Below are 112688 nucleotides of genomic sequence, written 5' to 3' on the forward strand. Positions count from 1 at the left end.
GAACACTGGTGCGCGTTGATTTGCCCATGGGACCGCCTAGCTCGCTGGGGTGGTGCTGTTCTCTTCCAGCCTTTCAAAGAACACTCCGGTGATCAATGATCTATCCCTCATCCTTTAGCAGGAGGCCTGGGCCGTCCATTCCTCAGCCAACAGCGCGTAGCCCATGGAATCCATCCATTCACCGCTGCGGTGCAGGCTGTCCTTGCGGCCATGGAATTCCTTGCGCATCCCCAAGCGCTCCATCAGTCTCCATGATGGCTCATTGGCGGCAAAGCACTCGGCAGTAACCCTGCGCAGGCCAAGCGGGCCGAAGCACAGGCCCATGGCAGCGGCGACGGCTTCGGTGGCGTAGCCCTTGCCACCGAAGGAGGGATCGAAGCTCCAGCCGAGGTTGCCTTCGACGCCCTTGGCGCGCTGCTCAATTTCGCTTTGCCCCCAGCCATCCACGATATCCAGCATGACCGTGCCAATCAGCTGGGTCCCCTGCCCGGTGTCCAGTTCCACAGCCAGGTTCCTCAGCGGATAGTCCTTCGCGAAGAACAGCGAACGGAATTCTTCCAGGGTTGCCGGGCCAGCGGTAATCCACTGGGTGACATCGGCAAGCTGCCGGTAGCGCCAGAGGTCTTCCACATCAGCCGAATTCACGCGACGCAGGGACAGGCGTTCAGTGCGTACCGGCCAGCTGATCTTTTTCAGCGCATCTTCCATTCCCCAAGCCTAGCCCTACGGTTTCCAGGCGCTCCTGGCCGCCACGTTCTCTCGACTGGGATCTGCCTGATCCTGTCGATGATGGCCTTCGCAGTGGAGAGGGGGCCTTGCATGCCAAGCTGGATGATTCGCTCAGCACCTGGCCCCGCGCTGTCCTGGGCACTGCTGGTTCCCACCGGCATCATGCAGGCGTTGCGGCAGAAGGAACGGGTGGGATCCATAAGGATCCCACCCGTTCCCATTAGCCAGCGCCATCAGGCTGCAGGCAGTTCACCGCATGCCCCTAGTCGCGCTTGCTGCTGACAAAACCCCAAATGACCAGGACCAGCAGCGAGCCTCCGATGGCCAGCAGCCAGGTGGACAATGACCAGAACTCGCTCACTCCGACACCGAACACTGCCGAGCCAATCCAGCCTCCCAGCACCGCCCCGACCACGCCGAGCAGCAGCGTGGCCAGCCAGCCGCCTCCCTGCTTTCCGGGCTTGATTGCCTTCGCGATCGCACCGGCAACGAGGCCGAGGATGATCCAACCGATTATTCCCATGTATTCCTACTTCCCCAAGAGATGCGGCACGATGCCCGTGCCGTTAATGGCTATTTCTTGTTTCCCTGGGCCGGCTCAGATGAGCACGGCCTTATTCGAATCCTGCTTTTCCGGCTTCTGGAAGCTGAACGAGATGTGCTTGCGGGAGAAAGGCACCCCCAGCACCATTTCAAGGTCAGGTACCACGCGGCCATTGACCAGCTCGATCCCTCGATTCGCCGGAGCGTCGGCGCGCAGGGTGAATCGCGCATAAAGCACGGGTTCAGCTGCACTGCCGCCAATTCGAACGTTCGCATCCACGATTTCCGGTTGCGTTCGAGCGGCCGTTTCCGCGGCTTTGGCTATTACCGAAGTCTCGATCTCGCTGACTCCTTCGCTGCTCGATTCGTATCTGAATTCATGCGCCGACGGGCGGCGCGGAATGGCAGTGATCAGCACCGCCAGCGAGAGCACGATGCCGGCAATTCCGAGCGCCAGCCCCAGTGGCAGCAGGTACTGCTGATCGATCGGCAGGCTGCTGGCAATCCGGGCTTGGCCGAGGCCAGCGCCTTGGCCAAGCCCCCACCACACTGCAGCCAGGCCCGAGGCACCGGCCGCCAGCAAGACCACACCGAGGATCGCCAGAATAAGTCGTTGGCGCACCACATGCGTTCTGAACATTTCTAGTTTCCCCCTCGCCGTTGCACTGAGACCTTGACTTTGGGAGCGCGTTGCAATGGCAACCCGTCGATCACGCGCTGCGCCCGCGCCTGCGCGTTTTCCCGCACGCGCTGAACCGAGTGGGCTGGAGTCTGCACGGTAACCTGGACCAGGACCGGGCTGGTTTTCACGCTCGCGCGGGTCACCGAATCGGTTCGCTCGACCTCATGCCCCACCAAGGTTGATATTCCACGGCATGAGATTGCCTGTTCCGAGCCCGCTGAAGGATCATCGGTAGTCAGCAGGATGCTCTGCCGGCGCCCTGGAATGAGCGCGCTGAGCAACAGCAGCAGACCGAGCACCGCAAGAACCACCATGGCGATCACTGCCAGGTTGTCATTGAAGCGCAAGTTGCCGACCGCGTTAATGCCCTGCTGGGCAACACCGGGCCATTGTCCGCTGGTCAAACGCAGCAGGCAGGATAGCGCCAGGAGAATGCTCGTGGCCAACACGACGATGAAGCTGATCATCAAGGCCAGGGTGCGGGCACTGCGAACGTGCCAGAACCTGCTCATCGCAGCCTCCTGTTGCTAGTTCCTTCATCCGGCGTTGACATCCAGCTCACCCGTATATCGGTTTGCACCTGCTCAACGCCCAGATACTTGCGCAGATCAGCCGCAACCATGTTCCGCACGTCTTCGCAGGCTTGCTGGACATTGCTCGGATAGCTCAATCCAAGGTCCATATCGACCACCACTGCACTTCCAAGCACCTCGGCCTTGGCCTTGGGCCGGCTGTCAAAATCCTTGTACTTCCCCAGCCCCAGGATCCCACCCGCGGCAGAGCCGACAACTGGCACCTTATAGGCTGCTTGGGCAGCGATTTTTGAATAGACGGCCGTGTTCACCGTGGTGCTTCCACGGCTAGAGGACAGCTCTGCCATCTGCTTCACCGCCGACGTTTGCTGAACACTTGGCCGAGGTCAACCCTGTCCTGCAAAAGCCATCCGACTCCAGCGCCGATGATGGCGAAGAATGCCACCACCACGAACTGCGTGAATGATCCGAAGGCAATCAGCAATCCGGCTAGGCAGCCGATGGCCAAACCCCACTTGACGTGTAACATGTTCTGCTCCTTAGATGAGGACAGTTATTTCAGGCCATCGCGGGGCTCGGCGTCATCGTCATCGTCTTCTGGCAGGTGCACGTCGGTGATTTCAATGTTTACCTCGATGACTTCCAGACCGGTGGCGCGTTCAACCTGGGCGATGATATTCGAACGGATCTCGTTGGAGACCTCAACGACCGAGAACCCGTAGGAAACTACGATCGACACGTCGATGGCGGTCTGCTGCTCGCCCTTTTCGACGCTCACGCCTCCGGCCGCGTTGGCTTGGGCACCGGGGATGCGTTCGGCCAGCGAGTTGAAGGTCCGGCGAGCGGCGTTGCCCATGGCGTATACGCCGGAGACTTCGCGGGTGGCGATGCTGGCAATCTTCTGGACAACACGGTCTTCGATGGTCGTTTTGCCCAGTTCGGTGTGCAGCGGACCGCGCAGCTCTTCGTGGACCGGCGTGTCAGTTGCGGCCTTTGCCTTGGCCTGGCGTTCCAGCTCTTCGCCGGTTGGCTTGATGATTGGCCCTTGTGAATCGCGTTGCACCATGATGGTCTCCTCATTCATTGAACGGATATTTTTGTGCCTTACACTCATACAGACGAGAGCTACAGATAAATCCTCACACATTAAGAGTGTGATATAGATCACTTAAGGAGGGGTGTTTGGAACCGACCCGGCTGACCGTGCTTGTAGGTCGTTCGATGGAGGGGGACCCCGAGGCCTTCGGCGAACTCGTCACCGCGCTGACACCCGGCCTGCGCCAATACTGCAAGACTTTTTTCAGCAGCTGGCACGATGCGGAGGATGCCACCCAGGATGCCTGGATCCGCGCGTGGCAGTCCTTGGGCTCGCTGCGCGAACGTGCCGCGTTCAAGACTTGGCTCTACCGCATGGCACGAAATATTTGCCTTGATCGCATCCGCCAGCGTGCCAATGACCAGCAAACCGTGGATGATGAAGTGCTAGAGCAAACCCCAGTCCCTGACCGTGAATTGCCAGAAAACGTCGCCGTGCAACGAGGCGAAATTGCCGATGCCTGGCAGATCATCAACGGATTGCCTTCGGCGCTTCGCCAGGCGTTCGTACTGGTCGCGCTCCAAGGCATGAGCTATAAGGAAGCGGCCCTGGTGACCAACGTTTCAGAATCAACTGTGCGAGGGCGACTCGCACGGGCACGCAATGCAATCAGCGAGGCGGTGTCATGAAAACCCTTCCCTGCGGACGTACTACCGAAGACGTTTTGCTGAACCTGGATGAACCTGCAGATCTGCACGAATTGCAGTGCCGGTGGTGCCACGCCGAACGGCAGCGGCTCAAGGACCAGAACGGATTCATCACCCAACTGCTGCACAGCTCGACCCCGGAGCACCAGCCTGAAGCATTCTCGCAGCGAATACTGGGCAAAATAGCTGAGCACTCGCCATTCCAGCGGATGTGGGATGTGCAAGAAGCGGGCACGGGACTGGCCACGCGCGTATCGTCCCTGGAATTGATCAAGGCGATTCGAGCGGTATTTTCCGAGTCGACGACAGCGCAATTGAACTACACGGAGATCAAGGCGACCGACACGCAGATTCCCCACCTTAACTGGAGAGTGCAATGCCATGTCAGCATGGCTGGGGATAGCTCGGTTCAGGTTATCGAGCAGCAAGTCCTCGACTATGTCCGCAGCGCCATCAGCCCGTTGATCAGCTGGAAGGAACTGGTAGTCAATCTGGTCATTGAAGACCTGCACGGCGAAGCCATCGAGTCCATCACGCTTCGGGGCGAAAACTAGCTACGGCTTCCTTGCTCCCCTGTTCCATCGCTCCGCGGGCTTTTTCCACGCAGCACTGGCGAGCAAGCAAGCACCACAAGTCCCGCAATCGGGAACACCATCAGGGCCATGCGCAACCCGAAGTTCTCGGCAAGGAAACCCACTAGCGGCGGCGAGAACAAGAAGCCCAATCGCATGAGCCAGGAGACGATGCTCAGCCCAGTTCCCGGAGGCAGGCCGGGCAGCTTGTCGGCCTGGTCCATCACCGCCGGGACCAAGGTTGCCGAGCCGAATCCAGCCGCGGCAAATCCCAGCAGCGTGCCCGGAACCGTGGGGAAGAACAACGCCAGACCCATACCAATTGCTATCAGCGCTCCCCCGAACTGGGCCATGCCGCGCTGGCCAAAGCGGTTGACCATGCCATCGCCGAGAATTCGGCCAATGAACTGGGCCCCGACCAGAGCGATGAACCCGCTGGCCGCCAGCGCCGCTGGCGCCCCCAGCTGGCCAAGATACAGCGTGGACCACGAATTCCCGGCGTCTTCAACCATCACGCCGGCTACGGAGATCAAGACCAGGGCGCTCATCATCAGCAGCAGCCGTCCGCGGGATCCTGCTGGGGCCGCGGCCTGGGCGGTTCCGGGTGCAGGTGGCGCAACAGGTTCTATGACCGCCAGTTCGGCGGATCGAGGCAGGCAGAATTTCAGGGCAGTCAGTGCCACCGCGGCGAAGAGCACCATCGATATGCCCAAATGCACTGGCAATGCCAGGTTCATCTGGATCGCTCCGGCGGCCATCAAACCGCCGATCACCGCTCCGACAGACCACAACGCGTGGAAGGAATTCAGTATCGAACGCCCATAGCGCCGTTGCACCACCAGCCCGTGCGCGTTCTGCCCGACATCCGTAATCGAATCCATGGCGCCGCCCAGGGCAAAAGCCAGCACGACCAAGACCACGCCCGGCGCGCTGCCGGCGGCCAGCAAGGCCGCACCGGTAACTATCGTGCCCACGACCGCAACCTGCGCGGAACCAAAACGGCGCACCAGCGCACCTGCAGCCAACCCTGCAAGGATTGCCCCAACAGGCCATGCGGTGACCAGCAAGCCGTAGCCGGCGGTGTCCAATTCCAGCTCCCGCTTCAGCTCGGGAAGGCGCGGCGCCATATTGGCAAAGAGTGCTCCGTTAGTGAGGAACAGGGCCGCGACTGCACCGCGGGCGCGGGAGTTGACGCTGGATTCGCTGGCTGCCATGGGGCCTTTCACTGCACGTGCATGCGGATTCTTCACGGGGAATGCTTCACTAGCATCCAGCGTCGAGAGTACCAGTGCATCTGCTGGCAAATCCCGAAACCGTGCCGAAAGGCCCGGGAATGGGTGTTTTGCGTCTGACCAGCTGCGTCAGGATAGCGGCGAGCTGGCCATCCGCCGGTATTCGCGTTTCGGCTGCAACCTGGGAAGCCCTGCTGGTCCGGCAGCTGGATCGCCCGTTCGCCAGATGCCCTGCTGCCACGGAGCCTGCGCTCAGCGTGAGCATAGGCGTTGTCAATATCGTAGAAACAACCTCAGTGAGGGTGCGAGTGATGATCGCAGAAGTTCCCGCCGGTTCCACCGGCGGGAACTTCTGGTTAATTCGCACCAGGAAAATCGGAGCTAGCCATCGAGCCAGCGCACTTCTCCGCTGTCCAGGTCGTAGACAGCTGCCACCACCCGGGTCCGCTTTTCTTGCACTGCCTCGCGAATGATGGCAGATCGCTCCAGTAGCTGCTCGGTGACGGCACGGGCATTGGCTTCCACCACCAGGTCCACCTCTTCGCTACCCGAACCTTCAACTTTTGCCTTGCGGGCAACAGGAGCAATCTGTTCAGCGAAGTCGAGCATCTCGCCGGGCAATTGCGGATTCTTGGCATCTTCTTCCATCGCCTTCAAGGTGCCCGCCACCGCACCACAGGCCGTATGGCCGAGGATCACCAGCAACGGGACCGAATAGGGACTGGAAACAGCGAATTCCATGCTGCCAACCAAGGTGTCATCGAGCACTCCGCCGGCGGTCCGGGTGACGAACAGGTCTCCGATCCCCTGGTCGAACAAGAGCTCGGGGGTCACGCGGGAATCCACGCAGCCGTGGATCAGGGCGAAGGGACTCTGGTGCTCGGCCTGCTCGCTGCGCCGTTCGGTTGCTTGATTGGGGCGTTCTGGCATGCCTTCGGCGTAGCGCTGGTTCCCGGCGCGCAGTACCTGCAGCACTTCATCGGGGGTCTGCGGGGGTCCGGCGAGGTTTGCCCTGTCCGCATCCGGGGCCTGCGGTGATGCGCAGGCCGCCAGTCCGGCCAGGGCAATGAGCCCGGAGACGCCGGCGAGCAGGCCGCGGCGCGACGGTCCGGCTGGGGTTGGGTTTTGGCGGTTGAGGAAACGTGGTTCAGGTTGCGGCATCATGCCTTCCAGTGGCGTCTGATCAGCTGCCCAGCAGAATTAACTAGAGCTTGACAGTAAATAACATCAAGCAGTCTAGTGTTTTGCATTTGATTCATAAATGGCAAACGTCATATTTCGATCCCTTTTAACATGAGCGTCGCATGAGGTGCGGATGGCAGCGCCACTCGGTGTCCCCGCCCGCAGAAGATAGTGATTGACACCACACTTTTTCTTCGGTTGGATGGAAACTGTCAATCGATTGATTGGCTCTTGAGTCACAGGGTGGTGTCCATGGAACTGGGAAAGGTCCAGCAAGCAGCCGTAGCCTGCTTTGCCCAGCGCGGTTTCGCCGCCACCGGCATCCGCGAACTAGGCAGCGCCGTAGGACTGAACTCGGCGACCCTCTACCATTACGTCGGCGGCAAGGAAGACCTGCTGGTGGGCATCATGAACGACTGCCTGGCCGCCATGATCTCCGGCGCCGAGCAGGCGCTGGCCGGCAGCAAGGACCCGGTACGCCAGCTCGCGTTGCTCGTGGCCTTCCACGTGGGGTTCACCGCCACCAATCCCAGCACCGCACGTGTCACCGAATACGAGATGCGCGCGCTATCGGCCAAGGCCCGCGAGCAGATGCAGGAACTGCGCGACGCCTACGAGCAGCTCTTCGCCGACGCGCTTCAGGCCGGCGAGCGCCAGGGCTGCTTCAGCACCGTGGACCTGGGCATCGCCCGCTTGGCACTGATGGAAATGGGGACCGGTGTCTCGCACTGGTACCGCAAGGATGGCCGGCTCACACTGGCCCAAGTGCAGTTGAACTTCATTTCCCTGGCCATGCGCATCTTGGCCGTGCCCGACGAATTCCCGTTGCCTGCGCAGCAGCTGCCCGTACCCCGGGTGATCGCCAGCGAACCGACCAGCAAGGACTGACTTCGTGAAGACCCTCTCCTCCCACTTGAACCCCGAGCAGTTCGAGCGCAACACCGCCGACCAGGCACCGCTGCTGGCCGAACTGCACGAACGGCTCGAACGCGCTGCGCGCGGCGGCTCCGAGAAGTCCCGGCAGCGCCATGTGGATCGCGGCAAGCTGCTGCCCCGCGAACGCGTAGACGCGCTGCTGGACGACGGCTCGCCCTTCCTGGAGATCGCGCCGCTGGCCGCCGAGGACATGTATGACGGCGCCAGCCCCGGCGCCGGAATGATCGCCGGCATCGGCCTGGTGCACGGCCGCCACGTGCTGGTCATCGCCAACGACGCCACCGTCAAGGGCGGCACCTACTTCCCGATGACGGTCAAGAAGCACCTGCGCGCCCAGGAAATCGCGCTGGAGAACAACCTGCCCTGCATCTACCTGGTGGATTCGGGCGGGGCGTTCCTGCCCATGCAGGACGAGGTCTTCCCGGACCGCGAGCACTTCGGGCGCATTTTCTACAACCAGGCGCAGCTCTCCGCGAAGAAGATCCCGCAGCTGGCCGCGGTGCTCGGTTCCTGCACCGCCGGCGGCGCCTACGTTCCGGCGATGAGCGACGAGACGGTCATCGTGCGCAACCAGGGCACCATTTTCCTGGGCGGACCGCCGCTGGTGAAGGCCGCCATCGGGGAGATCGTCACCGCCGAGGAGCTGGGCGGTGGCGACCTGCACGCCAAGACCTCGGGCGTGGTGGACCACCTGGCCGAGAACGACGAGCATGCGCTGATGATCATCCGCGACATCGTCTCCACCCTGCCGGCCAACCCGGCCCCCGCCTGGACTATCGAAACCCAAGTGGCCGAGCCGCTCTACCCGGGCAGCGAACTGGCCGGGGTGGTGCCGGTGGATGTCAACGCGCCCTACGACGTGCACGAGGTCATCGCCCGCATCGTCGATGCCAGCGAGTTCCACGAGTTCAAAGCCGACTACGGCACCACCCTGGTCACCGGCTTCGCGCAGATCCACGGGCACCGGGTAGGCATCATCGCCAACAACGGCGTGCTGTTCTCCGAGTCCGCGATGAAGGGCGCGCACTTCATCGAGCTGTGCGACCAGCGCGGCATCCCGCTGCTCTTCTTGCAGAACCTCGCCGGATTCATGGTGGGCCGCGACTACGAGGCGGACGGCATCGCCAAGCACGGGGCCAAGATGGTCACCGCCGTGGCCACCGCCCGGGTGCCCAAGCTGACGGTGGTCATCGGCGGCTCCTTCGGCGCCGGGAACTACTCGATGTGCGGGCGGGCCTACTCCCCGCGCTTCTTGTGGATGTGGCCGGCCGCGCGCATCTCGGTGATGGGCGGCAACCAGGCCGCCTCGGTGCTCTCCACGGTCAAGCGCGACGGGATCGAGGCGGGCGGCGGCAGCTGGAGCGCCGAGGAGGAGGAATCGTTCAAGGCCCCGATCCGCGAGCAGTACGAAACCCAGGGAAACCCCTACTATTCCACCGCCAGATTATGGGACGACGGGGTCATCGACCCGGCAGATACCCGCCGGGTGCTCGGCCTGGCCCTGGATGTCTGCGCCCGCCAGCCGCTGCCGGAGACCAGCTTCGGCCTCTTCCGGATGTAGCACGAGGAAAACACCATGACTACCAAGCTCTTTGACACCGTCCTGATCGCCAACCGCGGAGAAATCGCGGTGCGCATCATCCGCACCCTGCGGGCGCTGGGCATCGAATCGGTCGCCGTCTACTCCGATGCCGATGCCGGGGCGCTGCATGTGTCCGAAGCCGATCGCGCGGTGCGCATCGGAGCGGCTGCGGCCAATGAAAGCTACCTGGATATCGACGCGGTGATCGCCGCTTGCCGGCACACCGGTGCCCAGGCGGTGCACCCGGGCTACGGGTTCCTCTCCGAGAACGTGGACTTCGCCCGTGCGCTGGAGGCAGCCGGCATCACCTTCATCGGCCCGCCGGTGAACTCCATCAATCTCATGGGCGACAAGATCCGCTCCAAGAACCATGTCCTCTCCCACCAGGTGCCGGTGGTTCCCGGCATCGCCGAACCCGGCCTGGGCGATCAGCAGCTGCTCGCCGCTGCCGCGGACGTCGGCTTCCCGCTGCTGATCAAGCCTTCGGCCGGCGGCGGCGGCAAGGGCATGTTCGCCGTGGAATCCGCCGCAGAACTGCCCGAAGCGCTGGCCAGCGCCCGGCGCACCGCGCGCAATGCCTTCGGCGATGACACCCTGTTCCTCGAGCGGCTGGTGCGCAATCCACGCCATATCGAGGTGCAGATCCTGGCCGATGCGCACGGGAACACCGTGCACCTGGGCGAACGCGAATGCTCCTTGCAGCGCCGCCACCAGAAGGTCATCGAGGAAGCCCCCGCGCCGCTGTTCGAGAACCTGGAGCACGGCGCGGCGATCCGCGAGCGCATTGGCGCCGCCGCGGTGGCCGCTGCGCAATCGGTGGGCTACGTCGGCGCCGGAACCGTCGAGTTCCTGGTGAGCGACCAGAACCCCGACGAATTCTTCTTCATGGAAATGAACACCCGCTTGCAGGTGGAGCACCCGGTCACCGAGGAAGTCGTGCGGGTGAACGGCGCAAAGCTGGATCTGGTGCAGTGGCAGGTGCGCATCGCGGCCGGACACGCACTGGATTTCACCCAGGACCAGGTGGCATTGGAAGGCCATGCCATCGAGGCCCGGCTCTACGCCGAAGACCCGTCCTCCGGCTTCCTGCCCTCGGTGGGCACCGTGCTGCACGTGCGCGAGCCGGAGAATGTCCGGGTGGATTCCTCGCTGCGCGACGGCCTGGAGATCAGCGCCCACTACGATCCGATGCTTTCCAAGCTCATCGCCTGGGGCCCGGATCGCACCGAGGCGCTGGACCGCTTGGATAAGGCACTGGCCGGCACCGTGGTGCTGGGCGTGCTGACCAACAGCGAATACCTGCGGCTGCTGCTGGCCGACGAGGATGTGGCCGCCGGGGCCCTGGACACCAACCTGATCGAGCGGAAGATGGACCAGTTCGACTTCCGCCAGGTCGGGGCCCGCGAACTGGCACTGGCAGCGCATCTGGAGGATCGGCGCATTCCAGCCGCGAATACCCCGTGGGGCCTGCGCGATGGTTGGCGGGCCCAGCATCGCCGGGCCAGCATCGGGCACTTCGACGTCGAGGCCGCCGAGGGCAGGACCGCATTGCTCAGGGATCCCGATTCGAGCCGGGTGCGCGTGGGCGCCGAAGAATTCACCGTGCGGCAGGAACCGGATGGAACCCTGTCCGTCAACGGCCAGCGCACAGCACTACAGCACGCCTTCGCCGCAGATGGCACACTGTGGCTGTGCGAGGAAGGCTGGACCGCGGCGGTGCGCAAGCTGCCCCGCGAAGAAGTCCTCGAACGCCAGCTGGCCACCATCGCCAAGCAATCCGGGACCTTCTCCCCGCATGTCCTCTCGCCCATGCCCGGCACCGTGATCAACGTGCAGGCGGCCGATGGCGATGCGGTCGCCGAAGGCCAACTGCTGCTGAGCATCGAAGCGATGAAGATGGAGCACCAGCTCTTCTCCCCCGCGGACGGCATCGTGCGCATGACCGGGTTGAAGACCGGGGATCTGGTCAAGGCCAAGCAGGTCGTGGCCACCGTGGAAGCAGCGCAGCCAACCGAAGCACAGCATCAGGAGCAGGACGCATGAGCGAGCAAACCCCCAAACGTGTCGAGCAGCGCGGCCTCTACTTCGATGAGCTGCAGCTGGGGGCCACCTACGCGCACAAGCCCGGGCGCACCCTGACCGAAGCGGATAACGTCGCGTTCACGACGATGACCATGAACAACCAGGGCCTGCACCTTGACGCGGCGTGGGCTTCCACCCAGCCCTTCGGCAAGCCGCTGGTCAACTCCCTGCTCACCCTGAGCACCATGATTGGGCAGTCGGTGGGACAGTTGACCGAGGGCACCATCGTGGGGCAGCTGGGCATCAATGACGTGCGCTTCCCGCACCCGATGTTCCACGGCGATACCCTCTACACCGAAACCGAGATCACCGCACTGCGCGAATCGAAGTCCCGCCCCGGGCAGGGCCTGGCATCCATGACTCACACCGGCCGCAACCAGCACGGCGACATCGTGGCCACCGCCACCCGCACCTGCCTGATGTGGACCCAGCAGGCGCACCAGGATTCGTTGCAGGCCAAGGGAGGAAAAGCTGATGACTGAGTTCCTGATGGGTCCTTCCCTGCTGTTCTGCCCGGCCGACCAGCCCGAGCGCTACGCCAAGGCGGCGCAGCGTGCCGATGCGGTCATCATCGATCTGGAAGACGCTGTGGCTGCCGGGAACAAGGAAGCGGCCCGCCGCGCCTTGCTGGATACGCCGCTGGATCCCGAGCGGGTCATTGTGCGCGTGAACCCGGTCGATAGCGAGCACTTCGCCAAGGACCTGGCAGCGCTGGGGCAAACGGCCTACCGCACCGTGATGCTGCCCAAGTGCGAATCGGCGGCGCAGCCAGCGGCGCTGGCAGGCTACGACGTGCTGGCGCTATGCGAAACCGCCAAGGGCATCACCAATGCCTCGGACATTGCCGGGGCGCAGAATGTCGTCGCGCTGATGTGGGGCGCCGAAGACCTGATCGCCTCGCTCGGCGGCACATCCTCGCGCGGCCACGATGGCAGCTACCGCGAGGTGGCACGGTTCGCGCGGTCGCAGGTGCTGCTGCATGCGGTGGCCAACGGCAAGGCCGCAATTGATTCCGTGTACCTCGATATTCCAGATCTCAAAGGCCTGGGCGAGGAGTCCCGCGATGCCAAGGCCTCGGGATTCGCCGCGAAAGCCTCGATCCACCCGAACCAGATGCCGGTCATTCGCGAGGCGTTCGCACCGACCGAAGCAGAACGGGATCGGGCCCGGCGGATCCTCGACGCCGCAGAGGCGAATCCCGGAGTTTTCGCTTTCGAAGGGCAGATGGTCGATGAGCCGCTGCTGCGCCAGGCCCGGGCCACCTTGGGCAGATAAGCTGTTTCCCGCCATGGGCTACAGTGTGTAGCAATGACCGCCGACAGCTGGCCAACGGAGGTTCAAATGCCTGTCGTGAAGAAACCCGGAGCCGATACCCTGGTGTATTTCTGGTTTGCGGTGGGGCTGGCCGTGCTCGGCATGGTCATCCAGCAAATCGGCGCCGTCATGATGCTCAACGGCTCGCTGGAGCTGAACGTCCTTGAAGTGACCACGCTTCACCTGGTCGCCTGGGGCTGCTATGCCGGATCGGCCATCTTCACCATCGTGGTCATGCACAAGGCCCTGGCCATGCTGATTTATCTCGTGCACCACCGTCGTCCGCTGCCGCCACGCAGGATGCCGGTGATCCGCGATGCCCCGGTGACGGCCCAAACCGCCGAGGCAGCCGCAACAGGCCAAGCCCCCGCTGCCCCATCGGCCATGGCCGATCCGCTGGACCAGGACGAACCGCCTTCCGGGGCCAAGCTAAAAACCTTTCCGCGGCAGGCGCTGGGTGCAGTGCAGCCGCAGGACCGGCACCCTCGCAGCCGGCGCCAGAACCCCAGCAACGGCAACGACCCCGCATAGCGAATAAGCAGAGCCGATCAGGCGCAAAAACTGAGTCTGCCGCGCTTCGCCATGCACAGCTAATCCCGGCGAGGCAAGGCGCTCCACCTGTTTCGGACATCAATATTTGTTCTTCGCACGTCACGAACTCCAACGCCTGTTAGCACCGGTGCAATGCTTAAAGCAACACCCAGAAGGAGCATGCGATTGAACTCCCCGAAGCCATTGCGGATCCATCGAGCCTGGCTGGTCGCCATCGTGACCACGCTGGCGCTAGTCGCCACGGCGGCGTTCCGCTCGACCACCGGCGCGTTCTTTGAACCACTTGAATCCGAATTCGGCTGGCTCCGCTCCCAGTTATCGACCGCGGTGACCATCAACCTGGTGGTCTACGGCCTGGCAGCTCCTTTCGCCGCGACTTTGCTGGAACGGTATTCCATGCGCAAGGTGGCTGCCATCGCTCTGGCATTGGTGGCCTCCGGAGCCGGATTGTCCGTGTTCATCAGCCAGATCTGGCAGTTGTGGGCGCTCTGGGGTGTGCTGGTTGGACTGGGCACCGGGGCGATGGCGTTGGTTTTCGGTTCTGTGGTTGCCAACCGCTGGTTCTGCGAACGGCGCGGCCTGGTGATGGGCATCTTCTCTGGCGCGAATGCCGCCGGCCAGCTGGTGTTCCTGCCAAGCATTGTACTGATCATCGAGCAGTACTCATGGAGGGCCGCGGCTCTGGTTGTTGCGGTCTTCGCGGTGCTGATCATCCCGTTGCTGCGCTGGCCCTTCGCCAATTCCCCTGCCGAAGCCGGTGTACTGCCTTACGGCGGGGCCGGAGCTGCAGCCGCGCCGGCATCCGGAACGCAGCAGGGTTCGATGGCTGCCGCGACTCTCAAGGCCCTGTTCGCGGCCTCACGCTACCCGGCATTCTGGGTCTTGGCGATGACCTTCTGGATCTGCGGATGGTCTACCAACGGACTGGTGCAGACGCACTTCATCCCTGCGGCGCACGACCATGGCATGCCGGCAACGACCGCTTCCGGGTTGCTGGCGCTGGTTGGCATTTTCGATATCCTCGGCACGGTGTTCTCCGGGTGGCTGACCGACCGTGTACGCCCGTGGCTGCTGCTTGCGGTGTACTACGCGTTGCGCGGACTGTCCCTGATGTTCCTGCACTCGCTGATGGGTCCAACCGTCGAGCCGCTGATGTGGATCTTCATTGTCTTCTACGGTTTGGACTGGGTGGCCACCGTGCCTCCTACCGTGGTGCTCTGCCGCCAGTACTTCGGTCCGGTTAGAGCCACCGTGGTCTTCGGCTGGGTCTTCGCCTTCCACATGATCGGCGCAGGCGCCGGCTCGCTGACCGCAGGGCTGTCGCGGGAAACCACCGGCAGCTACCTGGCCGCGTGGATTACCGCTGCGGTGCTGTGCCTTGCGGCAGCCGTCAGCCTGCTGTTCTTGCCGCGCATGCGCAAAGCCTACGAGCATCCTCAGCTCGAGAAAGTTGGGGTGTAGCCCGAATCAGCACCAGCAGCTCTCACGGCTTAACGGAAAACCTCGCAGAACAGATCATTGCTGATCGCTCTGCGAGGTTTTGCTTTTCGTGCTTAGACGAGCGCTACGTCCTTGGAAGGAACGTGGAGCTCCTTGTTGCCGTAGTGCACCGAGAAGAACCAGCCGATACCGGTCACGATATGGATCAGGGACAGGCCCACAGCGGTAGCGGCATCTGCTGCGTTCATGATCGGGAAAACGATCGAGACTACCGCGATGAGCAAGCCAGCCCACTGCGCGATCTTGCAAATGCCCTTGTTTGCCCGTCCGATCAGGAAGACCACCAGGCCGAAGAACAGAATCGGGATCAACGTGAACTGCAACAGGTGGTCAAAGGCGACAACATCAGTTGAATTAGGACCAATCCGGCGGGATGCCCCAGCGGCGCCAGACAGGAAGAAAATGATGACATTCAGGTAGCTGGTACCCAGCGCACCGATAATCACCTGAATGAAATTGAATGGGCTATTGGGTTGTCCCTGAGACGTCATGGCACTCCTAGAATTGTTGATAGTTCACAACTATTCTATTCCCGAGTGCCTGTGCCACGGCTCTCAGGAGCCCGTGAGAACCGCGACACTTAGCAGGGCTATAGGTTTTCCAGGGCCGCGATCTCGTTGAACTTCCTATTCGAGTAGTTCACCGCGATATACCAAGACGCTGCAACAACCAGGTGCATAATCGCCAGGGTCAGCGCGGTCCCCCAGTCCTCGGCGAAGAACCACTGCACCACCGCTGAGGTCAAGACGGCGGCAACGCCGACCCACTGGGCGATGCGGCAGAAGCCCGGCTTGGCCCGGCCGATCAAGAAGGTCAGGAAGCCGAGAATGAGAATGGGCAGGGCAGTGAATCGCACGATGTGGATGAAATCCAGGTTCCGGAATAAGCCGCCGGAGTACTCCATGGATGCGCCGATAACCCTGGCAACAAAATAGGCCAAGGTGCTAAGCCCCATGGCTCCGAAAGCCGCAATAACCACCTGGGCGAAATTGAACGGCATCTTGAATCTAGCGTCAGCCTGCATCGCGAATCATCCCCTTTTACAGCGAATTCGAGCTGGACCGGTATTTTCACTGTACGCGCATTCCCGCCCGTTGGACCCCGAACTCCGGAACATTCAAGATCGGGCCCCGCATTAGCCGCTGGCGGTTTCCGCTGGCCTCCCGCGCCATGGCCCGGACCGCGACAGGGTGACGCCCCTCGGCAACACAAGCCGTTGCAGCCGCGGGCACCCTTCGTCGCTTCACTTGGCCATTTTCCGGTCCACAACCGGGAAACCGGAGTAGACTGGAATTGGATCTAACTTCCGTAGAAATGCCGTCATCGGAAGCACTTCCTACCGGCGTAGAGCTTTTGTGCCCTCCTCATTGCCGAGGACGGCGTTCAGATTAACGCAGCAGTGTTGAACCGGGATCTTTATCGAGGCGGCTCGAATTAACTGCCCGCTTCCTTGCGCTTCTCCCATTTGCCCGATAAGGGTTGCCCGCCAGGAACGAATCACAGTTTTGCTCCAGCAGCCCACAGACCGGTTCGGTCCGCTAGTGGCGAATCATGCAACCAGCACAGCCGGACACCACCTTTGAAGCCGACAGTGCAAAACGGCAGTACGCGCACAACTGCCGCGGTCCCCGCGATGCCCAACTCAAGAAATGGTACGGCGTTTCCCGTGGAACCGGCCTTGAACTGCAGCACCGAGGGCAGAGCACGGCAATAAAAACGACTATGCAGCAACGGAGGGAATGTCATGGACAAGCCGAACAGCTGTCCGAGGTGCTACAGAAATACCTTGGTTGAAACAGAAACCCGTCGATTCGTCGATGATCAAAACCAGCTCAAGAGATGGGACAACGAAGGCGGCCACGAAGCTGGCCAGCGCCAGGACATGCTGGTAACGATGCGTGAAGTGCTCTGGACCTGCACCTCATGCGGATGGCGCAAGGTTGCCTACAGTTCGCAAGAACCACTACAGGGACCAGAGCGCCGCGTGGACATCTTGCCTGCTACGGGCCAAGCAACCCTACGGCAAGCCTAGCTGAGCTGGCGCCAGGCGCTGCTGCCCACGGCAGAGCACCCTGGTCGCCGGCATGGAACGGACATGGAAAGGAAAAGCCATGATGGACTTCTCCCGCACTCTTGGCAAGAAGCACCAGCCGCTGAAGATAGGCCCGGTGCTCATGAACTCTCTGCCGGGAACTTTGCTCAGCGACAAGGCGCCCGGCGCGTACCGGGTTGCCGCCGTTTTCAACCGCCAGCCCGAAGCCGAAGAAACAGAGTTCTTGACCAGCGATTTCATGCGCGGGCAACTCGATGCCGCCGGCTACCCTGATGCAGTACTGAGTGCAGCTAACCGAAGATTGGAAATTTCCAATACCTCTCTGGAACAACTGCGCGACGGATTGGCAGCATTAATTGCCCAAGAGCTGGCTCGCGCCGGAAAGAAGTTCGCGGCTGATAGGGACGAAAGAAATTCCCAGTTCAGGAAGGAGATCGATGCGGAGTCACAACGATATGCGGCGGTGCAAAAGCTCGCGGAATCGGTAGCATTTGGTTCCGCGGAGATTCGAGAGCCCCATGAGCCTTGATCCTTGGGATAGTCCGGGTCCCCAGCGCCGGCACAGCAATCGCGGCGCGCCTGCAACTCCTCTGGCCGCTACTTCCGCAGCCTCGTTGAACCTGCGCCTAGCGTGCGCCTGGCACTAGACGCCGAGCACAAGGATGACCGCGCAAGCACCCAATGCCAGCAGTACCGCTGTCGTCAGCAGTACAGCCAGAACATCCGCGCTGACCCGTTCGGCCTTCACGCCTTGCGCCATTTTCCGGTACCGGGCACGCTGCGAGAGCAGAATCCCGAATGCCATCGATGACGACACCGCGATCAGCAGGATCATGCCCATCCCGTAGTGCGGCAACCAGCGCAGGAAGACAGCGGAAACCACGAGAAATGAAACCATTGTCCGGTTCCACGCGAACACGGTGCGCTCGGGCTGCAGTCCCGGATCGCTGATCCCGACGGGTTCTTTCATCACGAGCCGAGGGACCAGAAAATCATGGCGATCGCAGCCAGTGAGGCCACCACCGCGCCGAAGGCCAGCAGCGGGACAATGGCGGGAATCGGCAACGGCCGGCCGGTGCGCATGCTGCGTTCCACGCGGACCCAGCGCACGGCTGCACCGGCGGCAATCAGGATGCCGACACCGATCACCAGCACCGCCAACCAGGTGCGCAAGGGCGAAGGGAAGGCCTCGGCTGCGAAGGCCTCCAGTGCGGTACCGCCTGCGAGGAATGCCAATGAAGTGCGGATCCAGGCCAAGAAGGTGCGCTCGTTGGCCAGCGTGAAGCGCGGGTCAGGCTCACTGCCCTGCGGCAATAGCCAGCGTGAAAGCCGGCTGCGATCTTGCTCGGACATGACCCTCCTTAGTTTGCGTCGATGCTATGAGCATACCCAACCCATTATCGGCTAAACCTATTTAGTTGGTTGATAAAAACAGTTTTACGAATGTGATCCAGCGCATAAGAATTGAATGCAGTACCTGAACGAACGAATGGGCGCATTCCATGGCCTCCACCAATCTCAATCCCCGCGTCGTCACGCTGGGCACCGCCGGCGGACCACGCTGGTGGACCGGCGAGAACGCCGGCAAGCGCGCGGGAATTTCCACCGCCGTAGTCGTAGGCGAAAGCGTCTACCTGGTGGATGCCGGAACCGGCGTCGGCAACCAGCTGATGAAGGCCGGGTTCACCCCTGCGAACCTTCGCGGCATCTTCCTCACGCACTTGCACTCCGATCACACCATCGACCTGGCTTCGCTGGCCATCTTCGGAATGTTCACCCTGCCGGCCGGCAAGGCTCCGATTTCCATCATCGGCCCCGGCGACCGCGGCGCCCTGCCACCTGCCTCCCCGCGCGCAGTGACCGCCCCGCAGCCGGTCTTCGCGCAGAATCCGACCCCGGGCACTGCCTCGATGTTCGAGCATCTGATGCAGGCCTACGCCACGGACCTGAATGACCGCGTGATCGACGCCCTGCGCCCCTCCCCGCTGGACCACTTCATCGCCTCGGACATCGAGATTCCGGCGGGCACTGGGTACCACCCCAACGAGAACCCGACGCCGAAGGGCTTCGCGCCGTTCGAGATCTACCGCGACGAACTGGTCACGGTGACTGCAACCCTGGTCAAGCACCCGCCGATCGCTCCGGCCTTCGCCTTCCGCTTCGATACCGCAGAAGGCTCGGTGACCATTTCCGGAGACACCGCGCCCTGCCAGAACCTGGTGGCCCTGGCGAAGGATACCGACCTGCTGCTTCATGAGGCCATCGACTTCGACTGGGTGCAACGCGCCTACGGTTCGGTTGGCACCTTGGAAGCCCAGGCTTCGATGGACCACCACCGCGCCTCGCACACCTCGCCGGAGCAGGCGATCGAGATCGCGCACCAGGCCGGGGCGAGCACCCTGGCCCTGCACCATCTGGTCCCCGGAACTACGCCTTTGCAGGTCTGGGAAGCCCACGCCGCGAAATTCTCCGGCAACTACCTAGTGCCCAACGATCTGGACACGATATCCTTTTCCCGCGTCAACAGTGAAATGGCGGCAGTAAGATGAGCAGCACCCTGAATAATGGCAACGGCGTGGAGGCACAGGCGTTGGTTCCCTCGCTGAAATCCCCGCAGATGCGCCGGATCCTGGCTTCCAGCTTCATCGGCAGCGCAATCGAATTCTACGATTTCATCCTCTACGCCACGGCGGCCTCGCTGGTCTTCAACAAGGTCTTCTTCGTGGGCCTGACCCCGGGCGTAGCCATCTTCGCTTCCTTTGCCACCTTGGCCGTGGGCTATCTGGCCCGCCCGCTGGGCGGCATCGTGTTCGGCCACTTCGGCGACAAGATCGGCCGCAAGGGCGTGCTGATCACCTCGATGGCGATGATGGGCGGCGCCTCGACACTGATCGGCCTGCTTCCTCCCACCGCGCAGATCGGCATGCTGGCCCCGATCGCGCTGATCATCTTGCGCATCGTCCAGGGCCTGGCCGTGGGCGGCGAATGGGGCGGGGCCATGCTGATGGCGCTGGAGCACGCGCCCAAGGAGCGCCGCGGCTTCGCGGCGAGCTTCGCGAACATGGGCGGCCCGGCCGGCGCCGTGATGGCCACGTTGGCAGTCTCGGCCGTCTCGCTCATGCCCAATGAGCAGTTCCTGGCCTGGGGCTGGCGCATTCCGTTCCTGATCAGCATCGCGCTGGTGGGCATCGGGCTGGTCATCCGGCTGAAGGTCACCGAGTCCCCGCTGTTCCTCGCGCTGGAAAACAAGGCAGAAGAGCGCAAGACCCCCTTCATGGAGGTCATCACCAAGTACCCGAAGTCCGTCATCCGCGGAACCCTGGTGGGCATGAGCTCCTACACGGTGCAGGGCCTGATGACCGTCTGGGCCATCTCCTACGTGGTCGAGGAAGTCGGCATGGACCGCACCGCGGTGCTGAACATCAAGGCCATCGGCGCCGCATTGACCGTGGTGGGCATCTGGGTTTCATCGCGCTACTCCGACAAGCTGGGCCGCCGCCCGGTCATGATGGTCGGCATCCTCGCCGGCGCCGTGGCCGCCCTGCCGATCATGTGGATGCTGGAACTGGGCCAGCTGTGGCTGTTCGCCATCGCGCTGTTCGTGGCCAACGGCATCATCCAGGCCTTCATCTTCGGGCCGTTCGGCGCGTTCACCGCGGAGCTGTTCCCAACCCGCATCCGCTACACCGGCGCTTCGCTGGTCTACCAGCTCTCCTCCACCGTGGGCGCAGGCTTCACCCCGATGATCGTTGCAGGCCTGGTGCTGCTGGGCGGCGGATCACTGTGGATCGCCGGAGCCGTTTGGGCCGCCGCGTTCATCGTCGCCGCCCTGGCCATGCGCGGCATCAAGGAAGGCCGCGACGCCGACCTCGAGGCCGAGGAAATGAGCCACTAGCCCTCGCTGCCCGGACGGCAAGGCCGGTTGGAACCTGCGGGTTCTAACCGGCCTTGCGCTCTTTCTCGGCTCCGGCTTCCTCGCAGAAATCCAAGAACGCGCGCAGCCGCAAGCTAGGGCGGTCCGAGGCGGTGTAGGCCACGCAAATATCGCTCACGCCAACCTCACCCTCGATCTCCAATACCGACAGCGGCAAGCCGTCGTAGCTCAGGTTGACCGGCGGGCGCTGCACCAGAACGGTATAGCCCAAACCCCGAGCCACCATCCCGCGCACCGCCTCGAAGCTCTGCGAACTCCACCGCACCTTGGGGTCCAAGCCCGACATGCGGAGATTCACCAGCTGGTTATCGCGCACCGTGGGAATGTCCAGGGAGACGAAGTCGTCATCGGCCAGTTCGCTCAAGGCGACGGAGGTGCGGTCGGCCAGCCGGTGATTGCCTCCCACCAGCACATAGGGCCGGCCAGACATCACCGTGCGAGAAGAGACCTGCGGCAGCAGGTGGCGGGTATGGGTGAGCACCGCATCCAGATGGCCCTTGAGCATGCGCTCCTGCAGGTCGGCCCCATCCCCCTCCACGAGGGTGACCTGCAAATCCGGGTGCACATTGGTGAAGCGTTCGCAGATCACCGGGATCCAGAAAGCGGCCAGCGAGGAATAGCAGCCGATCACCAAAGGGCCGGAGAGCTTGGTCTGGCGTTCGACAATCTGGTCCTGCACTTCTTCGGCATGGCGCACCAGGGCCCGCGAGTCCAGCAGGAAGTCCGTGCCGACAGCCGTCAGCACCACGCCGCGGGCACGTCTGCGCACCAGCAGCTGCGAGCCGACGGCGCGTTCCAGCTCGTCCATGGACTGGGACATGGCTGCCTGGGAAATATGGCACTGCTTCGCCGCGGCGGAGATGGAGCCGAGTTCAGCGACGGCGACGAAGTACTGCAGCTGGCGCAGGGTGTAGTTGATCACCCGCCCAGTCTAGCCAGCGGGCAGCGGACCATTACCGTTCGTAAAGTCGTCCGGTTTTACTGACCCTCGCCAGATCCCGCTGGCTGACCCTAGTTCTTTCGGCCAACTGACCCAGGCTGGCGCCGTGTTCCAAGGCCAGCACGATAAGCCGCTCAAGCTCAGCAACACAGCTTTGCAGTTCCGCGGTCACCTCGCCGGTTCCCCTGGCTTGCACCTGCAGCAGTGCCAGTCGCTGAACAACGGTGTCGATCGGCGTCCAGTCAAAATCGAGGACGGGAGGCTTGTGCCCGTCCTCGAAAGAAAATTGCCAACCACTCATGCGGGACATCTTCGCATTCAAGACGTTCTGCGGGCAACACTGCACGGATAAAACCTGCGGGCCCAGCATCGGCAAAGAATGCTGGACCCGCAAGATCAAGGAATCTACTTTGATGCACCAATCGCCCACACGCGCGGAAGCTCGGTGCCATTAACCGCCAGGTCGCCAATCAACCTCGCCTTGAACACCCAGGGGTTGTGGTTGCCGGCGGTACGGGCATTGCGCCAGTGCCGGTCCAGGTTCTTGGTAACGCTCGTGGCGCTGGCGGCCAGCGCATCGAAAGCGTGGGTGATTGCGTTGAGGACCAATGGCGTGAGCACCACCTGCGCCTGGGCGCTGGCCAGCTCTGCCGCATCGTTGGCTGCTTCGTCCTCTTCCCCGGTCACCTCGCCGGTGTGCAGCGCCTGCGCAGTTTCGTAGGCACCCTGCAATGCCGTCGACACTCGTTCCACCGTTGCCGCGGCAGCGAAGGCCGCCGCGGAGACCTCGCCGATCACCTGCAGCAGCTGCGGGTCTTCGGCCGCCACATTGGCCGCGGCATGGCTGAAGGTCCGCTTGCGCGCCTTCAGCTCAGCGGCGAAGTCACGCTCGGCTGCTTTGGCGGATCCGGCCAAGACAGCGAGCAGCACCTGCTGGTAGAAAGCGGTCTGGTACTTGAAACGCGTATCGAAGTCGATGAGGTCTTCTTCGGCGACAATCGCGTCGGTGAAGGTGGAGGTGCCGGTACCCGTGGTGCGCTGGCCGAAGCCATCCCAGTCATCGGCCAGCTCGACGCCGGGCTGGTGGCGGTTGACTGCGGCGATCACGCGCTTTCCGGTGTCGGTGCGCTCTGCGTAGGTATCGAGCCAGTCGGCGAAGATCGAGCCGGTGGAGTAGTACTTGGTGCCGTTGATCTTGAATCCGCCCTCGCCGTCCGGGGTGACCTTGGTGATCACGTCCCCGACCTTGACGGTGCCGACCTCGGTCCAGGAGTTGCCCACCAGTTCTCCCGCCACGAAGCGGGCCAGCCACTTGTCGCGCCCCGGGCCGGGGGCCGCAACCAGACGGTCCTCGACGAAGGCGAAGTGCGCGCGCAGCGCTTGGGCAATATTGGAATCCGCCGCCGCGAGATCCACGAAGAGCTCGAAGAGTTCGGGCAGCGTAGCACCGGCACCTCCGTGCGATTCCGGGACCCGAACCGCACCAAAGCCGGCAGCGGCCAGGTCCGCGACCTGCTGGTAGGGCAATTCGCCGGTGCGGTCGCGTTCGGCTGCGCCCTGCGCAATGCGCGCGAAGAGCGGTGCGAAGCGGTTTTTGAGTCCTGCGAGTCGATTGCCAGTTGCAATTACAGTCATCGTTCAGTCCAATCCGGGAGAAGTTTTCTTAGGTGTACAGCGAGAGCGGCTGGGATTCTCCGCGCAGGAAGTAGGCGCCGACCTCGATCTTCTTGTAGTCCACTGGGTCGTGCAGCGAATGGGTGCGCACATTGCGCCAGTACAGGTCCAGGCCCACCGAGTTCGCAGTTGAAGATGAACCGGTCACCTCGAAGATCCGGTTCGCCACATCCACTCCCACCTCAGTGGAGACCACCTTGGCTTCAGCAATTTCCACGGCCAGCGCCGCTCGCTCGGGCTGGGTGACATCCCCGGCCTTCGAGAGCAGGGCGTCGAATTTCCGGCCCAGCTTCTCGGTCAGCGCCGCCACCGCTGCGGTGCGGGCTTTGAGCTCTCCGACGGTGCGCTGGAAGATCGGGTCCTGCGAGTAGGTCTCTGCCTGCGAGAACAGCCAGGCGTTCTTGCGGCCCAGCAAGATCTGCTTGCCGCGCGCCAGCGCTCCCTGGGCGATGCCCAGGTAGAAGTTGGCGAAGGCCAGCTGGATCCCGGGGGTGAGCAGGGTGGAGACCGGTTCATCGGTGACGAATCCCAGCAAGTCCCTTGCTTCGAGCCGCACGTTGTGGAACTTCAAGGAATTCGACGCGCTCAGCCGCTGTCCCAGGTAGTCCCAGTCGTCAACGATTTCCAAGCCATCGATATCGCGTGGCAGAACCAAGGCGAGAATCTGCCCGTCGTATTCTCCGCCCTGGACCAGCGCGTTGATGACGATGACCTCGCCAACACCGGAACCCGTGGAGAATCGCTTGGCTCCATTCAGCCGGTAGCCGTCCCCTTCGGCGCTCAGCGTCAAATCCGGATCAACTGGATTCACCGAATCGCCCCAGAGCCAGCCACCTTCCACGGTGCGCTGCCACCATGCCCCTTGCGCTTCTGCCGGGGCGTAGAACGCAATGCCGGACTGGTTGATGTAGTGGTAAGCCAGCAACTGCGAGATGGATCCATCAGCTGCGGCCAGTATGCGGACCGCTTCGAAGGCCGTTTCCCAATGGGCTCCGGCTCCGCCGAATTCTGCAGGCACCAGGAGATTGAGCAACCCGGCTTCGCGCAGCAGCTGCACTTCGGCGAAAGGCTGGGCGTTCTTGCGGTCGCGGTCGAGCGCGTCAGCCGCCAGCTGGCCAGCTACTTGCTGGGCGACGTCGCGCCAATGAGCCAGTTCAGCTTCATCAGCAGTGCCGGTGTAGGGCACGCGCGGCAATTGGGTATCCAGTACAGTCATCTTCGTTCTCCTCTTGGGCTATGGATTCCGAAGGATGCAGAAAATCTGCGGATCCATCGAACCTGGCGTTAGCACTACCTGCGGAGTGCAGGCTTGCTGCGGCGTCTCGGAGCCAGGTCTCTCAGCCGCTCTGGATGGGTTGTGCTCCGAGTCAAGCATTGCTGGCAGGTCCTCGGGAAGGGCGCTGTCATGCGGAGGAACAGCAGGACAAAATACGTCATCTTCGCGCCTTCGCCCTGCCGGAAAACGGGCGGATAAGACGTCATATGACCTTCGCATGACGCAATTGGCATGCTGGAACTGGATTTCAAGAGCGTTCCCCTAGGCATCGATTGGGAACACAGCGTGGGTCAGGGAACTTCGCTGCGACCGCATAGGATGGCCATTCAAGATCAATCGGCAGAAGAGGCGGCAAGTGGATCCAGCAGGCGTGATTGCCTTCATGTTCGGGTTGCTGAGCATAACGCTGGTCGCAGCGTTCCTCGCCCCGATGGCACGGGACCGGAAGCTCGCTCGCAATACGGCGATCGGCATCAAGACCCGACACACCTTGGCCAGCGATGATGCCTGGTTCGCCGGGCATCAGCAGGCTGCGCCCCTGCTTGCCGTGGCTTCCTGGGCCGGTTGGGCGGCATTGGCCAGCGCAGCAGTTCTCTGCCTGCTGGGCCAATTCGGTTTCGCCTTCGCCGCGACCGGAGCCGGCTACCTGGCTGCCATCGCATTGCTGGTGATCTCGACTGCCACAGCGAATAAGGCCGCGCGGAGCATCCAGGCGGCAGGCCTGGGCTAATCCAGCACTGCTTAAAGAAACGGATCGCACCATCTGCCGATGGCGCGATCCGTTTCTTTCTGGAAAGCGTGCTGCTACAGCAGTACGGCTCCCAGCACCAATACTGTCAAGAACGCCGCGGTGCCCTGGATGGCGGTAGCCACGCTCAAGGTCTTGTACGCGGTAATCACCGGAATGCGGCTGAGCTGCGAGACAACCCAGAAGTAGGAGTCGTTGGCGTGCGAGACAACCATCGCACCGGCGCCAACAGCCAATACGGACAGCACCATGCCCAGCTCCGAATCCAAGCCCAGGGAGCCGAGCATCGGAGCGACCAGCGCGGAAGTGGTCACCATTGAGACGGTCGACGAGCCCTGGGCGGACTTCAGCGCAGCGGCGATCAGGAATGGCACAGCCAGGCCCAGTCCCAGCCCGCTGAGCGAATCCGAAAGAATCGTGGTCAAATCCGAAGCGGCCAGGACCGCGCCGAAGCCGGCGCCGGCACCGGTGATCAGCAAGATCGGAGCAGCGGTGCGTACAGCTTCATTCATCTGCTCATTGAAGACCGCCAGTTTGCTGCTACCGCGCAAAAGGAAGGTCGCGGAGATCAAGCCGAAGATCAGCGCAATAACCGGCGTCCCCAAGAAGGAAAGGATTTCCAGGGCAACGCCTTCGCCCATCGGGTGCGAGGGCAGCTTCGCAATGGATGCGGCGCAGATCAGTACCAGCGGGACCAGGATCGGCATGAAGGCCAGCGCCGGGCTGGGCAATTTTCCGAAGCTTGCACGCAGCTGCTCATAGTCGAGTTCGGAGATGTCGTTGTCGTCACCGCTTGGCACCGGGGTCCATTTGGACTTGTTGAAGCGGCTGGCGTAGGCCAAGCCGGCAAGGGCCGAGATGGCCGCAACGGGCAATCCGACAGCGATGATCAAGCCCAGGTTATCGGCAATGCCGATGCTTTCGGCTGCGGCCAGCGGGCCCGGAGTTGGAGGCACCATGGTGTGGGTCGCGTACAGGCCGGTCATCAGGGCGATGGAAGTTGCCAGCCCAGAGACCCCGGTACGCAGGGTGATGGCTTTGCGCAGCGAGTTGAGCACCACGTATCCCGAGTCGCAGAAGACCGGAATGGAAACGATGTAGCCGATAATCGATAGCGTCAGGTTGGGGAACCGGGTACCCAGGACCTTGATCAGCGCATCTGCCATGGAGATCGCGGCGCCGGATTTCTCCAGGATGACACCGATCATTGTTCCGAACAGGATCACCAGTCCGATATTTCCCATGGTGCTGCCGAAAGCCGTGGTGACCGTCGAAGCCACGTCGGCCAGCGGAATCCGGTAGGCGAAGGCCGCCAGGATAGCGGCGCCAACGAGGGCGAGGAATGGGCTGATCTTCAAGCGTGCTGTGACCATCACGATGGCCACAACAAGGATCAGCAGAACTAGCAGTTCGTACACGGCGGGTTGGCTCCTTTGCCAATATCGGTAGTTCAATGCGCCCAGCCCGCAATGGCTGACCGGGTGGACCAGCCCTATCGGCAAAGCCGCTCAAGGCTTTGCCCGTTGGGCTAGATGCCACCGTGCCACCCCGGGTTTCGGGCGCGAAGATCGATCATCCTGCCAATACTAGGAAAAGTGACCCCGAATACCTATGGGCACACGACCACATTTGCCTGGGTTCGAAAGAGCCAATGTGTGCAAACATCCCACCCTTCCCAGCCCCGGCGCCAGCTCCCCTCGTTTCCAGGGCCTAGAAAACATGCAGCTGGCCCAAGGCCACTCTCGCGTAGATGGCATGCTGGAGTTTCAGGGACTCGCTGGACCGCCGAATATCGACGCCGCTGACCTGGCTTATCCGCTCAAGTCTTTGCACCAAGGTATTGCGGTGAATATGCAGATCCGTGGCCGCTTGGCTCATCGAAGCAGCTGTCGCAACGACCAGCAGGGTTCTGGCTTGTTCCTCATTGAGCTGCATCGCTGGAGCAGCTGCATATTCCAGGCTGCGGGCTGGGGTGCGGGCGATAGCCACAGCAATTTCCCGGCTCCACATGCGGCGCCGCGCGTGGGATGGCACGAGTGCCGGATAGCCCACCAATACGCGCAGCACTTCGGTTTCGGCCATGAGATCCTCGGCCTTTTCGACAGGCGCGGAGACCAGGAAACGTTCCTGGTCCATGCGCTCGGGAGCGAAAGCTGGCTCGCTGGCAGCGCAAAGCCTCCAGTACGCGCCGGAAAGGCTAATCCATGACGTGCGGTGATGTTCCTTCGCCGGATCTTCGAGCGACGGATCCCCCACGCTTCGGGGCAGCCAAGCTTCAATGCATTTCGGCCCGCGCAAACCATGCGCTGCCAGCGAGCGGTCGATCACTTCAGGCGCAACGCGACCGGCGATCAGCGCAGAAATAATGTCGCGGGCTTCGGTCTCGCGCCGCGCGCTGCGAGAGTGCTCGCGTTCCTGGGCGAAGAGCAATTGAACGGTCAATGCAATCAGGCCGGCCAGCGGTTCCACCTCGTGGGGAGCTCCGGTCACGCCCACAACGCCGCAGAGCTGGTCGTTCAACACCAGCGGCACATTGACCCCTGGCTGGGTTCCGGCCGAGCCGTCGGCCTGGCTGACACGGATGATGTTGTTGCGGCGGATCGCCTCTGCGCTGCCGTCGTGGTGGGTACCGATACGCGCAGCATCCGTAGAAGCAATGATGACTCCGTGAGCATTCATGATGTTCACATTGCGGTTGATGGTCGGCGCAATCGTGTCGACGACTTTCTGCGCCAACGCGCTAGCCAGCCGGGGTTGCTCCTTTTCGCTCATGAGCTCATCCTATCGGCCCGGGACTGCGCAAAGCAGTCCCGGAATAGAACATTGCCGCTAGTCGAGCTTGACGGTGACCGACTTCAGCGAGGTGTAGGCCTCGATGCCTTCACGGCCATTTTCCGCGCCCCACCCCGACTGCTTGAATCCGCCGAACGGCATGTTCGCATCCATGCCGGCACCGGTATTCACCCTGACGTTGCCGGCCTGGATTTTCTTGGCGAAGGTCAACGCGCGGGAAATGTCCTGGGTGAAGATCACCGAATTGAGACCGTAGTCGGTGTCGTTGGCCCGGCGCAGCACCTCAGCCAGCGAATCCTCGTCGCCGAAGGTGCTCACCGAGAGCACCGGCCCGAAGATCTCATCCTTGGCGATGGACATGTCCGGACTGACATTTTTCAGCACGGTCGGCTGCACGAAGAATCCTTCTTCGCCTTCGGCCAAGCCGCCGGCAACGAGTTCCGCGCCATCAGCGATGCCCGCCTCGATATACCCCAGCACGCGCTCGCGCTGCACCTGGGAGATCAGGGGGCCCAGCTGGGTTCCTTCTGCCAGGCCAGCGCCCAGCTTGAGGTTCTTCGCGAAACCGGCGATGCCTTCGATGACCTGGTCTGCGATGTCTTCGTGGACATACAGTCGCGACCCTGCCGCGCAGACCTGGCCGGAGTTGCCGAAGATGCTCATGGCGGCGGCCGGAATGGCCTTGTCCAGATCAGCGTCTGGATAGATCACCACCGGCGATTTGCCGCCCAGCTCAAGGCTCAGCCGCTTGAGATTGCCCGCTGCCGACGCCAGCAGCTTCTTGCCGACCGCGGTGGATCCGGTGAAGGAGAGCTTGTCGACATCCGGATGGTCGGCGAGCGCTTGGCCGGCCACCGGCCCCAAGCCCTGGACAACGTTCAGCACACCGGCCGGGATGCCTGCTTCAAGCGCAATCTGCGCCATGCGCACGGCGGTCAGCGGGGTCAGCTCCGCGGGCTTGAGCACGACGGTGCAGCCGGACGCCAGCGCCGGAGCCATCTTGGACAGTGCAATGGTGAAGGGGACATTCCATGGCACGATCAGTGCGGCCACGCCCAAGGCTTGGCGCTGGGTATAGGCGTGCCAGGTTCCTGGCAGGGAAATCTCGCGGGTTTCGCCGTTGAGCTTGGTGGCCCAGCCGGCGAAGTAGCGCAAGGTCTCGATGCCCGCGGGCAGCTCGCCAAAGCGGGCGACGTTGAAGGGCTTCCCGCAGTTCAGGGACTCCAGGGTAGCCAATTCATCGAGGTTCGCTTCCAATGCGTCAGCGAAGCGGTGCAGCGCGCGCTGGCGTGCTGCCGGGGTCATTTCTGCCCAGGGCCCGGACTCGAAGGCTGCACGGGCGGCCGCTACTGCGCGGTCGATGTCCGCTGCGGTGGCAGCCGTCGTCTCGGTCAGCAGCTGTCCTGTGGAGGGATCGGTTACCGGCAGCTTTTCCCCCGAGCCGGCGACCTCCTGGCCGTTGATCACCAGCGGAAGGGGCGTGGCTGCCAAAGCGGCGCGAAGCTGCTGAGCCAGCGGAACGGCGGAAAGATCTGTTGCTGTCATGGGATGTATCTCCTGGTCTGCCCGGCGCGCTTCGTCGTTGGCGTCATTTTGAATGTGAGTCTTGCCACACAATCATACTAAAGATATATTGTGATTCAAGGAATACATTTTGATGCTCAATGTACTTCTTCTTCCGGGAGCCGACCCCGGTCGACAACTCGCAGCCTTCGCCTAGGCACCAAGCTTTCAAGGAGATCCCCATGGTCACGAAACGACGTTTTGCACGGAAGGCCTTCTCCGGCCTCGCAGTCTCTGCCCTCGCAATCGGCACCCTGGCCGCGTGCGGATCCAGCGAAGAGGCCAGCGCCGACGGCCCGGTGAAGCTGCGTGTCGCCATTGCTCCGATCCAGTTCGAAACCGCACGCATCGCTGAAGAGAAGGGCTACTTCGAGGACCAGGGCCTGGACGTTGAATTGGTCAATGGCGCCGACCCCGCCGCCCTGCTGGCCCAGGTGGTCTCCGGTGACGTGAACGTTGCCATCGGATCGTGGATCAACGTCGCCACTTCCTTCTCCCAAGGTGTTCCGATCCAGGTCATTGGCGGCAACGGCATGGTTGACCCGGAAGCCGACAACTCCGGCGTCATGGTGGCCAAGGATTCCGGGGTCAAGGAACTGGCAGACCTGAAGGGCAAGACCATTGGCGTAGTTGGCGTGAAGTCCGGTGGCGACATCCCCGTGCTCCAGGCATTGGAAGCGGCCGGCGTGAAGGAAAAGGAAGTCACGGAAGTTGCTGTTCCCTACGCGGGAATGGAAGCGGCCCTGGAACAAGGCACCGTGGATGCAGTAGTGCCTGCCGACTCCTTCTACCACCAGATGCTGGAGAAGGGCTACCAGACCATCTCCAACCCGGTACAGGAATTCCAGTCCAGCATGCCGGTAACCGTCTGGACCGTGCAGAAGCAGTGGCTGGAGCAGAATGGCGAGACCGCCAAGAAGTTCGACGCAGCTATGCAGGATGCCGTGAAGTTCTACTCGGACCCGGCCAACCTGGAGGAAGTCCGCAAGGTCCACGCCGAAGCCAACCAGATCGATCTAGCCGATGCGCCCAAGACCTTCGTCCCGGCGGACGTCACCTTCAATGTGTCTGAAGCCCAATCCGGCATCGATGCCATGGTCCACTTCGGCCTGGTCGAGAACAAGGTCATCGTCGAAGATGTGCTCTGGGACGAAGCCCCTACCCGGGCTTCGGCAGACGCCAAGTAGCCCACATCCGCTTCGCCTCACCGGTGGCGCCATCCCTGCGCTGGCGCCACCAGCACCCCTAGCTTGCAACTGCTTACTCAAGGATTCCCATGAAAGAGTCAACGATTTCACCGGGTCTGCTCTGGACCCTGCGCATCGTGGCCATCGCCGCCCTGCTGGGCGTCTGGCAACTGGTGATCGCCTCAGGAACCATGCCCTCCATGCTCCCCGGCGTGGAAAAGATCTTCTCTGCCATCGCCGAAGCCCTGGGCCAAGCGGCCTTCTGGGGCGGGCTAGGCAAGACCCTGCTCGCAGCCCTCACCGGCTGGCTCATTGCTTCGGTCGTGGGTGTCGTCCTGGGCCTGGTCATTGGATCAGTTCGCTTCCTCGACAACTCCACCTCGATTCTGATCGATTTCGGCCGTTCGTTCCCGGTGCTGGCCCTGATGCCAGTGGTGATCATGCTGCTCGGCTCGAACACCATGATGGAAATCGTCGTCGTCGCGCTGTCCTGCCTGTGGCCAGTGCTGATCCAGACCATCTACGGTGCACGCCGCCAGGAAGCCGCGGTTGCCGACACCGTCGCCGTCTTCCGCATCCCGCCGATGCTGCGCTTCACCAAGGTCCTGCTGCCTTCTGCCCTGCCGCTGATCGCGACCGGTGTGCGCATTTCCTCGGCCATCGCCATCCTGGTGGCGGTGGGCGTTGAAGTGATCTCCCAGGCGCCAGGCATTGGACGCCAGATCACGCTGATGCAGCAGGCGCAGCGTTGGGATCTGGCCTTCGCCTACCTGTTCTTCGCCGGCCTGACCGGATGGGCCATCGCCCTGCTCTTGCAACAGGCCGAAAACCGTTTGCTGAAGTGGAAGAGGCAGAACGATGACTAACGCAACTTTGAACGCCCCCGCAGTGCCATCACGCGCTTCGAAGGCCAAGGCTCCGAGCTCCTCGGCGGCCGCCGGACGCAAGATACTGGTTTCTTCATGGCTCATCGTTGCCGTGGTTGCGGCTTGGTGGTTCGGCTCGGCAAACTCCACGAACTTCTTCATCCCCTCGCTGGAGTCCATCCTCGAAGCCTTGGTCCGCGACCTGGGCAACGGCGTGATTATTTCCGGCGCCTGGTATTCGCTGTCCAACCTCTTTGTCGGCTTGGCCTTGGCTGCCTTCTTCGGCATCTGCGGCGGACTGCTGCTGGGCGAAGTCCCGTTGCTGCTGAAGATCGTTGACCCGATCATCCACTTCTTCCGCGCTGTCCCGCAGGCAGCACTGGTTCCGATGATCATCGGCGTCTTCGGCATGGGGCAGGGCCCGAAGATGGGCACCATCGCCTTCGCCTGCATGTGGCCGATCCTGCTGAACACCATCGACGGCATCCTGGGCATCGAGCCAACGGTGCGCAAGTTCTCCAAGGTCTACCGCATCCCGCGCGGCCTGCACTTCCGCCGCGTGATCCTGCCCGGTGCCACCCCGCAGATCGTGGCCGGCATCCGCGTCGCATTGCCGATCGGCATCACCGTGATGGTGGTTTCGGAAATGTTCGCCTCCATTGAAGGCCTGGGCTTCTACATCCTGAATTCCTCGGCCACCTTCAAGGTTCCGGAGACATGGGCCGGCGCACTGCTGGTCGGTGTCATCGGCTACATCATCTCGATCCTCTTCGTGCTCGTCGAAAAACGGATCCTGCGCTGGTACCACGCCTCCGGCGCCCAGTAGCCTCCGTTTCCGTCCGACCTTCCATCTTCTGACCAAGGAGAATCCCATGACCACCCAAGCACCCGTTGAAACGACCATGGAAACCAAACCATTGCTCATGAAGGTTCGCGGCATGTCCATGAGCTATGGCGCCGGCCCGGCCGAAAACAAGATCCTGGAGAATTTGGATCTGGACGTGGAGTATGGCCAATTCATCTCGATAGTCGGCCCTTCGGGCGTCGGCAAGACCACCTTGCTGCGATGCCTTTCCGGCTTGCTGAAGCCAAAAGCCGGAACCATCGAGGTTTCCGGCACGAAGATCAACGGCCCGCACCCGGATCTCGCCGTGGTCTTCCAGGACTACTCGCGTTCGCTGATGCCGTGGATGACCACCCGCGAAAACGTGGCCTTCCCGCTGCAGGGCAAGGGCATCGGCAAGGCCGAGCGGAATAAGCTGGCCGATGAGCATCTGGCTGCCGTGGGCCTTGAAGGCCAAGGCGGCAAGTTCCCCTGGGAAATGTCAGGGGGCATGCAGCAGCGTGTGGCCATTGCCCGCGCCTTGGCCTACAACGCGAAGGTGCTGCTCATGGATGAGCCCTTCGCCTCGGTTGATGCGCAGACCCGCTTCGACCTCGAAGACCTCGTGCTGGACTTGCAGCACAAGCTGGGTGTGACGATCCTGCTGGTCACCCACGACATCGACGAGGCGCTGTACCTGGCCGACAAGGTGGTCGTGATCGCGGAGAAGCCGGCCACCGTAGTCGACGAGATCGTCACCGGTTTCGGCGAGACCCGCGACCAGCTGGCCACCAAGGCTGACCCGCGCTTCACCGAGGCCCGCGCACGAATCCTCGTGCGCCTGCGCAAGGACTGATCCCCATGGCACTCAGCGCACGGGCAGCACTGGCAAGGCACGGCGATGGCAGCTTCAGCATTGAGGACATCCAGGTTGATGCTCCGCTGGGCGCGGAATTGCTGATCGAAGTCAAAGCAGTTGGGCTGTGCCAGTCCGATGCCCACTTGGCGGGCATGGATCTGGGCCTTCCCGCCCCGCTGCTGCTGGGCCATGAAGTTGCCGGGGTGGTGCTCAGCACCGGCAACCAAGCCTGCGGTTTCACTGCGGGCGACCACGTGCTGGCCACCTTGATCCAATACTGCGCGCAGTGCGCGCTGTGCCTTTCGGGCCAGGAATACCGTTGCGCCAACCGCCCCAGCACGCTGCGCACGGCCGGCCAAGCACCGCGCGCCAGTTGCAAGGATCAGCCGGTGATGCAGATGTTCGGCACCGGCGGATTTTCCCAGTACACCTTGGTGCATGCCAACCAGGCTGTAAGGATTCCCGAGGAGCTGCCCTTCGCCCAAGCCGCGGTGATGGCCTGCTCCACGCTGACCGGTGCCGGGGCAGTGTTCAACTCCGCGAAGGTGGCCCAGGGGCAATCCGTCGCAGTCATTGGCGCTGGAGGCATCGGGTTGAACGCGATCAATGCCGCCCAGATCGCCGGCGCTTCGAAGATCATCGCAGTGGATCTGAGCGATGAGAAGCTGGAACTGGCCCGCGAATTCGGGGCAACGCACACGATCAATGCCGGCAGCGGAGACGCTGTCGCGAAGGTGCAGGAAATCACCGGCGGCGGGGTGGATCATTCCTTCGAGATGATCGGCCTGCAGGCCACCAGCTTGCAGGCGGTGCGCATGACCCGTGTAGGCGGGGATGCCTATCTTGTCGGGTTGCATAAGCCCGGCGCGCAACTGCCGCTGGATGCCATGGCCGACATCGTTGGGCCGCAGCGCAGCCTGCACGGGATCTATATGGGCTCTTCCAGCCCGCAACGTGATGTCCCCAAATACACCGAGCACTATCTTGCCGGGCGCCTCAAGCTCGACGCGCTCGTTGCCCGGGAACTTCATATCTCGCAGATCAACGAGGGCTTCGCAGCGATGAAGGCCGGGCAGGGCGTTGCCCGTTCGGTCATCACCGATTTCAGCTGATTGCCTGCCACTTCATACCCCCTTCAAGCACGACGAGGTCATCTTGAGAACTCCATCTTCCGCGCGCCGGGCCCTGCCCCTGTCCGCGGTCCTGCTCGTTTCCACCATGGCCTTGGCCTCTTGCGGCAACGCTGGGCAAGGCGCCGAAACACCGGGCGGCTTGATCCCGCTGAAGGTCTCTGTGGCCGGCATCCAGTTCGAGCCGGCTTACCTCGCCGAATCCCAGGGCTTCTTCGAAGACCATGGCTTGGACGTTGAAATCATCAATGGCGCAGACCCCGCCGCCCAGATTGCTTCTGCTATCTCCGGCGAGGTGGACATCGCCACCGGTTCCTGGGTCAACGTCGCCACCTCCGTGGCAAAGGGCCTGCCGATCGAAGCGCTGGCTTCGAACGGCGTGGTCGACCCGGACGTCGATAACTCCGGAGTGCTCGTCGCCAAGGACTCTGGGATTGCGAGGCTTGCCGATCTCAAGGGCAAGACCATCGGTGTCATCGGCGTGAAGACCGGCAGCGATCTGCCGGTCTTCCAGGCCCTGGAAGACGCAGGGGTGGGCGCCGACGAGTTCAGCGAAGTGGGCATGCCCTACGCCGGGATGCAGGCCGCGGTGGAGACCGGGACCGTTGACGCAGTCGTCCCCAGCGACGTCTTCTACCACCAGATGGTTGCGGCCGGTTTCCCCTCCTTGGGCAACCCGGTCCGCGAGTACCAGGGGAATCAGCCGGGCACTTTGTGGCTGAGCACTTCCCAGTGGGCCGGTGCGAATCCAGATACTGCCAAGGCCTTCGTATCGGCCATGGAAGAGGCAGTGGAGTTCTACTCCGATGCAGCAAACCTCGAGGAAGTGCAGAAGATACACGCCGAGGTCAACCAGATTCCGGTGGAAAAAGCTCCAACGCGGTTCGCCCTGGCAGGCACCGCGTTCGATGCAGAGGCTTCCCAGTCAGGCCTGGATGCAATGGCACGCTTCGAGCTCATTGACAAGCCCGTAACAGTTGATGAAGTGCTCTGGGAGCACGCGTCTCGCAAATAACCAGCACCGGCAAATCCTTGGACAGCGACTGGCGCGATGCTAGGCTCACTGGAGCACGTTCTGCCCACGGAAGGTTCACCATGAGTTCGGCAATCAGTTACCTCACCGGAGGATTTCTGGTGTCTCTGCTTGTCACCCTGAACATGACCTGGAACCAGCACCTGCCCGGCATCACCGGGTCCATGGCGGTTGCGCTCAGCTTCATCGGGTTGCTGGGCTGCGTCTTGTACGCCACGCGCATACAGCGCCGCGCGCAGACCGGAGAGTAGCAGCACCCCCAGAACATGAAACAAGGCCAGCGGTTCAAATAGAACTGCTGGCCTTGTCTCCGTTTCGGCGACTCCCGCCAACGGGTCAGAAGGTAATCACGCTTCGGGCCACCGCACCGCCGCGCAGCTGCTCGTATCCCTTGTCGATTTCATCCAAGCCGATATGCGCTGACACCAGTTCGTCGAGCTTGAAACGGCCCTGCAGATACAACTCGGCGTACATGGGGATGTCCACCTGGATGTTGCTCGACCCCATGGCCACGCCACGGATGCCCTTCTGGCGTCCCATCAGGTCTCCAAATGGGGTGATGCTGATCTGCGCGCCGGGCTTGTGAACGCCAATCAGGTACGCGGTGCCGCCAATTTCCAGCATGGCCACCGCTTGCTCGCTGGTGGCTTGCAGGCCGATGACCTCGAAGGCATGCGTCACTCCCCCGCCAGCAATCCGCTTGACGGTTTCCACCGCATCGCCCTCCCCGCCGTTGATGACGTCGGTGGCACCGAAGACCTTGGCCAGCTCCAGCTTGGCCGGCTGCAGGTCGATAGCGATGATGCGGGTCGCACCAGCCAGTTTCGCGCCCTGGATGACGTTCAGCCCGACACCACCGGCGCCGATCACGGCAACGGTATCGCCTGGACGGATGCGTGCGGTATTAATAGCCGCGCCAGCACCCGTGACCACTCCACAGCCAAGCAGCGCCGCGCGGTCGAACGGGATAGCGTCCGGAACCCTTACGACGGTGTTCTCATGCACCAGCACCTGTTCCGCGAAGCCGCCAACACCGATGAACTGGGTGAGCCGCTGCCCACCCAGGGACAATCGCGGATTCTGCTGCGCGGTGCGGTCGGTGTGCGAGGGCACGCGGCACTGGTAGGGCTTGCCGGTGCGGCATCCCTTGCAGACCCCGCAGCTGTGCACTGGAGAAGTCACCACGCGGTCCCCCACCGAGAGCGAGGTGACGGCCGAACCGACGCCCACGACCAGACCCGAGACTTCGTGGCCGAGCACCGCTGGCATGGGGAAGCCGATGTCCGATGTCGCCACGTGCAAATCCGAGTGGCACAGGCCGCTGGCCTTCACGTCAATGAGGACTTCATGGGCTTCAGGGTTGTCAATGCTGATGTCCAGGACATCAAAAGAGCCGGCAACTTCAGAAACGACTGCTGCTTTCATGCTTCCTCCAGAAAATAGTCGCGCAAAGGGGGTGACGCAGAACACTAATGAAAATATACTATTAGAAATAATGCATTTTTAGAAGAAGAATCTAACGAAGGATCTGCAATGCGCGCAGCGGTCATCAACTCCATCGGCGAAGGTTTCAGCATCGAGGAACTCGAAGTCGACGAGCCGCGGGGGCAAGAAGTTCTGGTGAAGGTCGAAGCCGCAGGCCTGTGCCACTCGGACCACATAGTTGCCACCGTAGACCGCGGGCGCCCCTTGCCGATGGTGGTCGGCCACGAGATGGCCGGCACCGTTATCGCACTGGGCCCCGAAGCCACCGACTTCGAATTGGGAGACCATGTCATCGCCACGGAAATCAGCTTCTGCGGGAGCTGCGAAGAATGCGTCAACGGAGCGACCTACCGCTGCTTGAACCCCCAGCATGCGCTGCGCGGACCGGATACCCCGGCACGCTTGACGCGCAACGGCGAGCGCGTAGAAGGCTTCGGCGTGGCCGGTTTCGCCGAGTACACGGTCCTGCACCAGAACAAGCTGGTCAGGGTGCCCAAGGAAATCCCATTCGCGCAGGCTGCTGTGCTTGGCTGCGCGACAGCCACCGGCGTGGGCGCGGTGCTCAACGCCGCCAAGGTTTCTCCCGGGGAAACCGTCGCGGTCATCGGCTTGGGCGGCATCGGCCTGAATGTCATCCAGGGAGCCAAGCTGGCCGGCGCCAAGACCATCATCGGCATTGACCTGCAGCCAGAGAAGCTGGAGCTGGCCAAGAAATTCGGAGCCACCCATGTCATCAACGGCGGCACCGAAGACGTGGTCAGCGCCATCCGCGCCATCACCGGCCGCGGAGTCCACCATTCCTTCGAAGCCATCGGCATTGCCCCCACGCAGCGCCAGGCCCTGGAAGTCGCCAAAACCGGCGGACACGTGTATTTCATCGGCATTCCGCAGGGCAAGCCGCTGGAAATGAATATCATGCTGGACCTGCTGATCCCGCAGCGCAATCTCCACGGCATCTACATGGGCTCCTCCACGGTCCGCAATGACATTCCCTACTACGCCGAGCTCTATCTGCAGGGCCGGTTGAATCTCGATGACCTGGTGGCGCAGGAGATCCAGCTCGACGAGATCAACGAAGCCTACGCAAAGCAGGAAACCGGGTCCATCGCCCGCAGCGTGATCCGCTTCTGATCCCCATGAGCAACAAGCTGCAGGCCGCGAACCAGTTTCCTGGTTCGCGGCCTGCAGCCCAGCTAGTGGCGGCCAGCCTCTATTTGCCTTCCTTGGCGGCCCGTTCCTTCTCGATGGCTTGGACCTGGGCGACCATGTCCGGAGCAAAGGCATAGAGCTTGCCCTCTGACTGATGGACCCAGAAGCGCCCGCACAGATCAGTCGTCTCGCTTTGGCCATCGGCTGGCCACCAGTCGGCATCCAAGGTGCGGGTAACTGAGATCTCGTCAGGCTCGAGGTTCTTGGTACGCGGGTCAGAAGCGTAGGCCTTGGCCAGTTCGGCTTCGGTCGGATTCCCAACGGTTTCCAGCGCCTTGCACTGGTCGCTGTCCAGCTTGCCATCGTAGTTCAGCATGAAGATGCGTTCAGCGCCGGTATTGCGCTGGACCAGCTGAACATCGGTGCCGCCGGACGGAACCCAGTCGGGCAGCACGCCATCGGCGACGGCCTTCTCTGAAGTTTTGGCAGTTCGGGTGGTGGATTCATCGTACTTGTCGACGAAGAGATCAGAACCGCTGCAGCCGGTGAGCAGGAGAGCGAAGGGAAGGGCGAGCGCGCCAGCGGCGAGGTACTTTTTCTTGAGCATGATTCCATCGTAGAAATTTCCGCTGCCCGGGGAATCAGCGATGCGAGGTAACTATCCCGTGCCCGGCTCATACCCTCGGCTGATAGTTTCCACTTCTGGGATCAACCCTGAAACTCCATCTCACCCAGTAAAAGCACTCGCTAATATCCGCACATCGCCACTGCTTATTGGTAGATTGCCTACGAACCAAACGCTATTTAGGAGCCATCACCGTTGACGACTATTGACCCTGCGGCACTTGAATCGGAACTGCGCATCGCAGAAGAACGGCGCCTTTCGGCCATGCTCGCCAGTGACCTCGAAACCTTGGGGAACCTGCTTGAGCCGGATTTGCAGTACACCCACTCCACCGGTCGTGTCGATGACCGCGACTCATTGCTGGAACTGCTCGGTTCCGGGGCCGTCGAATACTTGGCGCTCAGCCACGACTTCGAGTCCGTTACCCAGGAGGGCAACGTGGTGGTCGTCGAAGGCAGCATGAAAATGCATCTGATTTCCGGAGGCGTCGAAAAGCATCTGGAAACTGCCAACCGCACGGTGTGGGCCAATACCGGCGGCCAGTGGAAGCTGCGCCTCTTTGTCGGGGCCACAGCGCCATAGGCCCGCACTTCGACGCTTTAAAAGCCACGGCGGCAGGCTGGATCTTCCAACCTGCCGCCTTTCCATAGTGGCTATCAGCTCAATGCCTAGACCTGGCCGCCATGGCGGGCCACTGCTTCACGAGCCAGCGCCTTGCCGAACTCGGTGTGCGCGGCAAGCGCTGCCTGGGCCGCTGGCGCGTCACCGGCAGCCAGCGCTTCGGTCAATTCGGCAACGTGGCGGTGGTCCAGCTGGCGCGACCACTGCTCTGCGGTCAGCGCTTGGCGCCAGACGGTGCCAATTCCCAAACGGCGGAAGGAATCCACCAGCTGGCTGGAGCCGGCCACGCCAACCAGAGCATCGTGGTAGGCGACATTCAGGGCCAAGAACTCTTCCAGGTCGGATTCCGAAGTCTCACGCAGGTCAGCCAGCTTCGCGGTGATCTCGCGCAGGCCGGAAATGGTCTCTTCGGAAATCTTGCCCAGGTGCGAGGCGATCACGCCGGACTCGATGGTGGCGCGCGAGTCGTAGGCCGAATCGGTCAGTTCTGCGGTAATCGGCTTTGGCTGGTATTTTCCGCTTTCGGTGCGGAAGACCAGGTGCTCGCTTTCCAGCTTCACCAGCGCGTTGGCTACATGATCAGCGTCGGCCCGGGAAGCCGCGGCGATGGCATCCACGTCGAGGTCTTCGCCCAGTGGGCTGGTGCGCAGCAGCACCCAGGTGCGGGTGGCCTGGTAGGCAGCCAACTCCTTGGTGGGCTCGAGGCGGCCCATGGTTCCGCGGTAGTAGGCCAGCGGTTCGCGGTCATGGGCTTCAGCGTGGCTGACCAGTCCCAGGAAGACGGTGTGGGTACCGCCGGTCGGGGTTTCGGCCACATGGCATACGATCGTGGCCAATGCGCCGTCAATCAGCGGGATGCCCTCCGCGGAGAGGGTATGCGGCACGGTGGCGAACTTGTCCTCGCCCTTGCGGCCGAAGTGGAAGGCCAGCGCGCCCTGGTCTTCGGCCAGGATGTTGATGCCGAAGACGCCTGCTTCAACTACCCGGTCATGGGTGGAGCTGGAGCGGTTCAGGCAAGCGAGCATCATTGGCGGTTCCATCGACAGGGAGGACACTGCCGAAGCGGTGGTGCCGTAGAGCTGGCCGTCCACGGCCGTGGTGATCACCGTGACACCGGAGGCGAAGTGGCCGACGACGTTGCGGAAGGTGTTCATGTCTACTGGGGTGACCGATTCAAGGTTGGTGATGCTCATGGGAGTTGCTCCTGGTAATTCGGGGTGAAGTTTCTAGCGGGGTCCAGCGCCGCCATCAGATCAGTCAGATCCGGTGCGCTGGCGAGGTGTTCGAGCTGGTGCTGCAACGCGTCCTTGCGTGCTGCCAGTTCTGGATGCGAGAACTCGAGATTCTTCGAGAACTTCTCAACTACCTGGTCATGCTCCAGGGGTGTGCGCAAGATGTTTCCGTCCGGGTGCTCCACGCGCACGTGGCGCACCTCGCCGCTGCGCAGCCGTGCAGTGATTTCCGCCGTCAGCCGCTGGCTGTTGGGCAGGGTTCCGGCTAGCTCGATGCGCCCGAGCATCTGCGCCAGCTCCGGGTCCGACAGCGCGCTGGCGGTCAGGTGCTCGGGGCGAACCGTTCCGTGGATCAAGGCGATCGCCGCGGTGGCGTGCACCGAGAACAGGGCTGCCACGGTGCGGGTGTCCCCCGCCTCGAAGCGCGCCCCGACGAAGCCGTTCAGGGTCCGCTCGCTCAGGTGGACGGTGAGGCATTCGATGTCCTTGTAGCCCACCGTGCCGTCGGCCACCAGTTCCGCGCAGGCCTGCAGCGAAGGCTGCGCGGCCCGGCAACTGGCAAAGGGCTTGATCGTGCAGTCCCCATGGAAGCTCACGCCAAGATCCGCCACCGCCAGTTCCGGCTGCGCGTCGATGCCGAACAGCTGGAAGTAGCCGTGCTTGCCGGTCAGCGGATCATCCGCCGCCTTCATGCCGGCTTTGGCCAGCTGCGCGGCGGAAATTCCGGAGCGGGCGGCGAAGGCCATGGGCAGCTTGAAGCCGTTGGCCCCATCGAAGATCGCCGCCACATTGCCCGAAGCCTGGTTGACCGCAATGCCGATGGCGTGGCGTGCCTGCGCCTTGTCCAGGTCCAGCATCCGGCTGGCGATTCCAGCGGCGGCCAAGGCATTCAAGGTGCCGGTATTATCCTGCCCCGAGTACACGTCGAAGCCGCCGGCGATGGCCAGTCGGGCTGCCAGGTCATCGCCCAGCGCCAGCGCGGCCAGCGCTTCTTCGCCGGTGGCGCCGGTGGCTTCGGCCAGGGCCAGCACGACGGCCACGGTGGTTCCGGAGATATGGGCGGCGACCTGCTTGCCGGCCGGGCCTTCGGCTTCCACCGGCTCGAAGTCGAAGGAGCGGATCAGGGCCGCGTTGACGAAGGCCGCGGAGGTGGCCGGAAGCTTGATTCCGGTTCCCAGCACGGTTGCTTCATCGCCGTGGCCCCAGGCCTGCGCCGCTTCGATGAGTCCGGCAATGTCGTCGGCGCGGTGCCCTGCTAGCCCAACGCCCACCGAATCCAGCAGGCGCTGGTTCACGCGCTGGATCGTGGCCGTCGGCAGCTGGCCGTACTGGGTTTCCAGCAGGTGCTCGAGCAACGCGTCGAGCACATCGGGCGTCGGGTTAGCCATGATTTTCCTGCTTCCCTAGGCGCGCGTTGCCGCGGCGTCCAGGTCCAGTGCGGCCTGCTCGGCGATGACCGGGCTGATGCCCACCTCGGCGAACATCGCCTCGAAGGCACCGGTCTCGCCCTTCATCTGCGCCTTGCGGTGATCCAGCCCGCGGGCACGGCTGACCGACCCCAGGTAGAAGCGCTCGTACAGTTCGATGCGGCTGCCCAGGGCGGATCCGGCGAAGTCCCAAGCGGTGCGGAAGATCTTGGCGCGTTCCTCCGGCGCGATGCCGTTGGCTCCCGGCAGGTACTTCTTGAGCAGTGGGCCCAGGCGCGGGTCCTCGAAGGAGGCCGCGGTCGGGGTGGCCAGCAGGTTGTGGCTGCCCATGGACTTGATGATGTCGTTCACGCGGGCCATCCAGATGGGCATCATGGTGCGCAGCGCGGAGATGTCGTCGTGGCAGAAGAACGCCCCGCCGCCCCATTCCGACGCGTTGACCTCGGCCGAGTGGATCACAGCGCGGGCGATGCGCAGGTAGGAGTAGATCTCGCCGAGCATCGATGCGGTGTCCGGCTTATTGTCGGTGGCGGTCACCTTGGCCATCTGCACGCACAGGTCGTAGGCGAATTCCAGCTTCACCGACGCGCGGATGGCGGTCTGCTGCTGGGTGTTGCCGGTGGCGGTGCCGGCGTTCAGGGAATTGTAGACATCGAGCTGGCCGTCGATGAACACGCGATCCCAAGGGACCAGCACGTCGTCGAAGATGATGACCGCATCCTGCTCGTCGAAGCGCGAGGAGAACGGCTTGTCCACTACCGGCTGGTCCACGCCGTAGTGGTCGCGGCAGACCGAGACCACGCCGCTGGTGGCGACCGGGATCGCGAAGGACAGCGCGTATTCCTCGTAGCCCTTCTGGATGGGCACCGCCGGGTAGACATAGAGTTCGTCGGCGATCGGGCCCAGGGTGGCGAGCATCTTCGCGCCGCGAACGATCAGGCCTTCAGCGGTGCGGTCCACCACGCGCAGGGTCAGCTCTTCATTGATGCCCTGCAGTTCGCCGACCGATTTGTCGATGGCCGCGTGCACGATGGTGTGGGTCAGCGCCAGGTCGTTTTCCTGCACATGGCGCCAGTAGTTCTCCAGGCGCTCGTAGTAGACCGGGTCGCCGGACTTGGCGAAGATGTCCGGGCGCGAGGCGTGGCCGGCGAGCACCACGTTGACGTAGTCGGGGGTGCGGCCGAGCATGCCATTGGAGTAGCGGGCCAGGCGGTCGAACGCGCGGTGGCGGCGGGCGATGTCTTCTGCGTTCTTGGGACGCAGCAGGGAGACGTTGTGCTGTTCGCCAGTCTGTTCGTCGTTCATCAGGCAGTCATCGGCGTACTTGTGCTGGTAGTCGAAGTAGGCGGCCATGCCGTTGATCGAGCCGGCAAAGGCCGGGTGCTCGGTGACGTCAATGCGCTGATCGCCCAGCCAGACCTCGCGGGAATCCTTGAGCCCTGCCAGGTACTGCTCTCCAGTGCGTGCACTCATCTTCGCTGCTCCTTATCGGGCGTCCCGCTGAGCGGGTTCAAAAATATATTCTGTGCATCAGTTTATATAACTTATGTGACCCAGATCAAGCTCTAGGTCGAAGAATTTTTTCAAACCCGCAAGATTACGCGGTTTTAAGAGGTCGAAGAAAATATTATCCGTCTTAAAATGCGTAAAAAGTGGACAAGGTTAGTGAAATGGGCCACTATGGCTTAAGTCACATCAGCGATCAGGAAGGGTTCTCGACGTGTCCGACTCGCAACAGAACCAGCCAGTGCCGGCAATGGAGCCAAGCGACTCCCTCAACACCAAGGATTTGCGCCGCATTCTCGGATCCAGCTTCTTGGGCAGCGTCATCGAGTACTACGACTTCATCTTGTACGCCACTGCGGCGTCGCTGATTTTCGACAAGGTCTTCTTCGGCAACCTGAGCCCGGGCTTGGCGCTCTTCGCCTCCTTCGGCACCTTGGCCGTCGGGTACATTGCCCGCCCGCTGGGCGGCATCGTCTTCGGCCACTTCGGCGACCGCCTTGGCCGCAAGAAGATGCTGGTGCTTTCCATGATGATGATGGGCGTAGCCACCGTTGCCATTGGCCTATTGCCGACTACCGCAACCATTGGCGCAGCTGCCCCGGTCATCCTGGTCTTGCTCCGCGTGGTCCAGGGAGTCGCAGTTGGCGGCGAATGGGGCGGCGCCACCCTGATGGCTTTGGAACATGCACCCGCTTCCAAGCGCGGTTTCGCAGCTTCCTTCGCTAACGCCGGCGCACCGGCCGGTGGCTTGCTGGCTACCTTCCTGGTTTCCTTCATCTCCTTCTCCACCGGTGATGCGTTCTTGGAATGGGGCTGGCGCATTCCGTTCATCTTCTCGGCAGTCCTGATCATCATCGGCATGGTGATCCGCCTGAAGGTCGCAGAAACTCCGGTCTTCCAGGAGCTGGATGCCAAGGCCGCCGAGCGCAAGCAGGAGCGCAAGACTCCTATCTCGCTGGTGCTCAAGAACCATTCGCGCACCGTCATCATCACCCTGATCGCTTCCCTTGGCTTCTACACCTGCCAGGGCGTGCTGACTTCGTGGGGCGTTTCCGAAGCCGCGGCCCAGGGCGTGGACCGCTCCTTTGTGCTGAACACCAAGGGCTACGCGGCAATGGTCACCATCGTGGTCTGCCTGCTGGCCGCCAAGCTCTCGGACAAGTACGGCCGGAAGATGATCCTGACCATCGGCGGCACCGCCGGCATCCTCTGGGCTTTCCCGGCAGTCTTCCTGATGAGCAACGGCACCGGCTGGGGCTTCGCAGTTGCAGTCATCGTCGGCAACGGCGTCATCCAGGGCATCCTGGCCGGACCGATCGGCGCCTACATCTCCGAGCTGTTCCCAGCTGATGTCCGCTACACCGGCGCCTCGCTGGCCTATCAGGGCTCCTCGACCCTTGGGGCCGGCTTCACCCCGATGATCTGCACCGCGCTGGCCGTCAGCTTCGGCATCACCGCCGTAGGCATCTTCTGGGTGGCAATCCTGATCGTCGGACTGGTCGCCATCCGCATCAGCCCGGAAGGCGCCGCCCTGCCTCCCAAGGCAGCCGCGTCAGCGCCGTCCAATGCAAAGCTGAACGCCTGAACCCCGGCACCGGTCCGCGTATCAGTTGATACGCGGACCAGCTTTTAACACCTAACATCAATTTTTCTGAATGCTATGGCGCAAAAGTTCTCCATTTACGACTTTAGAGACTCTTGAAACCATGGACTCAGTGCTTCCCGTCACATCCGCAGGAAAGGATGAGTTTCAATGACTCCCAAGAACCCCCAGCACATGGTGCTCACGACCTTCATGCTCCCCGCTGGCTACCACAAGGATTCGTGGCGCATGGATGGCTCGCGCTCCGAAGAGCTGGCCAACCTGGAATTCGTCTACGACCTGACCAAGATGGCTGAAGACGCCAAGCTGGACGCCATCTTCTTCGGCGACATCGTCCATGCCAACACCGTAATGCGCGGCGATATCAAGATGAACGGCTTCTACGAGCCGATCTCGGTACTTTCCGCACTGGCAGCACGCACCAAGAACATTGGCCTGATCGGAACCGTTTCCACTTCCTTCTCGGAGCCTTACAACCTGGCCCGCCAGATGGCCGGCCTGGACCACATGTCAGGTGGCCGCGCCGGGTGGAACATCGTGACCAGCTCCGATGGTTTCCAGAACTTCGGCATGGACTGCGCGCCGGATCCGGCCACCCGCTACCGCCGCGCCACCGAGTTCGTCGAGGTAGCCAACCAGTTGTGGGATTCGTGGGAAGACGACGCCGTCACCAACGACAAGGAGTCGGCATGGTACGTGGACACCGACAAGATCCACCCGATCAACCATGAGGGCGAATTCTTCAAGGTGCAGGGCCCGATCAACATGCCGCGCAGCCCGCAAGGCCGCCCGGTGCTGGTGCAGGCCGGCTCCTCGGGACCAGGCATGGAACTGGGCTCCTCAGTGGCCGATGGCATCTATACCGCGCAGCCGCTGAAGGAACCATCCGTGGAGTTCTACGCCAAGTTCAAGGCGATGGCGGCTGCCAAGGGCCGCAACCCCAACGACATCAAGATCATCCCGGGCATCCTGCCGATCCTCGGCGACACCCAGGCCGAAGCAGATGAGCTGGCCGAGGAACTGGCCAACCACATCCACCTGGAAAACGGCCGCGTGCAGGTGGGTGCCGATCTGAAGATGGATCTGTCCTCGCTGGACTTCAACGATAAGATTCCCGCCGAGTGGTTCTCCGATGACCCGGCCCTGGGTTCGCGCTACCAGATCTACCGCCGCAAGTCGGTGGACCAGGGCATGACCCTGCGCGAGCTGATCGTTGACCTGGCTCGCTCCACCGGACACCAGTGGATGGCCGGCACCGCCTCGGCAGTGGCAGACCGCATGATCGACTGGTTCGATTCCAAGGCCTGCGACGGCTTCAACCTGAACGCCCCGTTCAACCCAGGCGGCTTCAAGCTCATCTGCGACAAGCTGGTCCCTGAATTGCAGAACCGCGGCTACTTCCGCACCGAATACGAGGGCACCACCCTGCGGGATAACTTCGGATTGTCCTACCCGTCCTCGATCCGCACGCGCGTCTAGCCGCTAGCTGCGCCGGCCCGCATTCTCGAAGAGTTCCGCGGCGACTTCCACCCAGGCTTGGGCACGGGAGTTCAGCCGCGAACTGCGGGGCCAAGCCACCGAAACCGGAACCACGGCGATATTTTCGTCATCGAGTTTCAGCGGCTTGAGCACCACGTTCAGCTCTTCGTAGGGTGCTTCCAGGGCCGGTTGCTGGAACAGCACAGCCACCCCGCGGCCGGTACTGACCAGCGAGCGCACGGTCGCATAGGAACGCGAGCGGTGACGGATCATCGGTTCCAGCCCGCTGCCCTGGTACAGGCCGAGGATGCGCTGGGTGATCGGCTCGGATTCGAAGAGGACCAACGGCTCCTTCGCGATTTCACGCAATGACACCGACGGGCTGGCGGCCAGCGGATGCCCGGAAGGCAGCAGTATCTGGGCCTCGGCCATCGCCACGGTGGCCGAACGCAAGGCTGGTGAGATCTCCGAACCGTAGAGGAAGGCGACATCGATGGAACCATCGAGCAGCGCATGCTGCATTTCCTGGTGGAACCCCTCCAGGAAATCGACCTCCACCTTCGGGCATTGCTGGGCAAAGGCACTGAGCATGGGCGGAATGATGATCGGGCCCAGGGGCATGAAGCAGCCAACGGTCAACGGGCCGGCAAGCTCTTCGCGGGTTCCCTGGCCCATGGTTTCCAGATCATGGGCCCGCTCCAGCAGTTCCCGGGCCTGGAGCAGCACGGTCTTGCCGGTCGCGGTCAACGTCAGCCCCTTGGCCCGGCGCTTGATCGCCAGCTCGGCACCGACGATGCGTTCGAGTTCCGCGATGGACATGGAAATTGCCGAAGGCGCCAGATGCAGCCGGCGGGCAGCTTCGGCCATGGTTCCAGCCTCGGCCGCGACAACGAAGTGCCAAAGCTGGCGCAAGGTCAGTTGCGGGTGGGACACAAGATTCATGTCATCAAGCATATTGATGGCGGCAGGAAACAAAGCAAGTTTTTTAGATTAAGACAGTGGGGCCGCGGCGTTCGCCGATGGCCAGTGGAAGGGTGAATCATGGATCGTCGTGAAGAATTTCTTGAGGCAGCCAAGGAAATCGTTGGCGCAGAAAACGTTGTTTCCTTGGGAGATTCCGAGGGCTACTTGGATCCCTACCCGCTGAACCCGGGCCGTACCCCTTGGCCCGGCATCCGCCCGGCCAGCACCGATGAAGTGCAGGCCATCGTCAAGCTGGCCACCGAGCACGAGGTACCGTTGTGGACCTTCTCCTGCGGCAAGAACCTGGGCTATGGCGGCCCCGAACCACGCGACACCGGCATGGTGGCGCTGGATTTGAGCCGCATGAACCGCATCATCACGGTCGATGACCGGCTGTGCTACGCCGTGGTGGAGCCCGGCGTCACCTTCTTCGATCTCTTCGACTACATCAAGGAACGCGGCCTGAAGGTGTGGATGTCGGTGCCGGCCCTAGGCTGGGGCTCGGTCATGGGCAACATGCTCGACCGCGGCTACGGCATGACCCCGCTGGGCGACCACGTGAAGTCCTTGTGCGGCATGGAAGTGGTCATGCCCGACGGCGATCTGGTCCGCACCGGCATGGGCGCGATGGACGGCACCGAGCTGGGCCCGATCTTCCAGGGCGGCTTCGGCCCGACCTTGGACGGCCTGTTCACCCAGTCCAACTACGGCGTGGTTACCCAGGTCGGACTGTGGCTGATGCCGGCACCGCACACCTACGTCAATGGCGATATTTTCGTCGACGACGAGGCGCACCTGCCGCAACTGATCGACATCCTCACCACCTTGCGCCGCGAGGAAATCATCCAGAACAATGCCCTCTGCGGCAATGTGGTGCGCGCGGCAACCATGCGCGGATCGCGCGCCGACTTCTGGGATGGCGAAGGTTCCATTCCCGACTGGCGCCTGGAAGAAATGCGCCAGGAATTCGGCATTGGCCAGTGGAACTGCAAGTTCGCCTTCTACGGCGACCGCGAACTGTGCGAACGCCGCCTGCAAATCGTCAAGGACCGGCTCAGCGTGATCCCCGGTGCCCGCGTTGACGCCCGGTTCTACTCGGGAGAAGAGGGCTTGGCCTTGCAGCATGAGGACATCGCCGCCCAGGACCGCACCCAGATGGCCGGCGTCCCGACCTTGAAGCCGCTGTCCACCGTGGGCTGGGCCGCTGAAAACGGCGGACACATCGACGCGGCGCCGATCATCCCGGCCCGCGGCGAACTCGTGGCCGAGTTCTACCAGGAAGCCAAGAAGCTCTACGCGAAGCACGGCTTCGACCTGTACATCGGGTACCACCTGTACCCGCGGCATATGGTTCACGTGACGATGATCTTCTTCGAGCGCGGCAACCAGGAGATGCTCGCCCGTGCGCGCGCCTTGTACTCCGAGCTGCTCGATGCGGCCCGCGCCCGCGGCTACGCGCCGTACCGCAGCCACGTGGACTACATGGACCGCATTGCCGACGGCTTCGACTTCAACGACAACGCAGCACGCCGCCTGCAGGAGAAGATCAAGGATGCACTGGATCCGGCGGGGATCCTGGCCCCTGGCAAGCAGGGCGTCTGGCCTGCGCGCTTCCGCGATCAGCGCTCCAGCGTCTAGGGCTAGGCTCTGAAACTAGAATGATGCCCTCGCCATCAGCAGGTGGCGAGGGCATCAGTTCGTCGTGAATTCCGAGGAACGCGCAGAACAAGATAGTCGGAGAGCTGTACAGACGGGGTACGTCGCGCTCGTTCGAATAGAACAGGTTTGCATATATTCGGACATTCCCGTCCGCGTTGCCGCGATGGTTCTGCGAAGAACAACCGAACTTTACCCATTGGAAACTGCCGGCCAGCGATGTACGACATCTAGTGCATGGCGCCATGAAACAGAACCGAAGTAAGCTGAAAACCAGTGGGGCAAGCAATCGAATAAAGCTTGAGGCTACTTGGAACAATGCCAAGCACCAGCGCTCATCGGCAGAGGCCGAGTCGCCCAACTCGGCCCACGTCACGAATCAAGGTGAGATGAAAGAACAAGCCGTACAGAGCGAACCATACATCTTGGTCCCGCACACGGTGACGGACCTCGACGATTTCGTCGCTCATCCCGAAAACTACTTGGTAAGCATGTTCCAGGAGCCTGGACGCGCCGCCGGCATTTGGCGGGATCGACTGAACAGAAACCCGTACGGGAGTGAAGGTTTCCTCTCCTTGTCGTACCACGGGACCGAATTGATTTCAGCCGAGCTGTGGGATGAAGTGACTGGAATCTGGTTTGAGCTGATTGAGCTTGTAGAGGAGTACCTGTTAAAAGGATCAGCCGAAAGACTGTTTCCAGGCCAGCCAGTACCACTACGGCTGGAAGTGAAGGGACGGTCGACGCTATTCACCGTGAACCAGCAGAAGAACCGCGTTGATCCCAGCGACTTCATCCCGGGAATCCTGGATGAAGCCCATCGCTACTTCACATGGGTCGAAGAAAACATCGGAACCGGCGAGGGCCAGGCACTCCAGGCTATTAATTCCTTGCGCAATCAGTTCCTTGAACGAGTTCATTCACGCTAATGAACTCCCATTCGGGCTTCTTAAGCTGGGTCGCTGCGAAAAGCGGCGACCCAGCTCTTGCCTTGATAGCGACGCAAAACAGGCTTGCCGGCCATCCGCGTTGCCAAAACACTGCCGGGATAGAGGCCGGAGGCATGCAGCATCATGTTGGAAACTGCGCTTGCGCCGGCTCCGGAACCAGTCGGAAATGTTCCCGCTGCAGCAATCCGGGTCAGGGCCTGGGCGTGGGAATGCCCACGAAGGTTCTGGCTACTTGAGCAGCTTCACGTGAGGCAAGCAGGCTAGCCCGACCTCGCCACCGTTTTTCACCGCACTGAGCGTGGTTTCGTAGTGCGCACGCAATAGCTGGCCAGCCAGTTCCGCATTGCGGTCCAGGGCGGCGTTGAGGATATCGCGATGCTCCTTGTCCAGGTCCCGCTTGGCGTCACGGGTGGCCGGTCCGGCCCAGCGTCCATAGAGCTGGATCAGGTCAGACAGGGTGCGAGTCACCTCGGTCAGCAGCGGAACACCACAGGCCTCAACGAGCTTGTCATGGAAGTTCTGATGCGCGTGATTCCATGCCGGGGTGTGGTTATCCGGGTCTTCGTCCGAACGGCGCGGCGTGCGCTCCAGGGTGTGGTGCGCTGCCATCAGCTCGCTCTCCCACTCCAATGGCGCACGTTCGAAGCCCAGCGAAATTGCCAGCTGCTCGTTGACGCAGCGCATTTCCACGATGTCGCTCAAGTCGGCCAACGACAGTTCCGGGACAAAGAAGCCCTTGTTGGGTCGAAGGGTGACGAGCTTGTCCCCCACCAGCCGGGTCAACGCTTCGCGAATGACCGTACTCGAGGTTTCGTAATGCTCAGAAAGATGCGTGAGCTGCAGCCGGGCACCTGGTTCCCAGCGCCCATCCAGGATATCGGTGCGCAGGGTGTCGCGGATGTGCTTTGACATCGTCTCTGAATCGGTGCGTTTCGCCATGACACAAATCATACCAAAGTCGGCAAAGAATACATTTTTAGTTGACTTATGCATAACCAAGAGGTGACACTGGTTACATCACGCGCCTGTCAGACCCTGTCGCGCACGGCCCGAAAAGACTTGCTAGGAGTAACCAATGAGCGAATCACTGATCGAGACCGCCGCCACCAAACAGGTAGATGACCTGTACTGGCGCGCAAACTACTCTGCTATCACCGAAAGCGACGAGCAGCTGCGCAAGATCGTTGCAAGCACCGACCTGCCGCCACTGATGGTGGCCCTGGCCGCGGCAACCGGCGATTACTCGATCCTTCGTGATGAGCTGCGTCCGCCGCAGCCGCCGGTTGACACCGTGGGCCAGCCGCACGGCGGCATGGACGCCGCAGCTCAGGAAGCGGCCCGCGAATTGGCCTTCGAAGCACTGCGCCGGATCCGTGATGAAAAAATCACCTCAGTGGAGACCCTGGACGACGAGCAGGCCACCACGATCCTGGACTGGATCACCAACCAGGCCACCACCGATTACCACCAGATGCTCAAGCACGACATGGCATTGGTTCCCGAAGTGAGCGGCGCACCGGCCTTCACCAAGGAACAGGTTGCTCCCACCCGCGACTTCACCGTGGCAGTCATCGGCTCGGGCGTGGCCGGCATGGCCGCCGCCTACCGCCTGAAGCAGGCCGGTTTGGACTACACCGTCTTCGAGAAGGGCCACGAAGTCGGCGGCACCTGGTGGAAGAACACCTACCCGGGCGTGCGCCTCGATACCCCCAACTACGCCTATTCATTCTCCTTCGCGCAGCGCGATGACTGGCCCCAGCAGTTCTCCGAAGGCCCCGAGATCCACAAGTACACCCGCGACGTCGCGGAACGCGGCGGCATCACGCAGAACATCCAGATGGGCACCGAGGTGCTTTCGGCTACCTGGGATGAAGAAGACGGACGCTGGGTACTGTCCATGATCGTGGACGGCGGCGAAGTCCAGGAACGCCGCTTCAATGCCGTCCTGACCGCCGTCGGCCAGCTGGACCGCCCGAAGTTCCCCGATACCCCGGGCCACGACACGTTCGCCGGCATCCACGTGCACTCGGCCGAATGGAAGCCGGGCATCGATTTGAAGGGCAAGAAAGTTGCCGTCATCGGCACCGGCGCCAGCGCCTACCAGATCGTCCCAGCCATCGTGGATGAGGTCGAAGAGCTCAAGATCTTCCAGCGCTCCTCCCCTTGGATGCTGCCTACCCCGTTCTACTACGAGGACATGCCCGAATCGGTGAGCTGGCTGGTCGAGCACCTGCCGCAGTACGGCCAGTGGCTGCGCTTCTGGCAGCACTGGCTGGGCGTCGAGGGCCGCCAGCACACCACCGCCGCGGATCCTAACTGGACCAAGGAAGGTTCAGTGTCCGCGGTCAACGAGCGCGTGCGCCAGCAGCTGACCGAGATGCTCAAGGAGCAGTACGCCGATCGCCCGGACCTGTTGGCCAAGGTCACCCCGGACTACATCGTGGGCGGCAAGCGCATGCTGCGCGATAACGGAGTGTGGGCCAAGAGCCTGAAGAAGCCGCAGACCACCCTGGTCACCTCGGGCATGAACGAAATGACCGAGGCCGGGATCATCGATGGCGACGGCACCCTGCACGAGCTGGACGTCATCATCTACGCCACCGGCTTCCAGGCTTCCGAATTCCTCGAGCCGCTGCGCATCACCGGCCGCGAGGGCAAGGACATCCACGAATACTGGGGCGGCAACGCCACCGCCTATGCCGGGGCCACCGTGCCGGGCTTCCCGAACCTGTTCATCGTTTCCGGACCGAATACCGGGCATGTGGTCAACGGCTCGCTGTTCTCGATGATCGAGTACGGCCTGACCTACATCCTGGATGCGCTGAACATTGTGCTGGAGAAGGATCTGAAGGCACTGGACCTGAAGCAGGAGGTGCTCGACGCGTTCGTGGCGGATCTCGATGCCGCCAACGCGCAGAAGGCCTGGGGCCACCCCGAGGTGCACACCTGGTACAAGAACAAGTTCGGCCGCGTCTCGCAGATCTGGCCTTACCCGATCGTCGAGTACTGGAACATCACCCGCGCGGTCGACCAGTCGCAGTACACGGAAATCCGCTAGGCATGGGGGTTTACAGCTACGCGCAGCGCAGCGGCGGGCGCTTCGGCAAGCTCAGTGAAGCCACCGGGCTCACCGCAGCGCAGCCGGCAATTTTCCCGCAGACCCCAGGTTCCCTGGATTGGTTGCTAGGTCCTGCACTGCAGGAACTGCCCCAGTCCGAGGATGCTTTCCAGGTTGCAGTCTTTGCTCCGCTGGATGCCAAGGACCTTCCGGTGATGGTTTTCCTTCCCGGCGGCGGCTTCGTTTCCGGCGCCGGCACCGTGCGCTGGTACGACGCGCAGGACTTTGCCGAGAAGCAGAACTGCGTTGTTGCCGTGGTCAACTACCGCATCGGATTGCTGGCCCACAACCAGCAGGTGGGCGGCGGGAATACGCCGCCCGAAGAACTGCTCTTGGCGCTCGAATGGGTACAGCGCAATATTGCTGAACTCGGTGGCAACCCGCAGGAAGTCACCCTGGCAGGCCAGTCCGCAGGTGCCTTCTGGGCCTTCGCATTGGCCCAGCTTGAGGCAGCCCGTGGACTGTTCAACAGGCTCTACGTTGGTTCGCTGTCCTTCCAGCCGCCGATGGGTGAAACCCAGGCGCAGGAACGCAATGCGGTGATGGCCCAAGCGCTTAATGGCACCGCCTTGGCCGAGGCAAGCACCGAGCAGCTATTGGCTGCCGGCACAGCACTGGCCCAGGCTTGGGCCGGGCGCGGCTTGGGCCTCTACCCGAGTACCGATGAGTCCGTTCCGGCGGATCTTTTTGATACCGCGCGGGCAGTCGAACGCCTTCATGTGAAGCAGCTATTGCTCTCCTACACCGCCGATGAGGCAAGTGCCTTCATTGGCATGGCCCCCGAGCAGGCATTCACCGTCGATAGCGTGCGCGGGTTTATTGCAGGGAACTTCAATGAACCGCAAGAAGTCTTCGACGCACTGGTTGCCGCAGAACCGCAAGCAACGGCCAAGTCACTCATGGTTAGGGCGATGAGCCTGCACCAGATTCAACTCTATGCCGTGGAATTGGCCGATGCGGCAGCCGCTGCCGGCATCCAGGTTCAGCTTCTGGGCTTCGAGGTTCGCTCCCCCTTGCCTCACGCTGGTTCGGCCCACTGCTTAGAGCTGCCGTTCCTCTTTGGCAACCGTGAGCGCTGGCAGGATGCCCCGATGCTCGATGGCGTGGCCGATGAGCTCTTCGAGCAAACGGCGAAGGTTCTGGGTGATGCCCTAGGGTCATTTATCCGTCTGGGAACCGCGGCTACCGGCGATAATAACGCTCTTGCCGTGCACCAAACGGGTGCCCAATCGCTGACAGCACTGGATGAAACAGGCCTGATCAAGCGCGAAATTCAGCGTCAGTTCAGCACCAGGCGCCCGGTTTTGGCCTAGTCTTTGCGCGCCTATTCTTGCGGACCAGCAGGTCCGCTTGGGCAGGCGCGCGAGTCTTTTTCCGAAAACACTAGACAATCTAACTTAATGTAAATAATCTAATTATCTAGATCACAATATTTTTATCGGCTACAGAAGGGATCCGCCATGGCTTGGGGATTAATCAGGGAAATGGGCCACGTGTCCATCCAGACCAATGACATCGAAGGATCCATCTTCGACGCCACGCAGCTGCTCGGCCTGCGCGTCACCGAACGCACCGGCAACGAGGCCTACCTCGCAGCGAACTCAGTGCACCACGAGCTGACCTACGTCGAGTCCGAAGTCAACGGCATCCACTCCCTGGGCCTGATCGCGCAGAACGGCGACGCGCTGCGCGAGATCCGCAAGCGCGTAGCCAACGAGAACTTCAGAATCGTCTCCGAAACCCCGGTCTCCGCCGGCGTGCAGGACGGCTTCTCGTTCATCGGCCCCGAAGGCTGGATCTTCGAGGTCTACACCGGCATGCAGCACAACGACCGCGGCCTGCTTTCCTTCGGCCCGGACCGCTACGGCCACATCAATTTCCACCCGCGCGACGTGCGCGGCATGATGGAATTTTTGCGCCGGATCTTCGGCTTCCGGCTCTCGGATGTCATCGGGGATGACTTCGCCTACTTCATGCGCTGCAACCCGGATCACCACGGCATCGCGCTGATCAAGGGCCAGGGCACCTTCCACCACCACGCCTGGCAGGTCCAGTCGATCGGCGACCTGGCCAAGCTCGGCGACCGTCTGGGCGCGGCCGGCCGCGAACTGATCTGGGGCCCGGTCCGCCACGGCGCCGGCCACAATATCGCCGCCTACTACGTGGAAACCTCCGGCGCGGTCGTGGAGCTCTACACCGATTTGGAGCAGATCTACGACGATGAGCGCGATCCGATTGTCTGGGGCGAAGACGAGAACTGGTGGAACATGTGGTCCAACCGCCGCACCGAGGACTTCCGCACCTTCGGCATTCCCACTGTCACCGAACTGAAAACCTTCATCTAGAACACCCGAAAGGCACCACCATGCAGTACGTATCCTTCAAGGCAGCTGACGGCACCGAAACCTGGGGCGTGTCCATCGACGGCACCGTCTACGACTTGGGCCCCACCGGCAAGAACCTGGCCGCCAACACCCGCGACGCCATCGAAAAGGGCATCTTCGGCACCCAGCTGGACCTGTCCGGCGCGCCAACCATTGCCGAGGACGAGATCGACTTCCTGCCCTCGGTGACCAACCCGGGCAAGATCATCTGCATCGGCGTGAACTACCTGGCCCACCAGGAAGAGTCGGGCAAGACCGGGCAGACCGCACCGACCGTCTTCACCCGCTTCGCCGACTCGCAAATGGGCCACCTGGCCCCTGCGGTCAAGCCGACTTCCACCACCAAGTTCGACTACGAGGGCGAAATGGCCCTGGTCATCTCCAAGGAAGCCTTCCACGTGGAGAAGGAAGACGCCTGGGACCACATCGCCGGCTACGCCTGCTACAACGACTTCTCGGTGCGCGACTGGCAGAAGGCCGCCAGCCAGTGGATCCCGGGCAAGAACTTCCCGGGCACCGGCGGCTTCGGCCCGTACCTGGTTCCCGCAGCCGACCTGGGCGATATCACCACCGCCGTACTGGAAACCCGCGTGAACGGCGAAGTGCGCCAGAACGCCCCGGTATCCAACCTGGTCTTCGACATCCCGACCCTGATCAACTACGTCACCGGCTTCACCCGGCTGAACCCGGGCGACGTGATCGTCACCGGCACCCCGGGCGGAGTGGGCCTGTTCTACGGTCCAGAGGGCCTGATCAACCACGGCGACGTCGTCGAGGTCGAGATCACCGGCCTGGGCATCCTGCGCAACACCGTGGCCGACGAGGCTTCGCTGCTGGCCGGCGCACAGGCCACCGCCGGCGCCACCGCCTGACGCGCACTGTTAATACACGAAGCACGAAGGAAGTAGCGGGCAGTGGCACAGTCTCATGAAATCGACGTCCTGGTCATCGGCTCGGGTCCCACCGGCCTGACCGCCGCCAACCTGCTGGCAGATGCCGGCCTGCAGGTTGCATTGATCGAGAAGAACCCGGGCAGTGGCGATGAGCCACGCGCCATCAGCGCCACCGATGAAACCCTGCGCGTCATGGCGCACCTGGGAATCATGGATGAGCTGGGACCGCAGATGCTCATGGACACCGGTGCCCGCTACTTCGGCCTGGGCGGCAAGGTCATTGCCGACGTTCGCCCAGGCACGCCCCGCCTAGGCCAGCCCGGCAAGAGCCAGTTCGACCAGCCAATCATGGAAGGCCTGCTCTATGAGGCCGCCACGCTGCGCCAGAACCTGGATCTGCACTACGCCACCGCGGCCACCAGGATCGAACAGCAGGCCGATCACGTGATCGTGCACGCCACCCGCACCGGCGAAGCCACCACCGGATTCAACGGCTCCAAGGCAGCAGACACCGGGCAGAACCCCTACGCAGCAGCAGAAGGCGAAGAAACCGCCCTCGAGTTCAAAGCCAAATGGGTACTTGCCTGCGACGGCGGTCGCTCCTTCACCCGCCGCGAACTGGGCATCGGACTGCAGGGTTCCACCCAAACCGAACGCTGGATCGTGGTGGATCTGCTCGATGTGCCGGGCAACCCCGAACCTTTCGCTTCCTTCCACTGCAACGGGCAGCGCCCGGCCGTCGTGGTCCCCGGGGTCGGTGGCCGCCGCCGCTATGAATTCATGCTCTTCGATCACGAAGATGGCGACGCGATGATCACCCCCGAGTCCATCACCGCCCTGGTCGCACCATTCCAGGACACCAACGTGGTCTCCGTACGCCGCGCCGCGGTCTACACCGCACACCAGCGCATCGCCGACACCTACCGCAAGGGACGCATCCTGTTGGCCGGCGACGCCGCGCACCTGATGCCGCCCTTCGCCGGGCAGGGGCTGAACGCCGGCATCCGCGACGCCGTGGGTGCTGCTTGGCGCCTGGCCGCGGTCATCAAGGGTGAAGCCAACGAAATGCTCATCGATGACTACGAAACCGAGCGTCGCCCGCATGCCGCGGAAATGGTCAAGCTTTCCAAGCGCATCGGCTGGGTAGTGATGAACACCAACCCGGTGATCACCCGCGTGCGCGATGCCGTAGTCACCAGCACCCGCATCATCCCACCGCTGAACCGCTGGCTAACCGGCATGCGCTTCCTCAAGCAGCCTCACTACACCACCGGCACCGTCGCCGCACCGGTTTCCGGGGTTCCGCACCTGGCCCAGAACTTTGCCGGTCGCATGCTTCCGCAGCCAAACCTTGAGGTCAATGGCGCCACTGTGATGCTCGACGAGCTGCTGTCGGCCGGCTGGAACACCATTGAGGTGGCTGCCGGATCCCAGCTGGTCTTCACCAATCAGGACGGCGATAGCGTGAGGGCCAAGGACATCCACCGGGTCTTCGATACCGCCACCGGTACCGCACTGCTGGTGCGTCCAGACTACTATGTAGCAGGCATTGCACCAGCACGCGAGGTCGACCAGCTTCTGGAGGCGCTCAGCGCCAAGGCCACCGTGCTGCGCACCTTCGGTGCCGCCAAGCAAGGAACTCGTGGCTAAGCCAGCAGAAGCTGCCCTGTCCGGCATCCGCGAAGCCATTCTCGATGGCGCGTGGATGCCCGGCGAGCGCCTTGCTCCCCCGCATCTGGCCCAGCGTTTTTCCACCAGCACCACCGTTATCCGCGAATCCCTCACCCGGCTTTCCGGCGAGGGTTTGGTGGCGGCGATCCCCAACCGCGGATTTTTCGTACCGGAGCTGAACCTGCAGCAGTTGCAGGATCAGACCGAGCTGCGCTGTGTCACCGAGGAGTTGGCGGTCAACCTGGCCATCGCCCGCGGGGATCTGGAGTGGGAGTCCGCGCTGATTGCCACGCATTACCGGCTGTCCAAGGCTCCGCGGCGGCAACTAGATAACCCGGAGCAGTTCACCCCTGAATGGGGTAAGGCGCACCGCGATTTCCATCAGCTGCTGCTGGCTCCATGCGCCTGCCCGCCGATCCTTGAGCTGTCAGCCAACCTGGCCAATTCCACCTTGCTCTACCGGCGTTGGGCGGCCGCTTCGCAGGGTGCCACGCACCGAAATGTCGAGGCCGAGCATGAGGCCCTGCTGCAGGCGGCACTTGATCGCGATGCGCCAACCTTGGCTGCGCGCTTGCGAACCCACTATGAGGCTTCGGCCAAGATTATTCTGGATGCAGGCCTGCTCAAGCTGGATATTTTCTAGCGCCCAGCGACCTAACGTCTAGCGCAGGAAGGTTCGGGCCACGCTGAAAGCTGTGCGCTCGGCTAGCTCCATGGTGTCTGCTGAAAGTTCTGCCAGCGTGGCCGGACCTGGTGCAATCGAGTACGCGGCCAGGATTCCCGAGGACTCCAGCTGCTCATCGGACAACTGCACCGAACCGGCCACCACGATGACCTCGGCCTGTTCACCGGCAGCCTGCAACACCCCGGAGACTACCTTGCCGTCCAAGGATTGCGCATCCAGCCGGCCTTCACCGGTGATCACCAGGTCAGCGTCGGCCAGAATTTCATGGGCACCAAGTACCTTGGCCACCAAATCCCAGCCCGGCACCAGCTCCACCTCGAAGTAGGACCCTAGGCTCACCGCAATCCCGCCGGCAGCCCCCATGCCCGGCTGCTCACGCAGTGCCCGGCCGGTATTGGCTTCCAAGACATCGGCCAGTTGCGCCAACCCCTGATCCAAAATCTGGACATCATTTTCACTGGCGCCCTTTTGCGGCCCGAAGATCGCAGCCGCACCCTTGGCGCCCAGCAGCGGGTTGGTGACATCGCAGGCGATTTGCCAGTTAACCTGCCCGGCCCGGGCATCCAGCTGCGAAACGTCGATCCGCGACAACTGGTTCAGTGCCCCGCCCCCTGCGGGAAGCTGCTCCCCGTTGGCGTCCAAGAATTTTGCGCCCAGTGCGCTGAGCAAACCCGTTCCGCCATCGGTGGTTGCTGAACCGCCTAGGCACAGGATGATCCGGGTGACCCCTAGATCCAGCGCATGAGATACCAGTGTGCCCAACCCATAGGTAGTGGCACCCAGTGGTTGCCGTGGCACGTCGCTCACCTGCGGCAACCCGGCTGCTTCGGCCGCTTCCACCACCGCGATTCTCCCGTCGGCCGAAAGCCCCAGCCGGGAGGTGACCGGACGCCCCAAGGCGTCGGTGGTCTCCAGTGCGATCGCCTCGGTCCCCCAGGTGTCGATCAGCGCTTCAAGGGTTCCCTCGCCGCCGTCGGCGAAGGGCACCGCTGTAATCTCGACCGCCCGCGACCGGCTAGCCGCACCCTTGCTGAAGCCTCGTGCCAAGGCCGCAGCTACCCCGCTGGCGCGGGCACTTCCCTTGAAGGAGTCGGGCACAATGGCCACCTTGCAGGGCATCGAATGCTGGGTTGAAGTCATACCCATCAGCCTAGGCACTCTTGAGACCTGCACCTATGGTCTTTTGACTGTAGTTCGAGCGAAGTTCGGGGCCTGCTTATGTGCATTTGTCTGGGTCGCAGAAGCTTCTCACGTGCATCGCTAATAGCTAGCTCTGCCAAAGGAATGGCACAGAAAGCGGCATTAGAGTTTAAAACACCTCTTGAAGGTGCGAGTGATGATCGTAAGGATTCCCGTCGGATATTGCCCGGCGGGAATCTTTCTTTAACCAAGTTCGTGATTAGTCCCGCTGGGAGTCGCGGTACTCCTCGATGGAAGCGTTGAAGCGCTGCAGGTAGCCGGCGAACTGCTCAACGTCCTCGGCCTCCCACTCATTCAGGATTCGGTCCAGGGCATGGAGGGTTACCTCGCGGGCATGCTCCAGCTTCGCTAACCCCAGGTCGGTCAGCGTGATCTTACGCGCAATATGGCCATCGGGATCTGCGATGCGTTCCAGGTAGCCATCGTCGATTCCATGGGTTACCTGGCGTTGCAGGGTGGAGTTGTCCAGCCTCAGCCCGTGGCTTAGTTCCGCGATACTCAGCGGACCCTGGGCCTGAATGCGGCTCATCAGCAGGTACACGCTGCGATCGACACCACCGAACTGGCGCTGCTGCGCGATGGTGTAGCGGCTGAGCATGAGCTGCTCGTATTCGATCTGTTCCAGATGGCGCTTCATTCCGAACTTCTCCAATGTGTAAAATACATACAGTATGTAGCTTACACATTTATCCCGGAAGGCTCTTGTGCCCAACCCCACCCCCACCGGACATCCGAAATCCGGACTCGCCGTCGGCATCCTCGCCACGGCAGGCATCGCCTCATCGCTCACCCAGACGATGGTTGCCCCACTGATCCCCCAGCTGCCTGAAATCTTCAGCACCTCACCGGATAACACCGCATGGATCATCACCGCGACCCTGCTGGCAGCTGCCGTAGTGATGCCGATTTCCGGTCGTCTCGGTGATATGTTCGGCAAACGCCGAATGATCCTGATCCTGGCCATCCCGCTGATCCTCGGTGGAATCATCTGTGCCCTGGCGCCAAATGTCACCGTCATGATCATCGGCCGGGCCTTGCAAGGCTTTGGTTCAGGCATGATCCCTCTGGGTATCGCAATGTTGCGCGACCTCGTGGATAAGGCGCATCTGCCGGCAGCCATCGCCACGGTTTCAGCCACCCTGGGTGTGGGCGGTGCGATCGGCCTGCCGCTCTCCGCAGCGCTGATCGAGTTCTCTTCCTGGCGCGTGCTGTTCTTCTTCGGTTCGGCGATTACCGTTGTGGTGGCCGCATTGATCTTGAAGTTCATTCCGGCAATCCCAACCATCGGCGCGAAAACCCGCTTCGATTGGCTTGGTGCCGTCGGCCTGGCCATCGGCTTGATCGCCCTGATGCTCGGCGTTTCCAAGGGCTCAACCTGGGGCTGGGCTTCCCCGCTGGTCCTGAGCCTGCTGATCGGCGCGGTCATCGTTTTCCTGCTGTGGGGAGTATGGGAGCTACGCACCAGTGCACCGCTGGTGGACCTGCGCACCGCCGCAATACCCCGGGTGCTGTTGACCAATATCGCCTCGATCTTCGTGGGCTTCGGCATGTATTCCAGCTCGCTGGTGATGCCGCAGATCCTGCAGATGCCTACCGAGGCAGGCTACGGACTAGGGCAGGGCGTACTGGCCGCCGGCCTCTGGATGGCTCCAGCCGGCCTGATGATGCTCTTCCTCTCCCCTGTGGGCGGTCGACTGACCAGCGCCAAGGGACCAAAGTTCACCCTGGTGCTGGGTATTTTCATCATGTCCGCTGGCTACGCGGTAGGCCAGATTGGCATGGGCAGCCTCTGGGGCCTGCTGATCACCAGCTTGGTCATCAACTCTGGCGTCGCCCTGGCCTACGGCGCAATGCCAGCCATCATCATGGGTGCGGTGCCACGCAGCGAAACCGGTGCCGCCAACGGCTTCAACACCCTGATGCGTTCGCTGGGTACCACCTCGGGTGCGGCAGTGATTGGCCTGGTTTTGGCGCAGATGACCACCGACTTCCACGGCACGGTGCTGCCCTCCGAAGCCGGGTTCCACATGACCCTGTGGCTCGGTGCGGGAATCTCGTTGCTGGCGGGGTTGATCGCCCTGGGCATCCCGGCACTGGCCAAGCCCACCCCGGAGAAGATCTAGTTCACCTCCAGGGATCCATGGCCTACGCGCAGTGCATGCTTACCGCATCCACAGAATGCCAACTTAGAGTAGTAAGTACCTCATGAAGGTGCGAGTGATGACGTAGAAACTGGCACTGTCGGTCTTGCGACAGTGCCAGTTTCTGTATCCAAAACCATTTCGGTTTGTTGGCTTTAGTTTTGATAGCAATGTGCAGTTTCTACCCAGTACTGGCACAGCTTCCGGCATTACATTGGAAAGTACCTCATGAAGGTGCGAGTGATGATCGCGCTGTCCCGGCCGGAACCCCCAAGTTCGGCCGGGACAGTGTTTTAAACAGCAATGTTCAAACTCCTTTGCCCAACCCCCGGTGCGATACCGTAGACAGGTTCCCAGAACTTTTTTCTGGGACACCTGACGAAACGGAGCCCCGGTGAGTACCGCGACCGCTGAACTGACGCCCCTGCAACGACAGTCGGTGCTGCGCACCCTGAAGTCCCCGCGATTGCTCAAGACAGAGCTGCTCGCCGGACTGGTAGTCTCCCTGGCACTGATTCCCGAGGTCATCGCCTTCACCGTGATCGCCGGAGTCGACCCGCGCGTGGGCATCTTCGCGTCCTTCACGATGTCGGTGGTCATCGCGATCACCGGCGGGCGCCCGGCGATGATTTCGGCAGCTGCCGGCGCGGTGGCCCTGGTGGTCGCACCGCTGGTGCGCACCCACGGGGTGGAATACCTCTTCGCCACGGTGGTCCTGGCCGGCATCATCCAGGTATCGCTGGCGCTGCTGGGCGTGGCCAAGCTGCTGCGCTTCATCCCGCGCCAGGTGATGATCGGCTTCGTCAACGGACTGGCCATCTCGATTTTCTGGGCGCAGATGCCCGAGCTGCGCAATGTCCCGTGGATGGTCTACCCGCTGGTGATCCTGGGCGTGGCCATCGTGTGCTTCTTCCCGAAGATCACCAAGGCGGTTCCGGCTCCGCTGATCGCCATCGTGGTACTCACCGCGATCACCATCTTTGCCAAGGTCGCCGTTCCGACCGTGGGCGACAAGGGCGAACTGCCTGATTCGCTGCCGATCTTCCACCTGCCCGGGGTGCCGCTGGACCTGGAGACCCTGCAGATCATCGCGCCCTACGCGATCGCGGTGGCCTTCGTGGGGCTGCTCGAATCGCTGCTGACCGCCAAGCTGGTCGATGACATCACCGATACACCGTCGAGCAAGACCCGCGAGTCCTGGGCACAGGGCACAGCGAATATCGTCACCGGCTTCTTCGGCGGCATCTGCGGCTGCGCGATGATCGGCCAGACCATGGTGGGCGTGAAGGTCTCCGGCGGGCGCACCCGCATCTCCACCGCCTTCGCCGGCATCTTCATGCTGCTGCTGGCGGTGCTGCTCGGCGACATTGTCGCGCAGATTCCGATGGCGGCCCTGGTGGCGGTGATGATCGTGGTTTCGGCAACCACCTTCGACTGGCATTCCATCCGACCGAGCACGCTGAAGATGATGCCCAAGAGCGAAACCTTCGTCATGGCCATCACCGTGGCGCTCACCGTGATCACCAGCAACCTGGCCATCGGCGTGGGGGCGGGCATCCTCTCGGCGATGGTGCTTTTCGCCAATCGCGTGGCGCATATGGTCACGGTGGAACGCAGCTCGACCCCGGATGCCGCCGTGTACAAGGTCAACGGCGAACTGTTCTTCGCCTCCTCGAATGACCTGTACACCCAGTTCGACTACGCGCAGGACCCCGAGAAGGTCATCATCGACATGTCCGATTCGCACCTGTGGGACGCCTCGACCATCGCCGCCCTGGACTCGATCCGCACCAAGTACCAGAACTACGGGAAAACCGTGGAAATCCGCGGCCTGAACAAGGCCAGCCAGAAGATGCAGGACCGCCTGGGCGGGAAGCTGAACTAGGGCACGGAGCTCAGCTTCCCTCCGCGCTCTTCCCGCGTTCGGCCGTCCGCAGGCGCTTGGAGGAGTACATGTCCCGGTCGGCACGGAGAATCATCGTGCTCAAGTTGTCATCCGTGCGGGCTTCTGCCGTTCCGAAGCTCCACGCCAGCGGCGATGTAAGCTCGATGCGCTCCATCAGCACCTGAGCCTGGCCACGGGTCGTATTCGGGAAGACCAGCACGAATTCATCGCCGCCCAAGCGGCTGACCAGGTCCCCGGCCCGCGTGGCACTGCGCAGATGCCGCACCAGGTGCTTCAAGGCAAGATCCCCGGCTTCGTGGCCGCCTTGGTCGTTGATCTCCTTGAATCCGTCCAGGTCCAGCAGCGCCACAGCCAGGGGCCTGCGGTATTTCCGGGAGGAGAGCAAAGCGGCATCGCCGCGCACGGCCAGCCCGACGCGGTTCAAGGCCCCGGTCAATGCGTCGATCTGGGTTTGCTGGCGGAACCGGCGCTTGACGTAGAGGCCGACGAACATCCCGGCGACGGTGAAAAAGACCAAGCTCAGCACGTTCAACAGCCCGCTTTGGTGCTCGGTGCCCGCAGCAGGGCCGAAGAACACCGAGTAGGGAATCGTGAAAGCCATGATCGGGTAGATGGTCCACCGGGTGACGGCCGGCGGAAAGAGCCACGACATGTACAGTGCGATGAGCGGAAATTCCTGGAGCCTGAAGACGATCTGCTCATGGTTGAGCGAAAAACCCACGAAGACCACGAAGGCCGACAGTTCGGCCAAGGCCCCGAGATAGGCGATCCACAACGGAAAACGGTCCAGCATCCACCACACGGCGATCACCAGCCCCAGTGCCCCGGCAACCCTGGCTACCGCCAGTTTCTGGAAGAGCGGCGAGCTGAAATCATTGCCCAGGTTGACCACATAGAAAAGCAGCAGGAAAACTGCCACCATCCCTGTGACAGCCACTTCCAATCGCTTGATGCGGCGGAGCCTGGCTGGCAGGAACCGGCTCCACCAAATTCCGTCGTCGTTTGACCGCCGGTCCATTGTCCTCGGCATGCCATCACCCGCTTTCTCTTAAATTCATCTTAACCGCGTGATCCCGGCCAGTGGCGCGGTAAGATCTCATTCGTAGCAACAGCCTAATCAGCAATCAAGTTGCCAGCCCATACCGCCAGGTTAGGTAGTCCATGAAGTTCGTATTCCAGCCACTGATCAACCTGCGTTCCACAACGCTGCTGGGTTTCGAGGCACTGGCGCGCTTCAGCGACGGGCGCAGCCCTGACGAGCATTTCTCCGCGGCCCGGGCCGAAGGCACCCTGGTTGAACTGGAGCTTCGCGCGTTGGAACGCATCGTCGAATCCAGCCAAGGCCTGCCCGACGGGCTGCTGCTCACCATGAATGCTTCGGGTCCAGCGATCAGGGCGTTCGCGCACTCAGAGCCGTCACTCGATCCCCGGCTGCTCTGGGGCCTGGAACTGCATGAGCAGTCCGCGCCGGAAGTCTGCGATGCGGCCCGCATCCATGCAGATGAGCTCGGCTGCCTGCTGCTGGTTGACGATGCCGGCATCGGCTATGCAACGCGGGGGCGCATCCTCCGGCTGAAGCCGCACATTGTGAAGCTGGACCGTTCGCTTTTCATCCACTACCTGGCATCGACGCAGGCTCGCGAACACGTTGACATCCTGCTGGCCGCTGCCCGCGAGATCGGTGCCAGGACCCTGGTCGAGGGGATCGAAACCGGTGAACATCTGGATCTGGCCCGGAAGCTGGACTTCGACTATGCGCAGGGCTTCTATTTCAGCCCGGGCATAGAGCTTGCGGGCTTGCCAGCTGCGATGCATGAGCTACACGGACGCCTCGGGATCGATATTCCGGGTTTCTGAGCGCCGTTCCCGTCCCCGCGAGCTGCGGATCCGGATCACCGGCAGCAGCTTGGCCAGTCCCAGGACCAGATAGAGCACGGTGTTGATCGCGACGAACGAAGCGAGCACCGCGAACCAATCACTGAGCAGAACGCTTTCGGGAAGAATGATTCCACGTGGAATCTGGACGAGGTGATTCATCATGAGGTGCTTTCCTTACGTGCGGCGCCCGCGTGGTCGACGTGCTTCCAATCCGCGCTCCGGGCAAACGCGATATCCCCTACGCCCTTGAGGAACGCAAGGTCCAAGAAGGCGTCATAGACCAATTCCGGAATCACCAGCGCGGCGACGATCCTGGCTTTCCAGCCGCCGTGCCAGACCGTGACCACGCGCTCGACAGCGAAGAGCGCTCCAAGCAGCATCCAGAAGGGGAACCACACCCAGTTGTCCATGGAGACCAGCATGATGATCATCAGCGCGAAATAGCTGAACAGCGCGATCACGCCGTAGCCGATGCCGATCTGCTGGGCCCAGTACCGCGTGGTCTGCGGGGTGACTCCGTACGCGCCCAGGTTCTCCAAGGCGCCGCGCTGCCAGCGCAGCCGCTGCGCCCACAGCATCTTCCAGTTGGGCATCAGCTCGGTGACCACCGTGCAGTCCTGCGGCGATGTGGTCAGCGCGCCGAGGGTTTTCAGCGCGATGGTCAGTTCGTTGTCTTCGGTCAAAGCCGCCGTGTCGTAGACCTCGCCGAAGGTGCCCGGCAGCATGCTCCCGCGTGCCGCAGCCACTTCGCGCAGGGCCGTCGCGCGGAATACCGAGGCCGTTCCGGTCAGCACGAAGACCCGGCCGTCGCGACGGCCGATTTCGCGTTGGTAGCGGGTGTACTCATTGCGCTGGAACTGGCCGATCAGCCCATGGCCCTCTTCGCCGTGGAACAGCCCGCCCACGGACATCAGCGCGCGGTCCCAGGTGAAGCGGTCCCGGGCGGTTGCCAGGAAGTCCGCGCCGATCTGGCTGTCGGCATCCATCACCATGACGCAGTCGTTATCGCCCATCCCGGGCAGGATCGAGTGCAGCGCCTGGTTCAGCGCGCCGCCCTTCTTGTGCTTGTTCTCCACCGATTCGAACACCTCGACCCCGTGCTCGCGGGCAACTTGCACGGTCCGGTCGGTGCAGTTGTCGGCAACCACGATGATGCGCGAGGGAGCAAAGCTCTGCTCTTCCAGTGCTTTCAGGGTGTACGGCAGGGAAGCTTCTTCATTGTGCGCCGGGATCAGCACGGTCACGGTGACCGGCCCGGCGTAGATGCCCCGCGTCCGGGCCATCACCGCCTTGGGCGCCAGCGGCCGGCTCGATTTCTGGATCGGCGTCCGGCGATAGCGCCAGGTGACAAAGCGTTCGCCCAGGACCACCAGCAGCACCAGGATCACTGCTGCGGCAACGGCGAAAGCGAGAATGGACAGATCCGGCAGCTCGGTGCTGTAGAAAGTAGTCCAGAGTTTTCCGATATGGACCTCGATCGGGTTCCACATCAGCGCAGGCTTCCCGCTCATGCTCAACGCCCAGGCCAAGAGCGCGGCCGCGAGAACGACGATCAAAATGACAGCGATGCCCACTAAGCGGCTGAAATGTTTCTGCAAGTACGCGCCCCATTCACGTTCGGATTCCTTGGCAACCCCTGGCCTGGACATGATCTGGATCAGCGAATCATGCCAGGCTTGCCCAAGGCAAGCTACTTGGAAAACTAGCAGTCGGAAAAATCATCGACGCAGTATTTATGTCCAAGGTCACCTCCACCCAAAGCAACGCTGTGCCTTGCGCCCCTGTCTGGTGGCATTTGACTACAGTTCGAGCACTTTCGCCGCATCCTCGCGCAGCTGGTTCTTGCGGATCTTCCCGGTGACGGTGGTCGGAAAATCCTGCAGGATCTGCACGTAGGCGGGGATCTTGTAATGCGCCAGATGCCCGGTGCAGTATTCGCCGATGGCCGCGACGTCCAGGGGTTCGCGGCCGTCCCTCATGCGGATGCAGGCGCAGATCGCCTCGCCGTACTTCTCATCGGGCACCCCGACTACCTGCACGTCCTCGATATCCGGATGCTTGTAGAGGAATTCCTCGATTTCCGCCGGGTAGATGTTCTCCCCGCCGCGGATCACCATGTCCTTGATGCGGCCCACGATGGTGCAGTACCCGTCCTCGCGCATCACCGCCAAGTCGCCGGTGTGCATCCAGCCCTCGTCGTCGATGGCCGCGCGGGTCTTGTCTTCGTCGTTCCAGTAGCCGAGCATCACCGAGTAGCCGCGGGTGCAGTATTCGCCGGTTTCCCCGCGCTGCAGGGTTTCGCCGCTCACCGGGTCCACCACCTTGATCTCCACATGCGGGTGCACCCGGCCGATGGTGGAGGTGCGGCGCTCGATATCGTCGTCGCTGCGGGTCTGGCAGGAGACCGGCGAGGTCTCGGTCATGCCGTAGGCGATGGACACCCCGTCCATGCCCATCTCGTCGATGCAGCGGCGCATCACCTCGACCGGGCAGATGGATCCGGCCATGATGCCGGTGCGCAGCGACGAGAGATCGAAGTCCTTGAAATTGGGGAGGTTCTGCATGGCGATGAACATCGTGGGCACCCCGTACAGGCCCGTGCACTTCTCCTCCGCCACTACCCGCAGCGTCGTTTCGGCGTCGAAGCCCGGGGCCGGGATGACGATGGTCGCGCCCCGGGAGGTGCAGCCCAGGTTGCCCATCACCATGCCGAAACAGTGGTAGAACGGCACCGGGATGCACAGCCGGTCATGCTCGTCCAGGTCGATCATGCCGGTGACCTGGTAGCCGTTATTCAGGATGTTGCGGTGGCTGAGCACCGCGCCTTTGGGGTAGCCGGTGGTGCCCGAGGTGTACTGGATGTTGATCGGGTCCCCGGGCTTGGTGGCCGCCAGATGCCCGGCCAGCTCCTCGTCGCTGACCTGCTCGCCCTCGCCCATCAATTGCGCGAAGTCCCCGGTGTCCACGTAGACCACGCGTTCGAGGCTCGGGGTGTCGGCGCGGGTCGCCTCCACCATCGAACGGTAGTTGCTGGTCTTGAATTCGGAGACCGCCAGCAGCAGGCGCACCCCGGAGTGGTTGACCGCGTAGGCGTATTCGTGGGTGCGGTAGGCAGGATTGACGTTGACCAGGATGACGCCGATCTTCGCGGTGGCGTACTGCGCGAATACCCATTGCGCGCAGTTAGGTGCCCAGATGCCCACCCGGTCTCCCGCCTCCAGGCCGGCGGCCAGCAGGCCCTTGGCCAGGGAGTTGATCTGCGCATCCAGTTCGCTCCATGACCAACGCCGTCCGGTGGCCGCTTCGACCAGTGCTTCTGCCGGGCCGAAGCGGGCAGCGGTGCGTTCGAAGTTCGCTCCGATCGTCTCTTCGATCAGCTGCGGTCCGCTCTCGCCCTGGGCATAAGCCTTCATCTGCGTACCCCTTCATGGATCGCCTCGTCGGAATTGGCGCGGACACGAAACATGTGCCCAGCGTCACATTCACACCCTAGCCGCGAGCTGTCCCGCTGCCAAGCCGCCAGGAAGGAGCCGCGCCGGTGGCCAAGTGGCGGCATGGGGCCCGTGGCGGCCCGTGGCGGTCCAGTGCCTCCCGGCATGATTCAGGCCTGGAAATCAATCGTTGAATACACTGCGGTCCAGTCATTCATACTTGTAGACTCTCAATCGAACCAGAATAAGTATTTCACCCTCTTGGACCGCCGCGTTAGAGTTGCCAGCAAGCGTCTTCTGCGCATTCGACGCGCGGTCCGACGATCGGAGCACCATGGACACGAGACTACTTCGCTACTTTGTCGCCGTCGCCGAAGAACGCCATTTCGGCCGCGCAGCGGCGCGCCTGCATATCGCGCAGCCCCCGCTCTCCCAGCAGATCAAGCAGCTCGAAGAGACCCTGGATACCCAGCTGCTGATCCGCACCACGCGCAAGGTGGAACTGACCAACGCCGGCGAGCTGCTGCTGCGCCGCGGACGCATCCTGCTCGCAGAGCTCGACCAGCTCTCCCGCGATGTGCGCACCGTGGGCCAAGGCGCGCTGGGCGTGCTGCGACTGGGTTCCACCGGCAGCGCCACCTCGCGCATCATGCCCAAGCTCATCGAAGCCAGCTCCCAGCAGATGCCGGGCCTGCAGCTGAACGTGCAGGGCGAAATGCTCACCCCGCAGATGGTCGAGGGACTGGTCGAAGGACGCCTGGACCTGGCCATCCTGCGCCCGCCGGTGCGTGGCACCGAGGTGGACTACATGCTGATGGACCGCGACCACCTGGCCGTGGCACTGCCGCTGGGCCACCCGCTCGCCGCCCACGATGAGCTGGACCTGGAACAGCTGGCTGGCGAGAAGTTCATCTGCTACCCGCCATCCTCCGCGGTGAACAACATCATCGTGGACTCCTGCCGCCGTGTGGGCTTCGCCCCGCAGATCGCGCAGGTGGCCAGCGAGACTTCCACCCTGCTCACCTTCGTCGCCGCGGGCCTGGGCATCGGGTTGCTGCCCACCACGCACTACCTGCCGCACAGCAACCGGATCACCTTCCGGCCGCTGCGCAACGCACCGGCCGTCGACCTGGCGATCGCCTGGAAGGCCGGCAACGAGTCTGCGCTGGTGCGCAACTTCCTGGAACTTTGCACATTGCTCAACCCCCTAGAAAGGCTGGACCCCGATGCGAATCCAGCGGATTGAAACAATCCCCTACGCCATCCCCTACAACCACCCGCTGCGCTTTGCCAGCGGCGAGGTGCACACCGCCGAGCACGTGCTCATCCGCGTGCACACCGACGAAGGCGTGATCGGCACCGCCGACGCCCCGCCGCGCCCGTACACCTACGGCGAGACGCAGAAATCCATCGTCGCGATCGTGCAGGATGTCTTCGCCCCGCAGCTGATCGGCCTGGAGATCATGGACCGCGCCAAGATCCGCCAGGTGCTGGATAGGACCATCCACAACCAGGTGGCCAAGGGCGCGATCGACATCGCCGTCTGGGACGCCATCGGCCAGGCTCTGGGCACGCCGGTGCACAAGCTGCTTGGCGGCTTCACCGACTCGATGCGCGTGAGCCACATGCTCGGCTTCAAGCCCGCCCAGGAGCTGCTCGACGAGGCCCTGCGCTTCGGCGAGCAGTACGGCATCACCACCTTCAAGCTCAAGGTCGGCCGCCGCCCGCTCGCCCTGGACATCGAGGCCTGCCGCGTGCTGCGCGAAGGGCTGGGCGAGGACGTGGAGCTCTATCTGGATGCCAACCGCGGCTGGAGCGCGAACGAGTCCATGGAGGTGCTGCGCCAGACCGAGGGCCTGGGCCTGACCATGCTCGAAGAGCCGTGCGATGCCAAGGAAGCGATGAGCCGACGCCGCCTGGTCGAACGCTCCCCGATCCCGATCGTCGCCGATGAGTCCGCGCCCACCGCGGGCGATGCCTCGCGCGAACTGCTCTCCGGCGGCGCGAACGCGATCTGCATCAAGACCGCCCGCTCGGGCTTCACCGAAGCCACCGAAATCCTGGGCCTGTGCACCGGGCTGGGCGTGGATGTCACCATGGGCAACCAGATCGACACCCAGGTCGGCTCGCTGGCCACGGTGACCTTCGGCGCGGCCTTCGAAGCCACCAGCCGCCGCGCCGGCGAACTGTCCAATTTCCTGGACATGGCCGATGACCTGCTCGCCGAGCCGCTGCAGATCGTCAACGGCCGCATTCCGGTGCGCACTGTGCCCGGCGTGGGCGCCGCCATCGACGAATCCAAGCTGGCGCGCTACCGCCAGGACCACGTGCTTTCCACCTCGAACTAAAGGAGAACCCCCATGTTGTTCCTCGCCCGTATGGACGTTGTTTTCCCGGACCACCTGACCAATGAGCAGGTCGCTGACTTCCAGGCCCGGGAAAAGGAGTACTCCGCAAGCCTGCAGCGCAGCGGCAAGATGCAGGGCATCTGGCGCGTGGTCGGCGAGTACGCGAACCACTCGCTGTACAACGTCGAATCCAACGACGAACTGCACGAAATCCTCAGCGGCTTCCCGATGTACCCGTACATGAAGATCAAGGTCACCGCGCTGGCCAAGCACCCGAATTCGCTGGCCTAGGACTTTTCCGGGCCGGCGGATTCCCTCCGTGTCCCAGCCCACAAGCATTGATATTCAAAACGTTCCAATGACCACCAAATGAGTATTTCACTTGGCATAGACGCTGCACTACATTGAATATCAATCACCCGGGATGATGGGGGTCACAGTATGGATCCGCATCCACCACACCACATAATTTAGGGGAGTCACCATGACCACTGAAACTCCAGCAGACGCAACTGCAGCCAAGTCCGGCAACGCCGCCACCGACAGCTTCCGCAACTCCGGCAAGCTCGGCAGCATCGCGACCTCCACCGAGCGCGTGAACATGCTTGCTTCCAAGCTCGTCAAGGCCGCCAACGACATCATCCTCGAAGAGCGCGTGAGCTACGACGAGTTCAATGCCCTGAAGGCATGGTTGATCAAGGTTGGCGACGACGGCGAATGGCCATTGTTCCTGGACGTGTGGCTCGAGCACTCGGTGGAAGAGGTCGCCACCGACCACCGCGAAGGCAACAAGGGCTCGATCGAAGGCCCTTACTACGTGCCCGAAGCGCCTTCGCAGAACACCCCTGCCACCATCTCGATGCGCGAGGACGAGAAGGGCACCAACCTGCTCTTCCAGGGCCAGGTCCGCTCGACCGACGGCTCGGCGCTGAAGAACGCCAAGATCGAGCTGTGGCACGCAGACGAAGAGGGGTTCTACTCGCAGTTCGCCCCTGGCATCCCCGAGTGGAACCTGCGCGGCACCTTCATTGCTGACGAGGAAGGCAACTTCCAGATCAACACCATGCAGCCAGCCCCGTACCAGATCCCGACCGACGGTGCCTGCGGCCAGCTGATCGCCGCCGCCGGCTGGCACGCGTGGCGCCCAGCGCACCTGCACCTGAAGGTCTCCGCCGAGGGCCACGAGCTGCTCACCGCCCAGCTGTACTTCCCGGGCGATGCGCACAACGACGACGACATCGCCACCGCGGTGAAGCCGGAACTGATGCTCGACGTGCAGCCAGCAGCATCGGGCAACGGCAAGCAGGTCACCTACGACTTCGTGCTCGACCCTGTGAAGTAAGCCCCAGCGCGCCTCAACACGGCGGGGGTCCCGGCAGCATGGCCGGACCCCCGCCGTTGCCGCACCCGGAACCTCGACGAACGGGCGAACACCCGCCAATCCAATGGGAGTGCAGCATGAATGCTTCAACACTGAACGATCCAGTCGGGAAGTTCCAGCCCCAATCCATCGCGCACCGAGCTGCCGATGCCAGCGAACCCCAGAACCACTGGGCCTGGACCGGATGGATGCCAGAAGAGGAGCAAGGCATCTCGATGCTTGCCGCCTAGGCTTCTGTTCCCAGCGCTACCGACGCAAAGCCCAAGGTCCCGACAGCAATGGCGCTGCCGGGACCTTCGGCGCACTTGAGGATGGACTCCAGGCGATACGGCTGCCTGCAGCGGGCGCACTGTTCATCTTGCGGCCAGCTAGCTTGCTCGGGATCAGCCCGCGGCCTTCGTCACCAGTTCCCGGATCCTGTCTTCCGTTGCAGAATCCAGCGAGGTGATAGTCCATGCAACTGGATGCATGTGGGAGCCTTCCTCGTAGGCTGGATTCACGACTTCTCCAAAACCGAAAGCTACGAAGTCCTTGTCAGGCTTGATGTAGCAGACGTCTTTGCCATCCCGGACGTAAAACGGAAGTCCCCAGCGGACGATCGGCTCCAGCGATGGTGCGCTCTGCATGATTATGGCGTGAAGCCGTTCGGCAATCTCGCGATAGGGTGCTGGAGCTGTGCTGAGCTTGGCCAGAACTGCGGCGTCGCCTTTTTTGGTGAAGATCATCCCTAGTCTCCTTCTAACGGTTGGCGCTGCATTGCGGCGCCAGGTGATATCGTTCGCGCGATCGCTTTGGGCTCCCGATCGGCACATAATGCACCTTACCGACTACGGGCATCTGCTTCACGGATTCTTGCACTGGAATACAGGCAGCTGGCCTCAGGACAGCTTGATCGTGCAAGGACGTAGCACGGACGTCCAACTCATACGCTTATTGGTTATCTCACCGAGTTGACTAGCGCACTGTTAGGCTACTGACATGCGTAAACTTCTAGCTATCTCCGGGTTCGCCATGATCGTGGCTTACGCGGCTTACGGCTCACTGCTCATGAACAATTGGGCCGTGACCGCAGCAAGTAGGCTTCCCCTCGATGAAACCATTTCCGCGATGGCCTCAATGGACCAGAATTACGACACGCCTGGAGGGTGGGTCTTCGCAGTCATTGGAACCGCCCTCGCCATCTCCTGGCTCGTTCCGGTAGTTTCCGCCGGACGCAAGCTGCCCGCCTGGGCGGCTATCGGAGCTTGGAGCCTGATCATTGCCTTAGGCGCACCGGCTTATTTCTTCGCTTCTTTCGCCAATATGAACTCGGTGGGCGACACCTTTGCCGATTGGAACGCCGATGCCGCCGCGGATCTAGCCGCACCCCTGTACATGGCCAGCGTCCTCGCCTTTGCCATACTCGCAGCCATGGCAGCCCTCGGCATCCGAACTGCCTTCACCCGCCCGCCGCGCCCCCTGCATCCAACTAGCAACTAGCACGGCACCCATTACTGCCTCCCCTGGTCCAGCGATTTTCGCGCCAGAATCACGCTTAAGTGCATTCGTATAAACTTTCTAAAACTTATCCACAATTGGTTTCTAACCAGAAGATACTGTCGATAATCTGCGCGAACGTTAACTATGACTATTCCCGCATATCTAGACGATCACGACGATGAACATCGCCTCCCACTGCGCCCGCCGGGCACCCGCATGGAGTCGCACAGAGCGTCAGCGCTCGACGCCCATGGCGAGCACCAGTCGTTCTTCGGACCCATCAAGCAGGTTGCCGACGAACTATTCAATGCGGGCCCCGTGGATGGGCCCGGAGACGCATTGGAACGCCTGAAGAAACTCCAACGCCTGATGAGCAGCGCTGAAGCCGCTATCTGCGTTTTGCTGGCAGACGGAGTCGAGCAGGTCAGCGCGTCCTTCAATGACCTGATTGCCACCGAGCATGCCCACACCCCAGACGAAGAAGCCGAAGCCAGCAAGAGTGCCGAATACTATGGCATAGACCGTGGCAGCGAGCAGGTCATCAACTCCAATTTCGTAGCTGAGTCAGCTGTCGCATTGCGCGAATCCGTCCGTAAAGTCAGCAAACGGATGTTCCATGCCAAGGGCTTGCGCCACGCCTGCAAAGCCACCCTTGCCGCGCTCGCTGCAGGTGAGATTACCGTTAAGGCCGCCCACGACATCGTCAAATACTCGCAAGACCTTTCCCCGGAGCAGGTCGGCCGCATGGAGGAAAATTTGCTGCCTCTGGCAAGAACAGCCTGCGACGAGACTGTCTACCAGCGGGCCCGTCGCTTTCACGACCGGATGAATCCCAATTCGGCAGAGAACCGGCAGAAGAACGCATTCGCAGCCCGTAATCTCAAGGTGTGGAATGAGGAGAATGGCATGGCTACCTTGCAGCTGCATCACCGCGCTGATGTCATCCATTCGATTCGCAACTCGATAAAGCAGGCAGCCGCCCAGATCACTGATTCCAAGGATCTGCGCACGCAAACGCAGGTTGAAGCCGATGTGCTTGCGGACGTGTATCTGCATGGCTGGCCCGGAATGGAAGGCATGCCGCTGAAGCCACGGGTTGCCATCACGATCCCAGCCATTGAAATGCTCGTGAATCCCGCTCGCGCCCTCGCTGATTTGGAAGGTTACGGGCCGATCCCAATCGGCGTAGCGTTGGAAATCGCCGCGGATGCTCCGTCGTTCCAGCGCGTTCTGACCGACCCGTGGACGGGAGCCGCAATTGATGTGGAGCCCAAGAAATATCGACCTTCCCAGGGGTTGCGCGATTTGCTGCGTTACCGCGACCAGCATTGCGGTTTCCCCGGTTGCCGCCGCCTGCCCGATCGTTCGGAAATTGATCACATCGAAGCGTATGGACAGGGCGGCCACACTACCCGGCAGAACACCCATCTCTTGTGCAAGCAGCATCAGATGTACAAGCACGCGCTTGGCTGGAAGGTCTTCGCTTGCCCGGATGGCTCCAAGACGTGGGTATCTCCGCACGGGCTGCGGTCAATCACGGTTCCCGAGAGCGTGGACAACGTGGAGAAATTTGATCATGTCAACGATCGTTGTCCTCAACGTCCCCAGGAGGCTGCGGCCTGCGAGGTGCAATTGACCCCCGAAGTGCGGCGAGTACTGGGGCTCGGCCAAGATGAGGGCCTGCCCGGAACCGGAACCAGTTAGAGCCAGTACCTGATTTGGATTTCGAGTGACAAATTTTTTCAGTCACTAGCACCACCACACCACCCATACTTCGCAGGAGCAACGGCTTTGAGTCCGGTTGCATTGCTGGCCGCGGCCTGAATCAAGAATCCCGGCCGCGTTCGATTCAAGCGATTCGTGCTGAATGAAAAAAATCTACAGTCACAGGGCGCAGGTCAACTCGAACTCCGCATGGTTCTGCTGCCCTCGGGAATGAAAATTTTTTTCAGTCGGAAGGCACTATCCTTCAAGGTCGAAACGCGCCAGCGCAGCAAGCTCAGTACGGTTTGAGACCGACAGCTTCGTGTAGATCTTGGTCAGGTGGTACTGCACTGTCTTGGTTCCTATATACAGCTCTTCAGCGACACGTCGATTGCTTGCACCTTCGCAAACCAGCTTGGCCACGGCTTGTTCCTGCGCCGTCAGCGTCGACCAGTCAGCACTCTCCCTGCGCAGCATCCCGGTTCCGCTTGCCTGGAGCTCACGAGTGCAGCGGTCGATGTACACGGATGCATCGAAGTGCGTGAAAATCGCCAGCGCGCGGGTCAACGGCGCAACGCATTCGGCTCGCTTGCCGGCTCGGCGCAGGCATTGCCCGTAGTAGAAATCAATTTTTGCCCGGTGATAGACCGACCCGATGCCTTCCAAACGGCGGATGGCATCTTCAAAGGCCAAACGGGCTGCGTCGATATCACCGCGGGCTGCCAGCAAGGCGCCTTGCACGCTCAGGAATCGAGCGGCTCCGCTCTGGTGGCCTGAAGCGAGAGCACTCTCCAGCAACGGCTGTACGAATTTCTCTGCTTCATCCAGGCGTTCGCAACGGATTAGCGCCATGGCGTATGTATCCTGCCAGGTCCAGAAACCTGCTTGGTCGATGCCCTGCGTACGGTCCAGCCGAAGCAATGGTTCCAGCGTCCGCACAACCTCTTCATGGTTTGCCTGCGCCCGGGCAATCTCGGCCCGCGCCATCCGGTAAGGCATCTCCATAATGGCATAGCTGCCGGTGCGTGCCCACGACTTGCGTAGGTGCAGATCCGCCTGCTCCCAATTGCCGCGCAATGCGTGAATCTGCACCGCGGTCAGCTGGATCAGCGGACGCAGGATCTGGATTTCAGAACGCTCCTGCAGGGACTGCGCGGATCGAACCGTCTCCAGCGCTTGGTCCCAGTCGCCCATGAGGAATTCAGCGCGCGCCGACCAGGCTTTGGCCCACAGCGAGATGCGCAGGGAACCATCGCTGAAGTCCGTGGAGCTGGCTGCGGAGAGCTCGTGCCGGGCTAACTCCACGCGATCGGTCGCGAGGTAGACCCAGCCCAGTGACATTTCTGCGCGCTGGCGCTGTGCTCCTGCCGGAAGGGTGGCCAGCAGGTCCATCAAGACCTGCTCCCCCTCATCAGCCCGGCCCATCATTGCCAGTCCGAGCCCTTGGATGGCTGCGTTCTCAATGGCCAGCGGGCTGCCCACCTGGGCAAGGCGCAGCGATTGCTCAGCCCAGTCAATGATCTTCTGCCCCTTCAAACGGCACAGCGAATCGAGGACTTGGCGTTGGGCGATCGCGGCCATCACATCGTTGTCCTGATCCTGGACCGCGTTCTGCCAGGCGCTGGACAGCCAGCGCTGCGCGGTGTTGGCGCGGCCTTGCAGGATCGAGATGTATCCGGAAAGCACGTCCCGTTCCGGACTGCTTTCCAGGCTCGAAAGCTGATGCGCGAAGGTTTGCGCCCGCGGCAGCTCGCCGGCGGCGACAATCGCATCCACTGCGTTGAGCAGCAGGGAGTCGCGGCGCGTTGGTTCCGGGGACAAGTGCATGGCCCTGAAGTACGCGGTAGCGGCCGAAGACCACTCGCCCCGCTTGCCTTGGGACCGCGCGTAGTCTTGCAGTTCCATCGACAAGCTGCCATCGGGCAGGATGCTCGCATCGGCCCGATGGCCCAGCTTCGCCCCCTGGTCCTCGACGATATCCGCGGCGCAAGCATGCAACCGGATGCGGGTGCTCAGCGGGATCTGATGGTAGACAGCCATTTGGGTCAATGCGTTCTCGAACCCGAGCCGCACCTTCCCGCTATGGCCGTGGGTTTGCGCCAGCGAGGAGTCGAGAATCTGCTGGATCGGCAGCAGCGGATCATCCTCGCCCACCAGCTTGGCGATATTGTCGATCCTGGCCTGCGCGCCGAGCACCGCAGCCGCTTCCAGCAGCGCCCGCGCCCTCGGTTCCAACCCCTCCAATAGTTCGATGACGTGCAACGACAGGGCGCGAGGGGCAGGCGGCCAGCGGTCGAACTGCTCCCAGCTGTGCTCCGGATTCTCCTGGGCCAGCTCGATGACCACCTGCAGGTTGCCCTCGGTGTAGTCCACCAGCTGCTCGACGGCCATGGGCGGCAGGTCGATCCCCGTCCTGGCGCAGATGATCTCGCGCGCATGCGTTGGATCGGGCACTTGAAGCTGCAGGATCTTCAATTGGCTGTCGGCCAGGAATTCACGGGTTTCCGGTGAAAGCCTGGCCAGGTTCTGGTCGCGCATCACCAGCACGATGAGTACCGGTTCATTGCGCAAGCGGCGCCAGGCGTAGTGCAGCGCCTGGAAGCTGAGGTCATCGACCCATTGCGCATTTTCCAGCACCAGCACACGGGGTTGCGGCGCCTCCTTGCGCAGGTATTCCAGCAAGGCCTCGCCCAGCGCCCCGGCCGAGCCTGCGTGGCTGCGTTGCAGCAACGGGCCCAAGGCGGCTCCGGGCTGCGCGGTTTCCCAGCGCGAGGCGGTCACCAGCTGCACCGATTGGCTGGCCAGCCGGGTTAGCAGCGCCTTGATGATGGTGCTCTTGCCGCTGCCGCGCGGACCCTTCAGCACGGCCAACGTACTGCCAGTTTGCTGGACTTCGCGGGAAAGGCCGATGAGCGCATCCTGGCCCTGCTGGGCACTGAGCATGGCGTTCACCAGCCTTTCTGCGTTGCCGCGTTGCGTTTCGATGTGCTGCTACTTCCCTGCTCCCGCGGCAGCCAGCTCTTCTTGCGCGCTGCGCTGCGCGGCCGAACGGGTCATCGGGACGCAGGTGGTGACCAGCGTTCCAACGATAGCAACTGCGGCGAAGACATAGAATGCGGTTCCCGGGGAAACTCCCGCCGAAAGCAGCAGTCCGCCCAGCAGCGGGCCGAAAATCCCGCCCAGCCTGCCGAATCCGGCGCACCAGGCCACCCCGGCTCCGCGGGCGGCGCTGTGGTAGTAGTTCGACACAAAGCCGTAGATCAGCACCTGCGTGCCGATGGTTCCCACACCTGCCACTGCCACCAGGGACAGCAGCAAGCCCAGCGGGAGCTTGAGGGTCAGCAGCACCATTGCCAGCGCGGCCAGGAAGAAGGTCAGCGCCACGACCTGCTTGGGGCCGACCCGGTCGGCGGCCACCGAAGCCAGCAGCCCGCCGAAGACCGCGGCGAGGTTCAGCACCAGCAAGAAGAGCAGCGAATGGGACTTGCCGTAGCCTGCCTGCTGCATGATTTCCGGCATCCAGGTGTTCAGCCCATAGGTCAGCAGCAGTCCGGCGAAGCTCATCATGCCCAGCAGTGCGGTAGGCAGCGCGTAGCGCCTGGTGGCCAGCGCGGCGAAGCCCACACGTTCGGCCTTCAGCTGCCCGGCATCGGCGTCGCTGGGAAGTTCCAGCAGCATTCCGGTGCGCGCAGCCACCTCGCGGGCTTCGGCCACGCGGCCGCGGGACAGCAGCCACTGCGGGGATTCGGGCAGCTTGAACCAGGCCATCGGCAGCAGGAACAGCAGCGGCAGCGCGCCGATGAGGAACAGCCCGCGCCAGCCGATCACGTCGCTGAGCACCATGGCCAGCAGCGAGGCGAGCACGCCCCCGGCCGGCACGCCCGAGTAGACGATCGCGTTGTAGTAGTTGCGGCGGTTCTTCGGGGCGAACTCGGCCACCACCGCGCCAGCGGTGGCCACGATCGCGCCCACGCCCATGCCGGTGAGGAAGCGCAGGATGCCGAACCACAGGGTGTCGGAGGCCAGCGCGGTCAGGCCCATGCCGACGGAGAACCAGATGATGCCGGTGATCATCGCCTTGCGCCGGCCGATGTAGTCGCCGATCGCGCCGGTGGACAGCGCACCGACCATCACGCCGAGCAGCGCGTAGCTGCCCAGCAATCCGGCGGCGGCTTCATCGAGCTGGCCGAGCTGGCTGGGGTCCGCCAGCAGCGTGGAGACGATGGTTCCGAAAACCACCAGGTCGTAGCCGTCGAAGATCAGGGCGATGGCGGCGATCACCACCACCCAGCGCACGGCGCCATTGGCGGCATTGCTGGATGTCATTGGGCTGGTATTCACGTGTTTTTCCGTTCGTTTGCGGTGACCGGGGAACCTCGTTGTTCCCCGGAAAATACGTGCCCGGCGCTGGAAGCACGGCCGGGATGGTGCTGGATGGAAGAAACGGCCCGTGATCACGAGCCGTTTGTTCCATGGTGGTGCGTTTGTGGTGCCGGGACTGCCGCTAGCCGAGGTCTCCTCCGGCCACCGCGAGGGTGGAACCGGTGATGTAGGAGGCCTCATCCGAGGCCAGGAACACGATGGGCGCCGACTGCTCGTCCAAGGTGCCGTAGCGCTTGAGCAAGGTTGAGTCCACGGTCTGGTCCACGATGGCCTGGTACCAGGCCTTTTCCTGCTCGCCGGTGGGTGCCGGCCCGCGCTTGACTACCCGTTCAGGGGCTTCGGTGCCGCCTGGCGCGGTGGCGACCACGCGGATGCCCAGCTCGGCGCCCTCCATGGCCAGCGCCGAGGTGATGGCCTTGACCCCGCCCTTGGCCGCCGCGTACGGGACGCGGTTCATGCCCCGGGTGGCGACCGAGGAGACGTTCACGATGGTTCCGGATCGGGCCTGGACCATTTCCTCGAAGACCGCACGGCACATCCACAAGGTCGGGAACAGCGATCGCCGAATTTCCTTTTCGATCTCATCGGGCGCGTAGTGCTCGTAGGGCTTGGCCCAAATGGTTCCGCCCACGTTGTTGACCAGCACGTCGATGCGTCCGAACTGGTCCTTCGCGGCGGTGACCGCAGCCAGCGCGCCCTCGTAGGTTTCCAGGTCCGCGGTCACGCTCAGCGCGGTGGCGCCGTCGGCGCGCAGGGCCCCGGCCACCTCGTGGATCAGCGCGGCGCGGTCCACGAGCACCATTTCCCCGCCCTCGGCGGCGATGCGCCGGGCCACGGACCAGCCGATGCCCTGGGCGGCGCCGGTGACCATGACGACCTTGCCGGCAAAGCGGCCCGGATGGAAGGACTCGGGCAGCCCGGCGCTCACTGGGCCGCTGCCTTGGAAGCGGCGGCCATGGTGGCCTTGGCGTGCTGGTTGTGCGCGGTGATCGCCGCGCGGGCAGCGGCGATGTCCTGCTTCTCGAAAGCGGCGACGATGCCCAGGTGGTCGGCATCCACGGCCCCGTCGATCCAGTGCTCCTGGCGCAGCACGGCGGCCATCAGCGCCGGCACGTCCAGGCGGCGGTAGGCCTGCAGCAGGTGCTCGTTGCCCACGGCCTTGAACAGGAATTCGTGGAAGGCGTCATTGGTGACGGTGAATTCCTCGGCGTTGATGAACTTCTCGCCGTCCAGGGTCTTGCCGGCCAGTTCGGCCAGGACCTTGAATTCGCCCAGCTGGCCCTCGGCCAGCTTGCCCATGGTCAGCTCGACGACGGCCAGTTCCAAGGCCATGCGCGCATCGAACTGGGCCTCGAAGCTGGCGTGCTCCTCGCCGATTTCGTAGCCCTGGTCGGCGGCGGCTTGCGCGGCGGGCGCCTCGGCAGCCGGGGCGGCAGGCTCGGCAGGCTCGGTGTCCGCAACGACGGCCAGCGCGAACTTCTCGTAGTAGAAATTCTGCGGCTTGAGGCCTTCGGCTTCCAGGTGGCGGCGCACGCCCTCCACCATCGGAGGCGGGCCGCACAGGTAGATGTCCACGTCGCCCTCGGCCAGGTGCTGCGGCTCGAAGTGGTTGGTGACGTAGCCCTTCTTCTGTGAAGCGCTGTCCGGGTCGCCCACCACGGTGTCGAAGCTGAATCCGGCGATGCGCTGGGTGTAGTCCTGCAGCACATCGAGTTCGACCAGGTCGATGTCGGTGTTCACGCCGTAGATCAGGTGCACCGGGTGCGGGTTGTCCATGCCGGCCAGCTTCTCCAGGATGGCCAGGAGCGGGGCCAGGCCGGTGCCGCCGGCGAGCAGCAGCGATTGGCGCTTGGGTTCGCGCAGGAAGAAGCTGCCCATCGGGCCGGTGAAGGTGATGCGGTCGCCCACCTGCGCGGTATCGCGCATGTAGGTGGACATCAGGCCGCCGTCGGTGATGCGGATCAGGAAGGAGACGATGTCGACTTCCGGGCCCGAGCTGAAGGAGTAGGAACGGGTTTGCCCGCCGGAGCCGGGGACCTCGATGTTCACGTACTGGCCCGGCAGGAAGGAGAGGTCTTCGCGCTTGTCCACCTCGAGGCTGAAGGCGTAGGTGGTTTCGGAGATGCGGCGGATCTCGCTCAGCGTGGACTCGAAGGAGGTGGCCGAGGTCTTGGCGACATCCGAGGTGGTCGGGATCTGCAGCACGAGGTCGGATTCGGGGACCATCTGGCAGGGCAGGCAGTATCCGGCCTCCGCCTCGTCGTCGGTCAAGGCTTCTTCGATGTAGTCGCCGCCGTCGTACTTGCCCGACTCGCAGAAGACCTTGCAGGTGCCGCAGGCGCCGTCGCGGCAGTCCAGCGGGATGTTGATGCGGGCTTTGTAGGAGGCATCGGCGACGGTTTCGTTCGCGCCGACCTTGATGAAGCGGGTGATTCCGTCTTCAAAGGCGAGGGCTACCTGGTGGGACATGGCATGCTCATTTCACAGGATTCGGGGATGGGCGAGTCGGCGGGGCCTGCACTGGCCCCGCCGCCCAATGGGTGTCGCTTAGATGTGGTAGATGTCCACGACGTGGTGGATGTAGTCGTTCTTCAGGACGACCTTCTTCGCGGTGATCACCGGGGCAGTGCCGGAGTAGTCGATCGTGTAGAAGGAGGTGCCGAAGTAGGTGTCCACGTTCTGGTAGCGGTAGTACAGGGTGAACCAGTTGAAGCGGATGTCCACCTTGTCGCCGTCCACGGCAACGATCTCCACGTTGGTGATGTTGTGCCCGGTGCGCGGCTCGGGCAGCGAGGTGGCCGAGGAGCGGTCGGTCTTGATGCGGAAGACGCGGTCTTCCAGGCCGCCGCGGTTAGCGTAGTAGATCAGCGAGATCTCGCGCTGCGGGTCTTCGGTCAGCTGCTCGTCATCGGCCCAGGCCGGCATCCAGAAGGTGGCTTCCGGGTGGTAGCAGTCCAGCCAGCGGTCGAAGTCCCGGTCATCGAGGAAACGGGCTTCCTGGTAGAGGAACTGCGCGATATCCGCGGTGGTGACTGCGCCGTTGGAAGTCGGCGCCTCGGTCAGTGCGATGGTGCTCATCTGTCTTGTCCCTTCGGCCTTAGTTCTGTGCTTCGCGTTCGTTATCCACGGCTTGGCGCATGGTCTGCAGCCAGTAGCCGTGCTGGATCGGGTACAGGCCCTCGTCCTCGGTGCGCGCTCCGGAGGAGATGGGCTTGAGGCCCACCTTGTCCGCGTTCTCATCCGGGCCGGTAATCTGGTGGGCCTGGCCGCGCGAAAGGTCATTCCACTGCGCCGAGGTGGCCAGATAGGTCTTCTGGCAGGAGCGGAATTCTTCCAGGTCATCCGGGGTGGCCATGCCCGAGGCGTTGAAGAAGTCCTCGTACTGGCGGATGCGGGCCGCGCGCGCGGTGTCCGACTCGCCCACCGGGGCGAAGCAGTAGATGGTCACCTCGGTCTTGTCCACTGCCACCGGCCGGAAGACGCGGATCTGCGAACCGAACTGGTCCATCAGGTACACGTTCGGGTACAGGCACAGGTTGCGCGAAATGCCGATCATCCAGTCGGCCTTGGCTTCGCCGAACTTGGCAACCAGCTCGTCGCGCTTCTCGGCCAGCGGACGGTTGGCCGGGTCCAGCCATTCGGTCCACAGCAGCAGGTGGCCGTGCTCGAAGGAGTAGTAGCCGCCCTTCTGCTTGTCCCAGCCGCCGGCATCCATGGTCTTGGTGTCATTGGAGGATTCGCCGTTGGCGCGGCGGGCCTGGGTGGCGGCGTAGTTCCAGTGGGTGGCCGAGACGTGGTAGCCGTCGGCGCCGTTCTCCGCCTGCAGCTTCCAGTTGCCGTCATAGGTGTAGGTCGAGGCGCCGCGCAGCACTTCCAGGCCTTCTTCGGACTGGTCAACCATCATGTCGATGATCTTCGTGGCCTCGCCCAGGTGCTCTTCCAGCGGCAGGACATCGGCGTTCAGCGAGCCGAAGAGGAAACCGCGGTAGTTCTCGAAACGGGCGACCCTGGTCAAATCGTGGGAGCCGTCCTTGTTGAACTGCTCCGGGTAGCCAGCTCCCCGCGAATCCTTGACCTTGAGCAGCTTGCCGGAGTTGTTGAAGGTCCAGCCATGGAACGGGCAGGTGAAGGTGGTGCGGTTATCGGTCTTGCGCCGGCAGAGCATGGCTCCGCGGTGGCTGCAGGCGTTGATCAGCGCATTGAGTTCGCCCTGCTTGTTGCGCGAGATGATGATGGGCTGGCGGCCGATGTTGGTGGTGTAGTAGTCGCCGATGTTCGGGATCTGGGACTCGTGGGCCAGGTACACCCAGTTGCCTTCCCAGATGTGCTTCATTTCCATCTCGAAAATCTCTTCGTCGGTGAAGATATTTCGGTTGGCGCGGAACTCTCCGGTTTCCGGGCTGTCAACCAGCGCGTTATCCAGCAGGCTGGATACCTCGTTCAGGGTCTCGGTCATGGCGTGGTGTGCTCCGTCCATTCAATGCTCGTTTAAAGGGGAAACCGCTGCAGCCGGTTTGCATGGATTCAACCTTGGCAGAAAGTGCGGGCGGTCACACTAGGGTTATGCCTAGGCTTGGGCTAGGCATCTGACTACTATGTTTTCGATCGTCTGAATCCACACCTGTTGCCTATCAATGCATCGGCGTATTCTTTTGCTACGACCACCAGCCACTTTTTCGAAGCAGGCTTGCCCATGCGCGATGAAGGACCCCCTGATCTCCCGCCGGCCCACGGCCAGAACCCCGAAGTTCCGCCGCAGGGCCAGCGCTCTTTCATGCACATCCTGGTCAACACCGCCGTCGCGAACCTCACCACCAGCTACCTGTGGTTCGCGCTGACCTTCTGGGTGTACCTGGAGACCGAGAACGTCATGGCCACCGGCATCATCGGCGGCGCATTCATGCTGCTGATCTCCGTGTTCTCCATGGTTTTCGGGACCATCGTGGACAACCACCGCAAGAAATCGGTCTTCGTCTTCTCCGCGATGATCACCGCTGTGGCCTTTTCCCTGGCTGGGCTGATCTACCTCTGGCTGCCCACGAAGGACATCCTGGATATCGGAGGATGGCAGTTCTGGATCTTCTGCCTGGTCATCCTGTTCGGCGCGATCGTGGAGCAGATGCGAGGCATCGCGCTGTCCACGACGGTCACCTTGCTGATCCCGGTCGAGCGCCATGCCAATGCCAACGGGCTGGTGGGCACGGTGCAGGGCATCGCCTTCATCATCACCAGCGTGTTCTCCGGGCTGTCCATCGGGCTGCTGGGGATGGGATGGACGCTGGCCATTGCCATCGTGATGGTCGTGGTCACGATGCTGCACCTTTTGGGCATCTCCATCCCGGAGGAGGAACCGGAAAAGGAGGAAGGGCGGACCAGGACCAGCGACCTGCGCCTGGGCTTCACTACGGTGATGGCCATCCCTGGCCTGTTCGCGCTGATCATCTTCTCGATGTTCAACAACTTCATCGGCGGCACCTACATGGCGCTGATGGATCCCTACGGGCTGACCATCATGCCGGTCGAAGCCTGGGGCATCACCTTCGGGCTGGCATCCACCGGCTTCATCATCGGCGGCCTGGCCATCGCCAAGTTCGGCCTGGGGGCCAACCCGATCCGCACCATGCTCCTGCTGGTTGCCGTCATGGGCTTCCTCGGCGCGATCTTCACCATCCGCGAATGGACATGGCTCTACGTGCTGGGCATCTGGCTCTACATGATGCTGATCCCGGCGGTGGAAGCCTCGGAGCAAACGGTGATCCAGAAGGTGGTCACCTTCCGCCGCCAGGGCCGGGTGTTCGGCTTCGCCCAGATGATGGAAGCCGCCGCGGCTCCGATTACCGCTTTCCTGATCGCGCCGATAGCCCAATATCTGGTCATCCCCTTCATGCGCTCGCCAGCGGGCGACGACCGCTTCGGCTGGCTGGTGGGGCAAGGCCAGGCGCGCGGCATCGCCTTGATATTCCTGGCCGGCGGGCTGATCATGATTGTGGTGGCGCTGCTGGCCATGGGCACCAGCCAGTACCGCAAGCTGTCGACAATTTTCCAGGCCGAATCGCCTGGAGCACCCGAGGAGGCATCACTTGCCAACAAGTCAGAAGACCCTTCCAACTGAGGCCAGCGTGGAGGAATTCATCGAGGCGGCAACCCCGGCCAAGCGCCGGGTTGACGGCCACGAACTGGACCGCATCTTCCGCGAAGCCACCGGCGAGCAGCCGGTGATGTGGGGGCCGAGCATGGTGGGCTACGGAAGCTACACCTATATTTCCCCTGCCAATGCGCGCACCACGGGCATCTGGCCCAAGACCGGTTTCTCGCCGCGCAAGGCCCAGCTCTCGCTCTACGGGCTGAAGGACCTTCCCGAGGGCGCCCAGCTCTTGCCGCAGCTGGGCAAATACACCGAGGGAGCCGGTTGCGTGTACGTGAAGAAGCTGGAGGACATCGACCTGGAGGTGCTGCGGAAACTGATCTCCATCGCGGCCTCGCGGCAGGACGACCAAGCTCGATAGTCTCCAGGGGCTTCGCTCCGCCGCCTAGTTCGCCACGGCGGCCAGCCGGGCTTTCCTGAAACGCCTGAAAATTGCCCGCCCGCCTGCAACTGCTCCCAGCGCAATTGCCACCGCACCCGAGTATAGCGAGACGGCCATGGGAAGCTGCGGGCTGGCGGAATCCGGGAAGGCGTCAAAGAGCAGTAGCGTCCAGAAAAGGCCGGGAATCACCCCGGCGGCCAGTGCGCTGAAGCTGAACACCAGAGCGTGCAGCCAGCGCTCGGTTGCGCTTCCCAGCCATGCCATCACGCCGGCAACTGCCAGCCATGGAAGCAGCGGGAACGCCAAGGGCACCCACAGGTCGGGATCGGACCACCATGGGGCACCTGCGATCAGCGGATCCACGATCAGCAGCAGCACCGCGAAGAGGATCCCGCTGGCTGCAGGCAGCCAGCTCATTGGCCAATTGTTTTTCTTGCCCATTAGCGATTGCCTGCTTGCTACTAGCGAATATCTTCTTAGGTTGGATGATACCCGCAGTCTGGTGCCGCTGCGGGTACCATCCCCTGCCTTATTCGGCTTCTTCGAAGAAGGCCTCAACCTCTGAGATGCCGGCGGAGATGACCGGAACCAAGCGCTCGTCGATGCTGTAGTGCTCGCCGTCCTTGGAAATCAGACCGTAGCCGACCAAGGAATCCATGGCGATGCGGGCTTCTGGAAGCACGGCATCGTAGATCTTCGGGCCGCAGTTGCGGCGCAGGCCCTCCAAGTCCCCTTCGCGGCCAGTGGATGCGGTGACCAGCAGGTTGCGCAGCACCAGGTAATGGGCTTCATCCCGCAAGGTGACATCGAAGGTCGGGTTCAGGTGCGCCTGGACGCAGCCGACAGCCATCTCGAAGAGCAGCTGCGCGCTGCCCGCTTCCTCGCCGGCAACCAGCAATTCGTAGGCGTCCGGATCCGTGCGCAGCACCGATCCTTCCGACTCCACGACGGACATCCGGCCGGCGCTCCAGATGTAGTTGAAGGCTAGTGGCGCCGGGCCTTCCGGGTCGAAGGTTTCGGCATCCAGGCCAACGGCAGTCAATACCTTGGCGCGCGGCGCTTCGGCTTCTGCACTGAAGTCCTCCATGTCCACGCCTTCGGCCACTGCCTGGGCATAGGCCTTGACCTGGCTGAACAGCTTGGTTTCGCGCAGCAATCCGCATAGCTCCGCGTCGCCCTCGGCAAAACCATTGAGCGTATCTTCCAGCATCTCGCGCAGGGCTTCGAGGTTCTCCGCAGGGCCCTGCCAGAGCATGCGCTGCTCGACGAAGCTGAAGTATTCCAGCCATGTGGTGAAGATCGGCTCCGGAGCCAAGGATTCCGGCAGGTTGCCCAGGTGCTCGGCCAGAGTCTCGCCGAAGACATCGATGTCCAGGTCGAACAGGTTCGAGCTGCGGGCGTTCTCGGCGTACTGGCCGGCGATCTGCCCGATTACGTCCAGCTGCATGCCCGCTGCCTGCGCCGCCTGTTCAGGCGAGAAGGCAGGAACCTGCTGCGCTACCCAAGCTGTGTAGTCATGGCGAAGCGCATTGATCTGCTGTTCAGCCTGGATCAGGAACACGCTGCGGCCGCGCGCTGCCGCCTTGGCAGGATTTCCTGCGCCCGAGTTCTTCTTGCCTTGACGCTTTTTGCTGGCCATGAGCCGTCCTTTGGTTCCGAAATTGGTCTCTGGTTAAAGCCTACGGTGCCCGCCCGAAGCCGGGCGAATAGCGCGATGCGGCTCACCTGCGTGGAAGCATGCCCGGATGACCCCGCCGGACCGTGGACCTTTGGTGTTCAAGGGGCTCACTTGCTGTTTTCTTGTCCACTTTCATTGACCAATGGCGCTGAATCCGACAAGATGAACAGCAAAGACAGACGTAGCCTGCGACACAATGCTTTCAGCTCTGCAGAAAATCTGCGCCGTGGCCTATTAATGAACTTGGATTTCCTAGTAGTTTCGGCGGGGGCCGCTTCAGTGGTCCGCGAAGCCCCGGATCATTGGTGATTTCCGGCCATCGGCTGTCCTGGCAGATGCTACTGCGATAAGAGGGAGAAAATAATGAAGATCGCGGTTTTGATCAAAGAAGTCCCAGATACCGGAGAGGACCGCCTGCTGGATCTGGAGACCGGCCTGGCCGACCGTGCCGCTTCAGAAGTGGTGCTCGATGAAATCGGCGAGCGGACCCTGGAAGTCGCGCTGAAGCATGCTGATGCGAACCCTGGAACTGAAATCACCGTGCTGACCATGGGCCCGGATTCAGCTCAGGCCACCCTGCGCAAGGGCTTGGCCATGGGCGCGGCCAGCGCCGTGCATATCAGCGACGAGGAGCTTCTCGGCGCCGATCTGGTCCTCACCGCGCAGGTCCTGGCGGCGGCTTTGCGCCGAGGCAGCTACGATCTGGTCCTCACCGGCAACATGTCCACCGACGGCTCCGCGGGCATGCTCCCGGTCATGCTGGCCGAGCTGCTTGATCTTCCGGCGGCGACCTCGTTGTCCTCGGTAGAAATTGCCGACGGCGCGATCAGCGGATTGCGCGAGCTGGATGGCGCTGCCGCCCAGATCAGCGCTCCATTGCCAGCGGTCGCTTCGATCACCGAGGCATTGCCAGATGCCCGCTTCCCGAATTTCAAGGGCATCATGGCCGCGAAGAAGAAACCGGTCGAGTCCCTGTCCCTGGCCGATTTGGGCGTCGAGTCCCTGCCTGCGGATACTGCGCGTTCCATCATGGTTTCGGTGGCCCAGCGCCCGCCCCGCACCGCTGGAACTGTCATTGCCGATGACGGCGAGGCCGGTAACGCAGTGGCCGAATTCCTCATCAAGAACAACCTGGTGTGAGCGGAAAGAAAACCATGACTTCCTTTGCTTCTGATTCAATTCTTGTTTTCCTCGAGACCACGGCCACTGGAACGCTGGCCAAGAACCACGCGGAACTGCTCGGCGCCGCCTCTGCCGTGGGCACCCCGGTAGCGCTTGTCGCCGCTCCGGCCGGATCCCTTGATACCCTGGCGGCGCAAGCCAGCGAATCTGGCGCTGCGCAGGTACTCACCGCCGCCGTCGACTCTCCGGTGCTGACCGCGCCGATGGCTGACGCGCTGCAGCAGGCCTTCGCGCAAATCCAGCCACAAGCCGTGTTGCTGGGGCATACCCTGGCTTCGCGCGAAGTGGCCGCACGCTTCGCGGTGCGCCACCGCTTGGCGCTGAGCGTCGATGCGCTCGGTGTTTCGCGTGATGACCAGGGAATCATCGCAGCCCACTCGATCTACGGCGGCGCGTACTCGACCCACAGCGCCCCGACCTTCGGCGCGCCGGTGATTACCGTGCGCGTGGGCAGCATCGAAGAGCGTGCCCAGGCCCAACCGGCGAGCGCGATCCCGCTGGAAGTAGCCGCCAGCGGCAAGCCGGAGGTCGAGGTCAAGGAACTGAGAACGGCCGAAACGGCATCCACCCGTCCCGAGCTGCGTTCTGCGGCACGCGTGGTCTCCGGCGGCCGCGGGTTGGGCAGCGCGGAGCAGTTCGACCTGGTGCACCAGCTGGCCGATGCCTTGGGTGCTGCCGTGGGCGCGTCGCGTGCGGCGGTGGATGCCGGATACGTCGAGCATGCCGCCCAGGTGGGGCAGACCGGAGTGGCAGTTTCTCCCCAGCTGTACGTGGCGCTGGGCATTTCCGGAGCCATCCAGCACAAGGCGGGCATGCAGACCGCCAAGACCATCGTTGCCATCAACAAGGATGCCGATGCGCCGATCTTCGAGATCGCCGACTTCGGCGTGGTGGGGGATGTCTTCAAGGTCGTGCCCCAGCTGATTTCCGCCTTGGAAGCGCGCAAGGCCTGATCGCCATGAATGCACCAAATCAATCCATCCGCCAGGGGCTGCCGCGCGTGGCCGGCGGCGATCCCTGGCCGCCAGCCGAGCTGTTCGCTCCCGCTGCAGGCGATGCGGTCCCGGCAGGGCCTAGCGCGGTCGAGGATGCCGCAGAACCGGTTCTCGACCAGCCCGTTGGCCCGTCCGTTCCTGCGGAACCAACGCCTGGCCAAGCACCTGCTAGTTCCGCAGACAGCGCACCGGCCGCGGAACCTGTTGCAGATCAGGGCGCGGTTGCCGGACTTCTTCGCCAGGGCCTGCCACGGGTTGCCGGCGGTGGGCCGTGGCCGCCTGCGGGAACGCCCGTCGCCGCGAACGCTCCAACCGCATCGCAGAACGCTTCCGCTGCGCCAGCATCCGAGCCGGTTGCCGAGCTAGTTGCCGAACCGGTTGCCGAACCGGCTGTGGCACCGGTAGCTGAATCAGCGCCGGCATGCCCCGAACCAGTTGCCACCGCGGGTACCGCCCCGGCCGCAGCGGTTTCCAGTGCCGGGGCACCAGCAGTTCGCCGTGGCCTGCCGCGCACCGCCGGCGCAGAACCGTGGCCGCCAAGTTCGTTCGTGGCCGCTCCCGTTGCGGCCGCGACCCCAGCGGCTCCAGCGCCTGCGCTCCCGCCGGCACCGGTTACGGAAGCTGCCCAGGCCCAGGCCGCACCGGCCACCCCGCCGAGGGCAGAGCCAGCACCCGCAGATCCGGTGCCTCAGGCATCCGGCGCCGCGCTGGCCGCGGAGCCTGCGGCCGCCGAGGTGCAGGCTGCTCCTGCCCGTACCCGCATGGGCGCGCAGGAACCTGCCGCGCCAGCAGCCGCGGCAAGTAACGCTCCAGGAGCCGGGCGCGCGAGCAAGCCGGCACCCCAGGCAGCGGCGAAGAGCAAGAAAGAAGCGGCCAAGCATGGCCCGCTGACGACCAAGCAGTGGGTGCTGGCTGGAATCCTTGGCGCATTCTGCGCCTTGGGCATCGCCACCGCCGTGGTGCTCGTTGCCCGCGGCATTGCCGGCATCGATGCCGTGGAGTCATTCATGGAACGCTACCCGGGTGAGTACCACCTGCCGGACTCGGCACCTCTCGGGTTCCCTGGCTGGCTAGCATGGAACCACTTCTTCAACTTCTTCCTGATGGTCCTGATCATCCGTTCTGGCATGCTGGTCAGGCACCAGAAGAAGCCGCCTGCCTATTGGTCCTCGAAGCGCAGCCCGAAGGTGAGCATCAACCTCTGGCTGCATCAGGGTCTTGACCTGCTGTGGATCATCAATGGCCTGGTGTTCCTCGTGCTGCTGTTCGCCACAGGCCACTGGATGCGCATCGTCCCGACGTCGTGGGAGGTCTTCCCCAACGCGATTTCGGCGGCCTTGCAGTACCTGACGCTGGATTGGCCCACCGAAAACGGCTGGGTGAACTACAACTCGCTGCAGCAGCTGGCCTACTTCACCACAGTGTTCATCGCGGCCCCGGTCGCGGCGATCACCGGCTTCCGGCTCAGCGCCTTCTGGCCGAAGAACATGCCAGCATTGACCGCGAAGTACCCGATCGAGGTTGCCCGCGCGCTGCACTTCCCAACCATGCTGTACTTCGCAGTGTTCATCCTCGTGCACGTGATCCTGGTGTTCTCCACCGGGGCGCTGCGCAACTTGAACCACATGTACGCGGCCCAGGGTTCCACGGATCCAGCCGCGTACGCGGATAACTGGACCGGACTGCTCTTCTTCGCGCTCTCGCTGCTCGTGGTCGCCGGCGCCTGGCTGGCCTGCCGGCCAATGATCCTCGCATCCATTGCCCGGCTCTTCGGCAAGGTCAGCGCAAGGTAGGAGCAGCGATTCTTGCCTCTGGCGCAAAACTGATCGCGCACGGGGCCGATCGTCAGTAGGGTCGTTAACAACGGCCTTACTGACGAATGGGGAACACCGTACATGAGCCACCACCACGAACACCACACCAAAGAACATGATGATGTCGCCTTCTGGGAGAACCACTACGGCCAGTCCGAGCGGGTCTGGTCAGGCAAGGTCAACCAGGTCATCGAGAACCTTGTCGCCCCGCTGGCCCCCGGCACGTCGCTGGACATCGGCTGCGGGGAGGGAGGCGATGCGCTGTGGCTGGCCACCCATGGCTGGAAGGCTACCGGGGTCGACATCTCGCCCACCGCGGTGAAGCGCGCGCAGGAAGAAGCGGCCAAGCACGGCCTGGACGCGGGGCAGGCCCGCTTCATCGCCTCGGATCTGGCTGCGTGGAATACCGGGGAAACCTTCGACCTGGTGACCTTGAGCTTCTTCCAGGCACCCTTTGAATTCCCTCGCGCCAGCTTCCTGCGCAAGGCAGCGACCCTGGTCGCACCCGGCGGCCACCTGCTGGCCCTGTCCCATGCATCGATGCCGTCCTTCGCCAGCAAGCCCGATCACCAGATGCCAGTGTTCCCCAGCCCCGAAGAGGAACTGGAAGCTTTGGCTCTGGATCCGGCGCAGTGGGAGGTGCTGTGCGCCGAGGTCCGCGAACGCACCATCATCGGACCCGATGGCAATCCGGCGACCCTGGAGGATGCCGTGGTATTCGTGCAGCGCAAGGTGTAAATAGTTCGACCCTCCAGCCCCATCGGGCTGGAGGGTCAACGACGGCCTAGATATCCCACACGGATCTAGGCCAGCTTCAGGGCCTGCGACGGGGTGTAGGCGCCTAGCGGCACCGAGTCGCGCACCACGTCGCGCAGGTTCAACGCATCACCGCCCGCAGGCATAGCCGCCTGCAGCTGCACGAGCACGTTGCCCAGGGCGGTGCATTCTACGGGTCCGGAAATGACCGGCACGCGCGCATGGTCTGCAGTGCGCTGGCACAGCAGCTGGCCTTGCGAGCCGCCCCCGACAATATGGATGTTCTCCAGCTCGAATCCACCCAACCGCGCGGCTTCTGCAGCTTGGCGGGCGAAACTCTGAGCCAGCGACTCGACGACCACCCTGATCACTTCGGCAGGTGAGCACGGGCGCTGTCCGCCGGCGGCTTCCACCGCATCGCAGATGCGCTGGGCCATCTGGCCAGGAGCCAGGAACCGCTCGCTTTGAGGATCGATCAGCACCTGGGGAACAGGCAATTCCGCGGCCTCGGCAAGGAGCTGCTCCAAGCTGGTTTCTTCCCTTCCGGCGGCTTCCGCGTCGTCGTTCCATTGGCGGATCGACTCGCTGAGCAGAAAGGTTCCGGCGACGTTCTTCAGGAACCGGACACTGGAATCCAGCCCCAGCTCGTTGGTGAATCCCGCTTGATGCGCTTGCTCGGTGAGTACCGGGCGGTCCAGCTCCACACCAACCAATCCCCACGTTCCGCAAGAGATATAGGCGGATTGCCCGCTGGAGAGCGGGGTCGCGACCACTGCGCTGGCCGTGTCATGGGAAGCGACCGCCACTACCTGGACTTCGTGGCTGGCTCCGAATTCCGCAGCCAGCTCGGGCAGCAGTGCGCCCACCGGCTGGCCAGGGTGCACTAGCTGCGCGAGCTTTCCCGAAAGCCCCAGTTCAGCAACCAGATCCTCGTCCCATGTACCGGTGCTGTGGTTCAGCAACCCGGTAGTGGAAGCGTTCGTCCACTCGCTGCGCCGATGCCCTGTGAGCATCCAGTTGAAATAGTCGGGAACCAGCAGCAGCGCCTCGGCGTTCGCCAACCGGTTTTCCAACTTCTCGGCTTGCAACTGGTACACGGTGTTGAACGGAAGGAATTGCAGCCCATTGCGTGCAAACAACTCGCGCCGGCTGAATTTCTGTTCCAGCGCAGCAACCGCGCGCTCATTGCGCGGATCCCGGTAATGCCGCACTTCTCCCAGGCGCTTGCCGTCCTTGAGCAACGCATAGTCCACCGCCCAGGAGTCCACCCCGATGCTGGCGATATCCCCGCGCTGCGCGAAAGCCAGCGAGAGGCCGTGGCGAATTTGCGCCCAGAGCTCATCGATATCCCAGGCCAGCGCTTCTTGCCGCGCCCCTGGTTCCAGGCTCGACAGCGGAACCGGTCCGTTGGCGAAACGGTGGACGGCAGTGAGCTGGAGCTTCCCGTCCACCATCTGGCCGATCATGACACGTCCGCTGGTGGCGCCGAGGTCGATAGCTGCGACCGGCGCGCTCTCTGCTTGCTTGCTCATCGCAGGAAGGCTGCCGCCACTCCGGAATCCACCGGAATGTGCAATCCGGTGGTCCGGGTCAGTTCCGGCCCGGTCAGCACGAACACGGCATCGGCAATGTTCTCCGGGATGACCTCGCGCTTCAGGATCGTGCGGTTTGCGTAGAACTGCCCCAGATCCTCCTCTGCCACGCCATAGGTCGCCGCACGCTGGGCACCCCAGCCGGAGGCGAAGATCCCGGAGCCGCGCACTACGCCATCGGGGTTGATGCCGTTCACGCGCACGCCATGCTCGCCCAATTCTACGGCCAGCAAGCGCACCTGATGCGCCTGGTCGGCCTTCGTGGCCGAGTAGGCAATATTGTTCGGACCTGCGAAGACCGAGTTCTTGGAGGAAATGTAGATGATATCGCCGCCGAGCTTCTGCTCGATCAGCACCTTGGCCGCGGCCTTGGAAACCAGGAACGATCCCTTGGCCATCACATCATGCTGCAGGTCCCAGTCGGCCTCGGTGGTTTCCAGCAAGGGCTTTGAAAGCGAGAGGCCCGCGTTGTTCACCACCAGGTCCAATCCGCCAAATGCCAGCACCGCCTCATCGATGGCACGTTGCACGGCGTGCGCATCGGCCACGTTGGCGGCGACGCCAACGGCCACATCTGCTGTACCCAGCTCCGCCGCGGCGGCCTGCGCCTTGTCCAGGTCCAGGTCTGCGATGACCACGCAGGCTCCCTCGGCTGCCAGCCGCTGCGCCACGGCCTTGCCGATGCCCGACGCGGCACCGGTGACCAGGGCGATGCGCCCGGCATGGGATTTGGGCTTGGGCATGCGCTGCAGCTTGGCTTCCTCCAGCGCCCAGTATTCAATGCGGAACTTCTCGGCATCGGAAATCGGCGTATAGCTGGAGACCGCTTCGGCGCCGCGCATGACGTTGATGGCATTGAGGTAGAACTCGCCAGCGACCCGTGCGGTCTGCTTATTCGCCCCATAGGAGAACATGCCGACGCCCGGGACCAGCACGATCAGCGGGTCGGCCCCGCGCATCGCCGGAGAGTCCAGGTCCTTGTGGGCCTCGTAGTAGGCCTGGTAGTCAGCACGGTACTGCGCATGCAGTTCTTCCAGGCGAGCGATCTGCTCCGATACGCCTGCGGTAGCGGGAAGATCCAGCACCATCGGCTTGATCTTGGTGCGCAGGAAGTGGTCCGGGCAGCTGGTGCCCAGGGCCGCCAGCTGCGCCAGCTTCTGGCGCGAGAGGAAATCCAGGACTCGCTGGTCATCGCTGAAGTGCCCCACCATGGGCTTGTCGGTGCTGGCCAGGCCGCGGATGCTCGGGGCCAATGCGGCGGCGCGGGTCCGGCGCTCCTCCTCGTCCAGCGGCTCGAATCCGGGAACCACAGGACCGAAGGGCTCCGGTGCGCCGTGCTCGTCAAGGTAGGCAGCGGCGGTGTCGATGATCCACAGCGAGTTGGACTCGGATTCCTGGGAGGTATCGCCCCAGGCGGTGATGCCATGGCCGCCGAGGATGCAGCCCACGGCTTGCGGATTGGCGTCCTTGATCGCGGCAATATCCAGTCCCAGCTGGAATCCGGGGCGGCGCCAGTCAACCCAAGCCACCTTGTCGCCGAAGATCCTTGCGGTCAGCTCCCGGCCGTCCTTGGCAGTGGCAATGGCAATGCCGGAGTCCGGGTGCAAGTGGTCGACGTGGTTTGCGTTGACCAGCCCATGCATTGCGGTATCAATGGATGGCGCGGCGCCTCCCTTGCCGTGCAGGCAGTAATCGAAGGCCGCGACCATCTCGTCTTCGCGCTCCACGCCCGGGTAGGCGTCCACCAGCGAGCGCATGCGGTCCAGGCGCAGGGTCGACAGCCCCTTTTCGGTCAACGTGCCGAGGTCCCCGCCCGATCCCTTGACCCAGAGCAGCTCAATTTGCTCACCGGTGACCGGGTCTTTCGCGGTGCCCTTGGCCGAGGTGTTTCCACCGGCGTAGTTGGTGTTCTTCTTGTCTGCACCCAACCGGTTGGATCGTTGAATCAGTTCCTGTGCGGTGGTGCGTGTCGCGATGGTGTTGCTCATGGTGTTCTTGTCTTCCGACTCGTTAATGTGCATGGGGGCAGTGGTTCTCAGGCGTCGACTTTGGTGGCCCTGGTTTCATATCCATAGCGCTCCAGTTCGATCTCTTCCAGCGACTTGCCTCGCGTTTCCGGCGCCCAAATGGTGCCGATCAGCAACGCGACGACCAGCAGGCCGATGATCAGGAGGCCAAGCTTTTCCAAGCCCAGGTTGGTGAGCAGTACCGGGAACACCAACGAGAGCAGGCCGACAAGCACCCGGGCAAGCATGAACAGCACGCCCTGTGCACTGGCGCGGTAGCGCGTGGCGAAGAGCTCCGCGGTCCATAGCCCGTAGAAAGCCTGCGCGCCGATACCCGCCGAGATGCCCCAGGCCACTGCGTAGAACAGCAGGGAGAAGGCACCTGGAGGAGCGAAGATCAGCACGGTCCAGGCCGCAACACCCAGCAGGGCGCCACCGAAGTAGAGCCAACGCCGCGAGACCTGGTCTCCGTATTTCATGAATCCGAAATAGGTTGCGGCGGCGGTCAGCACCCAGACCAGCACCTGGAGCAGGTTCTGCTGGGTAGCGGATTCAACGCCAGCGGCAGCATAGACGCGAGGCTGGAAAATGCCAGCCTGCCCTGCCACGGTATTCCATAGCCCATAGACGCCGAGCAGGAAGAAGAGCGCGCTCCAGTTGCGGCGGTCGGCCAGCAGCCCGCGCATGCCGGAGAAGAACGAGGCTTTCACGCCAGCAGCCGTTTCCGCGGCACGTTGCTCCTTCCACCTCCTGGACTCGGGCAATCCGCGGCGGACCCACCAAGTGACAGCGGCGATCAGGAAAAGATGGAAGAAGATTGCCCGGGAGCCGTTCACGCCCCAAGGCTCAACCAGGATCGCCAGCGCGAAACCGATGGCTGGGCCAATCGACCACGCCAGCTGAGCGGTGCCCACGTGCGCAGCACGCGATTCCTGCGGAGCCTCCTCGGCAATGTAGGTCCAGGAGGCTGGAACGCCTGCGCCCACGGCAATGCCCATGAGGACCACGCCGATGATCAGCAGGCTCGTACCGGAGGAGAAGGTGATCATCAGGGCGCCGACCATGAACACGATCAGGTCGTAGGTATAGATGAACTTGCGGCCCAGACGGTCGCAGAGCGGTCCGCCGATCAGTGCACCCAGGGCCGCGCCGAACGCGTTGGCCGACACGGCAGCGATGACACCGACCAGCGCGTCGTCGAATCCGAACGCACCCTGCCACAGGCTGAGGCTGGTGGCCAGCGCAATGATGGCTCCGGCTTCTATGTAATTGCTCATGGCTACGGCAATGGTGGCTTTCCACCCGGAGATGCCGCGCTTCTTTGCTGCGGTGCTCATGATCAGGCTCCCCATCCTGCTTGCACGCCACCAGCGCGCGATGCTTCGATTCGGCTCTGGTAATCGGAGGTGCGGAAGGCCTGCATCGGATCGGCTGGCAGGCCGCGCGTTGCGCGCCATGCTTCCAGGTCGGCCCGCACGTCGGTGTAGAAGGCATCCATGAAGATCTCGTTGGCGGCCAGGACATCACCGGAAATCTGTGCTTCAGTCAGCGCTACGCGGTCGATCAGCAACGCCCGGGCCGTCATTTCCTGCACGTTCTGGACGCTTCTGATCTGGCCCAGGATCTTGTTCTCCACGTTGTGGCACTGATCGAGCATGAAGGCCACAGGCGTGTCCTGGTCCAGTCCGCCACCGCGGATCACCTCGGCCATGATGCGGAACAGCTGATACGGGTCTGCCGAGCCAACGATCAAGTCGTCATCCGCGTAGAAGCGGGAATTGAAGTCGAAGGATCCGAGCTTGCCAAGCCGCAGCAGCTGCATCACGATGAACTCGATATTGGTGCCTGGCGCATGGTGCCCGGTGTCCAGGCAAACCATGGCCCGATCCCCCAAGGCCGCAACCTGGGCATAGGACGTTCCCCAGTCGGGCACGTCGGTGTGGTAGAAGGACGGTTCGAAGAACTTGTACTCCAGCACCAGGCGCTGGTCTCCGGAAAGCCGCGCATATATTTCGGCCAGCGAATCGCCTAGCCGGTCCTGGCGCCCGCGCATATCCGCTTGGCCTGGATAGTTCGAGCCCTCTGCCAGCCAGATTTTCAGGTCCTGGCTTCCGGTGGCATCCATTACGTCGATGCATTCGAGGTGGTGGTCGATTGCCTTGCGGCGGATCTTCGGATCCTCATGGGTCAAGGCGCCGAACTTGTAATCGTCATCCTGGAAGGTATTCGAATTGATGGTTCCGAGGCTGACGCCCAGGCCTTCTGCGTGCTCGCGCAGCACGGTGAAGTCCTCGACCTTGTCCCACGGAATGTGCAGGGCCACTGAGGGAGCCAGTCCGGTCAATCGGTTGACTTCAGCCGCATCGGCGATTTTTTCGAAGGGATCGCGCGGGGTCCCGGGGGTCGAATAGACCTTGAAGCGGGTGCCCGAATTCCCATAGGCCCAGGAAGGGACTTCGATGGCAAGGCGGTCAAGGATTTGCAGGTGCTCAGGGCTCAGCTTCGAGCTCATGGAACTCTCCATTTCTAGTAATTCTGCGGGCTTCTACTGCTGGGATGCGGCGAGTGCGGCCAGCTGGTTTTCGAGATTGAAGACCTCGCGCAGGCGCGGCGCTTGCTGATCTGGCCGGCCGCCGAGGCTAAGGAAGAATCGGCTCATTTCCGCTTCCCACGCTGCGGTGCGCGGGTCGGAGTCCAAGGCGGCCTGGGCAGCGCTGTCGTCATCGGTTTCGTAATAGCCGATCAGCAACCCGTCCTCGCGCAGGAAGAGGGAGTAGTTGCGACGCCCGGCTTCTTCGATGGCTTGGAGCATCTGCGGCCACACTTCCCGGTGGCGCGACACATACTCGTCGATCAGGTCGGGATTGACCTGCAATTGAAAGCAAACTCGCATCGTACTACTCTTCCGGAGCGCTGGAACTGGGTGGGCAAAACTGTGCGATCCGATTCGCTTTGCATAAAAATGAATCGTTTCAATCGCTTCGAAATTCGAGTGTAGAGCAGGTCACACTTGAATTGCAAGCGGTCGGTCGAGCGAATGCCGCATTCTTTTGAATCCTTTCAAAAAGCTGTCGGGATTCCAGTTCCCATCCGTGCGCCAGTTATACTCGCAGAAGAACAACTCACCGAAGAACAGGAAAGCTCTGTGGCCGTCAGCGTCAAGGAAGTTGCCGCCGAGGCGGGCGTTTCCGTAGGCACCGTCTCCAACGTGCTCAACCGGCCCCAGGTTGTTTCCGAACACACCGTTTCCAAGGTCACCGCAGCCATCGAGAAGCTCGGCTTTGTCCGCAACGATGCGGCCAGGCAACTGCGTGCCGGCCGCAGCCGGAGTTTCGGGCTCGTCGTCCTCGATGCACGCAACCCGTTCTTCATGGACGTCACCCAGGGCGCCCAGCATCGCGCCCTGGACAACGGCTACACCGTGCTGATGGGAGCCAGCGACAATTCCCTGAGCACCGAACAGCAACTGCTGGATCTCTTCGAAGAGCAACGCGTCGCCGGAGTACTCATCTCCCCCTTGCACAGCGACTTGAGCCGGCTCTGGCGGATCCGCGAAGCGGGCACGCCAGTGGTGCTGGTGGACCGCGGAAGTGGCGACCGCAGCTTTTCATCGGTCTCCGTGGACGATGTGGAAGGCGGAAGAATTGCCGTACGGCACCTGCTGGACATTGGCAGAAAGCGGATCACCTTCGTCGGCGGGCCGCAGAGCATCGAACAGGTCCAGCACCGATTAACGGGAGCCCAATCGGTATTGGCGCAAGCCCCGGATGCCGTGCTGGAGCATATGCCTACCAAGAACCTGACTGTGCTGGAAGGACGGGCAGCCGGAGAGCGTATTCTTGCCATGGATCCTGCACAGCGCCCCGACGGGATCTTTGCGGCCAACGACCTGCTCGCGTTGGGCATCCTGCAGGCCCTGGTGATGTCCGGCGAACTCAGTGTTCCCGAGGATATTGCTCTGGTGGGATACGACAATATCGACTTCGCCGAGTCGGCCGTCATCCCGATTACCACCGTGCGCCAGCCAGCAGAAGAAATCGGGCGAACCGCTGTTGACGTCTTGCTGCGCGAAGCAGAAGCGGGCGACCAAGCGGTCCGCGAGCAATTCGTTTTCACTCCCAAACTCGTTGTCCGTGCATCGACTGTGGCCCCGAGCCAAGCGCGCTGACGATTACCTTAGGGGTTCCTGAAAAGCGGGTTCTGCAGCTTCTGATGCCCGCCGGTTCTTGCTAGGTTGGCATTCCAAGCAACGAGAGGGATGGATTTATGAGCGAGAACAACCCTGAAGCCCAACTGCATAAGGCAGAGGCCCAAGAGCCCGATACCATTTCCGACCCTGCATTGAATGATGAAGTTGGCCAGGACTGGACCGATGAAGGCGGAGCGACACCGCATGGAGCCGCGCTAGACGACGACTAGGCCAGAGGGCCAACCAGCCGAAAACCAAAAATGCCCGTGGGTTGCCAAGTTTGAAAGCTTGGCAACCCACGGGCATTTTCACTGGCTTGAATCAGCCGCCTAGAACTCGAACTCCAGGTGGGCATTGACTTCGTCCTTGTTGAAATACGCCGGATCGATCTCGTATTCCTCTTCGTAACCGAAGCTCGAAAGCCAGTCTTGCACTTCCTCGTACTCCGGGTCCGTTGGATCATCGAGAATTTCCAGCTTGGCTTCCCAGCCACCGATCCCGCCGCTGTCCTCCATCGGAGCCATGCGCCGGCCGCCGGTGCATCGCGGCAGCTGGCCGCCATCGGCATCCAGGATCTTCTCGACGTCGATGCGCACTTCCCAGTTGTCCCCGAAGTCGTACAGGTAATCCAGGCGGTCTTTTTCCTTCTGCAGCAACGAGGAAACCAGGGTTTCCGACTCGTTCTTCTGGTAGTCCATGTCGTCAATCTCTGGACCATATGAAGTGCCGCCGAAGCCGCCCTCGTAGAAACTGTGCAGATGCCCGTCGTACCAGTCGAAGCTCGCTTGGATGATGTCGTGCAGGTCGCCAAGGTTCAGATCCATGGGCACCAGCACGCGACGCCAGATCGGCGGCTTGGCTTCCTTGAGGGTCAGCTTCAGCTGCAGCACCTTGCCGGTATAGGGCGTTTCGCGCTTCAGGCGTTTCGGCTCGTCATCGTCCGGGCCGAACATCGCGTCGAGATCGGCGTCGTCGAATTCATCCTCATCGAGCAGGTCCTGTTCAACGTCGGTAATCGCCAGGCGGACGATAGTGGGCACCGAGTACGCTTCACCGTCTTCGATAAGGCCAAGTACGCGCAGTTCATGCATGCGCACATGCGCGGTTTCCCATACCTTTGGCGACCATTGATCATCTCGCGGGTCAGCCACGCGATGCGGGTGGCCTTCGATTCCCTCGACGATCCAGAACGCTGCCAGCCCCCAGGCTTCAAGGCTGGCTTCATCGCCGCCTCCCGGCTTTTCCAGCAACGAGTCCAGGCAGGCCTGGATGAAGTAGAAGTTCGGCTCGAAGGAGTCGGCATCTTCATGCTGCATGATGTCTTCGTACGTCACGCCGCGCTCCGGCTTGCCCTGTTCGGGCAGCTTGATGGCGCTAACCGATTCCAGTGCCGAGAGCACGACCGCAACCATCAGGCCCCTGCGCGATTCGTGGACTTCCGGAGGCAGCTGATCGGCGAGCGCTATCGCGGCCGTTTCCATGAATTCAGGTGCCGGCAAGCTGGCCCACAGATTCTTGCCCTCGGTGAGGGTCCAAGACAAGGAGGCACGACCCAGCTTGCTGATCGGCATGGCGGCGATTTCTGCCAGGGCCGCTTGAGAGGCCTCGTCAGATGCCATGATCTCGTCGATTTCATCGTTTTCATCGATGCCGTCATCACCGGCGAATGGATCCTGGGCTTCCAGCGAATTCCGGAACCACTCCAGGCTTTCGGCCTCGCGCTCCCACAGACCGGCATCGCGCAAGAACTCGACGTAATCCGCCCAGGCCATATAGATCATGGTTCCCAGCCCATTATCGGCGGCATCGGGATTCTCGGCCTCTTCGAATTCAATCATCGAGCTGAGCACTGCCAGCAGTTTGGGCGGATCAAAATCGGTGACCTTGTCCAGGCCCACGACTTCGGCGTAGATGCCCAGGGTTTCGCGCACTGCGGCAAGGACCATCAGGGCCAGTTCTGGGTCATCGCGGTTCTCGGAGAACCACCGTACGAACTGCGGCGTGAGCGCGTCCAGGCCGCGCCCCACCTTCACCCGGTCCAGGGAGACGACGCCCTCTTGCAGGCGTGCCGGATGCCCCTGCTTGGGCTTCTGCTTCTTCTTTTTCTTCGCCATCGGACTGCTTTCCTGGTCGTTTGCCTTCTCCCCCTAGGCTACGTGGCTGCTGGTTCCTGAAGAAGCATGCCTGGCATGTGTTCTGCTGGACGGCTCACTGCCGTCGCAGCCAGGCACCACCAGGGCCCACACGGTGCGGATATGAATCGAGTCGCTTTCGATATCTATGGCGTAACCCGTATTGCTGGAGCGCCCCCGTTGGTAGGGTGACTTCATGATCAATACTGCTCGTTTGCACTCGGACCTGTCACGACTCAACCGCGAAACCGCGATGATGTCGGCCACGATCGAAACCCTGTCCACCGAAGAAATGGCCGCCGCCTCGCTGTGCGAAGGCTGGAGCCGGGCGCAGGTCATTGCGCACTTGGCCTCCAACGGCCGGAGCCTGGTCAAGCTCATCGACTGGGCCACCAGCGGAGAACCGCAGGAGCTCTACGCCTCGCGCGAGGCCCGCGACGCGAAGATCGACGAGCTGGCGGCCCTGCCGCGCGAGGAACTGGTCAAGAAGTTCCAGGACGCCGCCGCATACTTCGCCGAGCAGTGCGAACGGCTCAGCGGCGAACTGGCCGTGGAAGAGGTGGACCTTCACGGCAAGATCATTCCGGCGACCTCCATCGTGGCCCTGCGCATCTCAGAGGTGGTCATCCACCACCATGATCTGGATACCGCGTGGACCATCGAGGAAGCCGATCCGGATTCCCAGGAGAACGCCGTCGAGGCCGCCGTGCGGACCATGCGCGTGAAGAACGCTCCGGGCATGACGCTGGTGACCGAAGAGGGCGACGAATGGGTCATCGGCGATGGCGCGCTGAAGGTGCGCTCGGACCGCGAAGGCCTGATCGAATGGCTGGCCCGCGGCCAGGCCCGGCATATCGAGGCCGATGGCCCGATTCCGGTTTTGCCTTCCTGGTAAAGCTTTAGTAAATCGTTCTAGCCGTTGGCCGCGAAACTCCTATTGGACTCGCGGCCAGCGGCTTTTTACGCGTCCGCACGTATCCGTTGATCGTTTCTGCGCACGGACGTCATTATTGCCATTAGAACAACAATGAGCCGAAAAGGTGGATTGGGTCACACTTTCTGTGCATGAATGGGTGATAGCGCGAACGCTGTTGCATTCAGCAACAATGTCGATTTCTTGCAGGAGTACCAATGCCACGAGCTTTCACCCGCAGGTCATTTCTAACCGGCCTGTCCGCTGCTGCCGCTATGGGCGCGCTGGCTTCATGCACGCGTTCCGCGGTCGCAGTCCCGGGCCTGCCGCACCAGACCGTATGGTCAACCTATGGAGTGGGCACGGGAACCTACAACGACGTAGCTGCCATCGCGAATACGTTGACCCAGCAGGTCGGCATGCAAGTACGCCTGATGACCAGCGATACCGGCATCGGCCGTCTGGCCCCACTGATCAACGGCACCGCGCAGTATTCGCGCACCGGCGACGAGTACTACTACGCTTTTGAAGGCGATGACGAGTACGCCTCGGAAGTGTGGGGGCCAAAACGGCTTCGCCTAGTACTGGCACCACCGGGAAACTACGGGATTCTGGTGCGCAAGGACTCCGGTATTGAGACCGTGGCAGATCTTGCTGGCAAGCGCTACCCTCGTTTGGTCGCCTCAACCTCAATGAACCGGAAGCTCGAAGGCATCCTTAACTACGGCGGCCTAAGTACCGCTGATGTCACCATGGTTGACGTTTCCTACAGCGAACAGATCGAAGCGCTCAAGACTGGCCAGATCGACACCCTCTACCAGAACGTCGTGGGCGCCAACGTCTCGGAACTCGCATCGCAATTCCCTATCCGATGGCTGGATCTGGGTGGCAATGATCCGAGCAAGTACGCGACTTGGGAAGAACTCTCCCCGATGATGATCGCCGGTTCTTTCACTGATGGTGCAGGCATGGAGCCCGGCCAAAGCGCCGTAAACCTCCAGTACTCGTTGCCGCTGGTGACGCTCGCTGACCGTCCGGCCGAAGAGGTCCAGATGCTTTTGGCCAGCATGGAGAAGCATTACGGCAAATACAAGGATGCGACGCCGGACGCGCATAAGTTCCACTCCGACGAAGCCATGCTGACCCCACTGGTCATCCCCATGCATGAGGGCAGTGTGGATTTCTTGAAGCAGGCCGGCAAGTGGACCGCTGACCTGCAAAAACGCAATCAAGCTCTATTGAAACGCGAACAGCTGCTGGCGGCGGCCTGGCCAGGATTCTGGAAACAGCATTCTGGCGATCCGGCTATCGCGGCAAAGTGGCGTAGCTGGAAGAAGGAAAACTTCCCGAAGCTGCCTACCGTCGACGATGTCCCTACCGATTCCGCTAGCAAAGAAGCATAAGGAGCGTTCCCGTGAGCGTATCTTCCGTAAGTCTTTCCGAGACAACTTCCGAATCCGCATTGGAATCCCTGGCTGATGCTTCTGCCGAGGCAGATGAGCATAATTATCGTCTAACCGGCTTCTGGAAAGCGGTCATCGTCACCTTGACCGTTGCCGGCATCGTACTGACCATGAACCAGGTCTTCTTCTGGAACCTATTCGACGTGGCGGTACTAACCAACGCCTTCCTCTACATGCTCACCGCATGCTTCGTTCCGATTGTGTTCATCGTCCAGCCGCTGCGCAAGGTCAGCTCGCGCCGCGCCGAAGGCCGCCGCCCCAACGAGCTGATGCAGGAGGCCACCGCCGGCGAACGCCCCGGAGTGCCCTGGTATGACGTGGTATTGATGCTGGCTTTCATGGGATGCGCACTGTTCTTCGCTTTCCACGGCGTGGATATTGCCGAGTTCGGCTGGGCCTTCGTCGCCCCGATCAGCGCGACCATTGTCAGCTATGTCTTCTGGGCGCTCATCGTCGAGGTACTGCGCCGAACCGCAGGCTGGGTTGTCGCCGCGCTGGCCGTGCTTGTATCCCTGTATCCATTAGTGGCTGGCGAGTTGCCGATCGGCTTCCTGCAAGGCATCACCTACGACTTCAACACTCTGGCGCAGATCCATGCCATGGGCACCGAGTCCATCCTCGGTCTGCCGTTGCAAACCGCAGGTTCAGTGCTGGTTGGCTTTCTCCTTTTCGGCGTGGTGCTGCAGCATACCGGCGGTGCGGACTTCTTCCACGATCTTTCGCTCTCGCTCTTTGGCCGCTACCGTGGCGGTTCGGCCAAGGTGGCGATAACCAGCTCGGCGGCCATGGGCATGATGAGTGGTTCGGCCGTGTCGAACGTACTGACCACCGGCCCGATGACCATCCCGGCGATGATTAAATCCGGATTCAGTCCGAAGACCGCTGGCGCGGTGGAGGCAACTGCATCATCCGGTGGATCAATCACTCCCCCGATCATGGGAACCGCGGCGTTCTTGATGGTCTCCTTCGTGGGCGTTCCGTACACACAGATCATCGTCGCTGCGGCAATCCCGGCGTTCCTTTACTATCTAGGCATCTTCCTGCAGGTGGACGGCTACGCTGCGAAGCGCTGCCTGAAGGGCACACGCAAGGATCTGTTGCCAAAGTTCATCGCATCACTCGTTTCCGGCTGGCCCTACATATCTGCCCTGGGCCTACTGACCGCCATGCTGTTCTTCGCTGGATCCGAATCCCAGGTCCCATTCTGGGTGGTCGGATTGCTGCTCGTGATCGCGTTGGCCAAGCCAAGCCTGAAGTTCGGAATTATTGAATTCCGCGACATGATGCTCGATGCGGGCAAGACCTTGGCCCAGATCATCGGCATCATCGCCGGTGTGGGGCTTATTCTCGGCGGATTGTCCGCCACTGGTGTGGCACTCTCGCTGTCCCGAGACCTGGTGGCGCTGGTCGGCGAGAACGTCATCCTGATCCTGATTGCAGGGGCGATTGCCTGCTTCGTGCTGGGTATGGGCCTGACCATTTCGGCGGCTTATGTCTTCTTGGCTATCGTGATGGCTCCGGCGCTCACCGCGCTGGGGGTGGATCCGATTGCCGCGCACCTGTTCGTCATCTACTGGGCCTCAGTTTCCTACATCACCCCGCCAGTGGGACTGGCCGCCTTCGCAGCGGCCGGCATCTCCAAGGCCTCACCGATGGCCACCTGTTTTGAAGCCATGCGTTTGGGTGCCGTGAAGTACGTGGTGCCCTTCGGGTTCGCCTTGAACCCTGCTCTGGTCGCCCAGGGCGACGCCGCGGAAATTATCGTGTCCACACTATTCAGCATCATCGCAGTGACCGCAATCGCTTGCTCGTTCAGTGGCTGGCTGGTCATCATCGAGACCAGACTGAGTCGACTCCAGCGAGTGCTACTGGCTGCCGCCGGGTTCCTCCTCTTCCTGCCGGAGAGCGGCTACCGCGTCATCGCTACGGCCGTAATCGCAGGAGCTTGCGCCTTGGCGCTCTTCACCAAGCGGTCCAAGCGCTCTGGACTTCCCGAACCCGACGCCGAAGCGTCCGAGGTTCCTACCTCGATCCACTCCTAGAACCGGACAACCAGGAAGAATCATGGCACCGTATCCCTCAACACCAGTCATCCTGCGCGAGGACGCCGACGGCGTCGCAGTGCTGTCCATCAACCGCCCCGAAGCGCTCAACGCGATGAACCGCGAGGTCCTCGACGAGCTGTCCACGCAACTGTCGCAGATCGCCCAGGACGACACCGTCGACGTGCTGGTCTTCACTGGCACCGGAACCAAGTCCTTCGTCGCCGGGGCGGACATCAACGAACTAGCCCAGCGCACCCCGGTCGACGGGCTCGCCGCCCGGATGCAAAGCGTTTTCGGGCAGATTGCCGCCAGCGCGAAACCCACCATCGCTGCGGTCAACGGCTTCGCCTTCGGCGGCGGGCACGAGTTCGCCCTCGCCTGCGATATCCGCATCTGCTCGGATAACGCCCAGTTCGCCCTGCCGGAGACCGGTTTGGGCATCATCCCGGCCGCTGGCGGCACCCAGCGGCTGGTCCGGCTCATCGGCATGGGGCGCGCCATCGACATGATGCTTACCGGTCGGCGCGTGGATGCCCGGACAGCACTGACCGCAGGTTTGGTTACCGAGGTCACCGATCCCGAATCGCTGATGGACGCAGCACACAGGATAGCTCAGCGCATCCGTGCCAAGGGTCCGCTAGCCATCCGCCTGGTCAAGTCCGTGGTCAACCACGGAATGGACGCCAGCATGGAAACCGGGCTGCTGCTCGAAACCTTGGCCCAGTCCCTGCTCTATTCCACCGACGAAAAGGCCGAAGGAACCCAAGCCTTCATCGACAAGCGCAAACCCGACTTCCGAGCGGCCACGCGTACCAGTTAAGGAGCTCCACTGATGAGAACTGCTGCACCGATTGAACACATCACCGTCCTGGGTGCCGGGACCATGGGCTCCCAGATCGCCGCGATCTGTGCCCTGTCCGGATACCGCACCACCTTGGTGGATATTGCTGATGCACCCCTGGATCAGGCCAAGGATCTGCTTTGGACACGTTTGGAACGCGATGTGGATAAGGGCCGGCGCTGCGCAAAGGAAGTCGCTGCTGCCCAAGCGAAGCTCCAATTCGCCACCGACCGCGATGCTGTCGTGGCCTCAACTGACTTCGTGATCGAAGCGGCAGTGGAAGATCTGGCGATCAAGCGGCAGATCTTCGCATCGCTGGATGCGGTGGCCCCGGCCCACGCGATCCTCGCCACGAACTCGTCGAATATTGTCTCATCGCAGATTGCTTCTGCCACCGGCCGCCCAGACGAGGTCTGCAATATGCATTTCTTCAATCCAGCCCTGGTAATGAAGTGCGTAGAGATCGTCCCGCACGAGCTCACTTCCCTGCAAACCATGGAATGCACGAGGATTCTCGCCGAATCCTTGGGCAAGGAGGTCGTGCAACTGAACCGGGAGATCCCAGGTTTCGTCGCGAACCGGCTGCTGAATGCGTTGCGAAAGGAAGCGCTGAACCTGATTGATCAGGACATCGCCAGTCCAGCCGATATCGACAAGGCCGCACGCGATGCGCTGGGCCACCCCATGGGGCCCTTCGAGTTGATGGACCTGGTTGGATTGGATGTCGTTTACCTGATCCGGCTGGCCGAATACGAGCAGACCAGGGACGAAGCCAGCCTCCCGCACCCCCAGATCCAGCAGTTGTACGAGGAGGGCCGCTTCGGGCGCAAATCCGGGCGTGGCTGGTATGACTATGCGTCGGCGTAATTTCGGGGATCTGGGAAGATGCGCTCGGCAATATCAAGCACACTCTGCACGGCAGGCGAGAGGCCGTTGCGCTGCCAGATCATCCTCACTTCCAGCGCAGTGTTGCCCGAGCGCAGCGGGACGAACTTCACCCCGTCGCACATGATGTTGTCGCGAACCGAATCCAGGCTCATCGCAATGCCCATCTCGGCTCCCACCAAGGCCACCAGGGTCCAGGAATCAGGGGCGGTCTGCACGATGCGCGGAATGAAACCGGAGGCGATGGACAGGGAGTTCATCCGGTTCTGCAAAGCGCCACTGAAACCTCCGGGCAGATTGATCCATCCTTCGTGGGACAACTCCGAGAGCTCCAGGCTGTCGCGGCCGGCCAGCGTATGGGATTCGGGCAGAGCGATAAGAACCTGCTCGACGACGAGCAGCCGAGAGTCCACCTCGGCGGGCAAGAAGTCCCACCGGCCGATGGCGATATCCAGCGAACCGTCCAAAACCCTTTCCAAACCGATATGGGAGAACTGCGAACTATGGAATTCCAAGGCCAGTCCCGGGTGGGTGCGCCGCACACTGCGGGCCAGTTGCCCCACCCTGTCGCCAGTGGAGGCACCGGCGAAGCCGATCTTCACCCTGCCAGTCTCTCCGCTGACCGTGCTCTTCACCGTGCCCATGGCAATCGCGGAAGCGGCCACGAGGTTCCTCGCCGGTTCCAGCAACGCTTGACCTGCCGGAGTCAGCTCGACATTGCGCGTTGTCCGAGCGAAAAGCTGGGCACCAAGGGAGCGCTCCAGCTGGCTGATCATCCGGCTCAGCGGTGCTTGGCCCATGCTCAGCTGCTGCGCTGCGCGGCCGAAGTGAAGATGGTCGGCGACGGCCATAATTGCCTTGGCCTGTGCAACTTCCATAATTCTCCTTTGACTACGAACTTTGCCGCCGAACTCCTCACCCCACCCTAGTGGCAGGGAGCTTCAAGCACTAGTGCTTTTCTGGTGCAGCGCCGCCGTGTGCAGCCCCTGCGCTTCAACCGAACCAACCACTAAGAAAACGAGGCCCACCCATGGTGTCCCACCTGAACAACCCCGATGCCACCGCCACTGACGGTCCGCTGTCCGGCGTGGTCATCGCCGATTTCACCCGCGTTCTGGCCGGGCCCTACTGCACCATGCTGCTGGCAGATATGGGAGCAACGGTCATCAAAGTCGAAGGCCCCAGCGGAGATGACTCCCGCCAGTGGGTTCCACCAGCCCGCGATGGTGTGAGCACCTACTACCTCTCGGTGAATCGCAACAAGAACTCAATCATGCTGGACATGAAGAATCCGGATGATCTGGAAACGGCCTATAGCATCATTGACCAAGCGGATGTTTTCATCGAGAACTTCAAACCAGGCGGACTGGCCCAGTTCGGCCTCGACGAGCAGTCGGTCGCACAGCGCTGGCCAGGTATTGTGCACGCATCCATTACCGGCTTCGGCACCGCCGAAGGCGCGCATATGCCCGGCTACGACCTGATCGCCCAAGCAGTCTCCGGAATGATGACTGTCACCGGCAGCCAGGATGGCCCCCCACAGCGAGCAGGAGTGGCCATCTTCGATGTGGTCATGGGACTGCAGGCCACCGTGGGCGTGCTCGGCGCACTGCATGAACGTGCCCAGTCGGGCAAGGGACAGCACCTGGAAATCGACTTGCTTTCGGCGTCCCTGTCCGGCTTGGTCAACCAGACAACTGGCTATGTGGCCTGCGGCAACGTGCCCACTCGCATGGGCAATGACCACCCGAGCCTGTTCCCCTATGGGCCGTTCAAAGCCGCGGACAGGGACATCATCATCTGCTGCGGCAATGACGCGCAGTTCTCCCGGATGATCACCCGGCTGGAGCTGCCAGATCTGGCCTCCGATACCCGTTTCGACAATGTCAAGAATCGCAATGCCAACCGAGAACCGTTGCGGGCGCTGATGGAAGAAGCACTGGCAGCCAAGAGTGCTGACGAGTGGTTCGAGCTCCTTCAGCTCGACGGCGTTCCGGCATCCCCCGTGCTAGGCATTGACGAAGGCGTGGACTTTGCCCAAAAGCTCGGCTTGAATCCGGTGATCCAGGCTGGGCAGGGGGCCGAAGCAGTGCCGTTGATCAAGCACCCTGTGACCTTCAGCCGTACCCCAGCTCGCTATGACAAAGCCCCTCCAACATTGGACCAGGACCGTGCAGATGTCCTGCAATGGCTCAGCCAAGCCAAATCCCTAGCTCAAGGAAAGGAAAGCCATGACCTCGCAGGTATCGCAGCCAACGCAGCGCGCTGAAAAATTAACCTTTCCAGTCTCCGTCCGTTGGTCGGATCAGGA

Annotated in this window: 108 protein-coding genes and 1 riboswitch (2 of these 109 cut by a window edge); of the genes, 58 read left to right on the forward strand and 50 right to left on the reverse strand. The window is 62.6% G+C overall.

Translation table 11 applies throughout. From position 1 onward, the window contains the following. The 8 genes from AAZQ98_RS02885 to AAZQ98_RS02920 all read right to left on the reverse strand — a co-directional run. Positions 1-28, reverse strand: partial view of a hypothetical protein gene (locus AAZQ98_RS02885; RefSeq protein ID WP_434689677.1) — the beginning only. Its footprint begins 239 nt before the window's first position; only the first 28 of its 267 coding nucleotides appear in the window; its start codon is at positions 26-28; its stop codon lies beyond the left edge, outside the window. 86 nt (positions 29-114) lie between these two features. Continuing rightward, positions 115-708, reverse strand: coding sequence for a GNAT family N-acetyltransferase (locus tag AAZQ98_RS02890; RefSeq protein ID WP_434689678.1), 594 nt, complete (start codon positions 706-708; stop codon positions 115-117). 283 nt (positions 709-991) lie between these two features. After that, positions 992-1252, reverse strand: a complete 261-nt coding sequence (locus AAZQ98_RS02895; RefSeq protein ID WP_105656414.1) for a GlsB/YeaQ/YmgE family stress response membrane protein — start codon at positions 1250-1252, stop codon at positions 992-994. A 75-nt stretch (positions 1253-1327) separates the two neighbouring features. Beyond that, positions 1328-1912 carry a hypothetical protein gene (locus AAZQ98_RS02900; protein WP_434689680.1) on the reverse strand — a complete coding sequence of 195 codons (585 nt, stop codon included), beginning with the start codon at positions 1910-1912 and terminating at the stop codon, positions 1328-1330. Positions 1913-1914: 2 nt separating this feature from the next. Further along, positions 1915-2466 (reverse strand): DUF6286 domain-containing protein, encoded by a 552-nt coding sequence (locus tag AAZQ98_RS02905; protein ID WP_434689681.1) that lies wholly within the window; start codon positions 2464-2466, stop codon positions 1915-1917. After that, positions 2463-2834 carry an Asp23/Gls24 family envelope stress response protein gene (locus AAZQ98_RS02910; protein ID WP_434690104.1) on the reverse strand — a complete coding sequence of 124 codons (372 nt, stop codon included), beginning with the start codon at positions 2832-2834 and terminating at the stop codon, positions 2463-2465. The genes AAZQ98_RS02905 and AAZQ98_RS02910 overlap by 4 nt, the downstream gene beginning before the upstream one ends. Before the next feature lie 5 nt (positions 2835-2839). Beyond that, complete coding sequence (locus tag AAZQ98_RS02915; RefSeq protein ID WP_181148776.1) at positions 2840-3016, reverse strand: hypothetical protein; 177 nt, start codon at positions 3014-3016, stop codon at positions 2840-2842. Between the two features lie 24 nt (positions 3017-3040). Continuing rightward, the gene (locus AAZQ98_RS02920; protein WP_434689683.1) at positions 3041-3571 is read right to left on the reverse strand and encodes an Asp23/Gls24 family envelope stress response protein; all 531 of its coding nucleotides are present in this window, start codon (positions 3569-3571) and stop codon (positions 3041-3043) included. Positions 3572-3669: 98 nt separating this feature from the next. Here AAZQ98_RS02920 and AAZQ98_RS02925 point away from each other — a divergent pair, with 98 nt between their 5' ends. Continuing rightward, positions 3670-4212 carry an RNA polymerase sigma factor gene (locus tag AAZQ98_RS02925; protein WP_133833920.1) on the forward strand — a complete coding sequence of 181 codons (543 nt, stop codon included), beginning with the start codon at positions 3670-3672 and terminating at the stop codon, positions 4210-4212. Continuing rightward, on the forward strand, positions 4209-4784 hold the full coding sequence (locus tag AAZQ98_RS02930; protein ID WP_434689685.1) for a hypothetical protein: 576 nt from the start codon (positions 4209-4211) through the stop codon (positions 4782-4784). Before AAZQ98_RS02925 ends, AAZQ98_RS02930 begins: the two co-directional genes overlap by 4 nt. On the opposite strand, the gene AAZQ98_RS02935 is transcribed toward AAZQ98_RS02930, so the two are convergent. Next, a complete protein-coding gene (locus AAZQ98_RS02935) occupies positions 4781-6052 on the reverse strand; it encodes an MFS transporter (protein ID WP_434689687.1) in 1272 nt (423 codons plus the stop codon). The two genes, AAZQ98_RS02930 and AAZQ98_RS02935, sit on opposite strands and share 4 nt — an antisense overlap. 363 nt (positions 6053-6415) lie before the next feature. Continuing rightward, positions 6416-7198 (reverse strand): carbonic anhydrase, encoded by a 783-nt coding sequence (locus AAZQ98_RS02940; protein WP_434689688.1) that lies wholly within the window; start codon positions 7196-7198, stop codon positions 6416-6418. A gap of 270 nt (positions 7199-7468) precedes the next feature. Here AAZQ98_RS02940 and AAZQ98_RS02945 point away from each other — a divergent pair, with 270 nt between their 5' ends. The 7 genes from AAZQ98_RS02945 (at position 7469) to AAZQ98_RS02975 (ending at position 15143) form a co-directional block, all read left to right on the forward strand. Further along, a complete protein-coding gene (locus AAZQ98_RS02945) occupies positions 7469-8104 on the forward strand; it encodes a TetR/AcrR family transcriptional regulator (protein WP_434689690.1) in 636 nt (211 codons plus the stop codon). 4 nt (positions 8105-8108) lie between these two features. After that, positions 8109-9713, forward strand: a complete 1605-nt coding sequence (locus tag AAZQ98_RS02950) for a carboxyl transferase domain-containing protein (RefSeq protein ID WP_434689692.1) — start codon at positions 8109-8111, stop codon at positions 9711-9713. 15 nt (positions 9714-9728) lie between these two features. After that, a complete protein-coding gene (locus AAZQ98_RS02955) occupies positions 9729-11777 on the forward strand; it encodes a biotin carboxylase N-terminal domain-containing protein (protein WP_434689694.1) in 2049 nt (682 codons plus the stop codon). Beyond that, on the forward strand, positions 11774-12298 hold the full coding sequence (locus AAZQ98_RS02960) for a MaoC family dehydratase (protein ID WP_434689696.1): 525 nt from the start codon (positions 11774-11776) through the stop codon (positions 12296-12298). Before AAZQ98_RS02955 ends, AAZQ98_RS02960 begins: the two co-directional genes overlap by 4 nt. Then, entirely contained in the window at positions 12291-13091 is an 801-nt protein-coding gene (locus AAZQ98_RS02965) for an HpcH/HpaI aldolase/citrate lyase family protein (RefSeq protein ID WP_434689698.1), read from the forward strand. The genes AAZQ98_RS02960 and AAZQ98_RS02965 overlap by 8 nt, the downstream gene beginning before the upstream one ends. Positions 13092-13157: 66 nt before the next feature. After that, positions 13158-13661 carry a hypothetical protein gene (locus AAZQ98_RS02970; protein WP_434689700.1) on the forward strand — a complete coding sequence of 168 codons (504 nt, stop codon included), beginning with the start codon at positions 13158-13160 and terminating at the stop codon, positions 13659-13661. A 180-nt stretch (positions 13662-13841) separates the two neighbouring features. Continuing rightward, positions 13842-15143: an MFS transporter gene (locus AAZQ98_RS02975; RefSeq protein WP_133833913.1), complete on the forward strand. Its 1302-nt coding sequence runs from the start codon at positions 13842-13844 to the stop codon at positions 15141-15143. Positions 15144-15235: 92 nt separating this feature from the next. Here the strand turns inward: AAZQ98_RS02975 and AAZQ98_RS02980 are convergent, their stop codons facing one another. After that, the gene (locus AAZQ98_RS02980; RefSeq protein WP_105656428.1) at positions 15236-15673 is read right to left on the reverse strand and encodes a DUF6069 family protein; all 438 of its coding nucleotides are present in this window, start codon (positions 15671-15673) and stop codon (positions 15236-15238) included. 98 nt (positions 15674-15771) lie between these two features. After that, positions 15772-16182, reverse strand: a complete 411-nt coding sequence (locus tag AAZQ98_RS02985) for a DUF6069 family protein (protein WP_286134073.1) — start codon at positions 16180-16182, stop codon at positions 15772-15774. A gap of 786 nt (positions 16183-16968) precedes the next feature. On the opposite strand from AAZQ98_RS02985, the gene AAZQ98_RS02990 reads away from it, so the two are divergent. Continuing rightward, positions 16969-17214: a hypothetical protein gene (locus AAZQ98_RS02990; RefSeq protein ID WP_105656430.1), complete on the forward strand. Its 246-nt coding sequence runs from the start codon at positions 16969-16971 to the stop codon at positions 17212-17214. 79 nt (positions 17215-17293) lie between these two features. After that, the gene (locus tag AAZQ98_RS02995) at positions 17294-17764 is read left to right on the forward strand and encodes a hypothetical protein (RefSeq protein ID WP_434689704.1); all 471 of its coding nucleotides are present in this window, start codon (positions 17294-17296) and stop codon (positions 17762-17764) included. A gap of 114 nt (positions 17765-17878) precedes the next feature. On the opposite strand, the gene AAZQ98_RS03000 is transcribed toward AAZQ98_RS02995, so the two are convergent. Together AAZQ98_RS03000 and AAZQ98_RS03005 are read right to left on the reverse strand one after the other, a co-directional pair. After that, positions 17879-18205, reverse strand: a complete 327-nt coding sequence (locus AAZQ98_RS03000) for a DUF202 domain-containing protein (RefSeq protein WP_434690106.1) — start codon at positions 18203-18205, stop codon at positions 17879-17881. After that, the gene (locus AAZQ98_RS03005; RefSeq protein WP_434689706.1) at positions 18205-18588 is read right to left on the reverse strand and encodes a YidH family protein; all 384 of its coding nucleotides are present in this window, start codon (positions 18586-18588) and stop codon (positions 18205-18207) included. The genes AAZQ98_RS03000 and AAZQ98_RS03005 overlap by 1 nt, the downstream gene beginning before the upstream one ends. Positions 18589-18737: 149 nt before the next feature. Here AAZQ98_RS03005 and AAZQ98_RS03010 point away from each other — a divergent pair, with 149 nt between their 5' ends. Then, on the forward strand, positions 18738-19784 hold the full coding sequence (locus AAZQ98_RS03010) for an MBL fold metallo-hydrolase (RefSeq protein WP_434689708.1): 1047 nt from the start codon (positions 18738-18740) through the stop codon (positions 19782-19784). Further along, on the forward strand, positions 19781-21130 hold the full coding sequence (locus AAZQ98_RS03015) for an MFS transporter (protein WP_105662301.1): 1350 nt from the start codon (positions 19781-19783) through the stop codon (positions 21128-21130). Before AAZQ98_RS03010 ends, AAZQ98_RS03015 begins: the two co-directional genes overlap by 4 nt. Positions 21131-21173: 43 nt before the next feature. On the opposite strand, the gene AAZQ98_RS03020 is transcribed toward AAZQ98_RS03015, so the two are convergent. The 4 genes from AAZQ98_RS03020 to AAZQ98_RS03035 all read right to left on the reverse strand — a co-directional run bounded on the left by AAZQ98_RS03020 (position 21174) and on the right by AAZQ98_RS03035 (position 24999). After that, entirely contained in the window at positions 21174-22091 is a 918-nt protein-coding gene (locus AAZQ98_RS03020; protein ID WP_105656436.1) for a LysR substrate-binding domain-containing protein, read from the reverse strand. A 31-nt stretch (positions 22092-22122) separates the two neighbouring features. After that, positions 22123-22419, reverse strand: coding sequence for a hypothetical protein (locus AAZQ98_RS03025; protein WP_434689710.1), 297 nt, complete (start codon positions 22417-22419; stop codon positions 22123-22125). 95 nt (positions 22420-22514) lie between these two features. After that, positions 22515-23744 carry an acyl-CoA dehydrogenase family protein gene (locus tag AAZQ98_RS03030; RefSeq protein WP_434689712.1) on the reverse strand — a complete coding sequence of 410 codons (1230 nt, stop codon included), beginning with the start codon at positions 23742-23744 and terminating at the stop codon, positions 22515-22517. 28 nt (positions 23745-23772) lie between these two features. Next, on the reverse strand, positions 23773-24999 hold the full coding sequence (locus AAZQ98_RS03035) for an acyl-CoA dehydrogenase family protein (protein ID WP_434689714.1): 1227 nt from the start codon (positions 24997-24999) through the stop codon (positions 23773-23775). A gap of 50 nt (positions 25000-25049) precedes the next feature. After that, positions 25050-25140, reverse strand: a riboswitch (SAM riboswitch). 274 nt (positions 25141-25414) lie between these two features. Here AAZQ98_RS03035 and AAZQ98_RS03040 point away from each other — a divergent pair. Continuing rightward, on the forward strand, positions 25415-25789 hold the full coding sequence (locus tag AAZQ98_RS03040) for an SdpI family protein (protein ID WP_434689716.1): 375 nt from the start codon (positions 25415-25417) through the stop codon (positions 25787-25789). A gap of 74 nt (positions 25790-25863) precedes the next feature. On the opposite strand, the gene AAZQ98_RS03045 is transcribed toward AAZQ98_RS03040, so the two are convergent. The 3 genes from AAZQ98_RS03045 to AAZQ98_RS03055 form a co-directional block, all read right to left on the reverse strand. Continuing rightward, on the reverse strand, positions 25864-27225 hold the full coding sequence (locus AAZQ98_RS03045) for a GntP family permease (RefSeq protein ID WP_434689718.1): 1362 nt from the start codon (positions 27223-27225) through the stop codon (positions 25864-25866). 292 nt (positions 27226-27517) lie between these two features. Beyond that, the gene (locus tag AAZQ98_RS03050; protein ID WP_434689720.1) at positions 27518-28579 is read right to left on the reverse strand and encodes a CdaR family transcriptional regulator; all 1062 of its coding nucleotides are present in this window, start codon (positions 28577-28579) and stop codon (positions 27518-27520) included. 57 nt (positions 28580-28636) lie between these two features. Further along, positions 28637-30145 carry an aldehyde dehydrogenase family protein gene (locus AAZQ98_RS03055; RefSeq protein ID WP_434689722.1) on the reverse strand — a complete coding sequence of 503 codons (1509 nt, stop codon included), beginning with the start codon at positions 30143-30145 and terminating at the stop codon, positions 28637-28639. Positions 30146-30345: 200 nt separating this feature from the next. Between AAZQ98_RS03055 and AAZQ98_RS03060 the strand changes: the two genes are divergently transcribed. The 7 genes from AAZQ98_RS03060 to AAZQ98_RS03090 all read left to right on the forward strand — a co-directional run bounded on the left by AAZQ98_RS03060 (position 30346) and on the right by AAZQ98_RS03090 (position 36312). After that, complete coding sequence (locus AAZQ98_RS03060; RefSeq protein WP_434689724.1) at positions 30346-31350, forward strand: ABC transporter substrate-binding protein; 1005 nt, start codon at positions 30346-30348, stop codon at positions 31348-31350. 89 nt (positions 31351-31439) lie between these two features. Continuing rightward, on the forward strand, positions 31440-32216 hold the full coding sequence (locus tag AAZQ98_RS03065) for an ABC transporter permease (protein WP_434689726.1): 777 nt from the start codon (positions 31440-31442) through the stop codon (positions 32214-32216). Then, positions 32209-33042: an ABC transporter permease gene (locus tag AAZQ98_RS03070; RefSeq protein WP_105656450.1), complete on the forward strand. Its 834-nt coding sequence runs from the start codon at positions 32209-32211 to the stop codon at positions 33040-33042. The genes AAZQ98_RS03065 and AAZQ98_RS03070 overlap by 8 nt, the downstream gene beginning before the upstream one ends. A gap of 46 nt (positions 33043-33088) precedes the next feature. After that, entirely contained in the window at positions 33089-33895 is an 807-nt protein-coding gene (locus AAZQ98_RS03075) for an ABC transporter ATP-binding protein (RefSeq protein ID WP_332486486.1), read from the forward strand. Positions 33896-33900: 5 nt separating this feature from the next. Continuing rightward, positions 33901-35010: a zinc-binding dehydrogenase gene (locus AAZQ98_RS03080; RefSeq protein WP_434689729.1), complete on the forward strand. Its 1110-nt coding sequence runs from the start codon at positions 33901-33903 to the stop codon at positions 35008-35010. 43 nt (positions 35011-35053) lie between these two features. Then, a complete protein-coding gene (locus AAZQ98_RS03085) occupies positions 35054-36043 on the forward strand; it encodes an ABC transporter substrate-binding protein (protein WP_434689731.1) in 990 nt (329 codons plus the stop codon). Between the two features lie 119 nt (positions 36044-36162). After that, positions 36163-36312, forward strand: coding sequence for a hypothetical protein (locus AAZQ98_RS03090; protein ID WP_434689733.1), 150 nt, complete (start codon positions 36163-36165; stop codon positions 36310-36312). 85 nt (positions 36313-36397) lie between these two features. Here AAZQ98_RS03090 and AAZQ98_RS03095 read toward each other — a convergent pair whose 3' ends face one another. After that, positions 36398-37486, reverse strand: a complete 1089-nt coding sequence (locus tag AAZQ98_RS03095) for an alcohol dehydrogenase catalytic domain-containing protein (protein ID WP_434689735.1) — start codon at positions 37484-37486, stop codon at positions 36398-36400. Positions 37487-37594: 108 nt separating this feature from the next. Here AAZQ98_RS03095 and AAZQ98_RS03100 point away from each other — a divergent pair, with 108 nt between their 5' ends. Then, on the forward strand, positions 37595-38677 hold the full coding sequence (locus tag AAZQ98_RS03100; RefSeq protein WP_434689737.1) for a zinc-binding dehydrogenase: 1083 nt from the start codon (positions 37595-37597) through the stop codon (positions 38675-38677). Positions 38678-38756: 79 nt separating this feature from the next. Here the strand turns inward: AAZQ98_RS03100 and AAZQ98_RS03105 are convergent, their stop codons facing one another. Continuing rightward, positions 38757-39302, reverse strand: a complete 546-nt coding sequence (locus AAZQ98_RS03105) for a hypothetical protein (protein ID WP_434689739.1) — start codon at positions 39300-39302, stop codon at positions 38757-38759. A 213-nt stretch (positions 39303-39515) separates the two neighbouring features. Between AAZQ98_RS03105 and AAZQ98_RS03110 the strand changes: the two genes are divergently transcribed. Then, positions 39516-39902 carry a nuclear transport factor 2 family protein gene (locus AAZQ98_RS03110; protein ID WP_434689741.1) on the forward strand — a complete coding sequence of 129 codons (387 nt, stop codon included), beginning with the start codon at positions 39516-39518 and terminating at the stop codon, positions 39900-39902. Positions 39903-39988: 86 nt separating this feature from the next. Here AAZQ98_RS03110 and AAZQ98_RS03115 read toward each other — a convergent pair whose 3' ends face one another. Genes AAZQ98_RS03115 through AAZQ98_RS03125 form a run of 3 tightly spaced genes read right to left on the reverse strand, consistent with a single transcriptional unit; the run spans position 39989 to position 44073 of the window. Further along, positions 39989-41134: a flavin reductase gene (locus AAZQ98_RS03115; RefSeq protein WP_434689744.1), complete on the reverse strand. Its 1146-nt coding sequence runs from the start codon at positions 41132-41134 to the stop codon at positions 39989-39991. Continuing rightward, positions 41131-42561, reverse strand: a complete 1431-nt coding sequence (locus AAZQ98_RS03120) for an MmgE/PrpD family protein (RefSeq protein WP_434689747.1) — start codon at positions 42559-42561, stop codon at positions 41131-41133. The genes AAZQ98_RS03115 and AAZQ98_RS03120 overlap by 4 nt, the downstream gene beginning before the upstream one ends. A 15-nt stretch (positions 42562-42576) precedes the next feature. Next, the gene (locus AAZQ98_RS03125) at positions 42577-44073 is read right to left on the reverse strand and encodes a 4-hydroxyphenylacetate 3-hydroxylase family protein (protein ID WP_133833894.1); all 1497 of its coding nucleotides are present in this window, start codon (positions 44071-44073) and stop codon (positions 42577-42579) included. A 247-nt stretch (positions 44074-44320) separates the two neighbouring features. On the opposite strand from AAZQ98_RS03125, the gene AAZQ98_RS03130 reads away from it, so the two are divergent. Then, positions 44321-45691: an MFS transporter gene (locus AAZQ98_RS03130; protein WP_286134662.1), complete on the forward strand. Its 1371-nt coding sequence runs from the start codon at positions 44321-44323 to the stop codon at positions 45689-45691. Between the two features lie 168 nt (positions 45692-45859). Continuing rightward, on the forward strand, positions 45860-47188 hold the full coding sequence (locus AAZQ98_RS03135; RefSeq protein ID WP_434689752.1) for an NtaA/DmoA family FMN-dependent monooxygenase: 1329 nt from the start codon (positions 45860-45862) through the stop codon (positions 47186-47188). Positions 47189-47191: 3 nt separating this feature from the next. On the opposite strand, the gene AAZQ98_RS03140 is transcribed toward AAZQ98_RS03135, so the two are convergent. After that, entirely contained in the window at positions 47192-48130 is a 939-nt protein-coding gene (locus AAZQ98_RS03140; RefSeq protein WP_181149069.1) for a LysR substrate-binding domain-containing protein, read from the reverse strand. 99 nt (positions 48131-48229) lie between these two features. Between AAZQ98_RS03140 and AAZQ98_RS03145 the strand changes: the two genes are divergently transcribed. Both AAZQ98_RS03145 and AAZQ98_RS03150 read left to right on the forward strand, forming a co-directional pair. Beyond that, a complete protein-coding gene (locus AAZQ98_RS03145) occupies positions 48230-49789 on the forward strand; it encodes an FAD-binding oxidoreductase (protein ID WP_434689755.1) in 1560 nt (519 codons plus the stop codon). Positions 49790-50052: 263 nt separating this feature from the next. Further along, on the forward strand, positions 50053-50736 hold the full coding sequence (locus AAZQ98_RS03150; protein ID WP_434689758.1) for a hypothetical protein: 684 nt from the start codon (positions 50053-50055) through the stop codon (positions 50734-50736). Between the two features lie 249 nt (positions 50737-50985). On the opposite strand, the gene AAZQ98_RS03155 is transcribed toward AAZQ98_RS03150, so the two are convergent. Further along, positions 50986-51696: a GntR family transcriptional regulator gene (locus tag AAZQ98_RS03155; RefSeq protein ID WP_166650759.1), complete on the reverse strand. Its 711-nt coding sequence runs from the start codon at positions 51694-51696 to the stop codon at positions 50986-50988. Between the two features lie 136 nt (positions 51697-51832). Here AAZQ98_RS03155 and AAZQ98_RS03160 point away from each other — a divergent pair, with 136 nt between their 5' ends. From AAZQ98_RS03160 to AAZQ98_RS03185, 6 genes are all read left to right on the forward strand, one after another. Further along, the gene (locus AAZQ98_RS03160; protein WP_434689761.1) at positions 51833-53815 is read left to right on the forward strand and encodes a flavin-containing monooxygenase; all 1983 of its coding nucleotides are present in this window, start codon (positions 51833-51835) and stop codon (positions 53813-53815) included. 2 nt (positions 53816-53817) lie between these two features. Continuing rightward, positions 53818-55188, forward strand: coding sequence for a carboxylesterase family protein (locus AAZQ98_RS03165; protein WP_434689763.1), 1371 nt, complete (start codon positions 53818-53820; stop codon positions 55186-55188). A 147-nt stretch (positions 55189-55335) separates the two neighbouring features. Further along, positions 55336-56220 carry a VOC family protein gene (locus tag AAZQ98_RS03170; RefSeq protein ID WP_434689766.1) on the forward strand — a complete coding sequence of 295 codons (885 nt, stop codon included), beginning with the start codon at positions 55336-55338 and terminating at the stop codon, positions 56218-56220. A gap of 20 nt (positions 56221-56240) precedes the next feature. After that, positions 56241-57131 (forward strand): fumarylacetoacetate hydrolase family protein, encoded by an 891-nt coding sequence (locus tag AAZQ98_RS03175; protein WP_434689769.1) that lies wholly within the window; start codon positions 56241-56243, stop codon positions 57129-57131. Positions 57132-57173: 42 nt separating this feature from the next. Then, positions 57174-58802, forward strand: coding sequence for an FAD-dependent monooxygenase (locus AAZQ98_RS03180; RefSeq protein WP_434689771.1), 1629 nt, complete (start codon positions 57174-57176; stop codon positions 58800-58802). After that, positions 58795-59466, forward strand: a complete 672-nt coding sequence (locus tag AAZQ98_RS03185; protein ID WP_434689773.1) for a GntR family transcriptional regulator — start codon at positions 58795-58797, stop codon at positions 59464-59466. The genes AAZQ98_RS03180 and AAZQ98_RS03185 overlap by 8 nt, the downstream gene beginning before the upstream one ends. A gap of 18 nt (positions 59467-59484) precedes the next feature. On the opposite strand, the gene AAZQ98_RS03190 is transcribed toward AAZQ98_RS03185, so the two are convergent. Together AAZQ98_RS03190 and AAZQ98_RS03195 are read right to left on the reverse strand one after the other, a co-directional pair. Then, positions 59485-60648, reverse strand: coding sequence for a glycerate kinase (locus AAZQ98_RS03190; protein ID WP_434689774.1), 1164 nt, complete (start codon positions 60646-60648; stop codon positions 59485-59487). A 259-nt stretch (positions 60649-60907) separates the two neighbouring features. Beyond that, positions 60908-61345 (reverse strand): MarR family winged helix-turn-helix transcriptional regulator, encoded by a 438-nt coding sequence (locus tag AAZQ98_RS03195; RefSeq protein ID WP_105656474.1) that lies wholly within the window; start codon positions 61343-61345, stop codon positions 60908-60910. Between the two features lie 67 nt (positions 61346-61412). On the opposite strand from AAZQ98_RS03195, the gene AAZQ98_RS03200 reads away from it, so the two are divergent. Then, positions 61413-62831 (forward strand): MFS transporter, encoded by a 1419-nt coding sequence (locus AAZQ98_RS03200; RefSeq protein ID WP_434689776.1) that lies wholly within the window; start codon positions 61413-61415, stop codon positions 62829-62831. Between the two features lie 412 nt (positions 62832-63243). Beyond that, positions 63244-64734: a SulP family inorganic anion transporter gene (locus tag AAZQ98_RS03205; RefSeq protein WP_434689778.1), complete on the forward strand. Its 1491-nt coding sequence runs from the start codon at positions 63244-63246 to the stop codon at positions 64732-64734. Between the two features lie 10 nt (positions 64735-64744). On the opposite strand, the gene AAZQ98_RS03210 is transcribed toward AAZQ98_RS03205, so the two are convergent. After that, positions 64745-65692 (reverse strand): GGDEF domain-containing protein, encoded by a 948-nt coding sequence (locus AAZQ98_RS03210; protein ID WP_434689780.1) that lies wholly within the window; start codon positions 65690-65692, stop codon positions 64745-64747. Positions 65693-65916: 224 nt separating this feature from the next. On the opposite strand from AAZQ98_RS03210, the gene AAZQ98_RS03215 reads away from it, so the two are divergent. Continuing rightward, positions 65917-66612, forward strand: a complete 696-nt coding sequence (locus AAZQ98_RS03215; protein ID WP_434689781.1) for an EAL domain-containing protein — start codon at positions 65917-65919, stop codon at positions 66610-66612. Here AAZQ98_RS03215 and AAZQ98_RS03220 read toward each other — a convergent pair. From AAZQ98_RS03220 to AAZQ98_RS03230, 3 genes are all read right to left on the reverse strand, one after another. Next, positions 66574-66795 (reverse strand): hypothetical protein, encoded by a 222-nt coding sequence (locus AAZQ98_RS03220; protein WP_286172179.1) that lies wholly within the window; start codon positions 66793-66795, stop codon positions 66574-66576. The two genes, AAZQ98_RS03215 and AAZQ98_RS03220, sit on opposite strands and share 39 nt — an antisense overlap. Next, positions 66792-68282: a glycosyltransferase family 2 protein gene (locus AAZQ98_RS03225; RefSeq protein ID WP_434689784.1), complete on the reverse strand. Its 1491-nt coding sequence runs from the start codon at positions 68280-68282 to the stop codon at positions 66792-66794. Before AAZQ98_RS03225 ends, AAZQ98_RS03220 begins: the two co-directional genes overlap by 4 nt. 150 nt (positions 68283-68432) lie before the next feature. Continuing rightward, on the reverse strand, positions 68433-70046 hold the full coding sequence (locus AAZQ98_RS03230) for an AMP-binding protein (RefSeq protein WP_434689786.1): 1614 nt from the start codon (positions 70044-70046) through the stop codon (positions 68433-68435). Positions 70047-70398: 352 nt separating this feature from the next. Here AAZQ98_RS03230 and AAZQ98_RS03235 point away from each other — a divergent pair, with 352 nt between their 5' ends. From AAZQ98_RS03235 to AAZQ98_RS03255, 5 genes are all read left to right on the forward strand, one after another. Continuing rightward, positions 70399-71310, forward strand: coding sequence for a LysR substrate-binding domain-containing protein (locus AAZQ98_RS03235; protein WP_434689789.1), 912 nt, complete (start codon positions 70399-70401; stop codon positions 71308-71310). After that, positions 71291-72412 carry an enolase C-terminal domain-like protein gene (locus AAZQ98_RS03240; protein WP_332594566.1) on the forward strand — a complete coding sequence of 374 codons (1122 nt, stop codon included), beginning with the start codon at positions 71291-71293 and terminating at the stop codon, positions 72410-72412. The genes AAZQ98_RS03235 and AAZQ98_RS03240 overlap by 20 nt, the downstream gene beginning before the upstream one ends. Before the next feature lie 12 nt (positions 72413-72424). Next, on the forward strand, positions 72425-72703 hold the full coding sequence (gene catC / locus AAZQ98_RS03245; RefSeq protein ID WP_105656482.1) for a muconolactone Delta-isomerase: 279 nt from the start codon (positions 72425-72427) through the stop codon (positions 72701-72703). Between the two features lie 193 nt (positions 72704-72896). Next, positions 72897-73754 carry a catechol 1,2-dioxygenase gene (catA, locus tag AAZQ98_RS03250; protein ID WP_388024814.1) on the forward strand — a complete coding sequence of 286 codons (858 nt, stop codon included), beginning with the start codon at positions 72897-72899 and terminating at the stop codon, positions 73752-73754. Positions 73755-73870: 116 nt separating this feature from the next. After that, positions 73871-74023 carry a hypothetical protein gene (locus AAZQ98_RS03255; protein WP_434689794.1) on the forward strand — a complete coding sequence of 51 codons (153 nt, stop codon included), beginning with the start codon at positions 73871-73873 and terminating at the stop codon, positions 74021-74023. 153 nt (positions 74024-74176) lie between these two features. Here AAZQ98_RS03255 and AAZQ98_RS03260 read toward each other — a convergent pair whose 3' ends face one another. Further along, entirely contained in the window at positions 74177-74518 is a 342-nt protein-coding gene (locus tag AAZQ98_RS03260; protein WP_434689796.1) for a DUF1801 domain-containing protein, read from the reverse strand. Positions 74519-74771: 253 nt separating this feature from the next. On the opposite strand from AAZQ98_RS03260, the gene AAZQ98_RS03265 reads away from it, so the two are divergent. After that, positions 74772-75272 (forward strand): hypothetical protein, encoded by a 501-nt coding sequence (locus AAZQ98_RS03265; RefSeq protein ID WP_434689799.1) that lies wholly within the window; start codon positions 74772-74774, stop codon positions 75270-75272. 144 nt (positions 75273-75416) lie between these two features. Then, on the forward strand, positions 75417-76976 hold the full coding sequence (locus AAZQ98_RS03270) for a DUF222 domain-containing protein (protein WP_434689800.1): 1560 nt from the start codon (positions 75417-75419) through the stop codon (positions 76974-76976). Positions 76977-77234: 258 nt separating this feature from the next. On the opposite strand, the gene AAZQ98_RS03275 is transcribed toward AAZQ98_RS03270, so the two are convergent. From AAZQ98_RS03275 to benA, 6 genes are all read right to left on the reverse strand, one after another. Next, entirely contained in the window at positions 77235-79919 is a 2685-nt protein-coding gene (locus tag AAZQ98_RS03275) for a LuxR C-terminal-related transcriptional regulator (protein WP_434690107.1), read from the reverse strand. Between the two features lie 48 nt (positions 79920-79967). After that, positions 79968-81302, reverse strand: a complete 1335-nt coding sequence (locus AAZQ98_RS03280; protein ID WP_434689801.1) for an MFS transporter — start codon at positions 81300-81302, stop codon at positions 79968-79970. A 178-nt stretch (positions 81303-81480) separates the two neighbouring features. Then, positions 81481-82287 carry a 1,6-dihydroxycyclohexa-2,4-diene-1-carboxylate dehydrogenase gene (locus tag AAZQ98_RS03285; RefSeq protein WP_434689803.1) on the reverse strand — a complete coding sequence of 269 codons (807 nt, stop codon included), beginning with the start codon at positions 82285-82287 and terminating at the stop codon, positions 81481-81483. Next, the gene (gene benC, locus AAZQ98_RS03290) at positions 82284-83828 is read right to left on the reverse strand and encodes a benzoate 1,2-dioxygenase electron transfer component BenC (protein ID WP_434689804.1); all 1545 of its coding nucleotides are present in this window, start codon (positions 83826-83828) and stop codon (positions 82284-82286) included. The genes AAZQ98_RS03285 and benC overlap by 4 nt, the downstream gene beginning before the upstream one ends. Before the next feature lie 78 nt (positions 83829-83906). After that, positions 83907-84437 (reverse strand): benzoate 1,2-dioxygenase small subunit, encoded by a 531-nt coding sequence (benB, locus tag AAZQ98_RS03295; RefSeq protein WP_105656489.1) that lies wholly within the window; start codon positions 84435-84437, stop codon positions 83907-83909. A gap of 19 nt (positions 84438-84456) precedes the next feature. Further along, positions 84457-85815 (reverse strand): benzoate 1,2-dioxygenase large subunit, encoded by a 1359-nt coding sequence (benA, locus tag AAZQ98_RS03300; protein ID WP_434689806.1) that lies wholly within the window; start codon positions 85813-85815, stop codon positions 84457-84459. Positions 85816-86052: 237 nt separating this feature from the next. Between benA and AAZQ98_RS03305 the strand changes: the two genes are divergently transcribed. Together AAZQ98_RS03305 and AAZQ98_RS03310 are read left to right on the forward strand one after the other, a co-directional pair. Continuing rightward, positions 86053-87471 carry an MFS transporter gene (locus AAZQ98_RS03305; RefSeq protein WP_434689807.1) on the forward strand — a complete coding sequence of 473 codons (1419 nt, stop codon included), beginning with the start codon at positions 86053-86055 and terminating at the stop codon, positions 87469-87471. Continuing rightward, positions 87440-87865: a DUF1801 domain-containing protein gene (locus AAZQ98_RS03310; RefSeq protein ID WP_105656492.1), complete on the forward strand. Its 426-nt coding sequence runs from the start codon at positions 87440-87442 to the stop codon at positions 87863-87865. Before AAZQ98_RS03305 ends, AAZQ98_RS03310 begins: the two co-directional genes overlap by 32 nt. Positions 87866-87889: 24 nt before the next feature. Here AAZQ98_RS03310 and AAZQ98_RS03315 read toward each other — a convergent pair whose 3' ends face one another. Both AAZQ98_RS03315 and AAZQ98_RS03320 read right to left on the reverse strand, forming a co-directional pair. Then, positions 87890-88303: a hypothetical protein gene (locus tag AAZQ98_RS03315; protein WP_434689809.1), complete on the reverse strand. Its 414-nt coding sequence runs from the start codon at positions 88301-88303 to the stop codon at positions 87890-87892. A gap of 112 nt (positions 88304-88415) precedes the next feature. After that, complete coding sequence (locus tag AAZQ98_RS03320) at positions 88416-89525, reverse strand: hypothetical protein (protein ID WP_434689810.1); 1110 nt, start codon at positions 89523-89525, stop codon at positions 88416-88418. Between the two features lie 402 nt (positions 89526-89927). Between AAZQ98_RS03320 and AAZQ98_RS03325 the strand changes: the two genes are divergently transcribed. The 4 genes from AAZQ98_RS03325 to AAZQ98_RS03340 all read left to right on the forward strand — a co-directional run bounded on the left by AAZQ98_RS03325 (position 89928) and on the right by AAZQ98_RS03340 (position 94293). Next, on the forward strand, positions 89928-90704 hold the full coding sequence (locus AAZQ98_RS03325) for an electron transfer flavoprotein subunit beta/FixA family protein (protein ID WP_400341771.1): 777 nt from the start codon (positions 89928-89930) through the stop codon (positions 90702-90704). Between the two features lie 14 nt (positions 90705-90718). Next, positions 90719-91699, forward strand: coding sequence for an electron transfer flavoprotein subunit alpha/FixB family protein (locus AAZQ98_RS03330; RefSeq protein WP_434690109.1), 981 nt, complete (start codon positions 90719-90721; stop codon positions 91697-91699). A gap of 5 nt (positions 91700-91704) precedes the next feature. Continuing rightward, positions 91705-93534, forward strand: coding sequence for a cytochrome b/b6 domain-containing protein (locus tag AAZQ98_RS03335; protein WP_434689813.1), 1830 nt, complete (start codon positions 91705-91707; stop codon positions 93532-93534). Positions 93535-93636: 102 nt separating this feature from the next. Next, positions 93637-94293, forward strand: coding sequence for a class I SAM-dependent methyltransferase (locus AAZQ98_RS03340; RefSeq protein WP_434689815.1), 657 nt, complete (start codon positions 93637-93639; stop codon positions 94291-94293). Positions 94294-94358: 65 nt separating this feature from the next. On the opposite strand, the gene AAZQ98_RS03345 is transcribed toward AAZQ98_RS03340, so the two are convergent. Genes AAZQ98_RS03345 through AAZQ98_RS03365 form a run of 5 tightly spaced genes read right to left on the reverse strand, consistent with a single transcriptional unit; the run spans position 94359 to position 100802 of the window. Beyond that, positions 94359-95843 (reverse strand): rhamnulokinase, encoded by a 1485-nt coding sequence (locus AAZQ98_RS03345; RefSeq protein WP_434689816.1) that lies wholly within the window; start codon positions 95841-95843, stop codon positions 94359-94361. Then, complete coding sequence (locus AAZQ98_RS03350; protein ID WP_133833975.1) at positions 95840-97891, reverse strand: bifunctional aldolase/short-chain dehydrogenase; 2052 nt, start codon at positions 97889-97891, stop codon at positions 95840-95842. Before AAZQ98_RS03350 ends, AAZQ98_RS03345 begins: the two co-directional genes overlap by 4 nt. 47 nt (positions 97892-97938) lie before the next feature. Beyond that, positions 97939-99246: an MFS transporter gene (locus tag AAZQ98_RS03355; protein WP_332730802.1), complete on the reverse strand. Its 1308-nt coding sequence runs from the start codon at positions 99244-99246 to the stop codon at positions 97939-97941. A gap of 2 nt (positions 99247-99248) precedes the next feature. After that, positions 99249-100421, reverse strand: coding sequence for an L-rhamnose isomerase (rhaI, locus tag AAZQ98_RS03360; RefSeq protein WP_105656500.1), 1173 nt, complete (start codon positions 100419-100421; stop codon positions 99249-99251). 33 nt (positions 100422-100454) lie between these two features. Next, positions 100455-100802 carry an L-rhamnose mutarotase gene (locus AAZQ98_RS03365; protein WP_105656501.1) on the reverse strand — a complete coding sequence of 116 codons (348 nt, stop codon included), beginning with the start codon at positions 100800-100802 and terminating at the stop codon, positions 100455-100457. 252 nt (positions 100803-101054) lie between these two features. Between AAZQ98_RS03365 and AAZQ98_RS03370 the strand changes: the two genes are divergently transcribed. Further along, the gene (locus AAZQ98_RS03370; protein WP_434689817.1) at positions 101055-102077 is read left to right on the forward strand and encodes a LacI family DNA-binding transcriptional regulator; all 1023 of its coding nucleotides are present in this window, start codon (positions 101055-101057) and stop codon (positions 102075-102077) included. Positions 102078-102175: 98 nt separating this feature from the next. Next, positions 102176-102328, forward strand: coding sequence for a hypothetical protein (locus AAZQ98_RS03375; protein WP_400289809.1), 153 nt, complete (start codon positions 102176-102178; stop codon positions 102326-102328). Positions 102329-102427: 99 nt separating this feature from the next. On the opposite strand, the gene AAZQ98_RS03380 is transcribed toward AAZQ98_RS03375, so the two are convergent. Continuing rightward, positions 102428-104212, reverse strand: coding sequence for a plasmid pRiA4b ORF-3 family protein (locus AAZQ98_RS03380; protein ID WP_434689819.1), 1785 nt, complete (start codon positions 104210-104212; stop codon positions 102428-102430). A gap of 214 nt (positions 104213-104426) precedes the next feature. On the opposite strand from AAZQ98_RS03380, the gene AAZQ98_RS03385 reads away from it, so the two are divergent. The 5 genes from AAZQ98_RS03385 (at position 104427) to AAZQ98_RS03405 (ending at position 110359) form a co-directional block, all read left to right on the forward strand. After that, positions 104427-105125: a maleylpyruvate isomerase family mycothiol-dependent enzyme gene (locus AAZQ98_RS03385; RefSeq protein ID WP_434689822.1), complete on the forward strand. Its 699-nt coding sequence runs from the start codon at positions 104427-104429 to the stop codon at positions 105123-105125. Between the two features lie 236 nt (positions 105126-105361). After that, positions 105362-106546 (forward strand): TAXI family TRAP transporter solute-binding subunit, encoded by a 1185-nt coding sequence (locus AAZQ98_RS03390; RefSeq protein ID WP_434689824.1) that lies wholly within the window; start codon positions 105362-105364, stop codon positions 106544-106546. Between the two features lie 11 nt (positions 106547-106557). After that, the gene (locus tag AAZQ98_RS03395) at positions 106558-108648 is read left to right on the forward strand and encodes a TRAP transporter permease (RefSeq protein ID WP_434689826.1); all 2091 of its coding nucleotides are present in this window, start codon (positions 106558-106560) and stop codon (positions 108646-108648) included. A gap of 22 nt (positions 108649-108670) precedes the next feature. Next, positions 108671-109471: an enoyl-CoA hydratase/isomerase family protein gene (locus tag AAZQ98_RS03400; RefSeq protein ID WP_359198999.1), complete on the forward strand. Its 801-nt coding sequence runs from the start codon at positions 108671-108673 to the stop codon at positions 109469-109471. A 12-nt stretch (positions 109472-109483) separates the two neighbouring features. After that, positions 109484-110359 carry a 3-hydroxyacyl-CoA dehydrogenase family protein gene (locus tag AAZQ98_RS03405; RefSeq protein ID WP_434689828.1) on the forward strand — a complete coding sequence of 292 codons (876 nt, stop codon included), beginning with the start codon at positions 109484-109486 and terminating at the stop codon, positions 110357-110359. On the opposite strand, the gene AAZQ98_RS03410 is transcribed toward AAZQ98_RS03405, so the two are convergent. Next, the gene (locus AAZQ98_RS03410) at positions 110344-111255 is read right to left on the reverse strand and encodes a LysR substrate-binding domain-containing protein (RefSeq protein WP_434689831.1); all 912 of its coding nucleotides are present in this window, start codon (positions 111253-111255) and stop codon (positions 110344-110346) included. The genes AAZQ98_RS03405 and AAZQ98_RS03410 overlap by 16 nt on opposite strands. 152 nt (positions 111256-111407) lie before the next feature. Here AAZQ98_RS03410 and AAZQ98_RS03415 point away from each other — a divergent pair, with 152 nt between their 5' ends. Together AAZQ98_RS03415 and AAZQ98_RS03420 are read left to right on the forward strand one after the other, a co-directional pair. Beyond that, positions 111408-112646, forward strand: a complete 1239-nt coding sequence (locus AAZQ98_RS03415; RefSeq protein ID WP_434689833.1) for a CaiB/BaiF CoA transferase family protein — start codon at positions 111408-111410, stop codon at positions 112644-112646. Next, a protein-coding gene (locus AAZQ98_RS03420) for an acyl-CoA thioesterase (RefSeq protein WP_434689835.1) crosses the window boundary here: on the forward strand, positions 112609-112688 show its 5' end (the start). It continues 370 nt past the right edge of the window; only the first 80 of its 450 coding nucleotides appear in the window; it begins with the start codon at positions 112609-112611; its stop codon lies beyond the right edge, outside the window. Before AAZQ98_RS03415 ends, AAZQ98_RS03420 begins: the two co-directional genes overlap by 38 nt.

It is taken from the genome of Glutamicibacter sp. Je.9.36 (genome assembly GCF_051129975.1).
GTDB lineage: Bacteria > Actinomycetota > Actinomycetes > Actinomycetales > Micrococcaceae > Glutamicibacter.

What these genes read in the sequence shown, in the direction of transcription:
- AAZQ98_RS02960 (WP_434689696.1), top strand. Translation starts at nt 11,774, where the DNA reads ATGAGCGAGCAAACCCCCAAACGTGTCGAGCAGCGCGGCCTCTACTTC.
- AAZQ98_RS03220 (WP_286172179.1), bottom strand. Translation starts at nt 66,795, where the DNA reads ATGATGAATCACCTCGTCCAGATTCCACGTGGAATCATTCTTCCCGAA.
- AAZQ98_RS03095 (WP_434689735.1), bottom strand. Translation starts at nt 37,486, where the DNA reads ATGAAAGCAGCAGTCGTTTCTGAAGTTGCCGGCTCTTTTGATGTCCTG.
- AAZQ98_RS03115 (WP_434689744.1), bottom strand. Translation starts at nt 41,134, where the DNA reads ATGAGCATCACCAACCTTGAATCGGTCACCCCAGTAGACATGAACACC.
- AAZQ98_RS03195 (WP_105656474.1), bottom strand. Translation starts at nt 61,345, where the DNA reads ATGAAGCGCCATCTGGAACAGATCGAATACGAGCAGCTCATGCTCAGC.
- AAZQ98_RS03080 (WP_434689729.1), top strand. Translation starts at nt 33,901, where the DNA reads ATGGCACTCAGCGCACGGGCAGCACTGGCAAGGCACGGCGATGGCAGC.
- AAZQ98_RS03055 (WP_434689722.1), bottom strand. Translation starts at nt 30,145, where the DNA reads ATGACAGCAACAGATCTTTCCGCCGTTCCGCTGGCTCAGCAGCTTCGC.
- AAZQ98_RS03345 (WP_434689816.1), bottom strand. Translation starts at nt 95,843, where the DNA reads ATGAGCAAGCAAGCAGAGAGCGCGCCGGTCGCAGCTATCGACCTCGGC.
- AAZQ98_RS03390 (WP_434689824.1), top strand. Translation starts at nt 105,362, where the DNA reads ATGCCACGAGCTTTCACCCGCAGGTCATTTCTAACCGGCCTGTCCGCT.
- AAZQ98_RS03050 (WP_434689720.1), bottom strand. Translation starts at nt 28,579, where the DNA reads ATGAGCGAAAAGGAGCAACCCCGGCTGGCTAGCGCGTTGGCGCAGAAA.
- AAZQ98_RS03175 (WP_434689769.1), top strand. Translation starts at nt 56,241, where the DNA reads ATGCAGTACGTATCCTTCAAGGCAGCTGACGGCACCGAAACCTGGGGC.
- AAZQ98_RS03015 (WP_105662301.1), top strand. Translation starts at nt 19,781, where the DNA reads ATGAGCAGCACCCTGAATAATGGCAACGGCGTGGAGGCACAGGCGTTG.
- benB (WP_105656489.1), bottom strand. Translation starts at nt 84,437, where the DNA reads ATGAGCACCATCGCACTGACCGAGGCGCCGACTTCCAACGGCGCAGTC.
- AAZQ98_RS03380 (WP_434689819.1), bottom strand. Translation starts at nt 104,212, where the DNA reads ATGGCGAAGAAAAAGAAGAAGCAGAAGCCCAAGCAGGGGCATCCGGCA.
- AAZQ98_RS02940 (WP_434689688.1), bottom strand. Translation starts at nt 7,198, where the DNA reads ATGATGCCGCAACCTGAACCACGTTTCCTCAACCGCCAAAACCCAACC.
- AAZQ98_RS03215 (WP_434689781.1), top strand. Translation starts at nt 65,917, where the DNA reads ATGAAGTTCGTATTCCAGCCACTGATCAACCTGCGTTCCACAACGCTG.
- AAZQ98_RS03325 (WP_400341771.1), top strand. Translation starts at nt 89,928, where the DNA reads ATGAAGATCGCGGTTTTGATCAAAGAAGTCCCAGATACCGGAGAGGAC.
- AAZQ98_RS02920 (WP_434689683.1), bottom strand. Translation starts at nt 3,571, where the DNA reads ATGAATGAGGAGACCATCATGGTGCAACGCGATTCACAAGGGCCAATC.
- AAZQ98_RS03005 (WP_434689706.1), bottom strand. Translation starts at nt 18,588, where the DNA reads ATGTCCGAGCAAGATCGCAGCCGGCTTTCACGCTGGCTATTGCCGCAG.
- AAZQ98_RS03165 (WP_434689763.1), top strand. Translation starts at nt 53,818, where the DNA reads ATGGGGGTTTACAGCTACGCGCAGCGCAGCGGCGGGCGCTTCGGCAAG.
- AAZQ98_RS03335 (WP_434689813.1), top strand. Translation starts at nt 91,705, where the DNA reads ATGAATGCACCAAATCAATCCATCCGCCAGGGGCTGCCGCGCGTGGCC.
- AAZQ98_RS03000 (WP_434690106.1), bottom strand. Translation starts at nt 18,205, where the DNA reads ATGAAAGAACCCGTCGGGATCAGCGATCCGGGACTGCAGCCCGAGCGC.
- AAZQ98_RS03075 (WP_332486486.1), top strand. Translation starts at nt 33,089, where the DNA reads ATGACCACCCAAGCACCCGTTGAAACGACCATGGAAACCAAACCATTG.
- AAZQ98_RS02985 (WP_286134073.1), bottom strand. Translation starts at nt 16,182, where the DNA reads ATGCCGTTCAATTTCGCCCAGGTGGTTATTGCGGCTTTCGGAGCCATG.
- AAZQ98_RS02975 (WP_133833913.1), top strand. Translation starts at nt 13,842, where the DNA reads ATGCGATTGAACTCCCCGAAGCCATTGCGGATCCATCGAGCCTGGCTG.
- AAZQ98_RS03320 (WP_434689810.1), bottom strand. Translation starts at nt 89,525, where the DNA reads ATGGCCAGCAAAAAGCGTCAAGGCAAGAAGAACTCGGGCGCAGGAAAT.
- AAZQ98_RS03060 (WP_434689724.1), top strand. Translation starts at nt 30,346, where the DNA reads ATGGTCACGAAACGACGTTTTGCACGGAAGGCCTTCTCCGGCCTCGCA.
- AAZQ98_RS03375 (WP_400289809.1), top strand. Translation starts at nt 102,176, where the DNA reads ATGAGCGAGAACAACCCTGAAGCCCAACTGCATAAGGCAGAGGCCCAA.
- AAZQ98_RS03140 (WP_181149069.1), bottom strand. Translation starts at nt 48,130, where the DNA reads ATGAATCTTGTGTCCCACCCGCAACTGACCTTGCGCCAGCTTTGGCAC.
- AAZQ98_RS03230 (WP_434689786.1), bottom strand. Translation starts at nt 70,046, where the DNA reads ATGAAGGCTTATGCCCAGGGCGAGAGCGGACCGCAGCTGATCGAAGAG.
- AAZQ98_RS03150 (WP_434689758.1), top strand. Translation starts at nt 50,053, where the DNA reads ATGAAACAGAACCGAAGTAAGCTGAAAACCAGTGGGGCAAGCAATCGA.
- AAZQ98_RS03010 (WP_434689708.1), top strand. Translation starts at nt 18,738, where the DNA reads ATGGCCTCCACCAATCTCAATCCCCGCGTCGTCACGCTGGGCACCGCC.
- AAZQ98_RS03065 (WP_434689726.1), top strand. Translation starts at nt 31,440, where the DNA reads ATGAAAGAGTCAACGATTTCACCGGGTCTGCTCTGGACCCTGCGCATC.
- AAZQ98_RS02890 (WP_434689678.1), bottom strand. Translation starts at nt 708, where the DNA reads ATGGAAGATGCGCTGAAAAAGATCAGCTGGCCGGTACGCACTGAACGC.
- AAZQ98_RS03350 (WP_133833975.1), bottom strand. Translation starts at nt 97,891, where the DNA reads ATGAGCAACACCATCGCGACACGCACCACCGCACAGGAACTGATTCAA.
- AAZQ98_RS03260 (WP_434689796.1), bottom strand. Translation starts at nt 74,518, where the DNA reads ATGATCTTCACCAAAAAAGGCGACGCCGCAGTTCTGGCCAAGCTCAGC.
- AAZQ98_RS03170 (WP_434689766.1), top strand. Translation starts at nt 55,336, where the DNA reads ATGGCTTGGGGATTAATCAGGGAAATGGGCCACGTGTCCATCCAGACC.
- AAZQ98_RS03070 (WP_105656450.1), top strand. Translation starts at nt 32,209, where the DNA reads ATGACTAACGCAACTTTGAACGCCCCCGCAGTGCCATCACGCGCTTCG.
- AAZQ98_RS03125 (WP_133833894.1), bottom strand. Translation starts at nt 44,073, where the DNA reads ATGAGTGCACGCACTGGAGAGCAGTACCTGGCAGGGCTCAAGGATTCC.
- AAZQ98_RS03385 (WP_434689822.1), top strand. Translation starts at nt 104,427, where the DNA reads ATGATCAATACTGCTCGTTTGCACTCGGACCTGTCACGACTCAACCGC.
- AAZQ98_RS02955 (WP_434689694.1), top strand. Translation starts at nt 9,729, where the DNA reads ATGACTACCAAGCTCTTTGACACCGTCCTGATCGCCAACCGCGGAGAA.
- AAZQ98_RS03225 (WP_434689784.1), bottom strand. Translation starts at nt 68,282, where the DNA reads ATGTCCAGGCCAGGGGTTGCCAAGGAATCCGAACGTGAATGGGGCGCG.
- AAZQ98_RS03030 (WP_434689712.1), bottom strand. Translation starts at nt 23,744, where the DNA reads ATGACTGTAATTGCAACTGGCAATCGACTCGCAGGACTCAAAAACCGC.
- AAZQ98_RS03035 (WP_434689714.1), bottom strand. Translation starts at nt 24,999, where the DNA reads ATGACTGTACTGGATACCCAATTGCCGCGCGTGCCCTACACCGGCACT.
- AAZQ98_RS03340 (WP_434689815.1), top strand. Translation starts at nt 93,637, where the DNA reads ATGAGCCACCACCACGAACACCACACCAAAGAACATGATGATGTCGCC.
- AAZQ98_RS02965 (WP_434689698.1), top strand. Translation starts at nt 12,291, where the DNA reads ATGACTGAGTTCCTGATGGGTCCTTCCCTGCTGTTCTGCCCGGCCGAC.
- AAZQ98_RS03275 (WP_434690107.1), bottom strand. Translation starts at nt 79,919, where the DNA reads ATGCTCAGTGCCCAGCAGGGCCAGGATGCGCTCATCGGCCTTTCCCGC.
- AAZQ98_RS03145 (WP_434689755.1), top strand. Translation starts at nt 48,230, where the DNA reads ATGGATCGTCGTGAAGAATTTCTTGAGGCAGCCAAGGAAATCGTTGGC.
- AAZQ98_RS02905 (WP_434689681.1), bottom strand. Translation starts at nt 2,466, where the DNA reads ATGAGCAGGTTCTGGCACGTTCGCAGTGCCCGCACCCTGGCCTTGATG.
- AAZQ98_RS03265 (WP_434689799.1), top strand. Translation starts at nt 74,772, where the DNA reads ATGCGTAAACTTCTAGCTATCTCCGGGTTCGCCATGATCGTGGCTTAC.
- AAZQ98_RS03355 (WP_332730802.1), bottom strand. Translation starts at nt 99,246, where the DNA reads ATGAGCACCGCAGCAAAGAAGCGCGGCATCTCCGGGTGGAAAGCCACC.
- AAZQ98_RS02900 (WP_434689680.1), bottom strand. Translation starts at nt 1,912, where the DNA reads ATGTTCAGAACGCATGTGGTGCGCCAACGACTTATTCTGGCGATCCTC.
- AAZQ98_RS03415 (WP_434689833.1), top strand. Translation starts at nt 111,408, where the DNA reads ATGGTGTCCCACCTGAACAACCCCGATGCCACCGCCACTGACGGTCCG.
- AAZQ98_RS03400 (WP_359198999.1), top strand. Translation starts at nt 108,671, where the DNA reads ATGGCACCGTATCCCTCAACACCAGTCATCCTGCGCGAGGACGCCGAC.
- rhaI (WP_105656500.1), bottom strand. Translation starts at nt 100,421, where the DNA reads ATGAGCTCGAAGCTGAGCCCTGAGCACCTGCAAATCCTTGACCGCCTT.
- AAZQ98_RS02895 (WP_105656414.1), bottom strand. Translation starts at nt 1,252, where the DNA reads ATGGGAATAATCGGTTGGATCATCCTCGGCCTCGTTGCCGGTGCGATC.
- AAZQ98_RS03255 (WP_434689794.1), top strand. Translation starts at nt 73,871, where the DNA reads ATGAATGCTTCAACACTGAACGATCCAGTCGGGAAGTTCCAGCCCCAA.
- AAZQ98_RS02910 (WP_434690104.1), bottom strand. Translation starts at nt 2,834, where the DNA reads ATGGCAGAGCTGTCCTCTAGCCGTGGAAGCACCACGGTGAACACGGCC.
- AAZQ98_RS03280 (WP_434689801.1), bottom strand. Translation starts at nt 81,302, where the DNA reads ATGACATCCAGCAATGCCGCCAATGGCGCCGTGCGCTGGGTGGTGGTG.
- AAZQ98_RS03315 (WP_434689809.1), bottom strand. Translation starts at nt 88,303, where the DNA reads ATGAGCTGGCTGCCTGCAGCCAGCGGGATCCTCTTCGCGGTGCTGCTG.
- AAZQ98_RS03240 (WP_332594566.1), top strand. Translation starts at nt 71,291, where the DNA reads ATGCGAATCCAGCGGATTGAAACAATCCCCTACGCCATCCCCTACAAC.
- catA (WP_388024814.1), top strand. Translation starts at nt 72,897, where the DNA reads ATGACCACTGAAACTCCAGCAGACGCAACTGCAGCCAAGTCCGGCAAC.
- AAZQ98_RS03160 (WP_434689761.1), top strand. Translation starts at nt 51,833, where the DNA reads ATGAGCGAATCACTGATCGAGACCGCCGCCACCAAACAGGTAGATGAC.
- AAZQ98_RS03330 (WP_434690109.1), top strand. Translation starts at nt 90,719, where the DNA reads ATGACTTCCTTTGCTTCTGATTCAATTCTTGTTTTCCTCGAGACCACG.
- AAZQ98_RS03155 (WP_166650759.1), bottom strand. Translation starts at nt 51,696, where the DNA reads ATGGCGAAACGCACCGATTCAGAGACGATGTCAAAGCACATCCGCGAC.
- AAZQ98_RS02980 (WP_105656428.1), bottom strand. Translation starts at nt 15,673, where the DNA reads ATGACGTCTCAGGGACAACCCAATAGCCCATTCAATTTCATTCAGGTG.
- AAZQ98_RS03135 (WP_434689752.1), top strand. Translation starts at nt 45,860, where the DNA reads ATGACTCCCAAGAACCCCCAGCACATGGTGCTCACGACCTTCATGCTC.
- catC (WP_105656482.1), top strand. Translation starts at nt 72,425, where the DNA reads ATGTTGTTCCTCGCCCGTATGGACGTTGTTTTCCCGGACCACCTGACC.
- AAZQ98_RS03305 (WP_434689807.1), top strand. Translation starts at nt 86,053, where the DNA reads ATGCGCGATGAAGGACCCCCTGATCTCCCGCCGGCCCACGGCCAGAAC.
- benC (WP_434689804.1), bottom strand. Translation starts at nt 83,828, where the DNA reads ATGTCCCACCAGGTAGCCCTCGCCTTTGAAGACGGAATCACCCGCTTC.
- benA (WP_434689806.1), bottom strand. Translation starts at nt 85,815, where the DNA reads ATGACCGAGACCCTGAACGAGGTATCCAGCCTGCTGGATAACGCGCTG.
- AAZQ98_RS02995 (WP_434689704.1), top strand. Translation starts at nt 17,294, where the DNA reads ATGATGGACTTCTCCCGCACTCTTGGCAAGAAGCACCAGCCGCTGAAG.
- AAZQ98_RS03120 (WP_434689747.1), bottom strand. Translation starts at nt 42,561, where the DNA reads ATGGCTAACCCGACGCCCGATGTGCTCGACGCGTTGCTCGAGCACCTG.
- AAZQ98_RS03100 (WP_434689737.1), top strand. Translation starts at nt 37,595, where the DNA reads ATGCGCGCAGCGGTCATCAACTCCATCGGCGAAGGTTTCAGCATCGAG.
- AAZQ98_RS03105 (WP_434689739.1), bottom strand. Translation starts at nt 39,302, where the DNA reads ATGCTCAAGAAAAAGTACCTCGCCGCTGGCGCGCTCGCCCTTCCCTTC.
- AAZQ98_RS03025 (WP_434689710.1), bottom strand. Translation starts at nt 22,419, where the DNA reads ATGTCCCGCATGAGTGGTTGGCAATTTTCTTTCGAGGACGGGCACAAG.
- AAZQ98_RS03405 (WP_434689828.1), top strand. Translation starts at nt 109,484, where the DNA reads ATGAGAACTGCTGCACCGATTGAACACATCACCGTCCTGGGTGCCGGG.
- AAZQ98_RS03270 (WP_434689800.1), top strand. Translation starts at nt 75,417, where the DNA reads ATGACTATTCCCGCATATCTAGACGATCACGACGATGAACATCGCCTC.
- AAZQ98_RS03365 (WP_105656501.1), bottom strand. Translation starts at nt 100,802, where the DNA reads ATGCGAGTTTGCTTTCAATTGCAGGTCAATCCCGACCTGATCGACGAG.
- AAZQ98_RS02945 (WP_434689690.1), top strand. Translation starts at nt 7,469, where the DNA reads ATGGAACTGGGAAAGGTCCAGCAAGCAGCCGTAGCCTGCTTTGCCCAG.
- AAZQ98_RS03190 (WP_434689774.1), bottom strand. Translation starts at nt 60,648, where the DNA reads ATGACTTCAACCCAGCATTCGATGCCCTGCAAGGTGGCCATTGTGCCC.
- AAZQ98_RS02930 (WP_434689685.1), top strand. Translation starts at nt 4,209, where the DNA reads ATGAAAACCCTTCCCTGCGGACGTACTACCGAAGACGTTTTGCTGAAC.
- AAZQ98_RS03410 (WP_434689831.1), bottom strand. Translation starts at nt 111,255, where the DNA reads ATGGAAGTTGCACAGGCCAAGGCAATTATGGCCGTCGCCGACCATCTT.
- AAZQ98_RS02915 (WP_181148776.1), bottom strand. Translation starts at nt 3,016, where the DNA reads ATGTTACACGTCAAGTGGGGTTTGGCCATCGGCTGCCTAGCCGGATTG.
- AAZQ98_RS02970 (WP_434689700.1), top strand. Translation starts at nt 13,158, where the DNA reads ATGCCTGTCGTGAAGAAACCCGGAGCCGATACCCTGGTGTATTTCTGG.
- AAZQ98_RS03235 (WP_434689789.1), top strand. Translation starts at nt 70,399, where the DNA reads ATGGACACGAGACTACTTCGCTACTTTGTCGCCGTCGCCGAAGAACGC.